This is a genomic window from Ruegeria sp. CK3, assembly GCF_056536565.1.
In genome coordinates, this window is record NZ_JBQFPV010000017.1 from 1 (window position 1) to 91,090 (window position 91,090).

General features: G+C 58.8%; 113 protein-coding genes. 52 read left to right on the forward strand and 61 right to left on the reverse strand.

Features of this window, described 5'->3' with window-relative positions; genetic code table 11:
- The 3 genes from ACR0C3_RS21515 to parC form a co-directional block, all read right to left on the reverse strand.
- A partial coding sequence (locus ACR0C3_RS21515) for a GTP-binding protein (protein ID WP_480757941.1) occupies positions 1–198 on the reverse strand: 198 nt, incomplete at its 3' end.
- A gap of 115 nt (positions 199–313) precedes the next feature.
- Positions 314–904: a hypothetical protein gene (locus tag ACR0C3_RS21520; protein ID WP_170692758.1), complete on the reverse strand. Its 591-nt coding sequence runs from the start codon at positions 902–904 to the stop codon at positions 314–316.
- Between the two features lie 97 nt (positions 905–1,001).
- Entirely contained in the window at positions 1,002–3,350 is a 2,349-nt protein-coding gene (parC, locus tag ACR0C3_RS21525; protein ID WP_480760465.1) for a DNA topoisomerase IV subunit A, read from the reverse strand.
- Between the two features lie 202 nt (positions 3,351–3,552).
- On the opposite strand from parC, the gene ACR0C3_RS21530 reads away from it, so the two are divergent.
- The 6 genes from ACR0C3_RS21530 (at position 3,553) to ACR0C3_RS21555 (ending at position 7,965) form a co-directional block, all read left to right on the forward strand.
- Entirely contained in the window at positions 3,553–4,179 is a 627-nt protein-coding gene (locus tag ACR0C3_RS21530; protein WP_480760466.1) for an SH3 domain-containing protein, read from the forward strand.
- Between the two features lie 69 nt (positions 4,180–4,248).
- Complete coding sequence (locus ACR0C3_RS21535; RefSeq protein WP_480760468.1) at positions 4,249–5,076, forward strand: SDR family NAD(P)-dependent oxidoreductase; 828 nt, start codon at positions 4,249–4,251, stop codon at positions 5,074–5,076.
- A gap of 79 nt (positions 5,077–5,155) precedes the next feature.
- Positions 5,156–5,356: a twin transmembrane helix small protein gene (locus ACR0C3_RS21540; RefSeq protein WP_170380419.1), complete on the forward strand. Its 201-nt coding sequence runs from the start codon at positions 5,156–5,158 to the stop codon at positions 5,354–5,356.
- Between the two features lie 2 nt (positions 5,357–5,358).
- The gene (locus ACR0C3_RS21545; protein WP_480760469.1) at positions 5,359–5,931 is read left to right on the forward strand and encodes a cob(I)yrinic acid a,c-diamide adenosyltransferase; all 573 of its coding nucleotides are present in this window, start codon (positions 5,359–5,361) and stop codon (positions 5,929–5,931) included.
- Positions 5,932–6,277: 346 nt separating this feature from the next.
- Positions 6,278–7,036: an electron transfer flavoprotein subunit beta/FixA family protein gene (locus ACR0C3_RS21550; RefSeq protein WP_170380421.1), complete on the forward strand. Its 759-nt coding sequence runs from the start codon at positions 6,278–6,280 to the stop codon at positions 7,034–7,036.
- Positions 7,036–7,965: an electron transfer flavoprotein subunit alpha/FixB family protein gene (locus ACR0C3_RS21555; protein WP_480760470.1), complete on the forward strand. Its 930-nt coding sequence runs from the start codon at positions 7,036–7,038 to the stop codon at positions 7,963–7,965. Before ACR0C3_RS21550 ends, ACR0C3_RS21555 begins: the two co-directional genes overlap by 1 nt.
- A gap of 59 nt (positions 7,966–8,024) precedes the next feature.
- Here ACR0C3_RS21555 and ACR0C3_RS21560 read toward each other — a convergent pair whose 3' ends face one another.
- Complete coding sequence (locus ACR0C3_RS21560; protein WP_480760471.1) at positions 8,025–8,852, reverse strand: DUF6473 family protein; 828 nt, start codon at positions 8,850–8,852, stop codon at positions 8,025–8,027.
- Positions 8,853–9,025: 173 nt separating this feature from the next.
- Between ACR0C3_RS21560 and ACR0C3_RS21565 the strand changes: the two genes are divergently transcribed.
- Positions 9,026–9,901: a 3-hydroxybutyryl-CoA dehydrogenase gene (locus tag ACR0C3_RS21565; protein ID WP_170667981.1), complete on the forward strand. Its 876-nt coding sequence runs from the start codon at positions 9,026–9,028 to the stop codon at positions 9,899–9,901.
- A gap of 75 nt (positions 9,902–9,976) precedes the next feature.
- Here the strand turns inward: ACR0C3_RS21565 and ACR0C3_RS21570 are convergent, their stop codons facing one another.
- From ACR0C3_RS21570 to ACR0C3_RS21605, 8 genes are read right to left on the reverse strand one after another with little or no spacing between them, the layout of a single operon-like run.
- The gene (locus ACR0C3_RS21570; protein ID WP_425085655.1) at positions 9,977–10,876 is read right to left on the reverse strand and encodes a lysophospholipid acyltransferase family protein; all 900 of its coding nucleotides are present in this window, start codon (positions 10,874–10,876) and stop codon (positions 9,977–9,979) included.
- Between the two features lie 40 nt (positions 10,877–10,916).
- Positions 10,917–11,186 carry an HPr family phosphocarrier protein gene (locus ACR0C3_RS21575; RefSeq protein ID WP_170380425.1) on the reverse strand — a complete coding sequence of 90 codons (270 nt, stop codon included), beginning with the start codon at positions 11,184–11,186 and terminating at the stop codon, positions 10,917–10,919.
- Between the two features lie 16 nt (positions 11,187–11,202).
- The gene (locus tag ACR0C3_RS21580; protein ID WP_170380426.1) at positions 11,203–11,595 is read right to left on the reverse strand and encodes a PTS sugar transporter subunit IIA; all 393 of its coding nucleotides are present in this window, start codon (positions 11,593–11,595) and stop codon (positions 11,203–11,205) included.
- Positions 11,592–12,485, reverse strand: a complete 894-nt coding sequence (rapZ, locus tag ACR0C3_RS21585) for an RNase adapter RapZ (RefSeq protein ID WP_170662569.1) — start codon at positions 12,483–12,485, stop codon at positions 11,592–11,594. Before rapZ ends, ACR0C3_RS21580 begins: the two co-directional genes overlap by 4 nt.
- Positions 12,470–12,940 (reverse strand): HPr kinase/phosphorylase, encoded by a 471-nt coding sequence (locus ACR0C3_RS21590; RefSeq protein WP_480760472.1) that lies wholly within the window; start codon positions 12,938–12,940, stop codon positions 12,470–12,472. Before ACR0C3_RS21590 ends, rapZ begins: the two co-directional genes overlap by 16 nt.
- Before the next feature lie 3 nt (positions 12,941–12,943).
- Entirely contained in the window at positions 12,944–14,662 is a 1,719-nt protein-coding gene (locus tag ACR0C3_RS21595) for a sensor histidine kinase (RefSeq protein ID WP_170556405.1), read from the reverse strand.
- A gap of 32 nt (positions 14,663–14,694) precedes the next feature.
- On the reverse strand, positions 14,695–15,399 hold the full coding sequence (locus tag ACR0C3_RS21600; RefSeq protein WP_170380430.1) for a response regulator transcription factor: 705 nt from the start codon (positions 15,397–15,399) through the stop codon (positions 14,695–14,697).
- Positions 15,400–15,420: 21 nt separating this feature from the next.
- Positions 15,421–15,687: a hypothetical protein gene (locus tag ACR0C3_RS21605; RefSeq protein WP_170641376.1), complete on the reverse strand. Its 267-nt coding sequence runs from the start codon at positions 15,685–15,687 to the stop codon at positions 15,421–15,423.
- Positions 15,688–15,747: 60 nt separating this feature from the next.
- Here ACR0C3_RS21605 and ACR0C3_RS21610 point away from each other — a divergent pair, with 60 nt between their 5' ends.
- The 3 genes from ACR0C3_RS21610 (at position 15,748) to ACR0C3_RS21620 (ending at position 18,556) form a co-directional block, all read left to right on the forward strand.
- The gene (locus ACR0C3_RS21610) at positions 15,748–17,346 is read left to right on the forward strand and encodes a phosphoenolpyruvate carboxykinase (protein ID WP_480760474.1); all 1,599 of its coding nucleotides are present in this window, start codon (positions 15,748–15,750) and stop codon (positions 17,344–17,346) included.
- A gap of 343 nt (positions 17,347–17,689) precedes the next feature.
- Positions 17,690–17,980 (forward strand): hypothetical protein, encoded by a 291-nt coding sequence (locus tag ACR0C3_RS21615; RefSeq protein ID WP_170380432.1) that lies wholly within the window; start codon positions 17,690–17,692, stop codon positions 17,978–17,980.
- A 111-nt stretch (positions 17,981–18,091) separates the two neighbouring features.
- Positions 18,092–18,556, forward strand: coding sequence for a hypothetical protein (locus tag ACR0C3_RS21620; protein WP_480565700.1), 465 nt, complete (start codon positions 18,092–18,094; stop codon positions 18,554–18,556).
- A 4-nt stretch (positions 18,557–18,560) separates the two neighbouring features.
- On the opposite strand, the gene ACR0C3_RS21625 is transcribed toward ACR0C3_RS21620, so the two are convergent.
- The gene (locus ACR0C3_RS21625) at positions 18,561–19,325 is read right to left on the reverse strand and encodes a sulfite exporter TauE/SafE family protein (RefSeq protein ID WP_480760475.1); all 765 of its coding nucleotides are present in this window, start codon (positions 19,323–19,325) and stop codon (positions 18,561–18,563) included.
- A 144-nt stretch (positions 19,326–19,469) separates the two neighbouring features.
- Here ACR0C3_RS21625 and ACR0C3_RS21630 point away from each other — a divergent pair, with 144 nt between their 5' ends.
- The 3 genes from ACR0C3_RS21630 to ACR0C3_RS21640 all read left to right on the forward strand — a co-directional run bounded on the left by ACR0C3_RS21630 (position 19,470) and on the right by ACR0C3_RS21640 (position 22,366).
- Positions 19,470–21,161, forward strand: coding sequence for an acyl-CoA dehydrogenase family protein (locus ACR0C3_RS21630; RefSeq protein ID WP_480760477.1), 1,692 nt, complete (start codon positions 19,470–19,472; stop codon positions 21,159–21,161).
- Between the two features lie 208 nt (positions 21,162–21,369).
- Complete coding sequence (locus ACR0C3_RS21635; RefSeq protein WP_480760478.1) at positions 21,370–21,918, forward strand: hypothetical protein; 549 nt, start codon at positions 21,370–21,372, stop codon at positions 21,916–21,918.
- Between the two features lie 43 nt (positions 21,919–21,961).
- Positions 21,962–22,366: an META domain-containing protein gene (locus tag ACR0C3_RS21640; RefSeq protein ID WP_480760480.1), complete on the forward strand. Its 405-nt coding sequence runs from the start codon at positions 21,962–21,964 to the stop codon at positions 22,364–22,366.
- On the opposite strand, the gene recO is transcribed toward ACR0C3_RS21640, so the two are convergent.
- Positions 22,338–23,063 (reverse strand): DNA repair protein RecO, encoded by a 726-nt coding sequence (recO, locus tag ACR0C3_RS21645; RefSeq protein ID WP_480760481.1) that lies wholly within the window; start codon positions 23,061–23,063, stop codon positions 22,338–22,340. The two genes, ACR0C3_RS21640 and recO, sit on opposite strands and share 29 nt — an antisense overlap.
- Positions 23,064–23,177: 114 nt before the next feature.
- On the opposite strand from recO, the gene ACR0C3_RS21650 reads away from it, so the two are divergent.
- Positions 23,178–25,475, forward strand: coding sequence for a fatty acid cis/trans isomerase (locus ACR0C3_RS21650; protein ID WP_480760483.1), 2,298 nt, complete (start codon positions 23,178–23,180; stop codon positions 25,473–25,475).
- A gap of 122 nt (positions 25,476–25,597) precedes the next feature.
- Positions 25,598–26,266, forward strand: coding sequence for a PAQR family membrane homeostasis protein TrhA (gene trhA / locus ACR0C3_RS21655; protein ID WP_170380438.1), 669 nt, complete (start codon positions 25,598–25,600; stop codon positions 26,264–26,266).
- 7 nt (positions 26,267–26,273) lie between these two features.
- Here trhA and ACR0C3_RS21660 read toward each other — a convergent pair whose 3' ends face one another.
- The 3 genes from ACR0C3_RS21660 to era form a co-directional block, all read right to left on the reverse strand.
- Positions 26,274–26,597, reverse strand: a complete 324-nt coding sequence (locus ACR0C3_RS21660; RefSeq protein WP_170556396.1) for a SemiSWEET transporter — start codon at positions 26,595–26,597, stop codon at positions 26,274–26,276.
- Positions 26,598–26,701: 104 nt separating this feature from the next.
- Entirely contained in the window at positions 26,702–27,031 is a 330-nt protein-coding gene (locus ACR0C3_RS21665) for a DUF1491 family protein (protein ID WP_480760484.1), read from the reverse strand.
- Entirely contained in the window at positions 27,028–27,936 is a 909-nt protein-coding gene (gene era / locus ACR0C3_RS21670; protein WP_480760486.1) for a GTPase Era, read from the reverse strand. Before era ends, ACR0C3_RS21665 begins: the two co-directional genes overlap by 4 nt.
- Positions 27,937–28,094: 158 nt before the next feature.
- On the opposite strand from era, the gene ACR0C3_RS21675 reads away from it, so the two are divergent.
- Positions 28,095–28,691: a multicopper oxidase domain-containing protein gene (locus ACR0C3_RS21675; RefSeq protein ID WP_480760488.1), complete on the forward strand. Its 597-nt coding sequence runs from the start codon at positions 28,095–28,097 to the stop codon at positions 28,689–28,691.
- Positions 28,591–29,466: a multicopper oxidase domain-containing protein gene (locus ACR0C3_RS21680; protein ID WP_480760490.1), complete on the forward strand. Its 876-nt coding sequence runs from the start codon at positions 28,591–28,593 to the stop codon at positions 29,464–29,466. Before ACR0C3_RS21675 ends, ACR0C3_RS21680 begins: the two co-directional genes overlap by 101 nt.
- A gap of 129 nt (positions 29,467–29,595) precedes the next feature.
- Here the strand turns inward: ACR0C3_RS21680 and rnc are convergent, their stop codons facing one another.
- The 9 genes from rnc to folK all read right to left on the reverse strand — a co-directional run bounded on the left by rnc (position 29,596) and on the right by folK (position 36,744).
- On the reverse strand, positions 29,596–30,276 hold the full coding sequence (gene rnc, locus ACR0C3_RS21685; protein WP_480760492.1) for a ribonuclease III: 681 nt from the start codon (positions 30,274–30,276) through the stop codon (positions 29,596–29,598).
- Positions 30,273–31,112, reverse strand: coding sequence for a signal peptidase I (lepB, locus tag ACR0C3_RS21690; RefSeq protein WP_170556391.1), 840 nt, complete (start codon positions 31,110–31,112; stop codon positions 30,273–30,275). Before lepB ends, rnc begins: the two co-directional genes overlap by 4 nt.
- Before the next feature lie 56 nt (positions 31,113–31,168).
- Positions 31,169–31,588 (reverse strand): holo-ACP synthase, encoded by a 420-nt coding sequence (gene acpS / locus ACR0C3_RS21695; protein ID WP_480760494.1) that lies wholly within the window; start codon positions 31,586–31,588, stop codon positions 31,169–31,171.
- Complete coding sequence (locus ACR0C3_RS21700; protein ID WP_480760495.1) at positions 31,585–31,848, reverse strand: hypothetical protein; 264 nt, start codon at positions 31,846–31,848, stop codon at positions 31,585–31,587. Before ACR0C3_RS21700 ends, acpS begins: the two co-directional genes overlap by 4 nt.
- Before the next feature lie 263 nt (positions 31,849–32,111).
- Positions 32,112–32,858, reverse strand: coding sequence for a pyridoxine 5'-phosphate synthase (locus ACR0C3_RS21705; protein WP_480760496.1), 747 nt, complete (start codon positions 32,856–32,858; stop codon positions 32,112–32,114).
- Complete coding sequence (locus ACR0C3_RS21710) at positions 32,851–33,549, reverse strand: DUF2062 domain-containing protein (RefSeq protein WP_170380448.1); 699 nt, start codon at positions 33,547–33,549, stop codon at positions 32,851–32,853. Before ACR0C3_RS21710 ends, ACR0C3_RS21705 begins: the two co-directional genes overlap by 8 nt.
- Positions 33,550–33,565: 16 nt before the next feature.
- Entirely contained in the window at positions 33,566–35,698 is a 2,133-nt protein-coding gene (locus ACR0C3_RS21715; protein WP_170556386.1) for a RelA/SpoT family protein, read from the reverse strand.
- Positions 35,699–35,724: 26 nt separating this feature from the next.
- Positions 35,725–36,078, reverse strand: a complete 354-nt coding sequence (rpoZ, locus tag ACR0C3_RS21720; RefSeq protein ID WP_170380450.1) for a DNA-directed RNA polymerase subunit omega — start codon at positions 36,076–36,078, stop codon at positions 35,725–35,727.
- A 96-nt stretch (positions 36,079–36,174) separates the two neighbouring features.
- Positions 36,175–36,744 carry a 2-amino-4-hydroxy-6-hydroxymethyldihydropteridine diphosphokinase gene (gene folK, locus ACR0C3_RS21725; protein WP_170722602.1) on the reverse strand — a complete coding sequence of 190 codons (570 nt, stop codon included), beginning with the start codon at positions 36,742–36,744 and terminating at the stop codon, positions 36,175–36,177.
- Between the two features lie 138 nt (positions 36,745–36,882).
- Between folK and ACR0C3_RS21730 the strand changes: the two genes are divergently transcribed.
- The 7 genes from ACR0C3_RS21730 (at position 36,883) to ACR0C3_RS21760 (ending at position 41,353) form a co-directional block, all read left to right on the forward strand.
- Positions 36,883–37,458 (forward strand): LabA-like NYN domain-containing protein, encoded by a 576-nt coding sequence (locus tag ACR0C3_RS21730; RefSeq protein WP_039541714.1) that lies wholly within the window; start codon positions 36,883–36,885, stop codon positions 37,456–37,458.
- Between the two features lie 187 nt (positions 37,459–37,645).
- Complete coding sequence (gene ispH / locus ACR0C3_RS21735; protein WP_480760497.1) at positions 37,646–38,596, forward strand: 4-hydroxy-3-methylbut-2-enyl diphosphate reductase; 951 nt, start codon at positions 37,646–37,648, stop codon at positions 38,594–38,596.
- Positions 38,593–39,045 carry a DUF3429 domain-containing protein gene (locus tag ACR0C3_RS21740; RefSeq protein ID WP_170474146.1) on the forward strand — a complete coding sequence of 151 codons (453 nt, stop codon included), beginning with the start codon at positions 38,593–38,595 and terminating at the stop codon, positions 39,043–39,045. Before ispH ends, ACR0C3_RS21740 begins: the two co-directional genes overlap by 4 nt.
- Positions 39,042–39,635, forward strand: a complete 594-nt coding sequence (locus ACR0C3_RS21745) for a class I SAM-dependent DNA methyltransferase (protein WP_480760499.1) — start codon at positions 39,042–39,044, stop codon at positions 39,633–39,635. Before ACR0C3_RS21740 ends, ACR0C3_RS21745 begins: the two co-directional genes overlap by 4 nt.
- Positions 39,628–40,095 carry a ribonuclease HI gene (gene rnhA, locus ACR0C3_RS21750; protein ID WP_170380455.1) on the forward strand — a complete coding sequence of 156 codons (468 nt, stop codon included), beginning with the start codon at positions 39,628–39,630 and terminating at the stop codon, positions 40,093–40,095. Before ACR0C3_RS21745 ends, rnhA begins: the two co-directional genes overlap by 8 nt.
- Positions 40,092–40,715 (forward strand): trimeric intracellular cation channel family protein, encoded by a 624-nt coding sequence (locus ACR0C3_RS21755; protein WP_480760501.1) that lies wholly within the window; start codon positions 40,092–40,094, stop codon positions 40,713–40,715. Before rnhA ends, ACR0C3_RS21755 begins: the two co-directional genes overlap by 4 nt.
- 35 nt (positions 40,716–40,750) lie before the next feature.
- Complete coding sequence (locus ACR0C3_RS21760; protein ID WP_480760503.1) at positions 40,751–41,353, forward strand: COG3904 family protein; 603 nt, start codon at positions 40,751–40,753, stop codon at positions 41,351–41,353.
- A gap of 2 nt (positions 41,354–41,355) precedes the next feature.
- On the opposite strand, the gene speB is transcribed toward ACR0C3_RS21760, so the two are convergent.
- The 6 genes from speB to def (ACR0C3_RS21790) are packed head-to-tail and all read right to left on the reverse strand — an operon-like array spanning position 41,356 to position 44,686.
- The gene (gene speB / locus ACR0C3_RS21765; RefSeq protein ID WP_480760504.1) at positions 41,356–42,177 is read right to left on the reverse strand and encodes an agmatinase; all 822 of its coding nucleotides are present in this window, start codon (positions 42,175–42,177) and stop codon (positions 41,356–41,358) included.
- Between the two features lie 59 nt (positions 42,178–42,236).
- Positions 42,237–42,473: a GlsB/YeaQ/YmgE family stress response membrane protein gene (locus tag ACR0C3_RS21770; protein ID WP_170380459.1), complete on the reverse strand. Its 237-nt coding sequence runs from the start codon at positions 42,471–42,473 to the stop codon at positions 42,237–42,239.
- 1 nt (position 42,474) lies between these two features.
- Positions 42,475–42,711, reverse strand: coding sequence for a hypothetical protein (locus ACR0C3_RS21775; protein WP_170380460.1), 237 nt, complete (start codon positions 42,709–42,711; stop codon positions 42,475–42,477).
- Positions 42,712–42,717: 6 nt separating this feature from the next.
- Complete coding sequence (fmt, locus tag ACR0C3_RS21780) at positions 42,718–43,632, reverse strand: methionyl-tRNA formyltransferase (protein WP_480760506.1); 915 nt, start codon at positions 43,630–43,632, stop codon at positions 42,718–42,720.
- A 44-nt stretch (positions 43,633–43,676) separates the two neighbouring features.
- Positions 43,677–44,171, reverse strand: coding sequence for a peptide deformylase (gene def / locus ACR0C3_RS21785; RefSeq protein ID WP_480527825.1), 495 nt, complete (start codon positions 44,169–44,171; stop codon positions 43,677–43,679).
- Positions 44,168–44,686, reverse strand: coding sequence for a peptide deformylase (def, locus tag ACR0C3_RS21790; RefSeq protein ID WP_170474170.1), 519 nt, complete (start codon positions 44,684–44,686; stop codon positions 44,168–44,170). The genes def (ACR0C3_RS21785) and def (ACR0C3_RS21790) overlap by 4 nt, the downstream gene beginning before the upstream one ends.
- Positions 44,687–44,780: 94 nt before the next feature.
- On the opposite strand from def (ACR0C3_RS21790), the gene ACR0C3_RS21795 reads away from it, so the two are divergent.
- Positions 44,781–45,953: a MalY/PatB family protein gene (locus tag ACR0C3_RS21795; RefSeq protein WP_480760507.1), complete on the forward strand. Its 1,173-nt coding sequence runs from the start codon at positions 44,781–44,783 to the stop codon at positions 45,951–45,953.
- 3 nt (positions 45,954–45,956) lie between these two features.
- A complete protein-coding gene (locus tag ACR0C3_RS21800; RefSeq protein WP_480760508.1) occupies positions 45,957–46,484 on the forward strand; it encodes a L,D-transpeptidase family protein in 528 nt (175 codons plus the stop codon).
- A gap of 96 nt (positions 46,485–46,580) precedes the next feature.
- Here ACR0C3_RS21800 and ACR0C3_RS21805 read toward each other — a convergent pair whose 3' ends face one another.
- The gene (locus ACR0C3_RS21805; protein WP_170494124.1) at positions 46,581–46,934 is read right to left on the reverse strand and encodes a hypothetical protein; all 354 of its coding nucleotides are present in this window, start codon (positions 46,932–46,934) and stop codon (positions 46,581–46,583) included.
- A gap of 212 nt (positions 46,935–47,146) precedes the next feature.
- Here ACR0C3_RS21805 and ACR0C3_RS21810 point away from each other — a divergent pair, with 212 nt between their 5' ends.
- Positions 47,147–48,136: a glutathione S-transferase family protein gene (locus ACR0C3_RS21810; RefSeq protein WP_480760509.1), complete on the forward strand. Its 990-nt coding sequence runs from the start codon at positions 47,147–47,149 to the stop codon at positions 48,134–48,136.
- Here the strand turns inward: ACR0C3_RS21810 and ACR0C3_RS21815 are convergent.
- Positions 48,118–48,480, reverse strand: coding sequence for a response regulator transcription factor (locus ACR0C3_RS21815; RefSeq protein WP_170556374.1), 363 nt, complete (start codon positions 48,478–48,480; stop codon positions 48,118–48,120). The genes ACR0C3_RS21810 and ACR0C3_RS21815 overlap by 19 nt on opposite strands.
- 181 nt (positions 48,481–48,661) lie before the next feature.
- Here ACR0C3_RS21815 and cobD point away from each other — a divergent pair, with 181 nt between their 5' ends.
- The 4 genes from cobD to ACR0C3_RS21835 all read left to right on the forward strand — a co-directional run bounded on the left by cobD (position 48,662) and on the right by ACR0C3_RS21835 (position 52,327).
- Entirely contained in the window at positions 48,662–49,621 is a 960-nt protein-coding gene (gene cobD, locus ACR0C3_RS21820) for a threonine-phosphate decarboxylase CobD (RefSeq protein ID WP_480760510.1), read from the forward strand.
- Positions 49,618–50,538, forward strand: a complete 921-nt coding sequence (gene cbiB, locus ACR0C3_RS21825) for an adenosylcobinamide-phosphate synthase CbiB (protein ID WP_480760512.1) — start codon at positions 49,618–49,620, stop codon at positions 50,536–50,538. The genes cobD and cbiB overlap by 4 nt, the downstream gene beginning before the upstream one ends.
- Before the next feature lie 10 nt (positions 50,539–50,548).
- Positions 50,549–51,712, forward strand: a complete 1,164-nt coding sequence (locus ACR0C3_RS21830; protein ID WP_480760513.1) for a lytic murein transglycosylase — start codon at positions 50,549–50,551, stop codon at positions 51,710–51,712.
- A 129-nt stretch (positions 51,713–51,841) separates the two neighbouring features.
- Positions 51,842–52,327, forward strand: coding sequence for a LysM peptidoglycan-binding domain-containing protein (locus ACR0C3_RS21835; RefSeq protein ID WP_480760515.1), 486 nt, complete (start codon positions 51,842–51,844; stop codon positions 52,325–52,327).
- Positions 52,328–52,351: 24 nt separating this feature from the next.
- Here the strand turns inward: ACR0C3_RS21835 and ACR0C3_RS21840 are convergent, their stop codons facing one another.
- The 4 genes from ACR0C3_RS21840 to ACR0C3_RS21855 form a co-directional block, all read right to left on the reverse strand.
- Positions 52,352–52,708 (reverse strand): hypothetical protein, encoded by a 357-nt coding sequence (locus tag ACR0C3_RS21840; protein ID WP_480760516.1) that lies wholly within the window; start codon positions 52,706–52,708, stop codon positions 52,352–52,354.
- 54 nt (positions 52,709–52,762) lie between these two features.
- The gene (locus ACR0C3_RS21845) at positions 52,763–56,218 is read right to left on the reverse strand and encodes a chromosome segregation SMC family protein (protein WP_480760517.1); all 3,456 of its coding nucleotides are present in this window, start codon (positions 56,216–56,218) and stop codon (positions 52,763–52,765) included.
- A 141-nt stretch (positions 56,219–56,359) separates the two neighbouring features.
- Positions 56,360–56,752: a hypothetical protein gene (locus tag ACR0C3_RS21850; protein ID WP_480760518.1), complete on the reverse strand. Its 393-nt coding sequence runs from the start codon at positions 56,750–56,752 to the stop codon at positions 56,360–56,362.
- Between the two features lie 38 nt (positions 56,753–56,790).
- A complete protein-coding gene (locus tag ACR0C3_RS21855; protein ID WP_480760520.1) occupies positions 56,791–57,999 on the reverse strand; it encodes an aminotransferase-like domain-containing protein in 1,209 nt (402 codons plus the stop codon).
- A gap of 149 nt (positions 58,000–58,148) precedes the next feature.
- On the opposite strand from ACR0C3_RS21855, the gene ACR0C3_RS21860 reads away from it, so the two are divergent.
- Positions 58,149–58,913 (forward strand): FadR/GntR family transcriptional regulator, encoded by a 765-nt coding sequence (locus ACR0C3_RS21860; RefSeq protein ID WP_480760521.1) that lies wholly within the window; start codon positions 58,149–58,151, stop codon positions 58,911–58,913.
- 34 nt (positions 58,914–58,947) lie between these two features.
- Here ACR0C3_RS21860 and ACR0C3_RS21865 read toward each other — a convergent pair whose 3' ends face one another.
- The 3 genes from ACR0C3_RS21865 to ACR0C3_RS21875 form a co-directional block, all read right to left on the reverse strand.
- Positions 58,948–59,727: a class I SAM-dependent methyltransferase gene (locus tag ACR0C3_RS21865; protein WP_480760522.1), complete on the reverse strand. Its 780-nt coding sequence runs from the start codon at positions 59,725–59,727 to the stop codon at positions 58,948–58,950.
- A 191-nt stretch (positions 59,728–59,918) separates the two neighbouring features.
- Positions 59,919–61,136 (reverse strand): glycosyltransferase family 4 protein, encoded by a 1,218-nt coding sequence (locus ACR0C3_RS21870; RefSeq protein ID WP_480760523.1) that lies wholly within the window; start codon positions 61,134–61,136, stop codon positions 59,919–59,921.
- 53 nt (positions 61,137–61,189) lie between these two features.
- Positions 61,190–61,516, reverse strand: a complete 327-nt coding sequence (locus ACR0C3_RS21875; RefSeq protein WP_480760558.1) for a GNAT family N-acetyltransferase — start codon at positions 61,514–61,516, stop codon at positions 61,190–61,192.
- Between ACR0C3_RS21875 and ACR0C3_RS21880 the strand changes: the two genes are divergently transcribed.
- On the forward strand, positions 61,469–61,618 hold the full coding sequence (locus tag ACR0C3_RS21880) for a hypothetical protein (RefSeq protein ID WP_480760561.1): 150 nt from the start codon (positions 61,469–61,471) through the stop codon (positions 61,616–61,618). The two genes, ACR0C3_RS21875 and ACR0C3_RS21880, sit on opposite strands and share 48 nt — an antisense overlap.
- 32 nt (positions 61,619–61,650) lie before the next feature.
- Here the strand turns inward: ACR0C3_RS21880 and ACR0C3_RS21885 are convergent, their stop codons facing one another.
- The 8 genes from ACR0C3_RS21885 to ACR0C3_RS21920 all read right to left on the reverse strand — a co-directional run bounded on the left by ACR0C3_RS21885 (position 61,651) and on the right by ACR0C3_RS21920 (position 67,521).
- A complete protein-coding gene (locus ACR0C3_RS21885; protein ID WP_480760524.1) occupies positions 61,651–62,757 on the reverse strand; it encodes a DegT/DnrJ/EryC1/StrS family aminotransferase in 1,107 nt (368 codons plus the stop codon).
- Positions 62,758–62,769: 12 nt separating this feature from the next.
- Positions 62,770–63,699: a glycosyltransferase family protein gene (locus ACR0C3_RS21890; RefSeq protein ID WP_480760526.1), complete on the reverse strand. Its 930-nt coding sequence runs from the start codon at positions 63,697–63,699 to the stop codon at positions 62,770–62,772.
- A gap of 154 nt (positions 63,700–63,853) precedes the next feature.
- On the reverse strand, positions 63,854–64,414 hold the full coding sequence (locus tag ACR0C3_RS21895) for a F0F1 ATP synthase subunit B (RefSeq protein WP_480760528.1): 561 nt from the start codon (positions 64,412–64,414) through the stop codon (positions 63,854–63,856).
- A 5-nt stretch (positions 64,415–64,419) separates the two neighbouring features.
- On the reverse strand, positions 64,420–64,971 hold the full coding sequence (locus ACR0C3_RS21900) for a F0F1 ATP synthase subunit B' (protein WP_170463175.1): 552 nt from the start codon (positions 64,969–64,971) through the stop codon (positions 64,420–64,422).
- Positions 64,972–65,057: 86 nt separating this feature from the next.
- Positions 65,058–65,282, reverse strand: coding sequence for a F0F1 ATP synthase subunit C (locus ACR0C3_RS21905; RefSeq protein ID WP_005981269.1), 225 nt, complete (start codon positions 65,280–65,282; stop codon positions 65,058–65,060).
- Positions 65,283–65,330: 48 nt separating this feature from the next.
- Entirely contained in the window at positions 65,331–66,089 is a 759-nt protein-coding gene (locus ACR0C3_RS21910; protein ID WP_480760530.1) for a F0F1 ATP synthase subunit A, read from the reverse strand.
- Between the two features lie 2 nt (positions 66,090–66,091).
- Entirely contained in the window at positions 66,092–66,424 is a 333-nt protein-coding gene (locus ACR0C3_RS21915) for an AtpZ/AtpI family protein (protein ID WP_480760531.1), read from the reverse strand.
- A 185-nt stretch (positions 66,425–66,609) separates the two neighbouring features.
- A complete protein-coding gene (locus tag ACR0C3_RS21920; RefSeq protein WP_480760559.1) occupies positions 66,610–67,521 on the reverse strand; it encodes a DMT family transporter in 912 nt (303 codons plus the stop codon).
- A gap of 84 nt (positions 67,522–67,605) precedes the next feature.
- On the opposite strand from ACR0C3_RS21920, the gene ACR0C3_RS21925 reads away from it, so the two are divergent.
- Positions 67,606–67,941 carry an ArsR/SmtB family transcription factor gene (locus ACR0C3_RS21925; RefSeq protein WP_480760532.1) on the forward strand — a complete coding sequence of 112 codons (336 nt, stop codon included), beginning with the start codon at positions 67,606–67,608 and terminating at the stop codon, positions 67,939–67,941.
- A gap of 1 nt (position 67,942) precedes the next feature.
- On the opposite strand, the gene ACR0C3_RS21930 is transcribed toward ACR0C3_RS21925, so the two are convergent.
- From ACR0C3_RS21930 to ACR0C3_RS21945, 4 genes are all read right to left on the reverse strand, one after another.
- Complete coding sequence (locus tag ACR0C3_RS21930) at positions 67,943–68,356, reverse strand: universal stress protein (protein ID WP_170681308.1); 414 nt, start codon at positions 68,354–68,356, stop codon at positions 67,943–67,945.
- An 85-nt stretch (positions 68,357–68,441) separates the two neighbouring features.
- Positions 68,442–68,717 (reverse strand): hypothetical protein, encoded by a 276-nt coding sequence (locus tag ACR0C3_RS21935; protein ID WP_170643779.1) that lies wholly within the window; start codon positions 68,715–68,717, stop codon positions 68,442–68,444.
- Between the two features lie 59 nt (positions 68,718–68,776).
- Positions 68,777–69,682, reverse strand: a complete 906-nt coding sequence (locus ACR0C3_RS21940) for a DMT family transporter (RefSeq protein ID WP_480760534.1) — start codon at positions 69,680–69,682, stop codon at positions 68,777–68,779.
- Positions 69,679–70,557, reverse strand: a complete 879-nt coding sequence (locus tag ACR0C3_RS21945; RefSeq protein ID WP_480760535.1) for a LysR family transcriptional regulator — start codon at positions 70,555–70,557, stop codon at positions 69,679–69,681. The genes ACR0C3_RS21940 and ACR0C3_RS21945 overlap by 4 nt, the downstream gene beginning before the upstream one ends.
- 112 nt (positions 70,558–70,669) lie before the next feature.
- Between ACR0C3_RS21945 and ACR0C3_RS21950 the strand changes: the two genes are divergently transcribed.
- Both ACR0C3_RS21950 and ACR0C3_RS21955 read left to right on the forward strand, forming a co-directional pair.
- On the forward strand, positions 70,670–71,251 hold the full coding sequence (locus ACR0C3_RS21950) for an FMN-dependent NADH-azoreductase (RefSeq protein WP_480760537.1): 582 nt from the start codon (positions 70,670–70,672) through the stop codon (positions 71,249–71,251).
- 73 nt (positions 71,252–71,324) lie between these two features.
- The gene (locus ACR0C3_RS21955; protein ID WP_480760538.1) at positions 71,325–72,065 is read left to right on the forward strand and encodes an aspartate/glutamate racemase family protein; all 741 of its coding nucleotides are present in this window, start codon (positions 71,325–71,327) and stop codon (positions 72,063–72,065) included.
- On the opposite strand, the gene ACR0C3_RS21960 is transcribed toward ACR0C3_RS21955, so the two are convergent.
- Positions 72,066–72,596, reverse strand: coding sequence for a prolyl-tRNA synthetase associated domain-containing protein (locus tag ACR0C3_RS21960; RefSeq protein ID WP_480760540.1), 531 nt, complete (start codon positions 72,594–72,596; stop codon positions 72,066–72,068). It abuts the gene before it with no gap.
- An 88-nt stretch (positions 72,597–72,684) separates the two neighbouring features.
- Here ACR0C3_RS21960 and ACR0C3_RS21965 point away from each other — a divergent pair, with 88 nt between their 5' ends.
- The 11 genes from ACR0C3_RS21965 (at position 72,685) to ACR0C3_RS22015 (ending at position 80,204) form a co-directional block, all read left to right on the forward strand.
- Entirely contained in the window at positions 72,685–73,203 is a 519-nt protein-coding gene (locus tag ACR0C3_RS21965; RefSeq protein WP_480760541.1) for a hypothetical protein, read from the forward strand.
- 162 nt (positions 73,204–73,365) lie between these two features.
- Complete coding sequence (ffh, locus tag ACR0C3_RS21970) at positions 73,366–74,874, forward strand: signal recognition particle protein (protein WP_480760542.1); 1,509 nt, start codon at positions 73,366–73,368, stop codon at positions 74,872–74,874.
- A complete protein-coding gene (locus tag ACR0C3_RS21975; protein ID WP_480760543.1) occupies positions 74,874–75,428 on the forward strand; it encodes a GNAT family N-acetyltransferase in 555 nt (184 codons plus the stop codon). The genes ffh and ACR0C3_RS21975 overlap by 1 nt, the downstream gene beginning before the upstream one ends.
- Complete coding sequence (locus tag ACR0C3_RS21980; RefSeq protein WP_480760545.1) at positions 75,425–75,976, forward strand: GNAT family N-acetyltransferase; 552 nt, start codon at positions 75,425–75,427, stop codon at positions 75,974–75,976. The genes ACR0C3_RS21975 and ACR0C3_RS21980 overlap by 4 nt, the downstream gene beginning before the upstream one ends.
- Positions 75,973–76,269 carry a chorismate mutase gene (locus ACR0C3_RS21985; protein WP_170380494.1) on the forward strand — a complete coding sequence of 99 codons (297 nt, stop codon included), beginning with the start codon at positions 75,973–75,975 and terminating at the stop codon, positions 76,267–76,269. The genes ACR0C3_RS21980 and ACR0C3_RS21985 overlap by 4 nt, the downstream gene beginning before the upstream one ends.
- Positions 76,270–76,340: 71 nt before the next feature.
- The gene (rpsP, locus tag ACR0C3_RS21990; protein WP_170350323.1) at positions 76,341–76,730 is read left to right on the forward strand and encodes a 30S ribosomal protein S16; all 390 of its coding nucleotides are present in this window, start codon (positions 76,341–76,343) and stop codon (positions 76,728–76,730) included.
- A 12-nt stretch (positions 76,731–76,742) separates the two neighbouring features.
- Positions 76,743–77,378: a 5,6-dimethylbenzimidazole synthase gene (gene bluB / locus ACR0C3_RS21995; RefSeq protein ID WP_425085602.1), complete on the forward strand. Its 636-nt coding sequence runs from the start codon at positions 76,743–76,745 to the stop codon at positions 77,376–77,378.
- Between the two features lie 143 nt (positions 77,379–77,521).
- Positions 77,522–78,025: a ribosome maturation factor RimM gene (gene rimM / locus ACR0C3_RS22000; protein ID WP_425085601.1), complete on the forward strand. Its 504-nt coding sequence runs from the start codon at positions 77,522–77,524 to the stop codon at positions 78,023–78,025.
- On the forward strand, positions 78,025–78,834 hold the full coding sequence (locus tag ACR0C3_RS22005; RefSeq protein WP_480565772.1) for a hypothetical protein: 810 nt from the start codon (positions 78,025–78,027) through the stop codon (positions 78,832–78,834). Before rimM ends, ACR0C3_RS22005 begins: the two co-directional genes overlap by 1 nt.
- A complete protein-coding gene (gene trmD, locus ACR0C3_RS22010) occupies positions 78,831–79,640 on the forward strand; it encodes a tRNA (guanosine(37)-N1)-methyltransferase TrmD (protein WP_480760546.1) in 810 nt (269 codons plus the stop codon). The genes ACR0C3_RS22005 and trmD overlap by 4 nt, the downstream gene beginning before the upstream one ends.
- Before the next feature lie 138 nt (positions 79,641–79,778).
- Complete coding sequence (locus ACR0C3_RS22015) at positions 79,779–80,204, forward strand: hypothetical protein (protein WP_480760547.1); 426 nt, start codon at positions 79,779–79,781, stop codon at positions 80,202–80,204.
- A gap of 5 nt (positions 80,205–80,209) precedes the next feature.
- Here the strand turns inward: ACR0C3_RS22015 and ACR0C3_RS22020 are convergent, their stop codons facing one another.
- Entirely contained in the window at positions 80,210–81,007 is a 798-nt protein-coding gene (locus tag ACR0C3_RS22020) for a glycoside hydrolase family 25 protein (RefSeq protein WP_170692927.1), read from the reverse strand.
- Positions 81,008–81,373: 366 nt separating this feature from the next.
- Here ACR0C3_RS22020 and rplS point away from each other — a divergent pair, with 366 nt between their 5' ends.
- Positions 81,374–81,757, forward strand: coding sequence for a 50S ribosomal protein L19 (gene rplS, locus ACR0C3_RS22025; protein ID WP_170768465.1), 384 nt, complete (start codon positions 81,374–81,376; stop codon positions 81,755–81,757).
- An 11-nt stretch (positions 81,758–81,768) separates the two neighbouring features.
- Positions 81,769–81,990, forward strand: a complete 222-nt coding sequence (rpmE, locus tag ACR0C3_RS22030; protein WP_170380502.1) for a 50S ribosomal protein L31 — start codon at positions 81,769–81,771, stop codon at positions 81,988–81,990.
- Between the two features lie 121 nt (positions 81,991–82,111).
- Here the strand turns inward: rpmE and ACR0C3_RS22035 are convergent, their stop codons facing one another.
- Together ACR0C3_RS22035 and ACR0C3_RS22040 are read right to left on the reverse strand one after the other, a co-directional pair.
- Complete coding sequence (locus ACR0C3_RS22035) at positions 82,112–83,698, reverse strand: MFS transporter (protein WP_480760548.1); 1,587 nt, start codon at positions 83,696–83,698, stop codon at positions 82,112–82,114.
- A gap of 80 nt (positions 83,699–83,778) precedes the next feature.
- A complete protein-coding gene (locus tag ACR0C3_RS22040) occupies positions 83,779–84,729 on the reverse strand; it encodes an AEC family transporter (protein ID WP_480760549.1) in 951 nt (316 codons plus the stop codon).
- A 154-nt stretch (positions 84,730–84,883) separates the two neighbouring features.
- Here ACR0C3_RS22040 and ACR0C3_RS22045 point away from each other — a divergent pair, with 154 nt between their 5' ends.
- A complete protein-coding gene (locus ACR0C3_RS22045; protein ID WP_170463159.1) occupies positions 84,884–85,693 on the forward strand; it encodes a division plane positioning ATPase MipZ in 810 nt (269 codons plus the stop codon).
- A gap of 56 nt (positions 85,694–85,749) precedes the next feature.
- Here ACR0C3_RS22045 and ACR0C3_RS22050 read toward each other — a convergent pair whose 3' ends face one another.
- The gene (locus tag ACR0C3_RS22050; protein WP_480760550.1) at positions 85,750–86,436 is read right to left on the reverse strand and encodes a GNAT family N-acetyltransferase; all 687 of its coding nucleotides are present in this window, start codon (positions 86,434–86,436) and stop codon (positions 85,750–85,752) included.
- Between the two features lie 63 nt (positions 86,437–86,499).
- Between ACR0C3_RS22050 and ACR0C3_RS22055 the strand changes: the two genes are divergently transcribed.
- Positions 86,500–87,495 carry a hydrogen peroxide-inducible genes activator gene (locus ACR0C3_RS22055; protein WP_480668795.1) on the forward strand — a complete coding sequence of 332 codons (996 nt, stop codon included), beginning with the start codon at positions 86,500–86,502 and terminating at the stop codon, positions 87,493–87,495.
- Positions 87,496–87,655: 160 nt separating this feature from the next.
- Here ACR0C3_RS22055 and ACR0C3_RS22060 read toward each other — a convergent pair whose 3' ends face one another.
- The 3 genes from ACR0C3_RS22060 to ACR0C3_RS22070 form a co-directional block, all read right to left on the reverse strand.
- A complete protein-coding gene (locus tag ACR0C3_RS22060; RefSeq protein WP_480760552.1) occupies positions 87,656–88,996 on the reverse strand; it encodes a serine hydrolase domain-containing protein in 1,341 nt (446 codons plus the stop codon).
- 82 nt (positions 88,997–89,078) lie between these two features.
- On the reverse strand, positions 89,079–90,335 hold the full coding sequence (locus tag ACR0C3_RS22065; RefSeq protein ID WP_480760554.1) for an adenylate/guanylate cyclase domain-containing protein: 1,257 nt from the start codon (positions 90,333–90,335) through the stop codon (positions 89,079–89,081).
- Between the two features lie 59 nt (positions 90,336–90,394).
- On the reverse strand, positions 90,395–90,835 hold the full coding sequence (locus ACR0C3_RS22070) for a MarR family winged helix-turn-helix transcriptional regulator (protein WP_480760556.1): 441 nt from the start codon (positions 90,833–90,835) through the stop codon (positions 90,395–90,397).
- A 57-nt stretch (positions 90,836–90,892) separates the two neighbouring features.
- Here ACR0C3_RS22070 and ACR0C3_RS22075 point away from each other — a divergent pair.
- Positions 90,893–91,090: homogentisate 1,2-dioxygenase (locus tag ACR0C3_RS22075; RefSeq protein ID WP_480760557.1), on the forward strand; the 198-nt coding region annotated here is incomplete at its 3' end.

Sequence of the window (91,090 nt, forward strand, 5' to 3'; positions counted from 1 at the left end):
CTCGTATTCCACGTGGGCGGTCGAGATGGTGATGCCGCGCGCTTTCTCTTCCGGCGCACCGTCAATCTGGTCATACGCTTTGAAGTCACCAAAATACTTGGTGATCGCTGCAGTCAGCGTGGTCTTGCCGTGGTCAACGTGGCCAATCGTGCCGATGTTGACGTGCGGTTTTGTACGCTCAAACTTTTCCTTTGCCATTCCTCAGGCGCCCTTTTGCGATTTGGGGGACCCTTGGTCCCGTGGTTACATCTGCGCGCGCGAGATATTTGGTTCAAAGGGGAAAATCAAGCACATCCTGAGGGAAATGCGCCGATCACGCCGGATTTTGCGTGAGCTCACTCGTTTCCAGCGGCTGGATCAGGTCCGGACGCCGGTCAAACCAACCATTGTCCTTGTGTTCCTCGGCCAACCACTCTTCTACTCGGTCGGCAACTTTCAGGGCAAGGCCGCTCATCTGCTCTTCTTTTGTGCGGGTATTGCCCGAGCCTGTCAGAGCGCTTTCTCCGGTCGTGTCTTCCAGAACTTGGAATTGCTTGCCCTTGGCGAGGAATTCTTTCTTCTTCACATCGTAGACATTGACCAGAACAATCGCCGTGCTTTTGGGATTGTAGATGACGGGAATGCCCGGTGGCGCCAGCATGTATCCTTCGAGGCTGATACCGATGTCGTATTCCTGAGCGCCTTCATAGCGGCCGAGACGGATATCAACCGCGTTCTGAATGGCGTTTTCCCATTCTTTTGGTGTCGCATCGCGCGAGACCGGTCCCTGGCGGGCTTTCTCAGCGAAGGCGTAGTTTACGCGTAGCTTGAATTCCCCCAACGACTCAGGTTCTTCATAAACTTGCGTCTGCGCGCAGGCGCTCATCAGGGCAAGTCCAGTAATCAGGGTCAAAATGCGCAGCATGATCTCGTCTCGATAGGCCTGTTTTTCTTTGATCTAGCGCACCGATACGGCCTGTGCCAAGCCGTATCGGCGGAATTTGCCCGAAACCCTCGTCAGATCACGAGAATTTATAGTCACGCGGGAAACCATAAGGGGGCTTTTTCCCGACGCTGGCGCGTTTGGCCAGCCATTGGGACATATCCGCCTCGTGCCGGGTTTTGTCGCCGCCCATGGACCACTTGAGCCCTTCTTCCCAGTTAAAGGTGGTGATGTCGGACAGGCCGCCATCCAACTCCAACGTGCCCTGCCGGCCGCGCGCCATATTGTATTTCTGCAAACGCACGCCTTTGCCTCGGGTCATCTCTGGCAGCTCTTCAGTCGGGAAGACGAGGAACTTGCCATTCTGCGAGACTACCGCGACGTGATCGCCATCGACCGGTTTACAAATCATCGCTGTCTCGTCCCCTTTGACGTTCAGCACCTGTTTCCCGTTGCGGGTCTGGGCCAGCACGTCATCTTCAGGCACCATGAACCCGTTACCCGCGTCCGAGGCCACCAGCAGCTTGCGCCCCGGCTTGTGGATCAGGATGTCGATGATCTGCGCCTCGTTCGGCAGATCGACCATCAGGCGGAGCGGCTCACCCATGCCCCGCCCGCCGGGCAGGTTGGCGGCGCTGACGGTGTAGAATCGCCCGTTCGATGCGAACACCAGCAACCGATCCGTGGTTTCCGCATGGAAGATGAACCGGGGGCCGTCGCCATCTTTGAACTTCAATTCGCGCTTGAGGTCGATGTGGCCGGTCATGGCCCGAATCCAGCCCATCTGAGAACAGACCACTGTGATCGGTTCCTTGTCGATCATCGCCTCAAGCGGCACTTCCTCGACCTGTCCGGCCTCGGCGAACTGGGTACGGCGCGCGCCCCCTTCATAGTCTTTGCCGAATGTCTTCTTGGTCTCTTTCAACTGCTCGGCGATCTTGGCCCATTGCAGAGCGGGGTCGGCCAGTAGGTCTTCCAGATTGGCGCGCTCCAGCATTAGCTCGTCACGCTCACGAACCAGCTCCATCTCTTCGAGACGACGCAGGCTGCGTAGGCGCATGTTGAGGATCGCGTCGACCTGAACCTCAGACAACTCACCCTCACCCGGTTTGGGTGTGGCGTAGTCGGATTCGTCCGTGGCGCGGACGTGATCAATCCCCCAATCCTCGCGCATCAGCGCGGCTTTGGGGTCGTCGTCGTAACGGATAATGTCGATCACACGGTCGAGATTGAGGAAGGCGACGATAAAGCCCTCCAATACCTCCAGCCGATGGTCGATCTTCGCCATGCGGTGACGCGAGCGGCGGATCAGGACCTCTTGCCGGTGATCGAGGAAGGCGCGCAGCACTTCCTTCATCGAGCAGACCTTGGGCGTCACCCCGTCGATCAGCACGTTCATGTTCAGGCTGAACCGCACCTCAAGGTCCGAGTTGCGATAGAGCATGCCCATCAGCACCTCGGGGTCGACGTTTTTGGAACGCGGCTCAAGGATCAGGCGGATGTCATCGGCGGATTCGTCCCGTACATCGGCGAGGATCGGGATTTTCTTGGTCTGGATCAGTTCCGCGATCTTCTCGATCAGCTTGGACTTCTGAACCTGATAGGGGATCTCGGTGACGACGATCTGCCACTGGCCGCGGCCCAGATCCTCGACCTCGAACTTACACCGCAGGCGGAAGGACCCGCGCCCGGTGCGATAGGCTTGTGCGATATTCTCGGGCGGCTCGACGATCACGCCGCCGGTCGGGAAATCCGGGCCGGGCACGTAGTTTAGCAGAGTGTCGTCGCGCGCATCCGGCGTTTTGATCAGATGCAGACAAGCGTCGCAGAGTTCCGAGATATTATGCGGCGGGATATTCGTCGCCATGCCCACGGCAATACCGCTGGCACCATTCGCCAACAGGTTCGGGAACTGAGCGGGCAGTACGACCGGCTCAGTCAGCGTCCCATCATAATTGTCGCGGAAATCAACGGCGTCTTCGTTCAGACCTTCCAGCAGCGCCTCGGCCACGATGGTCATCCGCGCTTCGGTGTAACGCGAGGCCGCCGGGTTATCACCGTCGATATTGCCGAAATTCCCCTGCCCGTCGACCAGCGGGTAGCGCACGTTGAAATCCTGGGCCAGACGCGCCATCGCGTCGTAAATCGCGGCGTCACCATGCGGATGGTAGTTACCCATCACATCGCCCGAGATCTTCGCGGACTTCCGGAAACCTCCGGTTGCACTGAGTCGCAGCTCCCTCATCGCATAGAGGATTCGCCTGTGAACCGGTTTCAAACCATCACGCGCATCTGGCAGTGCCCGGTGCATGATGGTGGACAGCGCATAGGTCAGATAGCGCTCACCAATTGCGCGGCGTAGCGGTTCGGCTACCTCGCCCCCATTGTCAGGGGCCTCCATGTTGGGGTCGTCGATCGTATCGTTCATATATGATGTGATACGACGCAAGCGCGGCTTGGTAAAGCAACCAAGACTTATTTTACTGGGGACAAGTCGCGCTTTTTGCAACAGGGGGAGGCAACCCCCGGATTTCCCCCATTTTTCGACTCCCGCCTCGAAATATGCTATTCTTTCATGAATTAAACTGCTGCCAATTGTTGTATTTACGATTTCTTCGGGGGGAAGCGTCATGACGCGCCTGATACTTGTTACTTTCGCCGCCCTGGGATGGGCCTTCTACGTCATGAGCGGGGGCCCCGACTTTGAGCCGCGCGGCCTGCGCAGTGACAATCCACAGCGCATGGCGGCCACGTTCGAACCTGCACCCAAGGCGACGCCTCCAGCTGCCGCACCGGTTGAGGAGTTGGTGACCCGCGCCGCAGTTCAACCCGTCCCGGTGATTGAGTTTATTGCAGAACCAGAACCTGTTCTGGGCGAAGAAGAAACCAAGGCACTTCTGTCTCAGGTTGCAGCCGGACTGCAGGCGAATCCGTCCCTGTTCGAAGATCAGGATGTCACGCTGACGCTGGCCTCCTTGGAAGGCGGCGTCACGGCAATGCAGCAAGTCACAACCGATGCGGAACCCGCCGCTGCCCCTGTCGCGGAACCCGAAAAGGACATCCGCGAAATCTCTGGCACCCGCGTGAACATGCGTGACGGCCCGGGCACGATCTATCCCATCATCGGCAAAGCTACGATTGGGCAGCGGGTTGAGGTCCTGAGTGATTCCGGCACCGGCTGGCTGCGCACCCGCGTGTTTCCCGGGCAACAGGTCGGATGGATTTCGGCATCACTGGTCCGCAAAACCGCGAACTGACGTCCGGGCGTCATTGCCCTGTTTCCTCTCGCAGCCTAGGTGTTGGGGACGTTGAGGTTCGGGGCCATCATGCAGAAATCAATTCTTATTACCGGCTGCTCGTCCGGCATCGGCCTGGATGCAGCACACGGTATGCGTGCGCGTGGTTGGCGCGTCTTTGCCTCGTGCCGCCAGCAGCGTGATTGCGACAGGCTGCGCGCGCAAGGATTTGAAAGCCCACGAATCGACTATCAGGACACAGACAGCATCACCGCCGGACTGGCCGAGGTTCTTGAGGCCACCGGAGGCACTTTGGATGCCCTGTTCAACAACGGGGCGCACGGGCTACCCGGCGCGGTCGAAGATGTGCCGACCGACGGTTTGCGTTTCATCTTCGAATCGAATGTCTTCGGTTGGCACGAGCTGACGCGGCAGGTCATTCCCGTCATGCGCGAACAAGGTCATGGGCGCATTGTCCAGAACTCGTCGGTTCTAGGATTGGTCGCGTTCCCCTGGCGCGGCGCCTATGTCGCCACCAAATACGCGATCGAAGGTTTGACCGATACGATGCGCCTGGAACTGCGCGGCAGCGGCGTCAAGGTCATCCTGATCGAACCCGGTCCGATCACGTCGAAAATCCGCGAAAAGGCGATCCCGGTGTTCGAGCGCTTCGTGGATTGGGAGAACTCGGTCTTGCGTGACAGGTATGAGGCATCTTTGCTGAAACGGCTCTACGAAGGCTCGGGGCCTGACTCGTTCGAACTGCCCGCCTCGGCTGTGACCAGCAAGCTGGCCCATGCGCTCGAAGCGAAACGGCCCAAGGCGCGCTACTATGTGACGACTCCGACCTATATTGCGGGCTATTTACGGCGAATTCTGCCAACAAAAGCCATCGACCGCATCCTGTCAGACATCTGAGGCAATATTTCCCGTTCGCTTTTGGCCCTGCAGGCGCTAGATCAGGCGCACCCAAAGAAAAAGCGGACGGTGACTGACGATGGACCCCTTGATGGTCGTTTTGCTCTTGGCGATGGCGGCGGTTGTCGTCGTGCTGACCCTTGGCATCGCAAATTTCGGTAAAAGCGGCATGGATGCCGCCAAGAAGAGCAACAAGATGATGCGCCTGCGCATCCTCTTTCAATTCATTGCCGTATTGCTGATTGTGCTTTACGTCTTCCTGCGCGGACAAGGAGTTTGAAGATGGTCGTTCTGAACAAGATCTACACGCGCACAGGCGATGACGGAAAAACCGCTTTGGGCAATGGCGAACGGGTTGCGAAATACTCGGGCCGCGTGGCCGCATATGGAACGGTTGATGAGCTGAACGCCTTTGTCGGCGTCGCCCGGACCGAAGCCGAGGGTGAAACCGACGCCGCCTTGGCCCGCATACAGAATGACCTGTTCGATCTGGGGGCTGATTTCTGCCGCCCCGACATGGAAAAAGACGCCGAGGCCGACTACCCGCCGTTGCGCATCGCGCCTGCCCAGATCGACCGGCTCGAGGCTGAAATCGACGCGATGAATACCCATCTTGAACCACTGCGCAGCTTCATCCTGCCCGGCGGCTCGGCTTTGGCAGCGCATCTGCACGTCTGCCGCACCGTCTCGCGCCGGGCCGAGCGTCTAGCTGTTGAACTGACCAACATGGAGCCTGTCAACGAGGTCGCGGTCAAATACCTGAACCGTCTGAGTGATTGGTTCTTCGTCGCCGCCCGCTGCGCCAACAATAGCGGCAAGGATGATGTCTTGTGGGTTCCGGGTGCGAACCGCTGAAAGCGTCGGGACGTCCAGTGGACGTCCAGACGGCCGGAAGGGCGGAGCCCCAGCCCGAAGGGTGGGCGTAAAGCGTTGTATACTCGGCGCACCGCTAACCAAAACAATCAGTCTTCTTGGTTCAGTTGGACGGGTTGGCCACCGGCAACCAAATCCCACCATCGTCGGCCAACCGTCAAAAAATCTCCGCCCCCTATTCGTCAAAAAACACAAAACGCGACGTCTCAAGCCCATGACGTGACGATTTTGCTCTGTTGTCGATGAGATTGAGGCGCTATCTAGTCCCGCGAGAGCATTGGTGGAGTCGCGACGCGGCTTGCCGTTTTTGTAAGGAGCGAACGCAAAAATGAAGGTACTTGTGCCTGTCAAGCGCGTGATTGACTACAACGTTAAAGTCCGTGTTAAGGCGGATGGCAGCGGTGTTGATCTCGCCAATGTAAAGATGTCGATGAACCCGTTCGACGAGATTGCGGTTGAAGAGGCGATCCGCCTGAAAGAAGCAGGCAAGGCTGACGAAGTCGTTGCTGTTTCGATCGGCGTGAAGCAGGCGCAGGAGACGCTGCGGACTGCTCTGGCCATGGGTGCGGACCGCGCGATCCTGGTTATTGCTGCGGATGACGTCCACACGGATATCGAGCCTCTGGCTGTTGCGAAAATCCTGGCCAAAGTGGTCGAGGAAGAGCAGCCGGGCATCGTTCTGGCGGGCAAGCAGGCGATCGACAACGACATGAACGCCACCGGCCAGATGCTGTCGGCCCTGCTGGGCTGGAGCCAGGGCACCTTCGCGTCCGAGCTGGACATCGAAGGCGACTCCGCCAAAATCACCCGTGAGGTGGATGGCGGTTTGCAGACCATCAACGTCAAGATGCCGACCATCGTGACCGTTGACCTGCGCCTGAACGAGCCGCGTTATGCGTCGCTGCCGAACATCATGAAGGCGAAGAAAAAGCCGCTGGATGAGAAAACCGCCGCCGATTACGGTGTCGACGTCACTCCGCGTCTGGAAATCGTCAAAACCGATGAGCCGCCGGCCCGTGCCGCTGGTATCGTCGTCGGCTCGGTTGATGAGCTGGTCTCGAAACTCAAAGAAGCGGGGGCTGTGTAATGGCTGTACTTCTGCTTGCCGAAGTCAACAATGGCGAACTGTCGCTGGACGCCACCGCCAAGGCCGTGTCCGCTGCGAAATCGCTGGGTGACGTAACCGTTCTGGCCGCGGGCGGTTCTGCCGCTGCTGCCGGTGAGGCCGCCGCCAAGATCGACGGTGTGTCCAAGGTTCTGGTTGCTGAAGACGAGTCGCTGGGCCACCGCCTGGCGGAATCGACCGCAGCGCTGATCGTGGGTCTGGCCGATGGTTATGAGCACATCGTCGCCCCTGCCACCACCGACGCCAAGAACGTCATGCCGCGCGTTGCTGCGCTGCTGGACGTAATGGTGATCTCGGATGCATCCGGCGTGGTAGACGGCTCGACCTTCGAGCGTCCGATCTATGCGGGCAACGCGATCCAGACCGTCAAGTCGAGCGACGCCAAGAAAGTCGTCACCTTCCGCACCGCGTCCTTTGATGCGGCAGGCGAAGGCGGTTCGGCTGCGGTTGAGACTATCTCGGTTGGCGAAAACCCCGGCCTGTCGTCCTGGGTTGAGGACAAGGTGGCCGAGAGCGACCGTCCCGAGCTGACCTCGGCTGGTGTTGTTGTTTCGGGCGGCCGTGGCGTCGGCTCGGAAGAGGACTTCAAACTGATCGAAACCCTGGCCGACAAGCTGGGCGCCGCTGTTGGCGCGTCGCGTGCTGCTGTTGACTCGGGCTATGCCCCGAACGACTGGCAGGTGGGTCAGACCGGCAAGGTTGTTGCACCGGACCTGTATGTCGCTGTCGGCATCTCGGGCGCGATCCAGCACTTGGCTGGAATGAAGGACTCGAAGGTCATCGTTGCGATCAACAAAGACGAAGAAGCACCGATCTTCCAGGTTGCTGACTTCGGTCTGGTTGCCGACCTGTTCCAGGCCGTACCCGAACTGACCGAGAAACTCGGCTGATCGAACCAAGCGGTTGCTTGGAAAACCATTGCAAGGCCCGCCCCCTCGGCGGGCCTTTTTCAATGCAAATCTCGGATCGAGCGAGAAAGAGTTTCTGCGATCCGACGATGCGTCGCCGGGCCGATCATATGTTCGGCCATAGGCTGCTGAAGGGTCCCGAACAGCATATCCTCCAACTCATCCGATTCACCGGAGATCCGGACTGACATCGAAACGACATCCGCACTGTAGGGCCTCAGTGCGTCCAACATCTCGGTATCCACAAAGACCGGCTCACAGCCCAGCGGCCCTGCAATCTCATGGGCGATCTCGCCATCCACCTGCAGGTTCAGCAAAACGACCGGAGGCCGGATCGCCTGTAGAAAAGCGCCAAGCGCCTCGACCCACTTTTTGCGAAGTTCGTGGGTTACGATTTCGAAGCGTGCGTCCGAATAGGAATGCAACAGTCCCAGCAAGTGACGCACGAAATGGACGTCCGTAAAATCCACCTCGGGGTAGAGCGTCAGCAGGTCCGGTGTCGGCGACAGAAACCGGTCATTGCGGCGCGGATGCACCCGGTAGAAGCAATTCGATTGTCCCAGCGCCCCCGGCAATTGCAGCACGCATAGATCGGACTCATTCGCCAGTTCAACCAAGGTGGAATCGCCGCACAGCGCCTCAACCCCGCAGAGAAGACTGCCGAAGTTGACACATTTGCGGTCCAGCAACCCTTCGAGAATCGCGGTATAGGGGTGCTCAACGAAGCGACCAAAGGTCTCGTCCCCTCCGATACAGGCCAGATAGGTGCCGTCCAACGCGCGCGACGGCCCACGGAACCGCAGTCTTGACGCCCCGTACTGACAGATGCTGTCTTCGGGCACTGCTGCGCCCGTTTGATGATAGCTCATATTACTCACCCAATTTTTCACCCGGTTGCCATCTTGCCGTCGCAAGTCTTGCGAAATTGCTAATGCGCGGATTTGAGGCAAGTTTGACCGGTCCGCAGACCTAGGATGCCTCTTGCCGCCCGCCCCAAACTGCCGGTAATGTCGCGGCGAGCTGAGAGCAGAGGCACCAGAGCATGGAAATCAAATCGGTCGGAGTGATTGGCGCAGGCCAGATGGGCAACGGGATCGCGCATGTTCTGGCGTTGGCGGGCTATGACGTTCTGGTCAACGACGTCAACAAGGACGCTTTGGAAAATGCCGTAAAGACGATCGAAGGCAATCTGGCGCGTCAAGCATCCCGCGGGAAGATCTCGGATGAGGCCGTTCAGGCGGCTTTGGGGCGGATCACCACCACGCTTGAATTACCGCGTCTGGGCCAGACCGATCTGGTAATCGAGGCCGCGACCGAGCGTGAGACGATCAAGCAGGCGATCTTTGAAGATCTACAACCGCATTTGCTTCCGCATACAATCCTGACCTCGAATACGTCTTCGATCTCGATCACACGTCTGGCCAGCCGGACCGACCGACCAGAGCGGTTCATGGGGTTCCACTTCATGAACCCGGTGCCCGTTATGCAGCTCGTCGAGTTGATCCGAGGAATTGCCACCGACGAAGAGACCTATAACGCCTGTAAGGCCGTGGTCGACAAACTGGGCAAAACCGCCGCCAGCGCCGAGGATTTCCCGGCCTTTATCGTGAACCGTATCCTGATGCCGATGATCAACGAGGCGGTCTACACGCTCTATGAAGGTGTGGGGAGTGTTCAATCCATCGACCAGTCGATGAAGCTGGGCGCCAATCACCCGATGGGGCCTCTGGAACTGGCCGATTTCATTGGGCTCGACACCTGTCTGGCTATCATGAACGTGCTGCATGATGGGCTTGCGGATACCAAGTATCGCCCCTGTCCGCTGCTGACGAAATATGTCGAGGCTGGATGGCTGGGGCGCAAGACCCAGCGTGGATTCTACGACTATCGTGGCGACGTGCCGGTTCCGACGCGCTAAAAGGGGGCCAGCCCCCTCGCCCGGATTTCATCCGGTCTCACCCCCGGGACATTTTTAGCCAGATAAAGGAGCGGATCAGCGCTTTGCTATGCCGCCCAAAGACATCGTGTGGTTTCGCAGCCACGCCATGAAACCGCGCGGGTCGCGTTCAAGCAGTTGCATGTCTTCATCCGAGATCGGCTCTCCGATCACCGGGGATTGGGGCTTGTTGCAAGAGCGGACGATCTCATGCAGCAACAGGCCCTGCCGTAGGATCGGCGAGAGTTTGTTGGCGATCTGATAGGCGCGCGAGTTGCGGCCGGGGAAGTAAATCGGCACCACGGTCGCGCCTGAACGGCGGATCATCTTGGCGGTGAAGACGTTCCATTCGCGTTCAATTGCCGGCCCGAACCAATCATCCGAGGACATAACCACACCCGAGGGGAACAGGGCGACCACGCCACCCTCTTTCAGGTGGTCCATCGCCTTGGTCCGCATTTCCAGCATTTTGGTTTGCGCTTCGGGATCATGCGGGAAGGGAACGGGGATCATGAACGAGGTCGCGGCCTCATCCAGGCCAGTCAGAACCGAGCGGGTCAGGATACGGTAGTCGCTACGGACACGTCCAATCAGCTCGGCGAAAATCATGCCGTCCACCATGCCATGAGGATGGTTGGCAACAACGACAACGGGACCGGTTTTGGGAATACGTGCGATCTGTTCCTCAGGCGTGGTGAGGGTGATCCCCATCGTCTTGAGCGCCCCACCCCAGAACCGCTGGCCACGATACTGCTCGTTTTTCTTTTCAAATTTATTGACCATCCGCAGAATGGTCAGCTTGCCGGTACACCATTCGATGGCGCGGATTGCCGTCGCGGTCCAGGCATCGTCGAACGAATTGGCATAGGTCAGCGTTCTACGGTCGTAGATCTCGCCCTGATCTTCGGTCCCGTCGACAACGGGGCCTGTCTTGGTGTCGTGCGTTGTTTCCGCCAATTCCTGGTCTTCCCGTTCTTCCTGTCCCGGCGGGGTGGCTTTAGAACCCCTCGCCGAACTTGTCGTTCACAAGCGTTTCCAAGGCTTCTGCCAATGCCTCAGCATCCGGCCCGGAGGTCTCGACGTCAATAGTGGTTCCGCGCGAGGCTGCCAACATCAAAAGGCCCATGATACTGTCGCCTGATGCAGAAAGTCCGTCCTTGGAGACTTCCGCACTTGCATCGAAACCTTCTACTACCTCAACCAGCTTGGCCGAGGCGCGGGCGTGCAGGCCCTTTTCATTGATGATTTTCAAGCTTCGATTGGTCATTTCAATACGTCCGGTCCTAATCCAATGTCACATTTTGCGCATTGATGTACTTGCGTCCAGCCTCCATCGCGTGACGCACGGCATCGCCCACGGGCAGGTGGCGACTTTTGGCCAATTTGATCAGCATGGGAAGGTTCGCGCCATACAAAATGCGCCGATCCTGCGGCGCACAGGCCCGGAGGCTGAGGTTAGACGGGCTGCCGCCGAACAGGTCCGTGACGATCACCACACCGCCACCCATATCAACGTCGTTTGCGGCGCGGCAGATTTCGGCCTGCTTTTCATCGCGGTCATGATCGGCTTCGATCGCAATCGCGACGAGGCCGGGCTGCGGCCCCACAACATGCTGCATGGCGGCCAGATACTCTTTGGCCAACCCTCCATGCGCTACGATCACTATCCCGATCAATCCGGCCTCACATTCAATGCGCGTCGTTCCATCTCGCGGTGCCTAATTGCCACCTGCTGCCCCCTGTCTGCAAGGGCTTTCGCAATCGCCTCGGCCAAAGCGACAGATCTGTGCTGGCCACCGGTACACCCGAAAGCAACCGACAGGTGCGCTTTGCCCTCGGCGCGAAAGGCAGGCAGCAAAAGGTCCAGCATTCCGACCACCTGGTCAAAGAACGGAGCGTAGTTCTTATCGGACTGAACATAGCGCGCCACGTCAGCGTTTCGACCGTCGGCGGCACGCAATTCGGGCCGCCAGTAAGGATTGGCCAGAAAACGGCAATCAAACACCATGTCGAGGCCGCGCGGCAGGCCGCGTTTGTAGGAAAAAGACTCGATCGAGACCGCAAGATGGCGGCCACCTTGTGGGGCGAACCAATGTTCGACCTCTTCACGCAGTTGGTGAACATTCAGGGCGCTGGTGTCGATCAGGGTATCGGCGATTTCGCGGATCGGGGCCAGCAGTTCTTTTTCCTGGCGCACGCCGGCTTCAGGGCCCGCGTCCTTCGCGACAGGGTGACGCCTGCGGGTTTCCGAGAAGCGGCGCAGAAGAACCTCATCACTGCAATCCAGATAGAGAACGGTCAGGTCAACCTGTTCCATACGGCCCAGCTTGGCGGCCAGTTCGATGAACCCGATGGTCGAGAAATCCCGGTTGCGCGCATCAATCCCCAAAGCCATGGGCCGATCATCCCCAGCCCCTTCCAGCAGGCGCGTCAGCAGGCCCATGGGCAGATTGTCTATTGCCTCAAACCCCAGATCCTCAAGCACGTGAATGGCTGTCGAACGCCCTGCCCCGGACGGCCCGGTCACCAGGACGATCCGCCGTTGCGCTGTCATGTGCTGGTCCATTCCGGGTCTACGCGCCCCATTTTAAGCAGTTGCATCAGTGCTTCGGCCAAATTGGGCACGCCGGCGCCAAACAACAAGGGTACATAGTGCCCCAGCAACTGCAAAGTAACGGGCTCCGGCAGGCGGGCGGGCTGCGTCTGGTCCATATCGAGCACATAATCCAAAGCCACCGGGCCGCACGGGGCGGCGCGCAACAGTCCGATGCCACGCGCTTCGATCAAGCCCGCAATCCGCTGTGGTGCGTCGGCAATCACCGCGCCCTCGTCCCGGCTCAGATCGACCCGGTCGTCGGCAACCAGATCGGCCCCAAGAGCAATCATGCGAAGGGCGAGTGAGGATTTACCCGACCCCGAGGCCCCAACGATCAGCAGCCCCCGCCCTTGAACCGCGACACTAGTCGCGTGAACACAGGCGCTTTCTTTGTTCGCAATGTCTGAAAGCGTCTGACTGCTCATGTCCTAGACAGGAAGCCCCACGACGAAACGCGCGCCCAGCGGCTCCGAGGTGACATCGGCTTCGGTCGGTCGGATATTCTCGGCCCAGATCACGCCACCATGTGCCTCGACAATCTGTTTCGAGATCGCCAACCCGAGGCCGGAGTTGTTGCCAAAATGCTCCTCGGGGCGCTCAGAGTAGAAGCGTTTGAAGACCTTGGTCAGTGCCTGTTCTGGTATGCCGGGGCCTGTGTCTTCGACAACGACAAGCACACGGTGGTCGCGTTGACGTACCCAAACGCGGATCGCATCGCCCTCCTCGCAGAAGGAGATCGCATTGGTGATCAGATTGACGAAAACCTGGGCCAAGCGCGCCTCAAGCCCATTGATCACGATCGGGTCGGCGGGTAGATCGGTGGCGTATTCAATGCCCTTGGACTTGGCATCTTCGCCCAGAAACTGGCCCAGATTGTCCAGCAGTTTCAGCAGGTCAAAGGGCTGCTCAGCCTCTTTCACAAGCTCCGCATCCAGCCGCGAGGCGTTAGAGATGTCGCTGACCAGACGGTCGAGACGCCGCACGTCATGTTCGATGACTCCCATCAGCTTTTCGCGCTGATCGTCGCGCTTGACCATCCGCAGCGTTCCCACGGCGGATTGAAGACTGGCCAGCGGGTTCTTGATCTCATGCGCCACGTCGGCCGCGAACTGTTCATTTGCGTCAATCCGGTTGTAGAGTGCCGTGACCATGCCCCGCAGCGCCAGGCTAAGGCGACCAATCTCATCGGGACGCGCGCTGAGGTCCGGGATACGAATGCGGCCCGGATTAACGCCTGTACCCCGGTCCTTGCCCATCTCGGCCGCGGCGGCCAGATCGGCCAGCGGATTGGCAATGGTCGACGCCAGAACAAGGCTGAGACCGACCGAGACCAGCAGAGCCACAACAAACATTTGCAGGATCCGCTCCTGCTCTCGCCGGGCCAGCGCGTCGATCTCACCTGCCGGTCCGGTTATGGCAACAGCTCCAACCGTCGTGTCGTTGAACACGATGGGAGCGGCGGCAACGATCACCGTCTCTTCCATCTCGTCCTGCACAGCTTGCACCTGTGTTCTGCCGCCAAGCGTATCAGGGATGATGGATTGCACCCGTTGGGCCAATGTCGGGGCCTCGTCAGTCGTTGACCAGTTGAATACCCGGGACACCCCGGTCCATACCGCATTCAAAGCGTCACTGATAACGGTGCTTCCGGTTTGGATGTCCGCCTCTGATTGCAGGATGGTTGACAGATCCACCGCAACTGAGGCACCCCGCGTCCAGCCGATCAACGTGCCGCTGGCGTCGTAGACGAAAACTTCGCCACCTTCTGGTAGGCTTAACCCTGCCAGCGTGTCACCCACATCCAGCACCCGCGGATTCTGAGCGCCCGCGGCTGCGTTCTGACGGATCTGAGCCTCGAACACGTTGCTGACCAGCTGCGCATCACCCATCAGGTTGCGCGCGGTTTGCTGAACCTGTTCCTTCCGAGAATCGTCCAGATACAAAAGCCCGGTCACCAGAATGACCAAAGCGATCAGGTTGAAGGTGACGATCTTGCGCGCCAAAGGCGAGCCACGCAGAGAAAACAGGTTCCTCCGCGACCGCTTTTCTCGCAGTTCAGCAGACTCGGGGTCTTGTGGGATAACCCAGTCATCCCCGATGACGACATCACCGTCGTGCAGCTCGTCAGATTGGTCAGTGTCACGCACGGGACCACAATACCTTCAAACGGGGCGCGTGCCTATTCTTCGTTGTAGCGGTAGCCGATGCCATAGAGCGTCTCGATGGCCGAGAACTCAGGATCAGCGGCGCGCATCTTCTTGCGAAGGCGTTTGATGTGGCTGTCGATGGTGCGGTCGTCGACATAGACCTGATCGTCATAGGCCACATCCATCAGCTGGTCGCGGCTTTTGACGAAGCCAGGGCGTTGCGCCAGGGCCTGCAGAAGCAGAAACTCGGTCACGGTCAACGAGACATCATTGCCCTTCCAGGTCACCGCATGGCGCAGCGGGTCCATCCGCAACTCACCACGTTCCATGACCTTCGCATCACCTGTGCTAACCGCAGCGCTATCGCCCTCGGTGGCTTCCTGACGACGCAGCAAGGCGCGAATACGTTCGACCAGAAGGCGCTGCGAAAACGGTTTTTTCACATAGTCATCCGCGCCCATGCGCAGACCTAGAACCTCGTCGATCTCGTCATCCTTGGAGGTTAGAAAGATAACCGGCATCTGGGTTTTCTGGCGCAGCCGCTGCAACAGATCCATCCCGTCCATCCGCGGCATCTTGATATCCAGAACAGCCATATCGGGCAGCTTTTTGTTGAAAGCATCCAGCGCAGCCTGACCGTCATTATACGTTTCAACCTCGAAACCCTCGGCTTCGAGCGTCATGGATACCGACGTCAGAATGTTTCTATCGTCATCCACTAGTGCAATCTTTGACATTGGGGTCACCCCTATTCCTGCTCATATACGCAATAATACGCTTTTTTGTAGGATATTGTTGGCGGTTTTAAGGCGCCGAATCAATCCGTAACCACGAATCAAGCCATTCTTGCGGCAGTTCTGCGGCAAAAATGCCTTGCCGACCGCAAAATGCTGCCCGGTTTTCCGACAGGAAATTTGTGATGGCGCTAAACCTAGACTTGGTTGCGCTAACTGCGTCAAAGCCTCCTGTTCATGCCCCAAACGACCATGATAAGAGGACGCCTGTCCGCCGGAGTCGTCCGGCATGATTGCCCCAAGAGCGCACCGGGCCGAACTGCCTCCGCGCCGCCACAGGAGAAGACACACATGACATCTGGACGGGTTAACCCGCAATTCCGCCTCGAAGATCAGGGCATCGAGGGTCTGGGCAATGTCTATTACAACTTCATGGAACCGGCGCTGATCGAAGAAGCGCTGAAGCGCGGCGAAGGCACCCTTGGCAATGGCGGGGCCTTTCTCGTCACCACCGGTAAGTTCACTGGCCGTTCGCCCAAGGACAAGCATGTCGTCAAAACCGACAGCGTCGCCGACAGCATCTGGTGGGAAAACAACGCCGCCATGAGCCCCGAAGGCTTTGACGCACTGTACGAAGACATGCTGGCCCATATGAAAGGCCGCGACTATTTTGTGCAGGACCTCGTTGGCGGGGCCGATCCGACCTATTCGATCAACGTGCGCATGGTCACCGAGCTGGCCTGGCATAACTTGTTCATCCGCCATCTGCTGCGCCGCCCGGATCGCGAAGATCTGGATGATTTCACGGCTGACTTCACCATCATCAACTGCCCCAGCTTCAAGGCGGATCCCGCGAAGCACAATTGCCGTAGCGAGACTGTGATTGCACTGAACTTCGACCGCAAGCTGATCCTCATCGGCGGCACCGAATACGCGGGTGAGAACAAGAAATCCGTCTTCACCCTTCTGAACTACATGCTGCCGGAAAAAGGCGTGATGCCAATGCACTGCTCGGCCAACCACGCCGTTGGCAACCCGGTCGACACTGCCGTCTTCTTCGGTCTGTCCGGCACCGGCAAGACCACCTTGTCCGCCGATCCGGCACGGATTCTGATCGGTGACGACGAACATGGCTGGTCGGATCGGGGCACCTTCAACTTCGAAGGCGGCTGCTATGCCAAGACGATCAACCTGAACGCCGAGGCCGAGCCCGAGATTTACGCCACGACCTCGAAATTCGGCACGGTGATCGAGAACATGGTCTTCGATCCCGAAACCAAAGAACTTGATTTCGACGATGACTCGCTGACAGCGAACATGCGCTGTGCCTACCCGCTGGAGTATATCTCGAACGCATCCAGCAGCGCTTTGGGCGGTCATCCCAAGAACATCATCATGCTGACCTGTGATGCGTTCGGCGTTCTGCCTCCGATCGCGCGGCTGACACCGGCGCAGGCCATGTATCACTTCCTGTCCGGCTTCACCTCTAAGGTAGCAGGTACCGAACGTGGCGTGACCGAACCGCAGCCGACCTTCTCGACCTGCTTCGGTGCGCCCTTTATGCCGCGCCGCCCCGAGGCCTATGGCAACCTGCTGCGTAATAAGATCGCCCAGCACGGCGCAACCTGCTGGCTGGTCAACACCGGCTGGACCGGTGGCGCCTACGGGATTGGCAGCCGGATGCCGATCAAGGCAACCCGCGCCCTTCTGACCGCGGCGCTGGACGGCTCGCTGGCCGATGCCGAGTACCGCAAGGATGCCAACTTTGGTTTTGACGTGCCTGTCTCGGTTCCCGGAGTGCCTGAGGTTCTGCTGGATCCGCGCCGCACCTGGGACGATCAGATAGCGTTCGACAAGCAGGCAGAGAAGCTGGTGCAGATGTTTGCGGAGAACTTTGAACAATACATTCCGTTCATCGACGAAGACATCAAGGCTGTTGCCATCGGCTGACCTGAATCAAGGGCGCTTCGGCGCCCTTTTCTATGCCTGAGCGTTCACCTTCCGGTTACCGCGCGGAAACAGCATATACAAATGCGTTGTTCCGAAGTTTCCGATACGCTACAGTCGCTACATTAAATTGGCCCGGAGCTTATGCACCGGGCCGAATCTTAAAATAACCTTTGGGCAGCTCATGCGCGGACACTCACACCGGCGAATTGGGCAACCTAATCACGACGCTAGTCTAAGTAGATGGGGTAAAGTGTCAATATGAAACCAACCAAACACCACGGTGTTTGGACATATTTCCAGGTTTCGGCTTTGGCTGATTTGGCACGAAAAAGACAGGTAAGATATGACCGAAATCTCGAAACTCACCGAACTTCGCAAGCTCATGCAAAGCATGGAGCGCACACTAGGCCTTGAACAGCTTTCTCCGGTCGAGCGCGACATTTATTACGCTGCCGAAGAGCTATCGAAAGCCGACCAAGAAGTCCGGACATTCGGCTTGATCGAACACACTCTGGTCCAGAGCGTTTCGCGGCCCACCTTTTTCCGCGCGCTGAAGTCGCTGGTCGAAAAGGGTTATCTGTCGCAAAGCGGCACAGCCAATCGCGGACGGTATATCGTACATGCACCACGGTGACGCCGCGCCCCGGCAGATCAACGGCTGATCGACGTGCGCAAGTGGGCCTCGGAAACATTTTTTGCCTCTTTGGCCTATGTGATCGCATCCTTCCTCACTTTTGAGGTCCTGATGCCTTTGCAGAACTTGTTCTTTCCCGAATATCCAAGTCGGGCGAGTCTGCTGTTTCTGCCACATGGCGTGCGCGTTTTATCCGCGTGGCTATTGGGCTGGAGGGCGATCTTTGCCCTTCTTCCCGGTGTTTTCATCGTTTTCGCAGCACTCGGCGGCAGCGATGTATTCTTGCCCAGCCGTCTTATGGCGATGGCAATCGCAGTAACAACGGTTCCCGCGGTGTTCTATCTCTGCAAGTGGCTCGGCTGGGATTTGTTCCCGCGCGCCGACAGAAAACCCTGCTGGATCTGCATCATGGGCGTCGGAGTTGTGACTTCGTTCCTAGTTTCGGGGCTGACGAATTTAGCCTTCGGCAGTGCGACCGCTGAGTACATCGCCTTTCTGATCGGAGACGTCTCAGGCCTCTTCTTCCTGATGCTCGGCCTCTATTTCGCGTTTCGCTTTGCGGACAAGCGGGCGTGATCCGCTAACCGAACAGACCACGGCGGACAAGGTTCAGCCCAGCAACCAACAGTACCAACAGGGTGATTTTCCGAAACAGGGCCTGATCAATGCGGTCCTGCAACCGCATCCCCAGCCACAACCCTGCAAGGGCTGGTACGACCAATACAGCCGAGAACGGCGTTGTCTCTCGGTTCAGTATCCCTGAGCCGATATGCGCCACTGTCAAAGCCACAGCGCCCAAACCATAGATCACACCCTGCACTCTCAACTGCTCTTGCTTTGGGGTGTTCAGGGCCGTCAGATACGCCACGGTCGGAGGCCCCCACACGCCCGATATCCCACCGACAAAGCCTGCAATTACTCCGAAGATCGCTTCTATACGCGCTGATGCCGCCTTAAGGGAAAAGGTGACACCAAGGATCTGCAGCAATGCAAAGGCTGTCACCGGAATGCCGATCAACATCAGGAAGGTCGAAGCTGGAACCAGCGTCACAAGTTGTGCCCCGAGCAGCAGAAAGATCAAACCGACGCTGAGAAAGACCCGGAACCGTCGGATCGAGGCAATAGCCGCCCGTCCCCCTTCCTGCAGCGCTTGAACGCCGTTGGTCACGACGGTCGAGAAGATCAGACCAGCAACAGCGAGCTCGGGCGACAGGAACATGCTCAGCCCCGAAACCAGAACCATGGGCATCGCGAAACCCACCATGCCTTTGACCCATCCGGCAAGGCAGGCAATCGCGGCGGCAAGGGCAAGATCGGTCGGAGAGAGTGTAGAAAACAATGTCATGCCGTCTAGATATCACCCTGTGCGCTCTCTGCACTGCAAAAATGCCAAGGTAATATTTGAACTTTTTCGCAACGTAATAAGTATTTTTGTTGCGCTGCACGTGCAGCATGATATGACCAAACGACGCAAAAGAGGACGTGATTCATGGCCCATGACGGACAGGATATGACCCAGATGACGACAGGTGCGATTTTGCCAGACCTTCTGGCCCTGACAAAGGCCGCCGTACCAGCGGTCGAAGCTGTATTTGAACGTGCGCGCGATTCGGTGCGGTCCATGGTCGAGGCTGACGGTCGCATCTCGGGTGCGTTGATCGAGGCGAACCAGACAGCAGCCCATGGGCTAGCATGGCTGGCGACGTATCATCAGTCCCTTGCACAGATGCAACGCTGGGCCGCAGCGCTTGAGGCGGACGGCAAGTTTGGCGAGATTGAGCAACTTCTGCACCAGATCGCCTTTGGTGAGTATCTGCATCAAGTCGCTGGTGGTATCCCCATGAACCAGGGCGAAGTTGTACGCCTGCAGGATCTGGGGCTGGGCTGGGACGCTCTGTCCGGGTTCCAGACTTCTGAGATCCAGACGCTGATGGCGCAGGCCAATACGCAAGCCGCGCGGTCTCGCCTAGTCGCTCTCATGGAAGATCAGGCCGGAGCCACCATGTTCGGCGCGTCGGGTCTGGACGAAGAACTTGAGATGATCCGCGACCAGTTCCGTCGCTATGCGGTCGAAAAGGTCGAACCGCACGCCCATGACTGGCACCTGAAGGACGAGTTGATCCCGATCGAGGTCATCGAAGAGCTAGCCGAGATGGGCGTTTTCGGCCTGACCATCCCCGAAGAGTTCGGCGGGTTCGGCCTGTCGAAAGCCTCGATGTGCGTCGTGTCCGAGGAGCTTTCGCGAGGTTATATCGGCGTCGGTTCTCTAGGTACACGCTCCGAGATTGCGGCCGAGCTGATCATCGCAGGCGGCACGGATGAGCAAAAAGCAAACTGGCTGCCGAAGCTGGCCAGCGCTGAGATTCTGCCGACCGCCGTGTTCACCGAACCCAACACCGGCTCGGATCTCGGCAGCCTGCGCACACGTGCGGTCAAGAACGCCGATGGCGACTATGAAATCACTGGCAACAAAACGTGGATCACTCACGCGGCGCGCACCCATGTGATGACCCTGCTGGCACGTACCAATCCTGACAGCACCGATCACCGGGGCCTGTCGATGTTCTTGGCCGAGAAGACGCCGGGAACGGATGAAGTCCCCTTCCCCACCCCCGGCATGACCGGCGGTGAGATCGAGGTGCTGGGCTATCGCGGCATGAAGGAATACGAGCTGGGCTTTGACGGCTTCCACGTGAAGGGTGAAAACCTTCTGGGTGGCGAAGAAGGCAAAGGCTTCAAGCAGTTGATGGAGACCTTCGAATCCGCCCGCATCCAGACCGCCGCCCGCGCCATCGGCGTGGCGCAAAGTGCGCTGGATATCGCGATGCAATATGCGCAGGACCGCAAGCAGTTTGGCAAATCGCTGATCAACTTCCCGCGCGTTTCCGGCAAGCTGGCGATGATGGCGGTTGAGATCATGATCGCGCGGCAGTTGACCTATTTCTCGGCCTGGGAAAAAGACCACGGCCAGCGCTGCGATCTTGAGGCCGGCATGGCCAAGCTGTTGGGGGCCCGTGTGGCCTGGGCCGCGGCCGACAATGGTTTGCAAATCCACGGCGGCAACGGCTTTGCGCTGGAATACAAGATCAGCCGCGTCCTGTGCGACGCGCGTATCCTGAACATTTTCGAAGGGGCTGCCGAAATTCAGGCACAGGTCATCGCACGGCGCCTGCTGGGCTGACCGAAATTCGGCAACTTCATTTCCCCAACTGAACCCGGCGTTCGCGCTGGGTTTTTTTCTTGAACTGCACATTTTGTGCGCGGCGCTAACCACGCATACCACAACGCCAACAGATCCAATTCTGGACACTTCTCACTGCAACTTCCCCCTTCCCGATCCAGCGCAGATCACTTACACGACCTCTGGAAACCCGGACGGAGAGACGAACGTGATACGCCTGACCGCGCTGTTTGCTGCCTTGGTGATGCTGACCCTTGGGGCTTGCGCTCCGTCTTCGACCGTCACACGGGCGGATGTCGATGGGCTGGCGCTTGAGATCCGCAACCTTGGCCCCAATGTCGACCCGGCCGAGGCCCGCCGCGCCGCGGAAATCTCGTACAGCTATTCGCAACAATTGAAGCGCGACTGGAACGTGACGGATTCGCCGATCGTTCACAACGCCAAGGTCATCAACGGCTTTCGCGACTACGGCCTATGCAATGACTGGGCGCAGGCCATGACCCGGCGCTTGCAGCAAGAGGACTTTCAAACGCTGGATGTGCATTGGGCCACCTCTCCTCCGACCACGTTCCGCATCATCCACCATTCGGCAGCGATCAGCGCGCGGGGAGACAGCCTGAAGGACGGCGTGATCCTTGATCCCTGGCGGCAGAGCGGCGACTTGTTCTGGGGCGAGATCTCGGAAGACGAACGTTACAATTGGCGGCCCCGGCTGGAGGTGCGCGAAGAGCTGATCTCGGCCAGCGCGGGCAGCTGAGATTCCGGTTCAACCGTATCCGAAGTCGCGCTAGATTGTGCCCATGCTACGCCTGACCCTCGTTCTGCCCTTGATGGCCCTGTTTCAATGCGACCGCGACGAAACCGTGGCAGCCTATGGCGCGTCTGACCGGTCCTGGGTGCTGCAGGAGATTGACGGACAGCCCTTTGAAGCCCGCGCCCTGCTGCAATTCCCCGAGGAGGGCAAAATCGCGGGCAACGCCCCCTGCAACAGCTACAATGGCACGCTGAACGCGCCCTATCCATGGTTCGAGATCAAGGACCTTGCCGCCACCCGCGCCGCCTGTGCCGCGCTTGAGGCCGAGGGCATGTATTTCGCAGCCCTGTTGGCGATGACCCAATCCGAGGTTTCGGGCGATGTGCTGATCCTGCGCAATGAGGACGGGCACGAGATGGTGTTTAAAGCCGCCGAGAAAGCCTCTCAATGAACCGCGCCCGCGCCTCGGGCAGCGGATGATGGCCCAGCGCGGGCGCAACGCGGTTTTCCATGAAATACCCCGTCATGTTCAGCCCCTGCACGATCTCAGCATCCGGGGCCGTCCCTTCGCCCCTTAGACACGGCGGCAGGGGCAACAGGCGGTCGGCCCACTCTCCGGCGCCCTCCAGACTGACGGCCCGACCGGTTTTGGGCGAGACATAGACCAGCCCCTCGGTCGCACCGGTCACAGCGCAGGAGGACAGGTCGAGGCCAAAGCCCAGCTCCTCAAGCAGCGCAAGTTCCCAGCGCAGGTAGGCCAGCGGCCAGATCTCATCTTGTCCCAGCAGGTCCATCAACTGCTCGGTCTGGGTGTAGATGGCGGGATGCGGTTCCCGCTCGGGCAGGCAAAAGGACAACAGCGACACTACCGCGTTCAGCCCCGCCAACGCCAGCCGGCCAGAAAATGCCGCTGCCGCGCGCGACCGCAGCGGTTCGACCTGGAAAGTGCCAATATGTTCCTCAAGCCGCGCCCGCCACAGCACGTCCAACTGCGCGCCGGGCTGCAGGATCGGCGCGATCTTGCGACTGGTTCCCCCACGCACCACGCCCGCGTGACGGCCATGAGCCTCGGTGAAGACCTCTATGATCGCGGCCGTTTCACCGTGGCGGCGCGTGGTCAGTAAGATGCCGTGATCGCGCCAGTCCAAGGCAAGCTCCGGTCGGGGTTGGAAATCGGTCGCCTAACAAGAGCGTAACTGCGCGGCGGGCGCAAGCGGGATGGGGGACTCGACAAACCAGATAGGAGGGCCAAGAGTGGAGCAATGGGACAGAGGACGCCACGGCCAGCCAAATTCTGGGTGACGCTGATCGCATGGATCATTGCACCCCTTTCCGTCTTCGCTCAGGCAGACTGGTCGCAGGTGAAGCCGGTTCTCGACAAGCGATGCGTGGTTTGCCACGGCTGCTACGATGCGCCCTGTCAGGTCAAACTGACCTCACCCGAGGGGCTGCTACGCGGCGGCAACAAGTTGGCGGTCTACCATTCGCAGCGCCTGGAAGATGCCCAGCCCACCCGTTTGGGACAGGATGCAACAAAGGTTGAGGGGTGGCGGGATTTAGGGTTCCATCCGGTTCTTCCGCAGGCACAAGGCGAAACCAGCCTGCTGGAGCGCTATCTGGCCCTGGGCGCCGAGAACCCTCTGCCCCCCAACGCGCCTCTGCCGGACACCTTGGGGCTGGCGCTTGACCGCCCCTTGGTCTGCCCAACCGATCAGGAGTTCGACACCTTCCGCGAAAATCATCCCATGGCCGGAATGCCCTATGGGACCGCTCCGCTGGTAGCCTCAGAGCATGCGCTGATGATGGACTGGGTGCAGAGCGGAGCAGCCTTGCCTGAGGCGGTCACGCCATTGCCGGACGATATCCAAGAACAGGTCACTGCGTGGGAGGCGTTCTTGAACGCCCCCGACCCGCGCGCTCAATTGATGAACCGATATCTGTTCGAACATCTGTTTCTGGCCCGCCTACATTTCAAAGGCGATGACCCACGACGATTCTTTCAAATGGTCCGGTCCACAACGCCCCAGGGAGAAGAGATCGACATCATCGCCACCCGCCGCCCGTTTGATGATCCCGGCGCGGACCCGTTCTTCTACCGCCTGCAACAGATCGATGAGACCATCATCCACAAGGAACATCTGGTCTATACTTTGAGCCCTGATCGCATGGCGCGGTTTCAGGCGCTGTTCCTACAGCCCAACTGGGCGCTGACCGATCTGCCCTCCTATGGCGATGCCGAAGGCGGTGACCCGTTCTCGACCTTCGCGGCGATCCCCTCGCGTAGCCGCTATCAATTCCTGTTGGACGACGCGCTGTTCTTTGTCCGTAGCTTCATCCGCGGCCCCGTCTGTCACGGAGAGACTGCCGTTGACGTGATCGAGGACCGGTTCTGGGTCAGTTTCCTTGACCCCGACGCCGACCTCTCGATCACCGACCCAAGTTTCCTGGCCGAGGGCGCTGCGCTTCTTGAGCTACCCGTCTCGCAGGTGAATCGAAACTTGGCCGACCTGCACATGTTCTCGCACCAGAACCAGGCCCAGTACCTTGAGTTCCGCGATACCCGCTATCGCAAAAGTCCCGCGCATCAAACTGGCTGGGGCTATGACGCGATCTGGGATGGCGAGGGCACCAACCCGAACGCCTTGATCACCGTGTTTCGGCACTTCGACAATGCCTCGGCCCTGACAGGATTTCACGGCGATATTCCGGAAACCGCCTGGGTCATCGACTATCCTGTGTTTGAACGGATCTACTATAATCTGGTGGCTGGATATGACGTGTTCGGGCGTGTCGAACATCAACTGGCGACCCGTGTCTACATGGACGAATTGCGCATGGAGAGTGAGGACAACTTCCTGACCTTCATGCCGCGCAATCTGCGGCCGGGGATGCACCAAAACTGGTATCGGGGCGCTCTGGCCAGGTTGCACACCTTCTGGCACACCCGCCGCATCGACGACACGATGCCCGCGGGGATCACGTTCGAAACAAACGCCCCGAAGCAGGAGCTTCTTCTGCAGCTTCTGGCCCGCGGCAATGGTTTATGGCTGCTCTCCGACCCTATCAACCGATGCGATGGTGAGGATTGCGCGCAGAATGCCCTGACTTCGCTGGCTAGCAAGACCGGGCCGTGGGTCAAGTTCCTGCCTGACCTTTCCTTGCTGGTGGTCGAGACAAGCGACGACAAGGCCGAGGTTTTCACCCTGATCCACGACAAGGCCCATACCAACATAGCCTTCCTGTTTGACGAATCCGCCCGGCGAGAACCCGAAAAAGACGTTCTGACCATTTTGCCTGAGATGATCGGGAGCTACCCAAACTTCTTCTTCAAACTGCCTGAGGCTCAATTGCCCGATTTTGTTCAGGCTGTGAAAGCGGTCGCGACGCAAGGGGACTGGATGCAGCTGGTTGCCGATTTCGGCGTGCGTCGGACAAGCGAAGATTTCTGGGCCATCAGCGATCAGATCCACACCCGTTTTTTGAAGGATAACCCAATCCAGGCGGGCATTCTGGACCTCAACCGGTACAAAGACCCAAAGCCCGGCGAAGATCCGACCTGAGCATTGCGGTTTGATGAAGAGGGGATGAAAAACACCCGCCAGCGCCGCCAGCTGTGACACCCACACGATAAGTTCAGCCCGGCAGACTTGCCCAAACGCGACAGCAGCCCTACCCTTTTACCATGCGATCTTTTGCACATATCCGGCCAGCCTACAGCCGGGCCGAGCGCATCAGTGACGGAGTTGTACATGTTCTGGGCCTGTTTCTAGCCCTCATCGCGGTTCCCATTCTGATTGTCATGACGATGTACTATCGCGCCGACCCGGACGCGGTCATGGGCGCGTCGATCTACGGAATGACGCTGATCCTGATGCTCAGCTTTTCTGCGCTCTACAACATGGTCGTTAGCGATCGATGGTCCGAAGTTCTTCGCAGGCTGGATCACTCGGGCATCTATGTGAAGATCGCAGGCACCTACACGCCTTTCCTGCTGCTGTCCGGAGCGCAAGCCCCGGGGCTGATGATCGGCCTTTGGTCCTCGGCCACGCTGGGGTCGGTGCTGAAAATGGTGGACCCGCATCGCTTTCGCTGGATCGGGCTGGTCTTATATCTGGGAATGGGCTGGGCTGCCGTCTGGAGCGGGCATGCCTTGCTGGACGAGCTGCCACCCTCAGTTCTGGCCCTGATGATTGCCGGAGGGGTAGTCTACACCGCAGGCGTCATCTTCTACCTGTCCGACTGGATGCCCTATCACAACACGATCTGGCATGTTTTCGTTCTGGCAGGTAGTGTTCTGTTCTTCGCCGCCGTATCACTACGGGTGTCGCTGGAGCCGCTGTTGCTAGGCTAATGCCCACTCAGAACGTTAGGCCCGCGTGCATCAGGATACCAAGCACCATCAACATGTTGAGGATCATCGAGATCCCGTTGCCCACATAAATCGGCAGCTTTCCGACCACCAACCCATAGGCAAACCACAGGAAGGACAGCGCAGCATAAAGCGACCAGGACAAAAGCGACTGGCCGGTGGCGTGTTGCGAGTGGGTGAAGTACAGCTTGATCAGCTGCGGCAGCGTGGCAAAGGGGCCGACGACACCAATGAAGACCATGAAGCCTTCGAAGCGCTGCATCCAATGACCGAGGTTCGATTTTTCAAGTTTCTCAGCGAGTGTTTCAGCCACGCCAACACCTGACCTTTTTGCGGTTTTCTCAACGATCGGCCTTTGCCGATCTACCCTTCAAACTAGACGGTTTGAGCCGCCTGTCCAAGTCCCTGTAAGTGGGGCTATTCCAGCCCCTCTTCATCCAGCAAATGCCGTCCCTGCCGGTCTTCGACCTCAATCACCCAGAGATCAGGGTCAAAGCTGCGCTGGCGCTGTATAGCCTCGTCCACATCGCGTTCGGCGCCGCTTGAGAGTTCTACCCATTTGCGCGCGCCGCTCATCAGGTCAAAGCTGCGTTGGAAGGCCACCGCGTGCCCATCAAGCGTGTTGAGCTTGACCAGAACCGCACCCGCCGTGTCATCGCCATGCGCCACCACAAAGGCCGGGATTTCCTGAAACCGCAGCCGTGCCAGATAGGCATGGACCCAGAAGTCTGCGGTCAGACGGGTCATGCGTTGCCGTCTTTGAAATCCAGACCCATTTCCGAGTAACGCTCGGATTCCTCCAACCAGTTGGGCCGGACTTTGACCTGCAGGAACAGATGAATCTTACGATCCAGAAACTCTTCAAGCTCCGCCCGCGCGGCCTGGCTGACGGCCTTGATCGTCTCGCCCTTTTTACCCAGCACGATGCCTTTGTGGCCGTCGCGCATGACATAGATGATCTGATCAATCCGGGCCGAGCCGTCTTTGCGCTCTTCCCAGTTCTCCGTCTCGACGGTTAGCTGATAGGGCAGTTCTTCATGCAAGCGCAGGGTCAACTTTTCGCGCGTCATCTCGGCGGCGATCATGCGCAGGGGCAGATCAGCGATCTGGTCTTCGGGATAAAGCCAAGGGCCTTCGGGCAGCTCTCCCGCCAGCCATTTACGCAGGTCGTCGACGCCGTGGCCTTTCTCAGCCGAGATCATGAAGGTCTCAGCAAAAGGGAAGCGAGCGTTCAAGTCGCTGGTCAGCGCCAGCAACTTCTCGGACGGCACCTTGTCGATCTTGTTGATGGCCAGCGCGATAGTGCGGCCCTGCCCGATCTCTTCGAGACCTTCGAGGATCCGCTCGACGCCTTCGGTGATGCCGCGATGGGCCTCGATCATCAGGACAACCACATCCGCATCAGCCGCCCCACCCCACGCTGCGGCAACCATGGCACGGTCCAGACGGCGGCGCGGTTTGAACAGGCCGGGCGTGTCGACAAAGACCAGTTGCGCGTCGCCCTCCATCGCCACCCCGCGGATGCGGGCGCGGGTGGTCTGCACCTTATGCGTCACGATCGAGACCTTGGCCCCGACCATGCGGTTCAAAAGGGTGGATTTGCCTGCGTTGGGCTCTCCGATCAGGGCGATAAATCCGGCGCGTGTGGTCATGTGTGTAGCGATCCTGTTTGCAAGTGCGCACCCCTATAGCAGAATGCCCGCGCGGGCCAGAGGGTTTTGTCGCATTGCGATCCGTTGTGCGCAGTGAAACTGTAGCCATACGCCACGCCGATGACAGCCAGGCGAGGATTTCATCAAAGAGGCAAATCATGAAACGACGCGAGTTCCTTTTGGGAAGCAGCGCCGCCGCAGGGGCAATCGGACTAGGAGGATTCGGTCTAGCCTCGGCCGCGCCTGAACTGGTCATCCAATCGGCCAGTTTTACATTGCGCGATCAGGTGACGACCGGGATGGTCAGCCTATCCTCTGATGCGCCGCCGCCGGTACTGCGGGGTCGTCAGGGTGAGGCGATGCGCCTGCCAGTACGCAACTCGACACTAGACTACACCGCGATGCATTGGCACGGGCTGCGCATTCCCAACGCGATGGACGGCGTGCCCTATCTGACCCAGATGCCATTGGGGCCGAATGAACTCTTCGACTATGAGTTTACGCCCCCCGATGCCGGAACCTATTGGTACCACCCCCATTGCATGACGATGGAGCAGATGGCCCATGGCCTGACCGGCGTGATGGTCATTGCCGAGGCCGAAGACCCCGGTTTTAACAGCGAACAGATCGTCAACCTGCGTGATTTTCGTCTGGATGACGAGGACCAGTTCCTGCCCGCCTACACCCAGCGCGGCACGGGCCGGGACATTCGGCAATCTACAAACCGCAAACTGGCTGGATACACCTGTCTATGACTACATCTCTGGCGGGTTGGTACGACTGCGGGTGGTGAACACGGATACGACCCGGATCTATCGGCTGCATCTCAAGGGCGCCGGGGCTCGGATCATCGCATGGGACGGGCATCCGGTTGATGTCGAGGTTCCCCTGCCTAGCGCCGAGGACCCTCTGCTGGTCGGACCGGGCCAACGGGTGGATTTCGCGGTGGCGATGCCCTCAGGTGAGGGGGAGATTGTGGATCTGGTCGCAAAACTGCCGGGTCAACCGCATCACCCGATGGCACGTCTTCGGGCCGTAGGCGCGGATGTTGCGCGGGATTTGCAGGAGTTGAAACCACTACCTCCGAACCCGGTTGCACGGCCTGATCTCGCCACGGCCGAGCTACATGAGTTTGTCTTTGGCTGGACGCCCGAAGATGGAGAACCGAATAACGGGTTCTGTGGCTCTCTGGGGTATAATTTCTGGTCGATCAACCGGACCCCTTGGGCGGGCGATGCCGCCGAGAGCGTTGGCCCTCTGGCCGTTTTGGAGATGGGGAAAAGCTATGTTCTACGGCTGCGAAACGAATCGCCGAACCTGCACCCGATCCATTTGCATGGGCTTGTGTTCTCGCCGCTAAAGTCGAACCTACGTAAGCTGCCGCCTTTGCTGACCGATACAATACTGCTGCTGAAAGATGAGGTGGTCGAAATCGCTTTGGTCGCAGACAATCCCGGCGACTGGGCCTTTCATTGTCATGTGATCGAGCATCAGAAAACCGGTTTGACCGGGTATATCAAAGTGATTTAGGCATCGGGTTGGCCGCGCCAATCCGACCGGTAGGGGGCCAGCCCCCTCGTCCAGATTTCATCCGGCCTCACCCCCGGGATATTTTTGGCCAGATGAAGAGCGGATCGGGTTTTGGAAGATGAACGGGGGCTACTTCGGCAGCGAGTCCAGAAGGGCTTTTGCCGCCGCCTGTTCGGCCTGGCGCTTTGATCCGGCGGTGGCCTGTGCCTCGGTCCCGTCCTGTAGGCGGGCGGCGATGGTGAAGACCGGGGCGTGGTCGGGGCCGCTACGCTTGACTTCAATATAGCTGGGGGGTTTCTGGCCGCGGGCCTGCGCCCATTCCTGTAGTGAAGTCTTGGCGTCGCGAGCGTCGGATTCGACGGTGTGGATGCGATCCCCCCAAAGGGCGAGGATGACATCGCGAGCGGCTTCGAACCCGGCGTCGCGGTAGACGGCGGCAATCACTGCCTCCATGGCGTCGCCCAGAAGCGCCTGTTTGCGGCGCCCCCCGGACAGCATCTCGGACCGACCGAGTTTGAGCACGGCACCCAGATCAATCTGGCGGGCGACATCAGCGCAGGCCTCTTTACGCACCAAGGCGTTGAAACGGGGGGCCAGCTGGCCTTCGGAGGCTTTCTTGTCCGCCTCGAGCAAGGCCGTTGCCATTACAAGGCCCAGAACGCGGTCGCCCAGGAATTCGAGCCGTTGGTTATCGGGCCGAGTGGCTGACGAAACCGAACCGTGGGTTAGTGCCCGCACCAACAGCTCGGGGTTAGAGAATTCGTACCCCAAGCGGTGTTGAAATGCCTTTATGTCGGCCGATACCTTCAATTGACCGCCTTAAAGAAGCGGTCGCTGCGCCATGTCCAGAAGAACAGCATAGACCGGCCGGCCGACGAGAACATGATCCGGTCGGCACGACCGATCAGATTTTCGTAAGGAACATAGCCTACACCGCCAGCAGATTGCGGCAGGCGACTGTCGGCAGAGTTATCGCGGTTGTCACCCATGAAGAAATAGTGGCCTTCGGGTACCGTGTAGATGCCGGTATTGTCGGACCCCTGATTGCCGATACTCAGCACGTCATAGGACACGCCATTGGGCAGGGTTTCGACAAAGCGCTCTTTCTCACAGACGCCACCGATGCCGACCGGACCGTTGGAGCAGCGCGGACGCAGGCGTTGCGGACCTTGCGGAGCCGCCACTTCAGTGAACACGCCATCGGCTTGTTGCGGGACGGGCGTGCCGTTCAGGATGATCTGCCCTTGGCGAACCTGAACGCGGTCGCCCGGCAGACCGATGAGGCGCTTGATGTAGTCACGCCCTGTCACAGGGTGGCGGAAGACGATCACATCGCCGCGTTCGGGCTCTCCGCCCCAGATGCGGGTATTGTCGTCACCCGGAAGCCAGCCGCAGATATCCTCGGCGTCGATATTCAGACCGACGCTGGGGATGATCAGACTGGGGCAGGAGGCGTAGGAGTAGCCGTAGGCCATCTTGTTGACGAACAGGAAATCGCCGATCAGCAGGGTCTGCTTCATCGAGCCGGAGGGGATCCAGAAGGGCTGGAAAAACAGGGTGCGGAAAACGCCTGCGATCAACAGGGCGTAGACGATGGTTTTGATCGTCTCCCAGATGGGATTTCCGGTTTTGACGTCCTCGGCCATACTGCTCTCTGCTCCTTGGTGTGTTGGGTGCTACATGCGGGCCATGCGGGGGCGAGTCAAGGCTGCGTACCGGGTTCTTGGAGCGGGCGCGCCTCGATCACCACAAAGGCCTGCGCCCAGGGGTGGTCATCGGTCAGGGTGACATGGATGATCGCCTCGTAACCATCCGGCGTCATCTGGCGCAGCCGGTCGGCAGCCCAGCCGGTTACATGCATCACGGGCTGGCCCGTGTGCAGGTTGCTGACCGCCATGTCCTTCCAGGCGATACCCATGCGCAGACCGGTGCCCAGCGCCTTGGAACAAGCCTCTTTCGCGGCCCAGCGTTTAGCATAGGTGCCTGCCGTGTCGCGGCGACGTTCGGCCTTGCGCTGCTCGGTCTCGGTGAAAACACGATTGCGGAAACGATCGCCGAAACGGTCGAGCGCGCGCTGGATGCGCTCGATATTCGCGAGATCTGTGCCAACGCCGAGGATCATTTTATTGCCCAAACAAGAGATGGAGCCATCATTTGATCGGGAAGCAATTCTTGACACTGCGCAATAGTAAGTCGCGGATTTGCTTTCCAGATCAAGTCTAAGAGAATCTGGCGGCAGCGAATGTAGTCGTTTTCAAGGCGTTCAACTACAATAGGGTCAAATTCCAATAGGTAGTCTTTTCTTTTTGCATATTCCCTAAAATACCATTTTGAAAAATCCGCCATAGTCTCTGCAACTGCCTGATCAGGAGTGCGCTTCATTTTGCGCCCGTTCTCAAACCGATAGGATGCAATTTCTTCAAATCGCCTAGGTGCTGCGATTCCACCCCAGCTAAAAAACTGAGAGTTAAGTGAGTATTGCTTAAGATGCTCAAGTTTACTCTTAAATCGATTTCGCCAGAACAAGGAGGACCTCTTTCCTTCAACCGATCGCATTTTGAACACTAAACACTTAGAAACTCTCGCAGAAAAGAGACTTCGGCGCTTAAGGGAACTGAACCAGATCGCTATGAATGCAGGCGTGATCACGCCCGCGCCTCATCCATCAGGAGGCGCATTTCCTGAATGGCGGGGGTGAGGCCCAGAAAGATCGACTCGCCGATTAGGAAGTGGCCGATGTTCAACTCGCGCACTTCGGGGAAGGCCGCTACGGGTTTCACAGTCTCATAGGTCAACCCATGGCCCGCATGGACTTCGAGGCCCAGCGAATGGGCAAAGGTCGACATCTGGCGCAGGCTTTCCAGCTCACGCTCGGCGTCTTCCATGCGGCCTTCAGCGAAGGCGTCGCAATAGGCGCCTGTGTGTAGCTCGATTACCTCGGCGCCGATGCGATGGGCGGCCTCGATCTGGCGTTGGTCGGCGGCTATGAAGATCGACACGCGACAACCGACATCGCGCAGCGGAGCAATGAAGTGGGCCAACTTGTTTTCCTCGCGCGCGACTTCCAGCCCACCTTCGGTGGTGCGTTCCTCGCGCTTTTCCGGCACGATACAGACCGCATGAGGTTTGTGCCGCAGGGCGATCTTCTGCATTTCGTCGGTGGCTGCCATCTCAAAGTTCAAAGGTACCGAGAGAACCTCCATCAGCCCATCGATATCGGCGTCCGAGATGTGGCGACGGTCTTCGCGCAGATGCGCCGTGATGCCATCGGCCCCGGCCTCTTCGGCCAGCTTGGCGGCACGCAACGGGTCGGGGTAAGCCCCGCCGCGTGCATTGCGCACGGTGGCGACGTGGTCGATATTCACACCAAGACGCAGATAAGTGTCAGACATCGCGCGATTCCTTTTTTACGGTTTGAGCTGAAGCTAGTGCCTTTTCCACCGAAGTGTCAGCCTCGGTTTCGGCCAGACGTTTGATTTCGTCGAATTTGGCTTTGATCCGCGCGCGGCGGCGCTGTTGATAGGTGCGGATCAGCGGCAGGCTTAGGTAAAAGCAGATTACCCCCGCCAGCAGACCGGGAAGAATGCCGCCGATCATATAGGGGTAGAACACTTCGCGGTAGAATAAGCCCAAACCGTGCCAATCCGCGACGCGGTCGGTAAACATGGCGAGGAAGTTGTTCTTCAGATCGCCCATCGCATCCGCGAATTTCCCCATCAGGCCGCGGGTTTCGCTTTTTTCGAATTCGGTTCCCAACAGGAAATGCCCTGTCTGCAAGCAGATGACGCCAATCGGAACATAGGTCAGCGGATTGCCGAAGAACGTGCCGCTGAGGGCGGCCACGATATTGCCGTTGAGCAGGCGCGCGCCGATGGCGGCGACCAGAAAATGCAGGCCATAGAAGGGTGTAAACGCTGCAAACACCCCTGCCCCGATACCGCGTGCGATCCGCTCGGGCGAGTCTGGCAAACGGCGAACGCGATGTTTGACATAGTGAAAGGCGCGGGTCCATCCGCCACGTGGATAGACAAACTCAGATGCGGCCTGAATGGGAGAGCGTCGATCTCGGCGCTTGAAAACCACTCCTGATCACCTCATCTCAACCAGCCGGCAGGGCGGCATTTTCACGCTCTCGGTACCGTTCGACAGCGGCCACATCACTTTCTGCCTCGAGCATCAGCATCAGCGAATGCAATTGTTCAAGGTCTCGCAGTTCGACATTGATCAGCAGTCGGTAAAAGTCCGGTTTGCGGTCGACGAACTCAAGGTTCGAGATATTGGCCTTTTTCTCGCCGATCAATGTGCAAATACGCCCCAGTACGCCCGCATCGTTGCCGATGGTGAGGTCAAGTGTCGCGCCATAGACCGCCGGGTGGGTGCCGGAATGCCAGTGAAGATCGACCCACCGCTCGGGCTCATTCTCATATGCGCCAAGGCGGTTGCAGTCGATTGCGTGAACCTCGACGCCCTTACCCCGATGCGTGATGCCGACAATCCGCTCGCCCGGAAGGGGCTGACAGCAGGGGGCGCGATCGAATTTCTGTCCCGGCTCAAGGCCAATCACAGCGCGCCGCAGCGGGATCGCATCGCCGTCGTCCTGTGTCAGTTCCGGATAGACGGCGCTGACGACATCATGGGCTGTCAGTTCGGCACTTCCCAGCCGCGCGAGCAACTCATGCCGGTCTTTCAAACGCAGGTGCTTGGCAGCTGTGTCCAGCGCCTTGTCTGTGGATTTGCGACCCACATGTTCAAAACCGGAACGCGCAAGCTCTTTGCCAAGTTTGATGAACCGCTCACGGTCAACCTCGCGCAGGGCACGGCGGATCGCAGTCCGAGCCTTTCCGGTTACCGCAATCTCAAGCCAGGTGACCTGTGGGGTCTGGCCATCAGCGGTGATGATATCGACCGACTGCCCGTTCTTCAGCCGGGTCCAGAGCGGCACGCGGATCGCGTCGACCTTTGCCCCGACACATGCGTGCCCAATACGGGTGTGGATGGCGTAGGCAAAATCAATCGGCGTCGCCCCGCGTGGGAGTTTTACGACATCGCCTTTCGGCGTGAAGCAGAACACTTGGTCCGAGTACATCTCAAGCTTGACGGCTTCGAGGAAATCTTCGTGATCTTCCTCATTGTCGAATTGCTCGGTCAGGTTCGAAATCCACTTGGCCGGGTCGACCGCAAATGGGTTCTCGGTCCGGACACCGTCGCGATAAGACCAATGCGCGGCCACACCGGTTTCGGCCACGTCATGCATCTGGCGGGTACGGATCTGAACTTCGACCCGTTTGCCGTCACGACCCGAAACAGTGGTGTGGATCGAGCGGTAGCCGTTCGATTTCGGCTGAGAGATATAGTCCTTGAATCTGCCGGGCACCGCGCGCCAGCGCTGGTGGATCGCGCCAAGGGTGCGGTAGCAGTCTTCCTCGGTTTCGGTGATGATGCGAAACCCGTAGATATCGGACAGGCGCGAGAAGCCCTGATCCTTTTCCTGCATTTTGCGCCAGATCGAGTAGGGTTTCTTGGCGCGGCCAAAGACTTCTGCCTCGATGCCCGCTTTCTCCAACTCATGACGCATGTCGCCGGTGATCCGGTGGATCACGTCTCCGGTTTCACGCTGCAGGGTTATGAAGCGGCGGATGATCGACTGGCGTCCTTCGGGGTTCAGCACTCGGAAGGCGAGGTCCTCGAGCTCCTCGCGCATCCACTGCATGCCCATCCGGCCCGCAAGCGGCGCGTAGATATCCATCGTCTCGCGTGCTTTGACGATCTGCTTTTCGGGGCGCATCGCCTTGATGGTGCGCATGTTGTGCAGCCGGTCGGCCAGCTTGACCAAGATCACTCGCAGGTCCTTGGACATGGCCATGAACAGCTTGCGGAAATTCTCAGCCTGTTTGGTTTCACGGCTTGAGAGTTGCAGGTTAGTCAGTTTGGTGACGCCATCGACCAGTTTGGCGACCTCATCCCCAAATAGCTCGGCCACTTTGCCATAGCTGGCTTTGGTGTCTTCGATCGTGTCATGCAACAGCGCCGTGATAATGGTCGCATCATCCAGACGCTGTTCGGTCAGGATGGCGGCAACGGCAACGGGATGGGTAAAATAGGGCTCGCCGGAATGACGGAACTGCCCTTCGTGCATCTGCTGGCCGAATTCATAGGCCTTTGCGATGCGTTCAGCGTTTGTCTTTGGGTTATAATTGCGGACCAGCGCAATCAGGTCGTCAGCAGAAATCATCCGGTCCGCACCTTCGTTTTGAGGGCTTACCCCTGCCCTTGAGCCTCCATCAGAGCACGCAGGAGTTTTTCTTCCGACATGTCATCTTCGGCAGGTTTGTCCGATTCGGCGCCCATCAGCAGAGCCATCTGATCTTCTTCCGGCTCATCAACCTCGATCTGGGTCTGGTTGGCCTCGATCAGACGCTCGCGCAGTTCGTCCGCGCTCTGGGTTTCGTCGGCGATTTCACGCAGCGAGACAACGGGGTTCTTGTCGTTATCACGGTCCACAGTGATTGGTCCACCGGCGGAAATCTCACGCGCACGATGGGCGGCAAGCATCACCAGTTCAAACCGGTTGGGAACCTTGTCTACGCAGTCTTCAACCGTCACGCGGGCCATGGAACGCTACTCCGTTGCTGAGTCCATATCAGGAAGCGTTGTATCTAAGACCGATTGAACGCCTTGACAAGCAGGAAATAGCGCAAATCCACCAATCTACAAAGGTGTGACCGCTGCTATATCTTCAGCTGGCAGTGCCTCGAGCATTTGTTGGACGGTCTGGCCTAGAACCGGATGGCGCCAATCCGGGGCCACGTCGGCCATGGGGACAAGCACAAACGCCCGGTCCTGCAGGCGGGGATGGGGCAAAATCAGCTGCTCTGGCGCCTCTTGACGCTGTGCATCCGCGGGCAGGCTCAGCCAGCGATCGAAGGTGGCGGGATCGGGCAATAACTGATCATCGTAGCACACCAGATCCAGATCCAGCGTCCGCATCCCCCAGCGCTGCACCCGCTCACGACCGAACTCATGCTCGACCTCATGCAGAACCTCCAGCAGCTGCGCAGGTGTAAGGTCAGTCTCGATCAGAAGGGCGGCATTGACGTAGTCGGGGCCTGCACCCGGAGGGAAACAGGGGGTTGCAAAAAACCGGCTTTCGGCGCGAATCACCACACCACGGTCCGCAAGCGCTATTATTGCGTTGCGAAGTGTCACCTTGGGCCCTAGTCCGCTCAGATTGAGATTTGCGCCCATCGCAACAACTGCATTTGACGTGGTTTTGCCCATTAATACCCCCATATTCGGCCAAATGCATACTTGCGATGCGCATTAAAAGCCCTAATTATAGGCACACCAGCACGCTTAATTTTACACCACTCACTCTTAAACGCGCAGCGGGCTGGATTATACCGGAAGGACCTATTTATGTTTTATAAAGACGAACGGCTAGCGCTGTTCATCGACGGCTCGAATCTTTATGCCGCCGCAAAAGCACTTGGCTTCGACATCGACTACAAGCTTCTGCGGCAGGAATTCATGCGCCGCGGTAAGCTTCTGCGTGCTTTCTACTACACAGCGCTGCTGGAGAATGACGAGTACTCTCCGATCCGACCACTGGTTGACTGGCTGCACTACAATGGCTTCACCATGGTGACCAAACCGGCCAAGGAATACACCGACAGCATGGGGCGTCGGAAGGTAAAGGGTAACATGGATATCGAACTCACCGTCGATGCCATGGAACTGGCGCCACGCGTGGATCATATTGTGCTGTTCTCGGGCGATGGGGATTTCCGCCCGCTGATTGCCAGCCTGCAACGTCAGGGCGTACGGGTTTCGGTCGTGTCGACCATCCGCAGCCAGCCGCCGATGATCTCGGACGAGCTGCGCCGCCAGGCAGACAACTTCATTGAACTGGAAGACCTGCGCGACGTGATCGGCCGCCCGCCTCGGGAAATGCCGACCGAACCACGCAGTGTTGCTGCCGCCGGCGGGCACTAACCCACGGCGTCACAATTGGGGATGAGATTAGCGCGGTCAGGGTATGAAACCCTGGCCGCGCTTCTTTAACTAAGGTTTGGTACTGAAACACCTAACGGCTATCAGTGATTCATGTCAGATCAATGACGCCGCCCTGTCTGGACCAAGGCCGTGAAAAGACCTACCTGTGGCGCAAGGAGACAGCGACATGACCAAGCCGCCATTGACTTTGTACCTTGCCGCGCCGCGCGGGTTCTGCGCGGGCGTGGACCGCGCCATCAAGATCGTCGAGATGGCGCTGCAGAAATGGGGCGCTCCGGTCTATGTCCGGCATGAGATCGTCCACAACAAATTCGTGGTCGACGGGCTGCGCGCCAAAGGGGCCGTGTTTGTCGAGGAACTGGATGAATGCCCCGATGACCGACCGGTAATCTTCTCGGCTCATGGGGTCCCCAAATCCGTACCTGCCACCGCCGCTCGTCGCGAGATGATCTATGTCGATGCCACCTGCCCTCTGGTCTCGAAGGTCCATGTCGAGGCGCAGCGCCATTCGGACAATGGCCTCCAGATGATCATGATCGGCCACAAAGGCCACCCCGAGACCATCGGCACCATGGGGCAGTTGCCCGAAGGCGAGGTGCTGCTGGTCGAAACCGTCGAAGATGTCGCCACGGTTCAGGTTCGCAATCCCGATCAGCTGGCCTTTGTCACCCAGACCACCCTGTCGGTTGATGACACCAAGGATATAATCGCGGCGCTTGAAGAGCGGTTCCCCAAGATCGTCGGCCCGCACAAGGAAGACATCTGCTACGCCACAACCAACCGGCAAGAGGCGGTGAAAGCCGTCGCGCCGAAAGCGGATGCGCTGCTGGTGGTGGGCGCACCGAACTCATCCAACTCGCGGCGATTGGTCGAGGTCGCCTCGCGCGCCGGATGCAACTATGCGCAGTTGGTTCAACGCGCCACCGACATTGACTGGCGCGCGCTTGAGGGAATTTCGAGCATTGCAATCACTGCCGGGGCCTCAGCCCCCGAGGTACTGGTTAATGAAGTCATCGACGCGTTCAGCGATCACTACGACGTAACCGTCGACCTCGTGGAAACCGCCATCGAAAACGTCGAGTTCAAAGTCCCCCGCGTGCTCAGGCAATCGGCATGAACGGCGTCCCCAAATCCGCGCTCTATCTGGGGTTGGCGGGGCTGATCCCGTTCATTTGGGGGGCACTGACTTATCTGAATTCGGATCTGCACGATCTGGGCACGCGCGAGCTAGGCTCTCGTTTCGTTGGGCCTTACATCCAGCTGTTCTATGGCTCGGTTATCCTGAGTTTCATGTCCGGTGTATTGTGGGGCTTCGCCACGAAGACCTCGGGCAGCAAGGCGACGGTGGGCTATACTCTGTCGGTCCTTCCCGCCCTTTGGGCCTTCTTCATGACAGGCGGCGGGCCGATCAGCGCTGGCACCAATCTGATGATCGGCTTTGCCGGGCTTTTGGTGCTGGACGCCCTGTTCTGGTATTGGGGTCTCGCGCCACGCTGGTGGATGCGATTGCGTATCCTGCTGACGGCCATCGTGCTGCTGTGCTTGGCTGTCGGAGTGTATCTATGAGCGACCGTGAGACGATCTCTGTCTATGACGAACAGGCCGCGCGCTATGCCGATCTGACCGATGAAGCCAACACCGGGGACCCGCAACTGACCCATTTCATTCAGGCGGTACCAACGGGCGGAAAGGTGTTAGATCTGGGCTGCGGTCCCGGTGCCTCATCAGTGATCATGGCGCAGGCGGGGCTAGAGGTTGAGGCCATGGATGCCTCGGCCGAGATGGTCCGGCTGGCCTCGGCTCACCCTGGCGTTTCCGCCCGCCAAGCGGCGTTCTCGGATATCAGGGCCGAGGGAGACTATGACGGCATCTGGGCCAATTTCAGCCTACTGCACGCCAAACGCGCGGACTTCCCGAAGCATTTGGCGGCCATTCACCGGGCGTTGAAACCCAAGGGCGTCTTCTATATCGCCATGAAGCTGGGACAGGGTGAAGGGCCGGATCGATTGGGGCGCTTCTACAGCTATTATTCCGAGGAAGACTTGAAAACTTATCTGCAAGAGGCGGGCTTTACCGTCACCGCACGACGACTTGGCAGCGGAACCGGGCTGGATGGCTCGGTCTCGGACTGGATCGGGCTTGCCGCCCATGCCTGAGCTTTTTGCCTATACCGATGGTGCCTGTTCCGGCAATCCCGGCCCCGGTGGCTGGGGCGTGCTGCTGCGCGCGATGCAGGGGGACTCGGTCCTGAAAGAACGGGAACTCAAGGGCGGTGAGGCCGAGACCACCAACAACCGGATGGAACTGCTGGCCGCGATCAGCGCGCTGGAGGCACTGGAGCGCGCTTCCAAAATCACCGTTGTTACCGACAGCGCCTATGTGAAAAACGGCGTAACGGGGTGGATTTTCGGGTGGAAGCGGAACGGTTGGAAAACCTCAAACAAGAAACCCGTCAAGAATGTGGACCTATGGCAGCGGTTGGACGAAGCGCAGGGTCGTCATGATGTGACATGGGAATGGGTCAAAGGCCATGCAGGTCATCCCGAAAACGAAAAAGCAGATGAGCTGGCCCGCGCGGGCATGGCCCCGTTCAAACCCGCAAAGGCGCAGGAGTGAGCGCGCTTGCCCTGCTGGACTATGCCTCGGTTCTGGTCTTTGCGCTGACTGGGGCGCTCGTGGCCAGCCGGGCGCAGCTTGATCTGGTCGGGTTTGCCTTCATCGCCTGCCTGACAGCGGTCGGAGGCGGCACCGTGCGGGACCTGCTGCTAGATCGTCATCCCGTCTTCTGGATCGGCCAGCCGGACTATATCCTGATTGCGGTCGGGGCCGCTGTTCTGGTGTTCTTCACCGCGCATCTGGTCGAAAGCCGCTATAGCTGGCTGATCTGGCTGGACAGTTTCGCTTTGTCCATAGCCGTTGCTGCAGGAACTGGAGCAGCGCTATCGCTGGATCAATCCGGCACCATCGTGGTGCTGATGGGCGTAACCACCGGATGTCTGGGCGGATTGATGCGCGATGTGGTCTGCAACGAGGTCCCCCTGGTGCTGAAGCAGGGAGAGCTTTACGTTTCAGCAACGTTTGCCGGTGCCTTGACGGCAGTGGTTGCGACACGGCTTGGGCTCGAGGGCCTGCCCGCTCTGGCGCTATGTGCAGCGACCTGCTGGGCCTTGCGCGCCGGATCGCTTATCTTTGGTTGGAGGCTTCCTGTCTACAAAGCCCGCCCGCCGCGCCAATAGGGCGTATACCACCGAAACAAACCTAAGGCCCGCTTGTGAAACCTGCCCTGTCTTTGCTCGCCGCCAGTGCGCTTTGCCTCGTCGCTTGCGCGGAACCCTACCGCCCGACGCAATTCTTAGCCCAAGGCGATGAGATCGTTGTCACCGGAGCCATCGATCACACCACCCTTGGTGCCTTTCGAGTGGTGGCCGCCGACAACCCGCAGATCAAAACGCTTGTCCTGCAAAACATCGAAGGATCGGTGGATGACGATGCTAACGTGATCTTCTCGCGCGAGGTGCGCAACCGGGGTTTTGACACGGTGGTGCCGTCTGATGGCATGGTCGCCTCGGGTGGGACAGACCTTTTTCTGGCGGGCAACAGGCGCACCTTGCAGCCCGGCGCCTGCGTCGGCGTTCATAGTTGGGGCGGAGGGGGCATCATCGCCACCGAACTGCCCGAGGACGACCCCGAACACGACCGATATCTGGACTATTATGACGATATCGGCGTATCCGAGGATTTCTATTGGTACACGCTAGAAGTCGCCTCGGAGGACGAAATGCACTGGATGACAGCCGCCGAGGCCAACAGCTACGACATGGCCACCACGCGCGCGACGCGGCTGGGGTCAGCCTCAACCTGCGATGCGCGCTGAATTCAGCGCGACAACAGCTGCGCGCCGATCTCTTTGACGAATTTCGCGGCCACCATTGCGGTCATGCCATAGGGGTCGCGATGGGGGTTCAGTTCGACAATATCCGCACCGACCAACTGCCCCTCGAACCGATGGATCAGGTCAATCACTTCACGCGTGCTGAGCCCACCGGGTTCGTGATGTGACACACCCGGTGCAAAGGCCGGGTCCAGCGCGTCGAGATCCAGCGACAAGTAGACCGGCCCGTCAAAGCTAATCTCCAGATCAGGACGCCAATTGCGCATGTCGATCACCTCGACCCCGAACTTGTCCGCCTGCTCCTTTTGGTGCTTGTTCATGGTGCGGATACCGACCTGCACCAGACGTTTGACCTTGCCGGTCTCCATCACCCGCGCGAAGGGGCAACCATGACCCAGAGGACCGATATCCTGCGTGTCATACAGGTCGGGATGCGAGTCGATATGCAGGATGTTCAGCCCCTCGTACCGCTCGGCATGGGCCTTGATCAGCGGGAAAGCGACCGAGTGATCTCCGCCCAAAGACAATAGCCGCGCGCCGGTTTCGATCCGTGCGGCGGCCCCGGCCTCGATCCGGTCGATCGGCTCTTGCCCGCGCATCTCGAACACATCCAGATCACCCGTATCCTTGAACCGATCCGTGGCCCCTAGATCGGTGCCATCCTCGGCCGTCAGGTTGGCCGCACCGGAATGCAGCGCCTCGCGAATGCGACCGGGCGCAAAGGCCGGACCCTGCAGAAACGAGGAATGCAAATCCAGTGGAACGCCCATCAGGGCTACGTCACCAGCGTTCAGATCATAAGACATGGGTCACCTGTTTGAAAACTCGGCTTGATCTGGCGGCGACCCAAGGGAAAGGTCAAGCCTTAACGGCGCTTTAAACTCTGCCATATCCAGATCACCAGCAACGCGCCCAGCACCGCCCCCACAAAACCGGACAACCAGCCGGAAACGGTGATCAGTGCACGCAACAGGAACCCGCCGACCAAGGCACCGACGATACCAATCAGCATGGTAGTGGGAATATCGGCCTCGATCCGCATCAGGCGGGTGGCGAGGAACCCTGCGGCGGCTCCGATCACGATCAGGGCGACAACTGGCATGTCATCGCCTCCAATGGGTTGGCACGATGATCAGCGCACCGATTGAGGATAGAACCGCGTCCAGCCCAGGCGGGCCAAAGCTGATGCCAAACATGATGCGGACGAAGTAGAACAGGAACGCGCCGCCGACGCAGATGATGATGGATTGAAGGTAACCGTTATGGGTGAATTCCGTCTTCTCAGAGAGGTAGCCGACTATCCCGGCAATCACGACGGTGCCCATCAGGACCATGAACATCTGTCTCTACTCCGACGTCAAGCGGGTGCCGACCGGAATGGGCCAGCCCCGCAGAAAGGTTTCCCTATCCTGCGCGCCTTTGCCTGCCCGTTGCAAGCGCAACAGTTCAACCGCGCCCTGCCCGCAGGCGACATGCAATTCGGGTGTCAGGACCTCTCCCGAAGCGCCCTGCCCCTCGGCCACGCGTGAAGCCAGCAGCTTTAGGCGGGCGCCCTCCATCTCGGTCCACGCGCCAGGGAAGGGCGACAGGCCCCGGATCTGGCGGTCGACCTCAACTGCGGGTCGGGACCAGTCGATACGCGCCTCGGATTTGTCGACCTTTGAGGCGTAGGTGACGCCCTCTTCGGGTTGTGGCTGGGGGGTGAGGTCCGGCAGCTGGGTCAAGGCTTCGGTGATCAACGCGCCCCCCATAGTTGAGAGCCGGTCGTGTAGCTGCGCGGTGGTTTCCTCACGTTCAATCGGCGTGGCCTGACGCATCAGGACGGGGCCCGTGTCCAAACCCGCCTCCATCTGCATGATGCAGATCCCGGTTTCCGCGTCGCCCGACATGATCGCACGATGGATCGGCGCGGCCCCGCGCCAGCGCGGCAACAGGCTCGCATGGATATTCAGACAACCCTGTGCGGGTGCGTCCAGAATGGCTTGCGGCAGAAGGAGGCCATAGGCGACGACCACCGCCACATCCGCGTTCAATGCAGCGAAAGCGGCCTGTTCTTCGGGCGATTTCAGCGAGACTGGGTGCCGGACCTCTAGCCCCAACGCCTCAGCCCGCGCATGCACAGGTGTCGGGCGGTCCTTCTTACCCCGACCAGCGGGGCGCGCGGGCTGGCAATAGACGGCGGCGATCTCATGCCCCGCATCGACCAGAGCATCCAATACCGGGACCGAGAAATCGGGCGTACCCATGAAAATTAGTCGCATGTTCCGCTCCGGTACGGTTTCCGGGTGCCGGTCTGAAGCCCGACCTACCCCTGTTTTTTGGCTTTGCGCAGCAGCATGTCTCGTTTGACCTTGCTGAGGCGGTCGAAATACATCCGGCCGTTCAGATGGTCGATCTGGTGCTGCACGCTGGTGGCCTCGATCCCCACAAAATCGCGGCGGTCAATGATGCCCTGTTCGTTCAGGAATTTGACGGTCACGGCCCGAGGGCGCTTTACCTTGGCCGACACGCCCGGCAGATTCGGGCTGGCCTCATCATGTTCGCGCAACTCGATCGAGCTGTGCAGGATTTCCGGGTTCGCCAGTCTTATCACCCGACCGCGCTCGGCCGAGCCATCGACAACGGCCAGACGCAGCATCACCCCGATCTGAGGCGCGGCCAAGCCTACACCAGGCATCGCCTCCATCGTGTCGATCATATCGTCCCAGATGGCGCGGATCTCATCGGTGATCTCAGATACATCCTCCGCCTTGGTCCGCAAGCGTTTGTCCGGCCATGGCAGGCAGGTGCGGACGGTCATGTGCGTGCCTTCTCGCGCTTGAGCTTTTGCATCTTGCGCGTGATCATCTGCCGTTTTAGCGGCTTGAGGTAGTCGATGAAAAGCTTGCCATCCAAGTGGTCGATCTCATGCTGCACGCAGGTGGCCCAGAGCCCATCAAAGGTTTCCTGCTGTGCGTTACCGTTCTGGTCCATCCAGGCCACGTCGACGACCTTCGGACGCGTGACCTCTGCATATTGATCCGGGATCGACAGGCAGCCTTCCTCGTATACATTGGTCTCATCCGACGAGGCGATGATCTCGGGGTTGAACATGACCAGCGGACGGGGGGCCTCGCCTTCTTCCTTGACGCAATCGAGAACGATCAGGCGATCCAGCACTCCGATCTGCGGCGCGGCCAGACCAATGCCGGGCGCATCATACATGGTCTCTAGCATGTCATCGGCCAACTTGCGCAGATCATCTGTCAGATCGGCAACCGGGGCGCAGACCTTTTTCAGGCGAGGATCGGGATGGATCAGAATAGTGCGTTTCATGAGGCTGATTTAGGGCATACAGCCCGTCGCCGCAACGCCCCCCTTGCACCCGCCCGATTTGTAGTTAGCTTTCGCCTCGACAGATGGAGCAGACATGACTTTCAATATCCCAACCGACCGCCGCGGTACCCACAGTTCAAAATGGGACAAGGTGGAGCAACTCTACGGCGTATCCCCCGATGATGGGCTCGCGATGTGGACGGCAGATTCCGACTATCAGTCCGCGCCTTGCGTGATTGATGCGGTGCGCCGCGCCGCTGAACATGGGGTCTTTGGCTATTCGTGGAAACACCCTGAATACTTGGCTTCGGTTCAGTGGTGGATGCAAACCCGTCATGACTGGCAAATCGACACTGATTGGGTGTTGACCTCACAAGGTTTGGGCAATGCAATCGCCCTCTGTCTGGATGTCTGGAGCGAACCGGGCGATGGCGCTGTGATCTTCACACCCGTTTACCATGAGTTTGCCCACAAGGTGAACAAATCCGGACGCCGCGTGGTGGAATGCCCGCTGGTGCGCGAGGGAGACAGCTACGCGATTGATCTGGACGACGCGCAGTCGCGTCTGGATGGGTCGGAGAAGCTGCTGCTGTGGTGTTCGCCGCAAAACCCGTCGGGCCGGGTATGGACGACTGAGGAGCTGCGCTCGGTGGCTGAATTCGCCGGGCGCAACGGGCTGATTCTGGTCTCGGATGAGATCCATCATGATCTGGTTTACCCGGGGGCGAAGTTCGTCCCGATGGATGTCGCAGCACCTGAGGCACGGCCTTGGACCGTGACACTTACGGCAGCGTCGAAGACCTTCAATATTGCGGGACAGCGCACCGGCAACATGATTATCCCCGACCCTAAGCTGCGTGCAGCGATGCGCTACCGGCTGGATACGCTGGACTATGAACCAAGCGCCCTGGGCGTGGCCATGATCACCGCCGCCTACACGCCCGAAGGGGCGGAATGGGTGGATGCTCAGGTCGCGCATCTGGATGGAAACCGCCAGCTGTTTGACGCCACGATCGCCGAGATTCCCGGCCTTTGGTCGATGCCCCTAAAGGCAACCTATCTGGCCTGGGTCGATTTCTCAGGCACTGGGATGAGCCATGATGAGTTTGTTCGACGTCTGCGTCAGGACGCGCGGATCGCGACCTCATCAGGCCCCGGATTTGGCACGGGCGGCGAAACTTTCGAACGCTTCAACCTTGCCACCCAACGCGCCCGCGTCGAGGAGGCCTGCGCGCGGCTGAAGCAGGCGTTCGGGGATCTGCAATAGCGGATGCGCCTGCTGGCCCGGATCACGCTGGTCGTCCTGATCGCAGCCCTTGGCTGGATCGGCTGGCAGAGATACAGGCCGCGCCCTCCCGCGCCTGCCATGGCGCCTGACGCGGCACAGATCGACCACATTCTGATCGAAAAATCTGCCCGCCGCCTAACCGCGACGTTGGACGGAGCCATCGTACTGCAAACCGAGATCGCACTGGGGTTCGCGCCGGAAGGAGACAAAGAGCAGGAAGGCGACGGTAAGACGCCCGTCGGGGTGTTCAGCATCGACCGGCGCAACCCGAACAGTGCGTTTCTCCTGTCACTTGGGATCGACTACCCTCAACCCGAAGACATCGCCCGCGCACAGCAGCAGGGCATAGACCCCGGCGGAGATATCTTCATTCACGGGCAACCAAATGGCGTTGTCGGCCTCACCCTGCCCGGAGACTGGACGCTGGGCTGCATCGCTTTGTCCAATGACGAGATGGCCAAGCTGTGGAGCCTGACTCCGACCGGAACGACCGTCGAAATTCGACCCTAGGTCGCTTTGCCTTTGATTTGGGGCGCCATACGCCGCCTCTCCTTGCAGACGAACGCGCCTTTCGGTGGTCTAGCCTCAGGTAAAACGCAAAACGCTTCAGTCCTCGTACCCCAGCAGGGCAATCGGAGCATCCGGGGCGCGGTAGAAATCCAGCGGCGCCTTGTCGGAAGCCGCCGTGTTGCGCTTGAACTCATAGCGCATTTCGCCTGCCTCTTCCTCGTCCGCGACGATCAGGCATTGATACAAATGGTTCGCACCGTCATGGATATCGACTAACCCGCGCAAACGCGGCGTGGTCTCGGCCTCGACTGTAAAGCCATTCTTCCACAATCTAAGAATTTTGAAGTAATTGTCGCCCATTTCCACCCGCAAACGGCTGGTCTTTTTCAAAGTGGCGATTCGCGCGGCCTCCAACTCAGCGCTCATTTCCTTGGAAACATAGGTACTCATCAAATTTCCCCCCTTCGATATCTCTTATTGTGGGAGCAAAACTGTAAAAATCCAGTGAAGCCGAACACATAACATCAAAGCGCACGCAGATGTTGCGCGCACATCTCAGGCCGGTGATGTGCGCAAGTGCAGGCTGAATGCGCGCGGGCTGTGATAGGAAGGCCGGGTTCTGCACCCTATCTTTGCCGAAACGCAGATACGGAGGACGCGATATGGGCCTGTTGGTTGACGGAACCTGGCACGACACCTGGTATGACACGAAATCCACCGGCGGCGCATTCAAGCGCAGCGCCGCTCAGTTTCGCAATTGGCTGACGGCTGATGGCAGCGCTGGCGCGTCCGGCAAAGGTGGCTTCAAGGCCGAACCGGGGCGCTATCACCTCTATGTCAGTCACGCCTGTCCTTGGGCCCATCGGACGCTGATCTTTCGGGAGCTCAAAGGGTTGACCGATCTGATCTCGGTTTCGGTGGTGCATCCGGACATGCTGGACAAGGGCTGGAGTTTTGAAACCGATGATCACGGCGCGACCGGAGATGATCTTTACGGCCTGGACTACGCCCATCAGATCTACACCAAGGCCGACCCCGCCTATTCCGGTCGGGTTACGGTGCCGATCCTGTGGGACAAAAAGCAGGAGACGATTGTCTCGAACGAAAGCTCGGAAATCATCCGCATGTTCAACTCGGCCTTCAACGAGATCACGGGCAACCGCGATGACTACTGGCCCGAGGCAATGCGGGATGAGATCGAAGAGGTAAACGCGCGGATCTACTCAGACGTTAACAACGGTGTCTACAAATCCGGTTTTGCCACCTCGCAAGAGGCATATGACGCCGCCGTCCACCCACTGTTCGAGACGCTGGATTGGCTCGAGGACCGGCTGGCCCGGAACCGCTACCTGATGGGCGACCGCGTGACCGAGGCCGACTGGCGTTTGTTCACCACGCTGATCCGGTTCGATCCGGTCTATCACCTGCACTTCAAGTGCAACAAACGCCGGCTGATCGACTACCCCAACCTCTGGGCCTATACGCGTGAGCTATATCAATGGCCGGGTGTCGCGCAGACCGTGAACATGAACCATATCGTGCGGCACTATCACTACAGTCACGACAGCATCAATCCGCACCGGATCATCCCGGTTAACCCGACGCTTGACTATCTTGAACCGCACGGACGGGATCAGCGCCCCGCCGCGTAATGCTCTACCATCGCCGCCAGATCCTCGGGCGGGGTGCCGCTTTGCACATAGGCACAGGCATTGGGACTGTGGGCAAAGATCGACCCGTCCGAGAAGAAGGTGGTGTTGGTGACAAAAATCACCCGCGCCTCGGGGCGACGGTAGCTGGCGAAATCGGCAACGGCCAGCGCGCTGCCGGTTTCCAGAACCAGATCCAGCACGATAATCTCGAACTCAGAGCCATAGAGCGCCAGTATCGCGGCCTCTTGCCCAGCCACAAGCGTCACCTCGGCACCTTGCCGTTCAAGATGCCTTTTCCAGACCCGACCCAGATCGGGGTTACTCTCAACAATCAAAACTTTCATACTACAACCTCGGCACTTGGTGTGGTGAGTGGTGCCGACCCCCAAGACCCGTGATCACGTCATTTCCTTAACAAAGTGTTAACTCCGCCTGCTGACGGCCCTGATCACGCGGATTTGCTTGTCAAAACGGCGAAAATCCGCTTGAAGCGGGGCGAATACGACATTTGGGGCATGCGTTGGGATGAACGATACCGAATTGAATCCTCGTGCGAAACGCGACCATGGTGGCGGTCTGGATGGGGCCATCGCGCTATATGGCGGCGCGCGCAGCGATTGGATCGACCTGTCCACCGGCATCAACCCGCATCCCTACCCGATTGCAGGGCTGCACCCCTCGGATTGGACCGAACTGCCCGATCATGGCGCGTTCGAGCGCCTCAGCACAGCCGCCCGCCAGTTCTGGAATGTCCCGGCGGAGGCGGCGATCCTGCCCGCGCCCGGAGCTTCGGCCCTGATCGCGCGCATTCCCGCACTGGCGACGCAAGGCCGGGTCCAGATCACGATGCCCACCTATAACGAACACGCCGCCGCCTTTCGGGCTCAAGGCTGGTCGGTGCAGGAAACCGGCCCTGCTGATGCGCGCGTAATCGTACACCCGAACAACCCGGATGGCCGGGTGTGGCGAGCCAACGACGCCACCGCGCCTTTGACCATCATTGACGAAAGCTTTTGCGACGTGATGCCCGGTGCCTCGTTGATCCATCTGGCCGGACAGCCCGGCGTGATCGTTCTGAAAAGCTTTGGTAAGTTCTGGGGGTTGGCCGGGATGCGGCTGGGCTTTGCCATCGGTGCATCGGACCTGATTGCCAGACTGAACGACCTGACCGGCCCTTGGGCTGTCTCGGGTCCTGCTTTGCGGGTCGGAACACAAGCTCTGCAGGACACGGATTGGGCCAACGAGACCCGCATGCGTCTGGAAGCCGAGACCACCCGGCTGGACGCCATGGTTATTGATAAACGCGCGCGGCTGGTCGGAGGCACAAGCCTGTTCCGCCTCTACGAAGTCGAGGATGCGGCCCTATGGCAAGACCGTTTGGCGCAGGCACATATCTGGAGCCGCATCTTCCCCTATTCACAACGCTATCTGCGCGTTGGCCTCCCTCCTGCACACGGGTGGGATCGGCTGGAGGCCGCGCTGTGAGCATACCCTTTCTGTTGGTCTGCGCGATGTGTCTGGACGCGGCGTTGGGCGAGCCGGACTGGCTCTGGTCCCGCATCCGGCACCCTGCGGTGGTGATCGGCAATGCCATTGGATGGCTGGACAAGCGGCTGAACCACGGCGCAGCGCGGCGTGCCAAGGGCGTTTGCACACTGCTCCTACTGGTCATTGCGGCCTATGGTGTCGGCTGGGTGCTGGCGCAGCTTGGCGGAGTTGCGGAGATTCTGGTCTGTGCGATCCTGTTGGCGCAGAAATCGCTTGTGACCCATGTCCGCGCTGTCGGCGAAGGGCTACACGCCTCGCTTGCTGACGGGCGGGCGCAGGTAGCCATGATCGTCTCACGAGACACAAGCGACATGACCGAGGAACAGGTCGCCCGGTCCGCCATCGAAAGCGCGGCCGAGAATCTCAGCGACGGCGTTATCGCGCCCGCTTTCTGGTTTCTATTGGCGGGCCTGCCGGGGTTGCTGGTCTACAAGGCCGTGAATACCGCTGACAGCATGATCGGCTATCGCACCGAGAAACACCGGGATTTTGGATGGGCTTCGGCCCGGTTCGACGACCTGCTGAACCTGATCCCCGCGCGGCTGACCTGCCTGATGATCGTGGCGTTATCGGGCCAATGGGCGCGCTGGAGAGATATCCTGCAGGACGCCCACCGACATATCTCGCCCAATGCAGGCTGGCCCGAGGCTGCAATGGCCCGCGGGCTGGACATCGCACTGGCAGGACCACGCAGCTATGACGGACAGTTGCGCGACCTGGCCTGGGTCAATGGCGATGCGCGCCGTCAGATCGGCGCGGCAGAGGTTTTCCGCGCATGCGACATGCTCTGGCGTGTCTGGGGGCTTGCGCTTGGCCTCGTCTCAGTGTGGGTTGGGATCAACGTGATCTTCTAAAGGACGCCCCATGCGCTTTCTGTCCGGCCTCTTCGCCGCCGCCCTGTTCGCCTCGCCCGCCTTTGCGCAATGTGGCGGAGGGTTCAATTCCTTCGTCAAAGGGCTGAAGGCCGAAGCGGTCCAGCAAGGGTTCGACAAATCCACCGTCAACGCCTTTTTCAAAGGGGTGCAGCAGGACAACGCCGTTCTGAGAGCCGACCGTGCGCAGGGCGTGTTCCAGAAACCCTTCATCGACTTTTCGCGCCGTCTGATCTCGCAGAACCGGATCGACCGGGGCAAGGCCATGTCGCAGAAATACGACGCGGTCTTCGACCGGATCGAGCGCGAATATGGTATCTCACGCGGGGTCCTGCTGGCCTTTTGGGCGTTCGAAACCGACTACGGCGCGTTTCAGGGCGATTTCAACACCCGCAACGCGCTGGTCACGCTGGCCCATGACTGCCGCCGCCCCGAGCTGTTCCGACCCCAGATCTTCGCTGCCATCGAGCTGTACAGTCAGGGAAATTTCGACCCCGCCCGCACTACTGGCGCCTGGGCCGGAGAAATCGGCATGGTTCAGATGCTGCCCCGCGACATACTGGAAAACGGCGTGGATGGGGATGGGGACGGCAAGGTCTCGCTAAAAACCTCGGCCCCGGATGCGCTGATGTCGGGGGGTAAGATGCTATCCCATCTGGGTTGGCAGCCGGGCCAGCCCTGGCTGCAAGAGGTGACAGTGCCCGCGCAGATGGACTGGTCGCTGTCCGGGCCGGGCAAACCTCGTGCAGTGTCTGACTGGCAGGCAATGGGTGTGCAGGCCCGTAGCGCCTCGCTGGCCAACCTGCCTGCCTCGCTGATCCTGCCGCAGGGGCACAAAGGGCCGGCCTTTCTGGCCTATCCAAATTTCGACGTCTATTTCGAATGGAACCAAAGTTTTACCTACGTCCTGACAGCAGCCTATTTCGGCACAAGGCTAGAGGGCGCACAGATCTATGACGCGGGCAATCCGGCAGCAGGCCTGAACGGCGCACAGATGAAGCAATTGCAGAGCAAACTGCAATCGCGTGGCTATGACGTCGGCAAAATCGACGGGATTTTAGGGGCCGGTACCAGAGCGGCAGTGCAGGCAGAACAGAAGCGGTTGGGCCTGCCCGCTGATGCGTGGCCTACGCCTGACTTACTGAACAGACTCTAGAAGGAGCACCCCCTACTGGCTGAAAAGAACGTCAACAAGGGCGCGTGATGGGCCATTTTCCACCGGTCTGATTTTGTGCGGGAACCTGTTCGGGGTATGATTCCCTATCCATTGCGAAGGAGTTCATTGATGAATATTGAAATACTTCAGCCCCAACCCTTCGACATCGTCGGCCAGACAATCATGATCGCAGGCAACGCCGTTGGCTTTGAAGGACACCTTTCCATCTCGATCACAGAAGGTCATGTGGAATTCACTGGAGCCGCGACGGCTGGGGCAATTGCGCTTCGCCAGTTTCAGGCCACGCTGGAAGTCCCTGACAATCCGAATTTCCAACTCGACCGTCTGATCCTGACGGTCAAGGATGACAGCGCCGGTGGTGAGGGCGGGATTCCGACCGTCCATGTTCCGATCTTTTACGGTCCGCGCATTCTGCCGGGATATGTCGGGTATAGGAACTACACCGTCGCGCCCGGAGATACTCTGACCGCGATCTCTGTATCGCAATACGGTAATGCTGGGCAGATCTCGGTGATCCAAAGGGCAAACGCGCATTTTATCAGCGACCCGAATGTGATTTTCCCCGGTCAGGAGTTGAGGATTCCGATTTTCTGATCGCGCGTGAGTAGCGACAGACAGCTATTGCGCTTCGGGTCTAACTGGATACCGATCGCCCTTTTGATCGATCAGAATCAACCGATCGCCCCTGCGCACATAGAGGTCACACCGGCTGAACCCGTTGCGATAGGCGATACAAACGCTGCCATCCTCGGCAATGGAATAGGTGCCAAAGGCGGATTCTCCGCTGGCGTAGGTGTAGGAATAGGCCCCTCCGGCGGAGTATTTGGACTGACCGTCGTCAAAGAAAGTCAAGGTTCGCCCAGCCAGACCGTTCAGTTCCTCAAGGGTCAAAGGCGCATCACCGGGCTTTAACGCCCATTCGGCGGCAGAAAGCGGGCTGGCGGATAGCAGGGCGAGCAATAGAAAACGTATCATGCGGACACCCTAGCCCGAAGCGTCGTGAAACAGGCATAACGTTGCAGTGAGGGGTCAGGCGACCATCTGCTCGGCTTTTTTCAGATCGACCGACACCAACTGGCTGACGCCCTGTTCCTGCATGGTCACGCCGAACAGCCGATCCATCCGTGCCATAGTTACTGCGTGGTGGGTGATGATCAGGAACCGCGTGTCGGTCTGGCGGCACATCTCGTCCAGCAGGTCGCAGAACCGGGTGACGTTGGCGTCGTCCAGCGGCGCGTCGACCTCGTCCAGCACACAGATCGGGGCGGGATTGGCGAGGAAGACGCCAAAGATCAGCGCGGTTGCTGTCAGGGTCTGTTCTCCACCCGACAACAGACTCAGGGTCGAGAGTTTCTTGCCCGGAGGTTGGCACATGATTTCAAGCCCCGCATCCAGCGGATCGTCGCTTTCGACCATGACCAGATTGGCTTCACCGCCACCGAACAGGTGCTTGAATAGCATCGCGAAGTTCGAATTCACCTGTTCAAACGCGGTCAGAAGACGCTCACGCCCTTCGCGGTTGAGGCTGGCAATACCGCTGCGCAAGGCCTTGATCGCCTCTTCCAGATCAGCCTTTTCACCGTTCAGAGTGTCGAACTCTTCCTGAACCTCTTTGCTGTCCTCTTCGGCCCTCAGGTTCACCGCACCCATCGCGTCGCGCTGGCGTTTGTGGCGGTTGACCTCTGCCTCAAGCGCGTCGGCGGCGGGCATCTGATCCGGGTTCACGTCCAACTGGTTCAGTAACTGGTTCGGGGTCAGCTGCTGATCCTCGGCAATCCGTTCCGCCGCCGCGGTGACGCTTTCCTTGGCCGCATCACAGCGCGCCTCTGCTGCCGCACGGGTTTCGCGCGCTTCTGAGGCCAAGCGTTCCGCGTCACGCTCGGCCATGACAACCTCTCGCTGCTGGGTTTCGGCCTCGGCAAGCTTATCGGCGGCCTCAGCCCGGCGGGCTTCGGCGGCTTCGATCATCTCGTTCAGCTCTTCCCGTGCCTCGGCGATCTCGGCGGGCGCAGCCATGGCCTCGGAGAGTTCCTCCTCGGACCCCTCCTTTCGGTCGGCCAGTTCGGAAATCCGCTTTTCGGCGGTCTCCAACCGGTGCTTCCACCCGCTGAGGTCTTTCGTCACCTCCTGGCTGCGACGTGTCCGAACCTCACCTTCGCGGCGCAACTCATCATGGGTCGAGCGGTGGGTCAGCATGGTGATCCGCGCGGCTTCGACCGTTTGCTTGATGTCTTCAACCTGCGCGCGGGCACTGTCGAGGTCGCCCAGTTCGGTCAGCGCGGCTTCGGCCTCACGGAGTTGCGCGCGGGCAGACATGGCGTCATCTTTGTGGCGATCCACAGACAGGGTCAGAGTTTCCAGCTTGCCCTGCGCCAGATTGCGATCCGCCTCGGCGCGCGACAAGGCGCGGGCGGCTTCGGCCATGCGCTGATCGGCCCCGCGGCGCGCCTCACGCGCGCGGCGGTCTGCTTCGGTGACATCGGCCAATTGCTGCGACAGGGCCTCATGCGCTGCGCGGGCCCCTTCGGCCTGCGCCTCGGTGCGGGCGAGTTCCTGTTTCAAAGCTTCCAGCTTGTTCAACTGCTCCAACCGCAAGGCAGCTGCGCTGGGTGCATCTTCGGCCCAGGCGCGGAATCCGTCCCAGCGCCACAGATCACCGGATCGCGACACCAGCCGCTGACCCGGTTTCAAGGACGTCTGCAACCGCGCGCCAAGCTCTGCATCAACCAAGCCGATTTGCGCGATCCGGCGGCTGAGGCGATCCGGCCCCGAGACATGCAGCGCCAAAGGTTCGGCCCCTTCCGGCAGAGGCTGATCCGCTTCATAGCCCGCGACCTGCACCCAACCTGATGGCCCATCGCCCTCAACCAAGGGCGCGCGCAGATCGTCGGCCAAAGCCGCCCCCAGCGCCTTTTCAAAGCCCGGTGCGACGCGCAGAAGGTCCAGCACCTGCCCGCCTTCGGCGGTGTCCCGTTCGACCAGCTTGGCGAGCGCGGTGGTTTCGGCCCTGATGGCCCCCAACTCACCCTCAGCCTCGGACCGTTGGGCCCGGGCCTCAGCCTCGCGCGCCTGCGTCTCGGTCCGCATCTCATCAGCGGCAGCCAGCGCTTCCTCGGCCGCTTCGGCAGCTTCCCGCGCCTCTTCTTCACCTTCTTGCGCCGCTTCAAAAGCGTCATCCGCGCGCGTCAGGGCAGACTTGGCTTCGTCCACCGCCAGCCGCGCTTTCTCCTCTTCGCCCTCGGACCGGGCCAGAGTCTTGCGACTGTCCTCAACCAAGCGCTGCGCAGACTGGTGGCGCGCGACCAGGCGGGCCATATCCTCGGTCTGTTGAGACAGGTGGTCTTCGCGTTCCTGCAGGATCGAGGCCGCTTCGCGCGCCACCTCAGCTGCCTCGGTAACCTTCTCATCATGACCTTCCGCGGCTTTGATCAGCTCGCGGGCTTCCCATTCCAAACGCTCGATCATTTCGCCTGCATCGCGGTTCAGACCAGTTTCGCGTTCGATATCGTTCCCAAGTTGCTGAATGCGGTTGGTCAGCGTTTCAATGGATTGGCGCGCGCGAGTTTCCTGATCCGAGAGCTGATCGCGCTGCACTTGCTGGCGTTGCAGGACGGCGGCTGCGATGGCCTCTTCTTCGCGTAGGGGAGGCAAGGTTTCCTCGATCTCCGCGCGTTTGGCAGCGGCTTCGCGGGCGGCGGCCTCCGCGCGTGAGGCTTCGGTGATCCGGTCGCGCAGCTTATCTTCGGCAACCTGGCGGGCGATATCGGCCTCTTTCCAGCGCCGATAGAGCAGCATACCCTCGGCCTGCCGCAACTGTTCTCCGATCTCGCGGTAGCGCGCCGCCTGACGGGCCTGACGCGCCAATTGCGCAAGTTGGCCACCCAACTGCTCCAGCACATCATCGACACGGGTCAGGTTGGCCTCAGTGCCTTTCAGCTTCAACTCAGCCTCATGCCGCCGTTGATAGAGGCCTGAGATTCCGGCAGCCTCTTCCAGAATGCGACGGCGGGCGCGGGGTTTGGCGTTGATCAGCTCGGCAATGCGGTTCTGCCCAACCAAAGCAGGGGAATGCGCCCCGGTCGAAGCATCGGCGAACAGCATCTGCACATCCCGGGCGCGCACGTCCTTGCCATTGGTCTTGTAGGCGCTGCCGACATCGCGGGTGATGCGGCGAATGATCTCCAACTGGTCGCTGTCATTGAAGCCCGAAGGCGCCAGACGTTCCGAGTTGTCCATGGTCAGGACCACCTCGGCAAAGTTGCGCGCAGGTCGCGTGGCCGCCCCGGCGAATATCACATCCTCCATCGCGCCGCCGCGCATGGATTTGGGACGGTTTTCGCCCATCACCCAGCGCAGAGCTTCAAGAAGGTTGGATTTGCCGCAGCCATTGGGACCCACCACACCGGTCAATCCGTCCGCAATGATCAGATCGGTCGGATCAACAAAGCTTTTGAAGCCGGTCAGTTTGAGTTTGCTAAAGCGCAAAGGCGGCCTGTCCCATGATTCCTAATACAGAGAAGTCTGCGCAACGGATTGGGGCCGAGTCAACGGATATGCGCAGGATATGGGCGATGGACCCGAGTTATCCACAACATCTTGGCAGTTTCACGCGCAATGCGACGCGCGCTAGTAGGGCGTACACTCGAAGACCTGATAGCCGGAACTGCCGGAATAACTGTAGTTGACGCATTCATAGGGACGCAAAAGCAGCGCGCCAAAGATCAACTTTTCCCCAAGTTCCTGATCACAGCCTAGCACGCCCACCGTCACCGCCGCATCCCCCAGCACATCCATCAACGGACAGCCCGAGACCTGCGCCATGGCCAGCGCTGCCCGGTCGCGAACCGGCCCCAGCCGCGGCGCGTATTGAGAGTTCACCCGCACCGCCTCGGCCAATGGGCCGCGCACGCGCACGTCAAAGACACTGCCATTCACCGCGACCCGCGTTGCAGGCATATCACGGAAATGAGGCGAGCCACCCGAACAGGCAGCCAGCAGCAGGATAGGAAGTAAGCGCATCATGCTGCCGTTCTAACGGTGATATGGTTAACGAAGCTTTACCAATCGCCTGCGCGTAAGACCTGCCCAAGGCGTCGAATTCCCTCACGGATGGTGTCCTCGTCCGAGTTTGAAAAACTCAGCCGAATTGTATTTTCACCACTGCCATCCGGGAAAAACGCCTGACCGGGAACAAAGGCCACTTTAACCGTATCCAGAGCTCGGGCCAAAAGCGCAGCACCACTGGTCCCGGCGGGAAGCGTCAGCCACACGAACATCCCGCCTTCAGGTCTGGTCCAGGAGACACCGTCGGGCATATGGGCATGCAACGCCGTCAGCATGGCATCGCGGCGTGCGCGATAGGTCTGCCGCACTTTTGGGATCTGGTTTTCGAAACAGGCCTGCGCCACCTGATGCACGGCCATCTGGTTGATCGTGGCCGAATGCAGATCCGCCGCCTGTTTCATCAGAACCAGCTGCGAGATGATAGGTTTGGCCGCCACAACCCAACCAACCCGCAACCCCGGCGACAGTGTCTTCGAGAAACTGCCGCAATAGATCGTCCGACAGTCCTCAATCGACCCCTTCCGCACTTGCTCTAGCGCCAGAATCGGAGGGATTGGCGCACCGTCATAGCGCAGGGCCTGATAGGCCCCATCTTCGATGACCGCGCAGTCCAGATCCGCGGCCAGATCCAGCAGCGCCTCGCGCCCACGCAAATCGACAGTTTCACCCGTGGGATTGGAAAAGTCCGGCGAGAGATACGCGAATTTGATCCGTCCCGCGCCTGCGGCCTTTCGATATTCCTCGGCCCCTTGATTGCCGGGAATGCTGAGCTGGTCGAAACGCGGCTCATAGGCATTGAACGCGGAGATTGCACCCAGATAGGTCGGCCAGTCAACCAGGGCGGTATCGCCCGGAGACAAGAACAGCTTGCCCAAATAGTCCAGCGCCTGCTGCGAGCCCGACGTGATCAGGATATTGTCCATGTCACAGGCGACCCCGATCGAGGCCATGTGGTCGACGAGCCATTGGCGCAGCGGCGCATATCCTTCGCTCACCGAATATTGCAGCGCCTGTGCTTGTCGATCCGGACCAAGGGCCGTCTGAAAGGCCTGCGTAAACGCGTCCGCCGGAAACAGGGCAGGATCGGGTATGCCACCGGCAAATGAGATGATATCCGGCTGATCCAACAGTTTCAGCAACTCCCTGATCTCGGATGCCTTCATGTTCTGCGTCCGAGTGGCGAATAGCGGATTTGTAGTCATTGGGCTCCTCCGATCTCAATGCGCGCAGCCTATGTAGACACTAAGTAAAGTCAATAATGCTGACCTAATGTTTCACACGATGTGAAGCCCTGTTCTTGAACCCGCACGCGCCCTGTGGTCATATGTTTTGACCAATTTCGGACGACCCTATGCCTTTTCAGAAAATTCACACCGAGAAGCTATCGATTGCAGTGGTCCGGCAGATCGAGCTGCTGATCCTGCGTGGCATCCTACGCCCCGGCGAGAGATTGCCGTCAGAACGAGAACTGGCCGACAGGATGGGAGTCTCGCGCCCGTCCCTGCGCGACGCCATCGCCGAATTGCAGGAGCAGGGCCTTCTGACCGCAAAAGCCGGGTCAGGAATCTATGTGGCCGAGGTGCTAGGATCTGCCTTTTCGCCAGCGCTGATCCGGTTGTTTGGCAGCCATGAAGAAGCGGTGTTCGACTACCTCTCATTCCGCCGCGACCTTGAGGGGCTGGCGGCCGAGCGTGCCGCGCGTCTGGGATCGACCAGTGACCTGAAGGTCGTTCAAGCGATCTTTGACCGGATGGAGGCCGCCCATGACCGCAACGCCACCCAAGATGAGGCGCAACTGGACGCGGACTTCCACATGGCCATCATCGAGGCCAGCCACAATGTGATCATGCTCCATATGATGCGGTCGATGTATGACCTGCTACGTCAGGGCGTGTTCTACAACCGCCAGATGATGTTCCAGCAACGCGCAACCCGCGAAGCCATCCTCGACCAACACCGAGCGATTAACGCCGCCTTACAGGCGCGCAACCCTGCCGAAGCGCGTATGGCGGTGGAACTGCATTTGGATTTCGTCGAGCGCTGTATGAAGGATCAGCAAAAGGCGGAACGAAATGAAGTGATCGCCCGGCAACGGCTAGAGCAAGAAACCGAGTAAGGCGCATAGCTAAGACGGCCTATTCATCAACCCCTCAGTGTTTTTGGTGTTCGGTCATTCGCTGTTTCATTTCAGTAAAGTCCTGCTGGGTAAGACTGGACTTTCTATGGGCTTTTTCCAGCCTCTTACGTTGCCACTTCCTCGGCCAGTGGAGACTATCCAAACTTGTGAACGCATACATATCACCAGTTAGGTGAAACTTGCGCATCCCTAGCTGCGAAGCCATGAAATCCAAGCATGCTTCCGAGAAAAAGCTGATATGCTGTCCAGCCTCAAAAGCCCAATACCACCAATCGCGTGACGGGATATTGGACGGATCAAAACAAGTAGCCGAAAAAAACAAAGTGTCGAACCCGAACTGGTCACGGGCTTCTTGGATGTGACGCAACGGATTGGGCAAATGCTCCAGTACTTCAAAAGCGGTGGCGACGGAATAAGGGTCTTCATCAGCCTCAAACCCTTTGGCGATTAGATTTTCTGCATAGGGATCAGACCAGTGAAAGTGCAAGCCAACATCCCGCAAACCGCGAACCAGTAGCCCATAGCCGCCGCCGAGATCGACCCCGCGTGCGTCACTCAGCCCATTGGATCGCATGGCCAGCGAGACTCCACGGATGTTGTTCAGGTTGCGCACCAGAATGCCTGTGTCAGTCTGTCCAATAGCATCGCTATAGGCTTCCTCCAGCCAAACGGGATTGTCTACCCAGATAAAGCCACAGCTCCGGTCCAGAAAATACTGCGCCTTATGGCGGCCAATGACTTGGGCCTCAAATAGAAATTCGCCTGGCTTACCGGTCAAAGGTGAAATAGGCATGGACGAAAAAAGCTCCTATGGCAATCTAGCCTCAGTTTAGTAGTAGTGGTCTTGGTTTTTTCTTTTTTGTGCTCCTCCAAGACCGAAGTGAGCAAGGAAGCATCCTGAGGATTGCGAAACAGTCAGCCTAACACTACTTCCCTAGCAATATTGCCTCCTAGCAAATACGAAATTCAATGTAATTGCTGCGATCAAAGAACTGCGGGTGCCGATAGAAGCTCTCGGTCTTCGTTCACTAGCGGTTTTTTCAAGATCGCGCGATAGTGAGCTCTGAATTGTTTGCATGTTCTTAACCAAGTCAATTGATGAACACGCTCATGCCCTTCGGCAATCAGCCCGTTTCTGAGTTCATCGTCAGACCAAACTCGAAGCAAAGCATCACTCATTTCCTCCGTGTTTAGAGGATCGAATAGAACGGCAGCGGGCCCCACCTGTTCCGGCAAAGATGTCACCGACGAACATAAAACGGGCACTCCAGCAACAAATGCCTCCCATATCGGAAAACTAGCAGCTTCATGTAGTGATGGCACAACCACACACCGAGCTAGCCGATACAAACTCTGCAATTCGATCGGCGAGACGAAACCAACGAACTTGACCCTCTCTTCCATACCGAGCTCGGCAACCTTCGCAGCTATAGCCGGATAGTGGTCGTTTCTTTGCCCGCTAAACACGAGATAGATGTCAGACGCTCCGTTGTCTTTTGCGCGAGCCGCGGTCTCTATTAAACGGATATGATTTTTGTGAGGCCATGTTTGGGCGGGATAAAATGCAAAGCTCGATGGCAAGGCAAACTTATCCACAGTCTGCGCCAGATCCGACGAAGAAGGCTCTTGGTAGCCAAGGTTCGGTGGCGCAAAAGGAATAACCGCAACCTTCTTTTGAGAAAGCCCATAAGCTTCAACTACATCCTTCTTCACCCATGATGAAACGGTCGAAACCAGTTGTGCTTTCTCGCAGAAATATCTGTAAACAGTGTCCCGCCAAGCGATCTCTTCCGGCTTAAAGAACTCTGGAAAGTGTCTGTGCTGCAGATCATGCGGATGATAAAGGAACGGAACTTCAGTGGCGAAGGCTTCCTGCAATGTGAAGTGCACGATGTCGATGTTCGCCGCTTCGATACGCCCGTTGCTGCCCGAAACACCGTCTGGCGCCCGCATCTGACTAGCTAGGGTTTTGGCCACTCGCTTGTCGTGAGTTTTCTGCAGGAAGTACCGAACCCGCCCCGCGCTACGTTGAAACACATTCCTTTGTTTACTCGGTTTCATAGGGTGGGACGGAAGCAAATGGCAATTCCCTCCCAGATAAGGTTCCAGCCAATCAGCCGAGTTTGGATTGGTGAAAAAAAAGTACTGCTCATCTCCATCAGTTAACTGTGAAAATCCCTGAGCAAGCCCTATGATCAGCATCTCTACGCCACCGGCCCAACCGCCGCCGGCTCTCGCATCTATGCACACGCGCACTACAGAGATCTCCAGGCAACGGTGTCAGGTGAATTCTGAAACTTTTCGGGGAACTGGTATCCATGACGCCGGTACAAAGCTATTGCGGCTGTGTTGCGAACGTCCACTTTGAGTTCCACCCGTGAAGCACCAGCGTCACGCGCCACCTGATGTAGGTAGTCCATCATTCCGTCCGACCATCCCTGGCCACGTGCCGAAGGACCTGTAGCAATACCTAACCGGGGCACCTCAAACCCGTCATTCCATCCTCGCAACATCCCGTAGGCCTTTACGTCAGAATGCTGGAAGCCAGCCGCAAAAACATCCTTTCCCGGATTGTGGCAGATGCCTTGGGCTGTTCTAGCATCGAAGAGATGTGGGTGAAAAAAACAACGATCCTGTTCGGTCAACGAGCCAAAGAACGAAAGCAATGCCTCTACGTCATCTGATGCCAGATTTCTGAACACGCGCGACTCAGTTCTCATTTGGCAATGTTCAGTATGTGACGGCAAACAGTTTCGACGTGATCGTCACTCATTGTTGTATAGGTTGGGAGGTTCAAACCTGTCTCGGCCAAACGTTCGGTCACGACTAGCGGTTCTTTACCAGCATGCCCCTCACGGTAGGGTGGAAGTTTGTGAAGCGGATAGAAAAACGGTCGCGTGTCCACGCCGTTTTCAAGCAGCATCTCAGCAAGTTCATCTCTTGAGCAGCCAAATTCCAACGGATCGATCGTAATGCTGAAAAGCCACGGCGTCCGCTTTGCCCAGTCCGCAACCGGCTGAAAACCGACGCCGCGACACCCGGACAGAGTCTCTTCGTACAAGTCAAAAATTTCCTGACGGCGTTTCAAAATATCCTGATAACGCTCGATCTGTGCGCACAGCATTGCAGCTGCAACGTTCGTCAGTCGAAAATTATATCCCACAATCGGGAAGTAATACCGGCGGTCCGGGTCTACGCCCTGACCTCGCAAGGTGCGCGCGCGCAGGACAAGATTGTCATCGTTGAGAGTAATTGCGCCACCTTCGCCGCAAGTGAAAACCTTATTGCCAAAGAAGGAAAAGGTGGCAATCGACGACATCGAACCAACACGGCGCCCTTTGTATTCGGCCATGTGCGCCTCGGCGGCGTCTTCCACAACCCATAGCCCATGAACTCCGGCTATGTGATTGATCTGATCCATATCGGCTGGATGTCCATAGAGATGGACAGCTATAATCCCTTTGGTTCTTGCCGTGATAGCGTCTTCCAGGCGGGACGGGTCAAGACACCATGTATCCGGATCGACATCGACAAATACCGGCACCGCCCCCATATATCTGACTGCGTTGGCAGTCGCTATGTAGGTCAGAGACGGAACCAGAACTTCGTCTCCGGGGCGCACATCCAACGCCAACAGCGCAAGGTGCAACGCAACGGTCCCATTGCAGACCGCCAAACTATGTTTGACCTGGCAAAGAGACGCAAACTCACTTTCGAAGCGATCCAGAAAAGCACCGCTGGACGAGATCCACGTGCTATCTAAGGCCTCCTGGACGTATTGCTTTTCGAGTCCGCTCAGGTCTGGGATGGCTACAGGTATCACTATAGTACTGCCCTATCTTGCAAAAATCCTGCGAAACAGACCACGCTTGGCCCTCCGCTGGCCGAAAACTCCAAACTCGTCTTGAAATCGCCGAACGTACGCTTGGTAATCGTCCGAACTCTCTTCCACTTTGAGATCGAGATTGTCCATAGCCATCGTCTGCACAATTTCAGTATTCCAGAATTCAGAATGTCCGCAATGAGTACCGCTTCCATCATGACCGATGTTTTGCACAAGGCTTTTCCCGGGGAGCAGGTGTAGCTTGTGATTCAGAAAACACCAAACATAGAACCTAATTGCCCACGAGTTGTTTTTGCCTGCGACTTGATCTTGAAGCATTTTGTGAAAGCCTGCATTCGCTTCAAACTCTAGACCTTCGAGCCTGCCCGACGACTCGAGTTCACTCAATAGTGACAGACCATCCCATTGCACCTGGTTCCAAACGCGTCGCCAAGTTGCCCAGCCCCAACTGCCCCCTTTTCGTAAGAAATATGCCTCTGGCATGTTGGGTATTGGCTCGGAAAACCCGCTGACACTGGCGACCTTGTCGGTACACTCCAAGGTAGCAAGAGACCGGTTCATAAACTCAAGGAACGGCGGTGAGACGACTATATCATCTTCCAGGACAATCACTCGTTCATGTTCATCCAGGATCTTTGTGACGCCATAGATAACTGATTTTGCGAGGCCTAGGTTTGTGTTCTGCCTGATCAGTTTGACAGATCGAAAACCCGTCGTCTCGGCTACAATACCCGCCACTTCGCCCGTCAATCGCGCCTCCTCCGGCACCCTTGGACCGTCAACAAACACTATCAAATCGCTGTTTTGAGCCAGTGGAGAAGTTCGAAGAGCCGCAAGCGTTTGTCTGGTGTGGTCTGGCCTGTTGAACGCAAACAAACAGATCGGAGCCAGTTTATCCGGCGTAAGTTCGAGAAGCTTCATTCAAGGGTACCATTCGACCAAATTGAAGTTGCCACGATTCTATCGGCGAGCAAATTTGTACACAACTCCTACCAGAAGTTTCAAAAAAGAAAACGGCCCGCGCAACTTGGCAGGCCGTCTAGATTGATATTGTTGACAAATCTCAGTCGCACTATCAGTGCAGCTTAGTGCCTACATCTGCGATCGACGCGTCGATCAACTTGTTGGCCTGCGCCGCGCTCATCTGTTTCGCCAGAACCGCGCTGGCTGCAGATACCGCCACCGAGATCGCCTGATCGCGAACTTCCTTCACGGCCGAAGCCTCAGCCGAAGCGATCTGATCCTGCGCGGCCGCCAAACGGCGTGCGATGGATTTTTCCAGATCGACCTTGGCCTGTTCCGCTGCCAGAGCCGCATCGTCCTTGGCCGCAGCCACGATGGCATCTGCCTGCGTCTGCACTTCACGCTGCTTACGCTCATACGAGGCCAGCAGGCTGCGCGCTTCTTCATGCAAGGCGCGGGCTTCGTCCAGCTCGGACTTGATGCCCTCGGCACGGTTGTCCAGGGCGCCACCGATCATGCCGGGGACCTTGAAGTAGAACAGAACCGCGATGAAGACGATGAAGCCCAGAAGAACGACAAAGTCAGTGTTACCCAGCGAGAAAAACGGGCCTTTGGCTGCCAATGCGGGGCTGGCTGCGCCGAAGGTCAGGATAAGGGCAAGAGTGTTCCGCATGTCACTTATCCTTTCATCTGCGCGTCAACGGCACTGTCGATGGCTTTGGCATCTGCCTCGCCGCCCAGTGCGGTCACCAGTTCAGCCGCCGTATCCTTGGCAACCACTTGAATGCTTTCCAGCGCACCGGCTCGGATGTCGGCAATTGCCTTCTCCGATTCAGCCGCCTTTGCAGCGATTTCCGCATCCGCCTTGGCAATCGCGTCATCCAGACCAGACTGGATTTCGGCGCGGGCTTCCGCTGCGATACGCTGAGCCTCAGAACGGGCATCGGCCAGCGCCTTGTTGTAGGCCTCTTCGGCCTCGACCGCCTTGGCCTTCAGATCTTCGGCCGCAGCCAGGTCATTTGTAATGGTCCCCTGACGTTCAGCCAAGATTGCCGCGATGCGGGGCAGAGCCACGCGAGACAGGACCAGAAAGATGACGACCAGCGTAATGACCAGCCAGAAAATCTGGTTGGGGAACCAATCGAAGCAGAGCTGCGGCATCCCGATGGCAGAGCCATAGGAGTCGACGCACGAGCCAGCTACCTCTTTTGTAAGGGGTTCAGTCGCCATGATATCCTCCGTCGGAAACTTGTCTTTACAACAGGTGGGCCGCTATGGCTTGGGCCCACCTGCGCGTAAGGATCAGGTTCCGCAGATTATACGGCGAACATCAGCAGCAGCGAGACCAGGAATGCGAAGATCCCCAGGGCTTCTGCGAACGCGATACCGATGAAGAGGGTTGCGGTCTGCGAAGCAGCCGCCGAAGGGTTGCGCAGAGCGCCGGCCAGGAAGTTGCCTGCTACGTTGCCCACCCCGATTGCGGCTGCGCCGGAACCGATTGCTGCCAGGCCTGCGCCGATGTGTGCGAGATCGCCTTCCATGATGTATCTCCTTACGAATTGGAAGTTTCGATGTTGGGTGTTCGGACCTTAGTGCGACGGATGCAGCGCATCTTTCAGGTAAACACAGGTCAGAATGGTGAAAACGTAGGCCTGAATGAAGGCCACCAGGACCTCGAGACCATACATTGCGGTGATCGCCAGAACGGACACGGGCGAGATCACGGCAACCGCGGCGAAGCCTGCGAAAACCTTGATAACCGCGTGGCCCGCCATGACATTACCGGCAAGACGAATGGAGTGGCTGACGGGGCGCACGAAGTACGAGATCAGCTCGATGATCGCCAGGATCGGGCGCAGTGCCAGAGGCGCGCTGGAAACCCAGAACAGACCCAGGAACGCGGCACCGTTTTTGACAAAACCCAGAACAGTTACGGTCAAGAACACAGCCAGCGCCAGCGGGATGGTGACCGCGAAATGCGAGGTTGTGGTGAACGAGGTCGGGATCAGGCCCAGGAAGTTGGCGCACACAATGAACATGAACAGGGTCATGACATAAGGGAAGAACTTAACGCCTTCCTTGCCGCAGATGTCTTCCAGCATCTTGTAGACGAAACCGTAGGTCAGTTCTGCGATCGACTGCATACGTGTCGGAACGATTGCGCGCTTCGATGTGGGCAGAACCAGAAGCAGAACAACCGCAACGATCGCAAAGAACAGCCACAGGGTCACGTTGGTGATGGTGAACATACCAACAGCGCCTTCGCCAAACAGCGGTTTGACGATGAACTGATCCATTGGGTGGAATACCAGGCTGCTGCCTTCTGCTGCGGTGGTCTCAGTTGCCACGTTCAGTCCCTCTCGTCCTTCTCGGCAGCCGTCGCCGCCATTTGTTTCTCTTGGGCCTCTTTCGCGCTGCGGAGCATAACCTTCACGCCCGCGACAAGGCCCAGCAATGTGAACAGCACCAGAAAGATCGGGATTGTCCCGAGCAGGCTATCCAGCCCGTATCCGATGCCAAATCCGATCCCCAGACCGGATACCATTTCGATGACCATCCTCCAGGCAAGCTCGCCTCCGGACACGTCAGCATCTGCACGAGGCTTGGGCTGATTCGCCTTTTTCGCCGCGTCGATCTTGGCCTCAAGCTGCGCCATACGCTGCTTTTGGTCGTCATCGGTCACGGGCGTTTCCCTCGTACAGTCTTGAGGCTAGGTGCTAAGGGGCAAGGGGCGCAGAGTCAACGGGCTTGAACGCCCGAATTGACGCAGGTTAAAGTACTGATTTTAAAATAATAAACCACTTACTCAAAATCGCTCAACTGCACAGGCAAAGGCCAAAATCAGGCAATTCGCCCAAAATGCCATATTCAACCCCTTGGTTGATCTTTGACTTCTGCGCCTCGGCGCAACCGTCGAATGATGCGCCCATCGATCAGCAAAAGCCCGACAAGGATCGCTGCCATACCAAGCAAATGCTCGGGGCGCAGGGCCTCTTGTAACACCCATGTTCCCAGCACCAATGCCGAGACCGGCGCGATGAGGGTAACGGTTGAAATGTTCGTCGGACCCACTTTGGGCAGCAGCCAATAGAACACGATGAACGCCGCCGAGGTCAGGACAAATCCGATCATCAGCAGAGACGCCCAGGTCTCAACCCGGGTGACATGGGGCAACCCCTCTTGCCAGAGGGCCAGCGGAGTGATCGCCAGCGTCGCTCCGGTTAGAGCCAAGGCAACCAGAACCACGGGCTGCATATCCCGGAACGCGCGCGCGAAGTTGACCGAGAAGGCATAGCAAACCGGAGCCAGCAGGATCAGCAAAATGGCCCAGAACTGGGAATCGGCCCCAGAGTGAAGAACCGGCAGCGACAGCACGACAATTCCCGCGAACCCACAGACCACGCCCAGAGACTTCAAGAAAGTTGCCCGCTCACCCCCCGGCCAAAAATGCGAGACGATGACGGCGAAGGCAGGCGTCGTTGCGTTCACGATACCCGCTACACCCGCGCCGATATGCTGCTGGCCCAGCGCATAAAACGCGAATGGCGCGGCATAGCTGAGCGCACCAAACCCCAGCAAGGCAATCGCGCGGTTGATTGACAGGCGTACGTTCAGACGGGCGCCAATAACGTAAATCCAGCACCCCAGTGCTCCGAACCCGACCCGCCCCATGGACACGGACAGCGGCCCGAGTTCGCGCAGCAAAATAGCGTTGAACATGAAAGACATGCCCCAGCCGATGCCAAGGATACAGATCACCAGCCAATATTTCAGCGGCATTGCGACACCCATTTGCAAGTCAACGCGCAGCATCGCGATGGGCTGCAAATTGTCAAACCGGTTCCTGCGTATTAGGAACGTGCCATGTCTAACGATCTCGATACTGTTTTTGCCGCTTTGGCCGATCCGACCCGCCGCGCCATCCTTGCGATGCTGCTGGAGGATGACATGGCCGTCACCGATGTGGCCGAACCTTTCGAGATGTCATTGGCCGCGATCTCGAAACATCTGGTCATTCTGACCCGGGCCGGGCTGATCAGCCAGGAAAAACGCGGGCGGGTGAAATGGTGCAAGCTTGAGCCGGACGCCCTGCGCGCGGCCTCGGTCTGGATGCAGGGCTTCGGGCAGTTCGAACCTGTCAATCTGGACGCGTTCGAACGGTTCTTGGAAGTCGAGCTGCCTTCGGGAGACGACCCTTAAGTCATCTGACCACGAAGACGGACATTTTTGAATGTTGTGCCAGTTTCCCGGCGTGGCTCGTGAAGATGTAGTCTGTGATCCGCGGGGCGTGTGTGCCAACAACGATCAGATCCGCGCCAATCTCTTCGGCGGCTTTCGCAAGATCCCCGTCCACTTCGGCGGCCACGTCGACGGAGTGGATATTGCGCGTCTCAACCTCGGTGCCACTTAGTTTGCCGATCTCGTCTGCCAGCGCGGATAGGCTTTCGGCAATCGCCTCATCTGTTTGCAAGGCTTCACCAGGCTGCATACCCGTCACGCTGACGAGGGTAACCTTGGCGCTCTGCCATTTGGCGATTTCAGCCGCGACTGCAGTTGCCTTCTGGACCTCAGGCGGCATATGCAAGTCGACAGGGATCATGATGTGATTGTACATGAATTCCTCCTCTCTCCAGTTTTGAGATTAGAGGATACCGCAATTTAGGGCCTTGATCTGGCTCAACCCCTTCAAAAAGGCCGGTTTACCCCTCCTGACTGTATTCTACGTCGGTGATCACACCGGTCACATCCGCCCGGCAAATCCAGGGTGCTTCAGCACCCGTCACAGAGACGCTCACGACCGTTCCCGTTGCCTCTGACCGCGTAGAGGTCGCCTGAACATCGCCAGATGCCACACCTGTTTCCGCCGATACCAGCGCCTCGCAACTGGCCTGCAGATCTGATCCCTTCTTGTCAGAGCCGCTCGGGGCACAGGCACAGAGGAAAAGGGCCGTTCCAATCACGAAAACTCGGGTCATTTTTGCGTTCCTTTCGTGCAATGGTCGAATTCTGCCACAGCTGGGATCAAGCACAAGTGTCACTCCGGCGCTGTTTGCGGAGCGGGCGCTTCGTCTTTCAAGAGCATGAGAAGCGCGAGGATGGTCAGCCCGACCCCACCAAGAATAAGGCCTGTCGGGATGCCGTTGCCCAGCGCGATCTCCCACAGGATCACCCAGCTTGGAACCAGATAGGTATAGGCCATTACCTTGGCCGAGGGCAGGCGCAAAGCGGCGAACTGCACCAGTACGAAACTGACAGCTGTTGCAAAGAAGGACAGGTACAACAGGCCCAGCCAGACGATACCCGGAAGGTTGGCCCAGTCGGTTGCAAGGATGTCGCGCCAGCCAAAGCCGGTCAGCAACAGGCACCCTGCGACGAGCGTGCCGAAGGTGAACACCACGGCCGGCTCGCCCCGATTCAGTTTGCGCACCATCGGGGTGTAGATCGCATGGGCGACACAGCCCCAGAAATAGATGATCTCGCCCCCTCCGATCGAGAAGGCCCGGAACGCCTGCCAATCAGCGCGAAAGATCACCCAAAGCGCACCTGTCGCGCCGACCACCAAGGCCAATGCCATCCGGGGCGTTGTGACCTGACGCAACAGCGCCCACCCAGCGAAGGCGGCGATAACGGGCGTCAAGGTGAACACCGCAGCGGCGCTGACCGGTGGGGCGGTTCGCAGCCCGTAGAACATCAGCACGAAATAGGTGGCGAACAGCCCGCCAAGCACAAGATACCGCCAAGGCGCCCGCGCCGCGCTGCGTGGCAAACCTGTGGTGGCCAATGCGGCAAGGCCGATCACACCTGCTGCTATCCCGAACCTCACCGCATTCAGCGCCGCCGGGGCGATCTCATTGGCGATAATCGACCCCAACGAGAAACTGCCCGCGACCAGGGCCGAGAAGACCAGCATGGCCAGATGGCCACGCGCTTGTGGGCTCATGGCAGCCAGCCCTTGGACTGGTCCTTCAGGAATTGCAGGAAGGACTGCACCTTGGTCGTGCGATGCAGGTCCACATGCGTCACCAGCCACAGCTTGCCGGACCATTCCGGCAGTGGCTCCATGACCTCTTCGAGTTCGGGATGGCGCGCGGCCTCCCATCGGGCCATGAAGCCTATCCCTGCCCCGGCCAGAACCGCTTCGCCACAGGTGAAGTTGTTGGAACACAGGAAAGTCATCGCCTCAACCGGTGCATTCGCACGCAGCCAGCGTGAAAACGGCGCGCGGCTGTTTTCATCGTCATTTCCGACAAATGCGTGATTGCCAAAATCCTCTACACCCGAAGGTTTGCCGCGCCGCGCTATATAATTTTTGCTGGCGTAGAGCCCGACCTCCTGCGCGACAAAGGGCTGTACCACGTTGTCTGGTTGATCGGGCGCGGCACCGGCGCGGATGGCCACATGCGCCTCACCATATTCCAGCCGGAACAGACGATCTCCGGTCAGATAGCGGACGATCAAGCCCGGATGTGACCTCTGAAACTCGGTCAATGTTGGCACGACCAGAGGGGCCAGCGACGCCAGCGAGGTCACGACCAATTCACCCGAGACATCATCCCCGCGGCCCTTCATGCGACCGACCAGCTGGTTGAACTGATCTTCGGTGGCTTGGGCCACGCGCAACAGGTCCTCACCCGCCTCAGTTGGGGTGTACCCCCGCGCATGACGCTGGAACAGCTTCACGCCCAGACGCGCCTCAATGGCGTCGATATGGCGAATGACCGTCGCATGATGCACGCCCAGAACCTCGGCCGCGCCGCTGACCGTTCCCATACGGGCCACCTGATACGCGGTTCTGACTTCGTCCCAATTGTCCATCACGACCTCATAATGTGCAATTTCAAACACTCAATGTTGACTTAGCCGAGTTTTGTTCGCCAGCGCAACGCTCATATTGGGAGCAGAGCGAAAATTCCCCAATGAGGACATCATGACCAAAACAATCCTGCATATCGACGCCTCGGCCCGCCGCACCGGATCAGCAACCCGCGACCTGTCGCATCGCGTCGTCCAGCATCTTGACGCGGACCGCATCATCCGCCGCGATCTGGCCAGCCCCCTGCCCCTGCTGACCGAGGACTGGATCGCTGCAAACTTCACCCCGGCAGACCAACGCGATGCCGTTCAGCGCGACCAACTGGCCCTGTCCGACGAACTGGTGAACGAACTGCAACGCGCCGATACCATCGTGATCGGCCTGCCCATCTACAACTTCTCGGTCCCGGCGGCGTTCAAAGCGTGGATTGATCTGGTTGCCCGAGCCGGTCTGACATTCTCTTACACCGAAAACGGCCCCAAAGGTCTGCTTGAAGGCAAACGCGCCGTTCTGGCCGTTGCATCAGGCGGCACCGCAGTCGGGTCCGAGATCGACTTCGCCACCGACTACGCCAAACATGTTCTGGGCTTCATCGGCATCACCGAGGTCGACATCGTGGCCGCGGATCAATTGGCCATTGATGCCGACTCGTCGGTCAAAAATGCCCACAAAGCCATTGGTGAACTGGCAGCCTGATCTGGCTCTGGTCAAAGCAAAGCGAAACGTCCAATCTGCGCAGCAGTAGCTTTCTGCGGATTGGACGTTTGTCATGAAAAAGATCGGAATTCTTGGGGGTGTCGGCTGGGCCTCGACGGTGGATTACTACCGCGCGATTTCCGAAAGGGCCGGGCGATATTTCGCCGAACGCGGACACGAGTCCCCCCTACCCATTCCACCGATAACAATCGAATCCGTCACGCAAGCCAAAACACGGGCCTTGCGCGGTGTGGCCGGTGATGAGACCAGTTGGGCTGCATTCGACGCGGTGTTTCGCGAAGCGCTTCTGACCTTGGAGAACGCGGGATGTGATTTTGGGATCATCGCCTCAAACACTCCGCACGCACGTCTTCATGCGATCCGGCAGGGGGTGTCGATGCCCATTCTCAGTATCTTCGACGCGACGGCCGAGGTCACCGCTTCAACAGGCGCGTCACGGGCGCTGGTTTTGGGCACGGCCGTGACCATGCACGCGACCAACTACGCCGACAGGTTGGCACAGGAGGGCCTCGCCGCGAATGATCGTCTGCCCGAAGCTGAAATCGCCGAGATGCAGGCCATGATCGACAACGAGTTTTATGGTGGTGCGTCAGAATCCGCTCATGACCGGCTGCTGGCCTTTTGTAACAAGCATGCAGAACCGGGCACGGCCATCCTGCTGGCTTGTACGGAACTGCCACTGGCTTTCCCCAACCATTTGGATGACCCGGTGTTCGAAGCCGACGGACACTTGTTCATCAACCCTTCGGCGGCCCATGTAGCCGCCACGCTGAAACAAGCGTTGGAGGAGTGACTAAGGCAGCCAGGTCACGTCGCATCCGATCCGGTCGAAGAACGCCATCAAATCGGACTGCGTCATCGCGACGGTTCGGTCATTGACCAGCGGGTGCATGTAGATCACGTCGGCCTGCTGCGCCGCTGCGTCCATGAAGAACCGCACGTTATTCTGTACCCCGTTGATCATCGCCAGCGGGCTGACTGCACCCGGACGGATGCCGAGGTTCTCCAACAGGCGATCCGCCGAGCCAAAAGACAGGTTACCGATCCCCAATTCAGCGCCCAGCGCTTTGAGGTCAATCTCGCGGCTCTGTTCAAGCGTCACCAGATAGTTGCGCTTTTTCTTGTCGCGCAGGTACAGGTTCTTCAATCGCAAGGCATTCTCGCCCGGCACCATGAACTGGTCTTCGACGGCCTTCGCATCCTCAACCGTGCGCAGCGGCACATGAGAATGCAGCCGATACTCCAACCCCCAATCATCCAGCTGCGCCAACAACGCATCGGAACTGAGCGGCAATGTGTCCTGAAAAGCAGATGATGCGTCCATGAGACCCTCCTGTTTGACGCGCTCATCGCGCAACACGCGGGCGAATTCAAGCCACGACAGCCCTAGAATTCGATGCTAGCGTGCTGCCATGAAAGTCTCGCGCAATACCCCCGACCAATTGATCCTATCCAATACACCCTGGCTGATGGGCATCATGCTGGTTGTCTTCATCCTCTGTTTCGTCGGCGCAGGCCTCTTCATGGCAACCGAGGGGGGTGAGGGTATCTTTTTTGGCATTTTCTTTGCCCTGGTCGGTGGCGGTTTGGGCTTTGGCGCCTTTTGCGTCTTTGTGCGGCGCGTGCAGGTCATACTGGACCGTCGCACAAACAGCATCCTGATCCGCCGCCAATCGATCTTTGGTTATGACACCGTGGAGCATGATCTGTCGAACCTCTCCCATGCCGAGGTGGAGACCACCACCTCGAGTCGCAAAGGAAACTCGTCCAAGATGCATCGCCCCGTTTTGATTCTGGAAAAGGGCATGAGTGCCGGCCGTCACCCGATTGTCGAAGCTTATATCAGCGGAGGCGGCGCGCAGAGGATGGTCGATGCGGTCAATGCCTGGCTTCCGGCGCACAAGGTTGACTCTGACAGCCAATCCGCCTAAAGCCCCACCCAAACATCCGGAAGCGTATGATCTTCCGGTCCCTTGAGTCGTTCAGGGATCGCCCCCCACCAGCGAGTTTCGCCCGTGGGGGCAATTGTGCATTCAACCGGCGTTTCCTACTTAGGGGATGCCACATCTAAACCGGCATAGGAGGCCGAAGGCATGTTTGAAAATCTATCCGAACGCCTCTCTGGCGTCTTTGACCGGCTGACGAAACAAGGCGCGTTGTCCGAGGAAGACGTCAAAACCGCACTGCGCGAAGTTCGCGTTGCCCTGCTTGAGGCCGACGTCTCGCTGCCCGTAGCACGCGCATTCGTCAAGAAGGTTCAGGAACAGGCGACCGGACAGGCGGTGACCAAGTCGATCACGCCCGGTCAGCAGGTCGTCAAGATCGTGCACGACGCGCTGGTCGAAACCCTGCGTGGCGAGGAAGACCCCGGCAAACTGAAGATCGACAACCCGCCCGCTCCGATCCTGATGGTCGGTCTGCAGGGCTCGGGTAAGACGACCACCACCGGTAAGCTCGCCAAACGCCTGAAAGAGAAAGAGGGCAAGAAGGTCCTGATGGCCTCGCTCGACGTCTATCGCCCGGCGGCGATGGACCAGCTGGCCGTTCTGGGTACGCAGGTCGGTGTCGATACGCTGCCAATCGTTCCGGGCCAATCGCCCGTCGACATCGCCAAACGCGCCAAGCAACAGGCGACACTGGGCGGCTATGACGTCTACATGCTCGACACCGCGGGCCGTCTGCACATTGACGAAGTCCTGATGGACGAGGTCGAGCAAATCCGCAATGTGGTCGACCCGCGCGAAACCCTTCTGGTGGTTGACGGCCTGACCGGTCAGGTCGCGGTTGAAGTCGCCGAGGAGTTCGACGCCAAGGTCGGCATCTCGGGCGTGGTTCTGACCCGAATGGACGGTGACGGGCGCGGCGGTGCGGCGCTGTCGATGCGCGCGGTTACTGGCAAGCCAATCCGCTTTGTCGGTCTGGGCGAGAAGATGGACGCGCTCGAAACCTTCGAGCCGGACCGGATCGCTGGTCGTATTCTGGGCATGGGCGACATCGTTGCTCTGGTCGAAAAGGCCCAGGAAACGATGGAGATGGAACAGACCGAGCGCATGATGAAGCGCATGGTCAAAGGTCAGTTCAACATGAACGACCTAAAAATGCAGCTGGAACAGATGATCCAGATGGGCGGCATGCAAGGCATGATGGGAATGATGCCGGGCATGGGCAAAATGGCCAAGCAGATGGATCAGGCGGGTCTCGACGACAAAATCCTGCGTCAGCAGATCGCCATGATCCAGTCGATGACCAAACGCGAGCGCGCCAACCCGCAGCTGTTGCAGGCCAGCCGCAAGAAACGGATTGCAGCGGGTTCGGGAATGGAAGTCAGCGACCTCAACAAGCTGCTCAAGATGCACCGGCAGATGTCGGACATGATGAAGAAGATGGGCAAGATGGGCAAAGGCAAGATGTTGAAACAGGCCATGAAGGGCATGTTTGGCAAAGGCGGCCCCTCGCCCGAAGAAATGGCCGCAGGTATGGACCCCAAGGCACTGGAACAGGCGGCCAAGGCCATGGGCGGCAAGATGCCCGGTGGCCTGCCTGGACTGGGCGGTGGCATGGGTCTGCCCCAAGGCCTCAGCGGGTTTGGCAAGAAGAAGTAATGACTGCCCTCACGCTTCATATCCCCCAGCTTGAGACCGAGCGCCTGATCCTGCGCGCGCCGTCTGAGGCTGATCTTGACGCAGACACTGCGTTCTTCGCCAGCGAAGCTGCGAAGTTTGTCGGCGGGCAGATGCGTCGGGATGAAGTGTGGCGTGTGATCGCTGCTCTGCTGGGCCACTGGTCGCTGCGCGGCTACGGATACTGGAGCGTCGATGAAAAAGACACCGGCGAATATCTTGGTCGTGTCGGTCTATGGTGCCCCGAAGGCTGGCCTGAACCCGAGGTTGGCTGGACGCTGCTGAACCACGCCACTGGCAAGGGATACGCGACTGAGGCCGGGTTTGCAGCGCGCAACTACGCCTATGATGTTCTGGTTTGGGATACCGCGATCTCGCTGATCGACCCCGAAAACCATGCTAGCATCGCCGTTGCCAAACGTTTGGGCGCACAGTTCGAATACAATTACGAGCATCCCAAGTATGGGACGTCGGAAATCTGGCGGCACCCCGCCCCGGCGGATCTGGTGAACGGTGGAATGGAGGCCTACGCATGACCTCTTTCACCATCCCCACTGTCGAAACTGAACGTCTGATCCTGCGCGCACCGCATCAGGACGACCTGCCCGCGATGACTGCGTTCTTCAAAACAGAACGCAGCTACATGGTGGGAGGCCCAAAGGATGAGCTGGGCAGCTGGGATTCGCTGGCCAAACGGTTGGGTCATTGGGCGCTCAATGGCTTTGGCCTGTGGCATCTGACCCAGAAATCGAGCGGCGCGTTCGTCGGCTGGGCGGGTATGATCTTTGCTCCGGGCTGGGATGAGCCAGAACTGGGCTGGACCCTGATGGAGCAGGCCGAAGGCAAAGGGCTGGGCTTTGAAGCCGCACAAGCCGCGCGCCACTACGCTGCCCAGCATCAAGGCCTGAACGGCGTGATGTCCTATATCGCCCATGCAAATGACCGCTCGCGTGCTTTGGCTGAGCGTCTTGGCGCCAGCTATGAACGCGAAGCCGAGCTGCTGGGTAAGAAAGCCCAGATGTGGCGTCACCCGCGTATCACCGTTTCTAAAACTGCTTTGACCTCCGAAAGGATCGGCCAATGACAAACCCCGTGACACAAGCTGCGACGCTGCTGAAAGAGCATCGCGAAAGCATCGACCGGCTGGACGCGATCCTTGTCTATACGCTGGGCGAGCGGTTCAAGCACACGCAGGCCGTTGGCAAGCTCAAGGCCGAACACGACCTTCCCCCGTCCGATCCCACGCGAGAAGCCGCGCAGATCGCACGGCTAGAAGACCTGGCGAAAGAGGCCGATCTGGACCCCGATTTCGCCAAGGCTTTTCTGAATTTCATCATTCAGGAAGTCATCCGACACCACCGGAAACATCAAGAATGAACCTCCGGTTCAACGAACACCAGAATTGACCGGGCAATTCCCGGCACACGCCATCTAAAGGAGATACCACCATGGCAATGAAAATTCGTCTCGCCCGCGGCGGCTCGAAAAAACGTCCCTTCTATCGCATCGTTGCAGCTGACAGCCGTATGCCTCGCGATGGCCGTTTCATCGAGAAACTGGGCACCTACAACCCGCTTCTGCCGAAAGACAGCGAAGAGCGCGTGAAAATGAACATGGAGCGCATCCAGTACTGGCTGGATCAGGGCGCTCAGCCCACCGACCGTATCGCACGTATGCTCGAAGCTGCTGGCACCCGTGACAAAGCCGAGCGCAACAACCCGAACAAGGGTACTCCGGGCAAGAAAGCCCAAGAGCGCGCTGAAGAGAAAGCTGCGAAGGCTGCTGAAGCTGCCGAAGCAGCTGCTGCACCGGCTGAAGAAGCTGCAGCAGAAGAATAAGCAGGCCGACGCGTGCAGGATCAGGCTTTCACCGACGATTTTCGCACGCAGTTCGATCTGTTGATGCGGCTCCGGCGCGATGTGCGTCGGTTCCGCACCGACCCTGTGGACGAGGCAGTGCTGACGCGCTGCCTCGACGCGTTTCTGCTGGCCCCATCCGTGGGGCTCAGCGAACCCTGGCGCGTGATCCGCGTCGAAAGTGAGGCCGCGCGCGACGCGGCGCTCAAGAATTTCCAAACCGCCAATTCGGACGCTCTGGCCGGGTATTCCGGTGAGAAGGCGCAGCTCTATAGCGACCTCAAACTTTCGGGCATGCAGGAAGCGCCAGTGCAATTGGCGGTGTTCTGCGATGACACCACCAGCAAAGGCCAGGGTCTGGGCGCTGGCACCATGCCCGAGATGCGGCGCTATTCTGTTGTCTCCGCCATCACCCTGTTCTGGCTGGCCCTGCGTGCGCAGGGGCTAGGGCTGGGCTGGGTCTCAATCCTGGACCCCGACCAGATGAACACCGATCTGAACGTTCCGGACAACTGGCGGCTGATCGGCTATTTCTGCGTGGGCTGGCCGGAAGAAGAGTCCGACACGCCCGAGCTGGAACGGGCCGGTTGGGAAGACCGCGACGAGACTCTGCCAATCGAGGTGCGATAGGCCGATGTTCGGATTGTTACGGCTTCCCATCCTGTTGCTGATCGCTTTTATTGTGGGCGTGTTCTTTGAACGCAATAACCAGCGTGAAGCCTGCGAAGGAATCGGGCAATGGCGGAACGGACTATGTATAACGGAAGGCTCAAATGAGTGATCTGATCTGCGTCGGCAGCATTGCGGGCTCATACGGTGTGCGCGGCGAGGTGCGGCTGAAAAGCTTTTGCGCCGTGCCGGAAGACATCGAAGCCTATTCGCCACTGACCGACGAGGACGGCAAAGAGCGATTTCCCGTGGTGCTCACCCGCGCGATCAAGAACGGATTTGCCGCGCGTCTGGGCGGGGTTGAAACCAAGGAAGAGGCGGACGCCCTGAACGGCCTGCGCCTCTATGCCCGGCGGGATCAACTGCCTTCGCTGCCGGATGACGAGTTCTATCACACCGATCTGATCGGGATGGAGGTGTATGACACCGGCGGCGCCCTGCTGGGCCGGGTCAAATCGGTCCAGAACCATGGCGCGGCGGATTTGTTGGAATTGCATGGGCCGGGTCTGAAATCGACTGTCCTGATGCCCTTTACTCTGGACGCGGTTCCGACGGTTGATTTGGAGGCCGGTCGCATTGTCGCCGATCCGCCAGAAGGCCTGATCTGATGCGGCGCGTTCTGCTGCATCTGGGGTTGCACAAGACCGGCACCACCGTTGCGCAGTCGTTTCTCTACAAGAACCGTCAGCTGATCTGGCCGCATTTTTCACTGATCCTGCCCTACAAGACCCGCAAAACCGGACTTGCAGACATCGCCACGCGGCATTCGGTCTATCGGCTGAACAGCACACTGGCCGAGTTCGAAACCGGTGTCCGCGCGCTTCTGGACCCCATCGACTTTGGCACCAGGCGCGGCTTGATCCTGAGCGAGGAGAACTTTGCCGGACTGCGCCCCAGTCGCAACAGCGCCGAAGGCTACGGGGCGACCCCGGAATTGGCGACAACGCTAGTTGAGCGGGTGACAGAACGGCTGGGGCCGGTCGACCTTACGATCTATTTGTCCTTGCGACAGCGAGAGGATTGGATGCGCAGCCTCTGGGCACATGATCTGCGGCGGACACGGCTGGTGCAGGACTATGACGAATTCCGGGACGCGCTGAACCACCTGCCCTCTCCGAAAGAGACGGCGGATATGCTTCAGGACCGGCTGCCGCTGGTCAAGGTCCAGACCGAGTGGATGGAGGACCTGCGCAAGCGGCGCTTTGGTCCGGGCGCTCCGTTTGCGGCATTTCTGAACCTGCCGCGCGACAAGATGTTCAAATTGGTCGCGCCGGAACCGCACAAGGCCCGTCCGGCCGATGATGTTCTGCTGGAACTGTTGGAGTTGAACCGTTCGGCGCTGGACGATGCGGCTTTGATGGCGCAAAAGAAGGCCCTCATCAAACGCGCCAAGGACGATCTGGTTTCCCAGTCATGACAGATACACCAAGCAAATCCCACGGTCGCAAGGCCATCCGCCCCACTCTGCAACCGCGCGAGTTGATGACGCCGACGCCGGATCTGCACGGCGTGTGGAAGGCCAAGATCATCACCTTGTTTCCCAGCGCCTTCCCCGGCGTTCTAGGCGAAAGCTTAACGGGCAAAGCCTTGCAAGAGGGGCTTTGGCAACTGGAAACGGTTGATCTGCGGCAGTTCGGGATCGGCAAACACCGCAATGTGGATGACACACCCGCAGGCGGCGGCGCGGGTATGGTATTGCGCGCCGACGTTTTGGGGCCTGCCATCGAACAGACCATGGCCGGTATCAGGGGCAACTGGCCACTGATCTACCTTAGCCCGCGGGGCAAGCGCATGGACCAGCGGATGATGCGGAACCTTGCGCGCTGCGACGGGATGACCTTGCTCTGCGGCCGGTTCGAGGGCGTGGACGAACGCGTGTTGGAGCATTACGGCGTGCAAGAGGTCAGCCTCGGCGATTTCGTCATGACTGGCGGTGAGATCGCAGCGCAGGCTCTGATCGACGCCACCGTGCGGCTGATCCCCGGCGTGCTCGGCAATCAGGCCTCGACCGAAGAAGAGAGCTTTTCCTCGGGCCTGCTGGAACACCCGCAATACACGCGCCCCGCAGAATGGAACGGCCGCCCGATCCCTGAGGTCCTGATGTCCGGCCACCACGGCCGCATCGCCGAATGGCGCCAACAAATGGCCGAGGACATAACGCGGGAACGGCGGCCTGATGTGTGGGACGACTACCTTCGTGCCAAGCAGAAATCTTTCAAATGACACAGGCGACTGTGGCCCGCAAACCGCAGGTCCACAGTTAAAGCTGATGCTAATTACAGTTGAAGAAATCGCGGGATACTCACCCTTGAGTTTTGCGATGGACTCAAAAGATTCGCACATTTGAAAGAACGGCAATTCATGAAAAAGCTATTACTTTTGGGCTGCGTACTTGTCTCGGCATGTGCAACCAGTGCTTTGGAAGACTCCGTGCCAACTCAGGCCGGACACAATATGGCATCCGCTCGAAACGCGGTACTGTCTTGCTCGAACGAAGCTGACATCGGCGGGAATGCCGCAGTAATCGGAGCCTATCCCGCCTTCATCCTGATGTCGTCACCTTTGGTCGGGTCTGTGCTTGCATATGGCAGCCGACACGAACTCAGGGCGCAAGGCGAGATGGATCAGGTAGACCGCTGCCTGAGCGAGCGCGGCTTTGACCGCCGCGTGCTGACCCAAGGAGAAGCGTTCTGGCTGCGCAATGCCTACGGTGAGGAACGCGTGCGCAGGCTCGATCACCTTGTCGCGGGCGGCACCGTGGAAAGCTACGCGGCACCTCAATCCTAAGGCGTCTATCCTTTCCACTGCGCCCAAATCTCGGGCGGGCCGCTGAAGACGTTTATGTCGACCTTACCCTGAACCCCCGGCACCAGCCCGGTGCCAGTGTATTGCCAGAACCTCCAGACCGCGCCGGGATAGACTTGGCGAGGATGTCCCGCAACCGAGCGCAACCAGAACTCGGTCTTTGACAGCCGTCCGATGTCGGTATCCTGGTAGAAATCCACAGTCGTGTAGACGATGGGTCGGCGACCATAGTGCCGTTCGAGGATATCGAGGAACTTTTGCGCCTCGGCCCGGACGATTTTGCCATCAGGGCGCAGGGTGCAGGTTTTCGAATGCGGCGTCCATTCCATGTCCAGCACATGCGGCAGGTCTGCACCTTTCGGGACGTTCTGAATGAACCACTGCGCCTGTTCGCGGGCCGGTCGGCAGAAATAGTAATAGTGATACGCCCCCCACGGCACACCCGCCGCCTGCGCGCCGCGGCGATGTTCGTCGAACATCGGGTCGGTAAAATCACCCCCCTCGGTCGCTTTCATGAACACAAAGCTGACGCCCGAGGCCTTGGCCTGCCGCCAGTCAATCGGCCCTTGCCAACGCGACACATCCAATCCGTGAACCGGGTACAGCCCGGGATGTCGCCCATCCCAGTCATGGGGGTCGGCATCGCCAAAATCGGGGTAGATCACGGCGGGCGCGGTCCGGTCCACGCCCGGCGTGGCCTCTACGACCTGCGGCGGAGGTCCTCTGCGTCCGCAGGACATCAAAACAGCGGCCGCCAGGACCAGCATGATTGCAAATCGAGTCATTGTTTCAGCCTGAAATAACTGCTCTTGTAATTGACCTCAGAATGCCTGATCCAACGCACAAAGCAACGTCGCATTCGGGAATTGGCAAAATCCCACCGCCAGTGCCTGCGATTTGGGCTTGATCCCTGTCCGCAAACCCCCTAAAGCAGCGCAATCCGGTGCCGCGTAATGCGACTCCGGTGTTTTGGTTTGTTTCATGGCGCACCGCTTAGCTTTCTTCGGCCAACGCGTGTCAGGGCAGACCGGACCAAAGGAACATTCGATCTGACCTCTGGCGGGCTGTACGCAGGACCCGGTGAAGACCAAGAGCTCTCAGGCCGTGCCCAAACTTCGTGGACCAACCACGAGCAGATAGGAGTGAATGCGATGGACCTGATCGCACAGCTTGAGGCGGAACAAATTGCCGCCCTGGGGAAAAACATCCCCGATTTCAAAGCCGGTGACACCGTTCGTGTCGGCTTTAAAGTGACCGAAGGGTCGCGTACCCGTGTGCAGAACTACGAAGGTGTCTGCATCGCGCGTAAAGGTGGCAACGGCATTGCCGGTTCGTTCACCGTCCGCAAAATCTCGTTCGGCGAAGGCGTGGAGCGTGTGTTCCCGCTGCATTCGACCAACATCGACAGCATCACCGTTGTTCGCCGTGGCCGCGTTCGTCGCGCCAAACTGTACTACCTGCGCACCCGTCGTGGTAAATCCGCACGTATCGCAGAGGTCACCAACTACAAGCCCAAAGCTGGCGCCGAAGCGTAAGGAACGGAAAGATGAAAAAAGACATCCATCCCGATTATCACGTCATCGACGTCAAAATGACCGATGGCACCGTTGTTCAGATGAAATCCACCTGGGGCAGCGAAGGCGATCAGCTGGCTCTGGAAATCGACCCCTCCGTGCACCCGGCATGGACCGGTGGCTCGTCGCGCCTGATGGACGCCGGCGGCCGCGTGTCGAAGTTCAAAAAGAAATACGAAGGTCTGGGCTTCTAAGCCTTACCCCGTTCTATTTCGGAAGGCCGTCCCTTGGGGGCGGCCTTTTTTGTTTCCGACCAAATGAGTGATGCACGCCACGCGGACCTGTTTCCAAAAGAAGATCGTATCGATGACTTTCTTACTTCGTCAGTTCCACTGCACTGTGCAGTGGCGGCACGGGTCCACGCAGCAGCAGCAGCGCCAAAACCATCCCGATCAGAGCGGCAATTGCGGCGACCACCATTGCACTGTCAAAGGCGTTGTCCTGCAAGTCCCTTAGAGCCTCAGCCAGAGCTGTTCCTGCCGTCGGCTCCAAGCTGGTGAGTAACTGCTGGACCTCGCCAGGTTTGCCGTGGGTTAGCGCATGTGCCAGATCAGCACGCTGCGTTGATCCGGAGGGTAGTGCGTCAATCACTTCGGACAGGCCCCGACGAATGGTGATGGACTCTGCCAACCCACCGACCACTGCCCCTATGGTTGCTCCGAAATAGAGACAGGCGTTAATCACGCCCGAGCCCTGCCCAACATGCTCTTCGGGCAGCAGGCGCAGGCCAAGGCGCGGCAGAAGCGAGAAACAGATACCCAAGCCGATCCCGACGATCAGCAGCTTCCACCAAATCTCGGAATATTGCGTGGTATTTGAAACTGTCGTCAGCAACAGGAACCCACATGCCATTGCCCCCAGTCCGATCGCAACCGGCCACTGGAAACTATAGGGTGCCAGAAACCGGGGCGCGGTGACAGATATGACAAACATGCTGAGGCTAAGCGGCATGATCGCCAAACCAGCTCCGATGGAGGTATAGCCAAAGGCATCCGGCGATTGCACAAACGTGTTGAAATAGACAAAGAAACAGAAAAGCGTGAAACCGGTAAAGAACATTCCGGCAGCGGCCATGAAGTAACGCGGATGGCGGAAATACCGCAACTCGATCAACGGGTCATCACTGCTACGCGAGACAATCACCAGAAGGACGGTCGCCAGGGCCGCCACAGCCAGCGGTATTAGCGTCAGTGGGGTGCTCCAACCGCCGCTTTCCCCATTGCTGAGCGCAAAGGACAGCGGCCCGAGAAACAACAGAATGGCAACTGCTCCGGGATAGTCGAAACGTGCACCGGCAAGGCGTGTGTCAGGCACGTACTTCCGTTTGCTGACATGCAACCCAATTGTGAAGGCCACGACCAGTAGAACCAGATCTGCGGCAAACACCGCGCGCCAGCTAATGTAATGCCCAAAGGCACCGCCTACGATGGGACCAACGCCGATAGCCAGCCCGACGATAGCGCCCCAGAAACCGGTGACACCTGCCCTCTGTTCCTCAGGAGTCGCCGCTGTCAGCAGGGAAAGAGAGGTTCCGAACAACGCCGCCGCCCCCGCGCCTTGCGCTCCACGCCCGATCAACAGCATAGTCGCATCTTGCGCAAACAGGACCGAGCCAGATCCGAAGGCAAAGACGACCATACCAAAGAAGAAAACCCCCATCTTGCCGGTGATATCGCCCAGACGACTGACGATGGTAACAAGCGAGGCGCTGGCGACGGTATAGATCGCCATTACCCATTGCAGGCCGGACGGTGTCAGGTCGAATTCGGCCTTCAGGTTAGGTAGGATCGTCGCAACGGCGGTGGTGTTAAACCCCACAACCATCATGCAGATTGCCGTCATTGCCAGTACCACGCGGGCGCGGGCTTGTGGGGTTACGTCTGTCGGCGTCTTTCCGTTCATCGTTTCACCCTGAGCTTGTGGCTCTTTACCGCAATTTATCAGTAGATTAGCGATTTTTGCGCCCACGCATAGGGTTTACATCAAATCCAATAAGTCAGGGCCAGCGGTAGAACGAGTATGGTGGTCAGGGTAGACAAAAGGATGAACCCGGCGACATCCGGGCCGTATTCCGGTACGTGCTGGTCGATGAACAGGTATGTCGCCACCGAGGACGGCATCAGGCAGCACAGGATCAAGGCGCCGCGCTCGGCGCCTGTGAAGCCGAAGAGCCAGACCAGCCCCATGGCGATTCCCACAGCCATGACCAGGTGCAGCCCCGTCAGCAAGATTGCGCGCCCCAGACTGGCAATCCTTAGCGTCGCCAGCGTGTGGCCCAGCGTCAGCAACATCAGCGGGATCGACAACCCGCCGAGGATATCGAAGGACTTGGCGATCGGTTGCGGCAGGCTGTTCCCTGTGGCCATCAGGATCAACGACAGGGCCACAGCATAGATGATCGGTGATGTAACAAGCTTTTTGACCGAGAACACACCCGCCGGGATCCACATGCCAACGGTAAAGATGCTGATCAGGACAACGACGACAAAGGCCATTGTGTAGGCCATCCCCTCATCGCCCAGCGCCAGCAGAGTGATCGGTAGGCCGATATTACCCACATTCCCATGCATCAGAGGGGTCAGAAACGCCCTTACAGGCAGGCGCAAAAGCCGCAAAGCCACAAAGCCCAGAGCGCCAAAACTGGCCACCGCCAGCGCGGCGGCGCTCATCATATCCAGAAACGTGCCCACATTCAGCTTGGTGCCTGCCAGATGCGACAGGATCAGGGTCGGATAGCCGACCCGCGAGACGATCCCTCCGACCACCTTATTGTCAAACGGAGACTTGGTAAGCGCCAGCCCATACCCGATGCCCACGCAAATCAGGACCGGTAAAACCACATTCAGAACGCTCAGGAACAGCTGCTCCAACCGGTATCCTCCTGTCCGATCCCCAATTGAACAGTGAATCACGGACCCGGTTTTAGCAAGCATGGCGTTCTAAACTGCGAAAGCGATTGGGTTTTCCAAATTAGAGCCTGATATTGGTCGAAACAACGCTCCGAGGTTCTTTTCTTCCCCGCTGACACAACATATAGTGGCTAATAACAACGTGTGGACAAACACGGTAGGGCTTGGGAACGACGGCATGGCACATATCATCGTGGTGGGGAACGAAAAGGGCGGCGCAGGCAAATCGACCGTTTCCATGCATGTGGCCACCGCTCTGGCGCGTCTGGGCCGCAAGGTCAGCACGCTGGATCTGGACCTGCGACAGCGCAGCCTAGGCCGCTATTTCGAGAACCGGGCGAACTTTCTGAAAAACGCCGAAGCGACCCTGCCCAGCCCACGTCATCACGACCTGCCCGAGATCGACGCCAGCACCCTGAAACCGGGCGAGAATATCTATGACCATCGTCTGTCGGCGGCTGTTTCGCAGCTTGAGAATGACAGCGATTTCATCCTGATCGACTGCCCCGGCTCACATACCCGCCTCAGCCAAGTGGCGCATTCGCTGGCCGATACGCTGATCACACCACTGAACGACAGTTTCATTGATTTCGACCTGCTAGCCCGGATTGACTCCAAAGGTGAGAAGATCCTCGGCCCTTCGGTCTATTCCGAAATGGTTTGGAACGCGCGGCAATTACGGGCGCAGGCTGGTTTGAAACCGATCGACTGGGTCGTCGTGCGCAACCGGGTGGGTACTCAGCGCATGGTCAACAAGGAAAAAATGCAACGCGCGATCGAGATGCTGTCGCAACGCATCGGGTTCCGTGTCGCTTCGGGCTTTTCCGAGCGGGTCATCTTCCGCGAGCTCTTTCCCCGTGGCCTGACTTTGCTGGACCTCAAAGATATCGGCGTCAAACAGCTGAACATCTCGAACATCGCCGCGCGTCAGGAGCTGCGCGACATGATGCGCGAGTTGAACTTGCCCGGCGTCGAGATCGACTTCTAAGCGCTATTTGAACCGCTTACTCGCCAGACCTGGCAACCCCAATCGGGCACGACAGCCTAAGACGCGCGGCGGTAGCGCTCGAATGTTATCCAGACAGTGTCACGAGAGATCTCGGCAAAGCGGCACTTCTTGAGGATCGATTGTGACGCAATATTGCTCTCGTGCACAACCGCAAAAAGCCGACTAATCTCAGGGTTTAGACGCAAGCACTGTGTGCAGAATTGCGCTACGATGGAGCTGGCATACCCTTTGCCCCAATGCTGCTCGCCGATCCAATAGCTAATTTCGGCGCTGTCTTGTCCCACCCTCAGCATTCTGGCTTGCCCGATGACAATGTCGTCTACCGTGGCGGCCAAGACTTCGTGATGGTCTTCACCCGTCAATTCGATCAACTGTCGCGCGTCATCCTCGCTGATTGCACCCGGGTATCGATCGGGCAAATATTGCCACAATCGTTCTGACGAGAGCATGGCAGCATAGTCAGCTGCATCCTGCGCCTGCCAGGGACGCAACCGAATTTGCCGAGATTGAGGCCGACTGGATGTTTCAGATATGTCATCCTCACAGAGCAGAGGCACCCATCCGATTTGCACAGGATCATATGCCAACTCGATGCCACGCATCTTGCACCAGTCAATTTCGTCCCGTGAAAGGACACCCTGCGATCGCGAAGTTGGCAAGTGGACTGAGGCTAGAAATGCGCGGACATCGTCCGTTTTGGCAAATTCGTTTTGAATATTCATGAAATCCTCCGAGCAAACGCACCAAAAACAAGCGCTCTAAAACAGGTCACGCTCTAATGATGGTTGTTTCAGCTCAATAAAATAGCCTATTGTGCAAGAAACTTTGATTGGAAAAACCTATCAATGAGCTTACAGCTGACACTAAAACAACTGACTTACTTCCGAGCGCTGGCCGAAACTGGTCACTACAGAAAAGCCGCTGAGCGGATAGGTATCAGCCAGCCATCTCTCAGCCTGCAGATCGCCAATCTCGAAGCAGCGCTTGAACTGAAACTGGTCGAGCGCGGCAGAGCCGGAGCAGTGCTGACACCTGAAGGGCGCGAAGTACTGGAAAAAACCCGGAGCATCTTATCGGAGGTCGCTTTGCTGCAAGAGACGTCAGGTCGGATGAAGTCCGAGCTTGCAGGCACGTTCCGACTAGGATCATCACCAACCCTCGGTCCGTACCTTTTGCCACGTGTTTTTCACCACCTTCATGAAAACCACCCGAACCTAAAACTGACGGTGCGAGATGGGGCGCCATCCGAGCTGTTGCAGGAGCTTCTAAGCGGGGTGCACGATTTAATTTTGACGCAACTGCCGGTGAGCTCGTCAGACGTCACGATCCTGCGCCTGCTTCGGGAACCTCTGAAACTTGCGGTGGCCCGAAATCACCGTCTCGCCCAAAAAGAAATAGCCAATGACGAAGATCTGAAGGGTGAGAACATTCTGGCGCTCTCTCGTCGATTCACGCTTCACAACCAAGTTGCAGACCTCGCCAATAGCCTGGGGGCCAACCTCCTTTACGACTACGAAGGCACCAGTCTTGACGCAATTCGGCAGATGACAGCGATGAATATCGGCGTGTCCTTTCTTCCCTCGCTTTACGCCGCATCTGAAATCCCAGAGATCGGCGGAGATGTGGTTCTGGTGCCCTATCGCCCGGGACGGTTGAACAGGTCCATCGGTCTGGTTTGGCGAAAATCTAGCGGTCACCACAAGACGTTCGCCTTCCTTTCGGAGATTATTCTAAGTGTCGCCAGAAATGAGTTTTCGGGACTGGTCAGCATCGAGGGCTAGGAGGAGTGCGTTTGGACCGATATGCCTGCGAGCAGGTGGTTCTTCTTCAGGATAGAAACCCGAATTTGGCCAATCCGCGCTGGCATCTCTTTTCGGAGATCGACGCAACAGGTCAGAGCAAGAGGAAAACCTGCGACCGCCGTCTGTACGCTGCAGCAGCTCAGCCGTCACCCATAGCAGCGATCAGAGCCTTGGCCAAAGGCAGTGGCGAATATCCCAACCGTGACGGCGTCAGCCCCAAACGCACCACGACCATCTCTTGCGAAGGAAAAATGCCGACGGATTGGCCGTCATGGCCCTGCAGCCAGACGGTGTCCTCGAATTGCGGCTTACCACGTGGGCCGTCCAGCCACATATGCCCTTTGGCATAAGCTCCGTCCGAGATTGCGACAGGTTCAAACATCCAATCGGTGTAGCCTTCGGGCAAGATCTGTTGCCCTTTCCAAACACCGCCTTGCAGCAGAAATTGCCCAAAGCGCGCCCAGTCGCGCGCGGTGGCGTACATGTAGCTTGAACCCACGAATGTATCTGCCCCATCGGTCTCCATCACAGCTGAGTGCATGCCCAGAGGGTCGAATAGTGCTGTGCGCGGGTAGCCAAGGTCGCCCTCTTCAAGCTGGCCCTGCCACACCCGCGACAGAACTGTGGACGTGCCCGAGGAATAGCTGAACTCGGTCGCGGTGGGATTGGCGGCGGGGCGTCCGGCGGCGAAATCGACCATGTCATCTTTGAGATACAGCATCCGCGTTACGTCCGAGACGTCGCCATATTCCTCATCCCACTGCAAGCCGCTGGACATGGCAAGCATATCCTCGACAGTGATGTCGCGGCGCGAGTCCCCGGCCCAATCTGGGAAGACGTCCGTATGATCATCGCCCAGCGCCATGTCGCCCGACTGGATCAGCGTACCAATTAGCCCCGCAGTGATCGTTTTGGTCATCGACCACCCCAGCAAAGGGGTTTCGGCATCAAAGCCATCAGCATAAGCCTCAGAAATGATGCGCCCGTCTTTGACCAGCACGACAGCGCGGTAGCCCTCGCCCAGCAAGGACGGGTTCGACAAAACATCAGTCAGCGCGGGGTTCTCGGACAGAACCACCTCATTTCCATGCGGCCAAAGACCATTGGCTACGGGCGCAGGTTCGGGCAGCGTGTGATCTGCCAGCTTTGCCGCATGAACGTTGGTGCACCCCAAACCGGGACGATACTGGGATGTGGCCGGAGCGAAGACGCCAAACATCCGCGCCTCAACCGATTGGCCCTGTTCGTCGACGCTGACCGAAACCTGCTTCAGCAAGGGATGTCCCGGCGCCTGAACATCGCTTTGCAACACAGTCTCTGCATCGCGCCCGGCCAGGAACACGTTCGAACAGACGATCTTGGCGGAATAGTTGGTGCCCACTTTCAACAGATCCGGTGGCGCGATCCACAGGTAACCACCTGCTGCGACAACAGCCAATGCCAACGTCCCAACCGAGTATTTTAGAACCTTCCCGAACATGCGCCCTTTTCGGGCCTAGACGGCCCGCCCCTTTTTTCCCATTTGACCAGAAGGTTTCACCACGGCACGAGCCACGCCACCGTTACGTTGCGTTCTTGACCTCTGTCTCGTCCGAGACCTGCGTGGGGCTGTAGATCGTAAACAGCTCTTTCGGTTCGTTCACACCGCGCAACATGTAGCGCCCGACCGAAATCAGTTCCTGGCTGCAAGGTTGTGCGGCGCGGGCGACGTCGTCGGAGACGAGAATCCTCTGGCCCAACGACCGATGCATCCCGGCAATCCGGGCCGCCTGATTCACCGCAGGGCCAATCACCGTGAAATCCAGACGGGTTTCCGAGCCGATATTGCCATAAAGGATCTCACCCGAATGCAGCGCCAGGGTGAAATTTGCCACCCTCTGCCCATCTGCCAGTCGTCGCGCGTTCAGCTCTTCCATCCGGCTTTGCAACATGGCGACGGCTGCGAGAGCCGCACGGGCATCAGCGTCGCTCTCTCCCACATCAAACATGGCCATCAGCCCGTCACCCATGAACTTTAGAATGTTGCCGCCATTGTCGTGCACCACACCCACGGCAACGGCCAGATAGTCGTTCAGCATGTCGATGATCTCGTGACCCGGCATATCCTCAGACAGGGTGGTGAAGCCTTCGAGGTCGAAATTCCAGATTACCGCATCAATCTGTTGCAACGAACCGCGCCGGATTTCGCCAGACAGGACACGCCGCCCCGCATCGCGCCCCAGATAGACGCGCATTAGGTCCTTGGCCATGGTCTGGTTCTTGGCGGATTTCAACGCAAGCCCAAGATGCGGCAGAGCGACATGGATTTTCCCCAGATCGCTGTCATCAAAACCGGTCGGAGCGTCGCTGGTCCAGGACATCAGCACTCCGTCACCGATCTTTTTCTCACCCGCCGGGCGCACCTGTTCTGAGCGTTCAAACGAAACACCCGTTGCATAGTAATCCGTCGCCCCGATCTCTCGCAGTTCATTCAGCAAGGGGAAACGGCTTGGTTCGTTCTGGTCCACCAGTCGCACCCGCAGGTCATCCATGTCCTCATGAAGCAGCGCATAGAGGGGACTGCGTTGCCAGACTTCGCTTGGGGTGTCCGTGTTTGCGAACCGCTCGGATTCCCCGCCGGAATCCCGATACCAGCTATAGCCAGTACCGCCATAAAGCGGATGCAGCGTCGACTGCGCCGCGTGGAATCGCATCAGTGGAAGGCCCAGATCAATCAGGCGGTTGCAAAAGCCATCCAGCAATTCTTCCTGACCAGCCCCTTCAAGCCCTTTGGAAACAAGCCAGTCGATAAGGTCAAAGATGGGATCTGAAGAGGTCATGGAAGTGTCCGTCAAAGTACTGCCCTGAATGTGGGCCGCGTCATGGAAATTACTAGACCTTATGCCATCCCTGCTAGTCGCCGCAGCATTTTCCTCAGCATGGCGGCCTCTTCTTCCGAGAATGCGCCCGCCAGTTTCGCGTCATAACGCTCTGCGATACCACTCAGTTCACGATAGACGGTGTGACCAGCAGGTGTCAGCGTTAGCCATTCGACCCTTCGGTCACCCTCATCCCTTGTGCGCTTGAGGTAGCGGCTTTGTTCCAACTTATGAACCGCGCGGCTGATCTTGGTTTTGTGCAGTTTCGCGCGCTTGCCAATCTCTTTCGCGGTCAGAGTGCCGAAGACACCCAGATGGAACAGCACCCGCCATTCGCTGCGCAGCATGCCATAGCGTTCTTTGTAGAGGCGCTGAAACTCTAACGAGGCTGCCTCAGCTGCCTGATTCAACAGGAACGGCAAAAAATTCTGCAGATCAAAATCATCTTTTTCTTCGGACATGCTTGTTAGTTACAAAAACAACTAATAATTCACAAGCAGAAAACCGAGGAGTTCAAGATGACCAACAAGGCTGAACCGCATGGTCTTACGCAGGCCGTCACACCTGTAGGAACGCATCCCGGCTATATGCCAGGCTTCGGCAACGATTTTGAGACCGAGGCTTTGCCTGGCGCGCTACCGCAGGGCATGAACAGCCCTCAGCGCTGCAACTATGGCCTCTATGGCGAACAGCTCAGCGGCACGGCCTTCACCGCC

Excerpts from the sequence above, each read along its gene's own strand:
- ACR0C3_RS21520 (WP_170692758.1), bottom strand. The coding sequence starts at position 904 with ATGCTGCGCATTTTGACCCTGATTACTGGACTTGCCCTGATGAGCGCC.
- parC (WP_480760465.1), bottom strand. The coding sequence starts at position 3,350 with ATGAACGATACGATCGACGACCCCAACATGGAGGCCCCTGACAATGGG.
- ACR0C3_RS21530 (WP_480760466.1), top strand. The coding sequence starts at position 3,553 with ATGACGCGCCTGATACTTGTTACTTTCGCCGCCCTGGGATGGGCCTTC.
- ACR0C3_RS21535 (WP_480760468.1), top strand. The coding sequence starts at position 4,249 with ATGCAGAAATCAATTCTTATTACCGGCTGCTCGTCCGGCATCGGCCTG.
- ACR0C3_RS21540 (WP_170380419.1), top strand. The coding sequence starts at position 5,156 with ATGGACCCCTTGATGGTCGTTTTGCTCTTGGCGATGGCGGCGGTTGTC.
- ACR0C3_RS21545 (WP_480760469.1), top strand. The coding sequence starts at position 5,359 with ATGGTCGTTCTGAACAAGATCTACACGCGCACAGGCGATGACGGAAAA.
- ACR0C3_RS21550 (WP_170380421.1), top strand. The coding sequence starts at position 6,278 with ATGAAGGTACTTGTGCCTGTCAAGCGCGTGATTGACTACAACGTTAAA.
- ACR0C3_RS21555 (WP_480760470.1), top strand. The coding sequence starts at position 7,036 with ATGGCTGTACTTCTGCTTGCCGAAGTCAACAATGGCGAACTGTCGCTG.
- ACR0C3_RS21560 (WP_480760471.1), bottom strand. The coding sequence starts at position 8,852 with ATGAGCTATCATCAAACGGGCGCAGCAGTGCCCGAAGACAGCATCTGT.
- ACR0C3_RS21565 (WP_170667981.1), top strand. The coding sequence starts at position 9,026 with ATGGAAATCAAATCGGTCGGAGTGATTGGCGCAGGCCAGATGGGCAAC.
- ACR0C3_RS21575 (WP_170380425.1), bottom strand. The coding sequence starts at position 11,186 with ATGACCAATCGAAGCTTGAAAATCATCAATGAAAAGGGCCTGCACGCC.
- rapZ (WP_170662569.1), bottom strand. The coding sequence starts at position 12,485 with ATGGACCAGCACATGACAGCGCAACGGCGGATCGTCCTGGTGACCGGG.
- ACR0C3_RS21590 (WP_480760472.1), bottom strand. The coding sequence starts at position 12,940 with ATGAGCAGTCAGACGCTTTCAGACATTGCGAACAAAGAAAGCGCCTGT.
- ACR0C3_RS21600 (WP_170380430.1), bottom strand. The coding sequence starts at position 15,399 with ATGTCAAAGATTGCACTAGTGGATGACGATAGAAACATTCTGACGTCG.
- ACR0C3_RS21605 (WP_170641376.1), bottom strand. The coding sequence starts at position 15,687 with ATGCCGGACGACTCCGGCGGACAGGCGTCCTCTTATCATGGTCGTTTG.
- ACR0C3_RS21610 (WP_480760474.1), top strand. The coding sequence starts at position 15,748 with ATGACATCTGGACGGGTTAACCCGCAATTCCGCCTCGAAGATCAGGGC.
- ACR0C3_RS21615 (WP_170380432.1), top strand. The coding sequence starts at position 17,690 with ATGACCGAAATCTCGAAACTCACCGAACTTCGCAAGCTCATGCAAAGC.
- ACR0C3_RS21620 (WP_480565700.1), top strand. The coding sequence starts at position 18,092 with ATGCCTTTGCAGAACTTGTTCTTTCCCGAATATCCAAGTCGGGCGAGT.
- ACR0C3_RS21625 (WP_480760475.1), bottom strand. The coding sequence starts at position 19,325 with ATGACATTGTTTTCTACACTCTCTCCGACCGATCTTGCCCTTGCCGCC.
- ACR0C3_RS21630 (WP_480760477.1), top strand. The coding sequence starts at position 19,470 with ATGGCCCATGACGGACAGGATATGACCCAGATGACGACAGGTGCGATT.
- ACR0C3_RS21640 (WP_480760480.1), top strand. The coding sequence starts at position 21,962 with ATGCTACGCCTGACCCTCGTTCTGCCCTTGATGGCCCTGTTTCAATGC.
- ACR0C3_RS21650 (WP_480760483.1), top strand. The coding sequence starts at position 23,178 with ATGGGACAGAGGACGCCACGGCCAGCCAAATTCTGGGTGACGCTGATC.
- trhA (WP_170380438.1), top strand. The coding sequence starts at position 25,598 with ATGCGATCTTTTGCACATATCCGGCCAGCCTACAGCCGGGCCGAGCGC.
- ACR0C3_RS21665 (WP_480760484.1), bottom strand. The coding sequence starts at position 27,031 with ATGACCCGTCTGACCGCAGACTTCTGGGTCCATGCCTATCTGGCACGG.
- era (WP_480760486.1), bottom strand. The coding sequence starts at position 27,936 with ATGACCACACGCGCCGGATTTATCGCCCTGATCGGAGAGCCCAACGCA.
- ACR0C3_RS21675 (WP_480760488.1), top strand. The coding sequence starts at position 28,095 with ATGAAACGACGCGAGTTCCTTTTGGGAAGCAGCGCCGCCGCAGGGGCA.
- ACR0C3_RS21680 (WP_480760490.1), top strand. The coding sequence starts at position 28,591 with ATGACGAGGACCAGTTCCTGCCCGCCTACACCCAGCGCGGCACGGGCC.
- lepB (WP_170556391.1), bottom strand. The coding sequence starts at position 31,112 with ATGGCCGAGGACGTCAAAACCGGAAATCCCATCTGGGAGACGATCAAA.
- acpS (WP_480760494.1), bottom strand. The coding sequence starts at position 31,588 with ATGATCCTCGGCGTTGGCACAGATCTCGCGAATATCGAGCGCATCCAG.
- ACR0C3_RS21700 (WP_480760495.1), bottom strand. The coding sequence starts at position 31,848 with ATGAAGCGCACTCCTGATCAGGCAGTTGCAGAGACTATGGCGGATTTT.
- ACR0C3_RS21705 (WP_480760496.1), bottom strand. The coding sequence starts at position 32,858 with ATGTCTGACACTTATCTGCGTCTTGGTGTGAATATCGACCACGTCGCC.
- ACR0C3_RS21715 (WP_170556386.1), bottom strand. The coding sequence starts at position 35,698 with ATGATTTCTGCTGACGACCTGATTGCGCTGGTCCGCAATTATAACCCA.
- rpoZ (WP_170380450.1), bottom strand. The coding sequence starts at position 36,078 with ATGGCCCGCGTGACGGTTGAAGACTGCGTAGACAAGGTTCCCAACCGG.
- folK (WP_170722602.1), bottom strand. The coding sequence starts at position 36,744 with ATGGGCAAAACCACGTCAAATGCAGTTGTTGCGATGGGCGCAAATCTC.
- ACR0C3_RS21730 (WP_039541714.1), top strand. The coding sequence starts at position 36,883 with ATGTTTTATAAAGACGAACGGCTAGCGCTGTTCATCGACGGCTCGAAT.
- ispH (WP_480760497.1), top strand. The coding sequence starts at position 37,646 with ATGACCAAGCCGCCATTGACTTTGTACCTTGCCGCGCCGCGCGGGTTC.
- ACR0C3_RS21740 (WP_170474146.1), top strand. The coding sequence starts at position 38,593 with ATGAACGGCGTCCCCAAATCCGCGCTCTATCTGGGGTTGGCGGGGCTG.
- ACR0C3_RS21745 (WP_480760499.1), top strand. The coding sequence starts at position 39,042 with ATGAGCGACCGTGAGACGATCTCTGTCTATGACGAACAGGCCGCGCGC.
- rnhA (WP_170380455.1), top strand. The coding sequence starts at position 39,628 with ATGCCTGAGCTTTTTGCCTATACCGATGGTGCCTGTTCCGGCAATCCC.
- speB (WP_480760504.1), bottom strand. The coding sequence starts at position 42,177 with ATGTCTTATGATCTGAACGCTGGTGACGTAGCCCTGATGGGCGTTCCA.
- ACR0C3_RS21770 (WP_170380459.1), bottom strand. The coding sequence starts at position 42,473 with ATGCCAGTTGTCGCCCTGATCGTGATCGGAGCCGCCGCAGGGTTCCTC.
- ACR0C3_RS21775 (WP_170380460.1), bottom strand. The coding sequence starts at position 42,711 with ATGTTCATGGTCCTGATGGGCACCGTCGTGATTGCCGGGATAGTCGGC.
- fmt (WP_480760506.1), bottom strand. The coding sequence starts at position 43,632 with ATGCGACTAATTTTCATGGGTACGCCCGATTTCTCGGTCCCGGTATTG.
- def (WP_480527825.1), bottom strand. The coding sequence starts at position 44,171 with ATGACCGTCCGCACCTGCCTGCCATGGCCGGACAAACGCTTGCGGACC.
- def (WP_170474170.1), bottom strand. The coding sequence starts at position 44,686 with ATGAAACGCACTATTCTGATCCATCCCGATCCTCGCCTGAAAAAGGTC.
- ACR0C3_RS21795 (WP_480760507.1), top strand. The coding sequence starts at position 44,781 with ATGACTTTCAATATCCCAACCGACCGCCGCGGTACCCACAGTTCAAAA.
- ACR0C3_RS21800 (WP_480760508.1), top strand. The coding sequence starts at position 45,957 with ATGCGCCTGCTGGCCCGGATCACGCTGGTCGTCCTGATCGCAGCCCTT.
- ACR0C3_RS21805 (WP_170494124.1), bottom strand. The coding sequence starts at position 46,934 with ATGAGTACCTATGTTTCCAAGGAAATGAGCGCTGAGTTGGAGGCCGCG.
- ACR0C3_RS21810 (WP_480760509.1), top strand. The coding sequence starts at position 47,147 with ATGGGCCTGTTGGTTGACGGAACCTGGCACGACACCTGGTATGACACG.
- ACR0C3_RS21815 (WP_170556374.1), bottom strand. The coding sequence starts at position 48,480 with ATGAAAGTTTTGATTGTTGAGAGTAACCCCGATCTGGGTCGGGTCTGG.
- cobD (WP_480760510.1), top strand. The coding sequence starts at position 48,662 with ATGAACGATACCGAATTGAATCCTCGTGCGAAACGCGACCATGGTGGC.
- ACR0C3_RS21830 (WP_480760513.1), top strand. The coding sequence starts at position 50,549 with ATGCGCTTTCTGTCCGGCCTCTTCGCCGCCGCCCTGTTCGCCTCGCCC.
- ACR0C3_RS21835 (WP_480760515.1), top strand. The coding sequence starts at position 51,842 with ATGAATATTGAAATACTTCAGCCCCAACCCTTCGACATCGTCGGCCAG.
- ACR0C3_RS21840 (WP_480760516.1), bottom strand. The coding sequence starts at position 52,708 with ATGATACGTTTTCTATTGCTCGCCCTGCTATCCGCCAGCCCGCTTTCT.
- ACR0C3_RS21850 (WP_480760518.1), bottom strand. The coding sequence starts at position 56,752 with ATGCGCTTACTTCCTATCCTGCTGCTGGCTGCCTGTTCGGGTGGCTCG.
- ACR0C3_RS21855 (WP_480760520.1), bottom strand. The coding sequence starts at position 57,999 with ATGACTACAAATCCGCTATTCGCCACTCGGACGCAGAACATGAAGGCA.
- ACR0C3_RS21860 (WP_480760521.1), top strand. The coding sequence starts at position 58,149 with ATGCCTTTTCAGAAAATTCACACCGAGAAGCTATCGATTGCAGTGGTC.
- ACR0C3_RS21865 (WP_480760522.1), bottom strand. The coding sequence starts at position 59,727 with ATGCCTATTTCACCTTTGACCGGTAAGCCAGGCGAATTTCTATTTGAG.
- ACR0C3_RS21870 (WP_480760523.1), bottom strand. The coding sequence starts at position 61,136 with ATGCTGATCATAGGGCTTGCTCAGGGATTTTCACAGTTAACTGATGGA.
- ACR0C3_RS21880 (WP_480760561.1), top strand. The coding sequence starts at position 61,469 with ATGCTGGAAGCCAGCCGCAAAAACATCCTTTCCCGGATTGTGGCAGAT.
- ACR0C3_RS21890 (WP_480760526.1), bottom strand. The coding sequence starts at position 63,699 with ATGAAGCTTCTCGAACTTACGCCGGATAAACTGGCTCCGATCTGTTTG.
- ACR0C3_RS21895 (WP_480760528.1), bottom strand. The coding sequence starts at position 64,414 with ATGCGGAACACTCTTGCCCTTATCCTGACCTTCGGCGCAGCCAGCCCC.
- ACR0C3_RS21900 (WP_170463175.1), bottom strand. The coding sequence starts at position 64,971 with ATGGCGACTGAACCCCTTACAAAAGAGGTAGCTGGCTCGTGCGTCGAC.
- ACR0C3_RS21905 (WP_005981269.1), bottom strand. The coding sequence starts at position 65,282 with ATGGAAGGCGATCTCGCACACATCGGCGCAGGCCTGGCAGCAATCGGT.
- ACR0C3_RS21920 (WP_480760559.1), bottom strand. The coding sequence starts at position 67,521 with ATGCCGCTGAAATATTGGCTGGTGATCTGTATCCTTGGCATCGGCTGG.
- ACR0C3_RS21925 (WP_480760532.1), top strand. The coding sequence starts at position 67,606 with ATGTCTAACGATCTCGATACTGTTTTTGCCGCTTTGGCCGATCCGACC.
- ACR0C3_RS21930 (WP_170681308.1), bottom strand. The coding sequence starts at position 68,356 with ATGTACAATCACATCATGATCCCTGTCGACTTGCATATGCCGCCTGAG.
- ACR0C3_RS21935 (WP_170643779.1), bottom strand. The coding sequence starts at position 68,717 with ATGACCCGAGTTTTCGTGATTGGAACGGCCCTTTTCCTCTGTGCCTGT.
- ACR0C3_RS21940 (WP_480760534.1), bottom strand. The coding sequence starts at position 69,682 with ATGAGCCCACAAGCGCGTGGCCATCTGGCCATGCTGGTCTTCTCGGCC.
- ACR0C3_RS21945 (WP_480760535.1), bottom strand. The coding sequence starts at position 70,557 with ATGGACAATTGGGACGAAGTCAGAACCGCGTATCAGGTGGCCCGTATG.
- ACR0C3_RS21950 (WP_480760537.1), top strand. The coding sequence starts at position 70,670 with ATGACCAAAACAATCCTGCATATCGACGCCTCGGCCCGCCGCACCGGA.
- ACR0C3_RS21955 (WP_480760538.1), top strand. The coding sequence starts at position 71,325 with ATGAAAAAGATCGGAATTCTTGGGGGTGTCGGCTGGGCCTCGACGGTG.
- ACR0C3_RS21960 (WP_480760540.1), bottom strand. The coding sequence starts at position 72,596 with ATGGACGCATCATCTGCTTTTCAGGACACATTGCCGCTCAGTTCCGAT.
- ACR0C3_RS21965 (WP_480760541.1), top strand. The coding sequence starts at position 72,685 with ATGAAAGTCTCGCGCAATACCCCCGACCAATTGATCCTATCCAATACA.
- ffh (WP_480760542.1), top strand. The coding sequence starts at position 73,366 with ATGTTTGAAAATCTATCCGAACGCCTCTCTGGCGTCTTTGACCGGCTG.
- ACR0C3_RS21975 (WP_480760543.1), top strand. The coding sequence starts at position 74,874 with ATGACTGCCCTCACGCTTCATATCCCCCAGCTTGAGACCGAGCGCCTG.
- ACR0C3_RS21980 (WP_480760545.1), top strand. The coding sequence starts at position 75,425 with ATGACCTCTTTCACCATCCCCACTGTCGAAACTGAACGTCTGATCCTG.
- ACR0C3_RS21985 (WP_170380494.1), top strand. The coding sequence starts at position 75,973 with ATGACAAACCCCGTGACACAAGCTGCGACGCTGCTGAAAGAGCATCGC.
- rpsP (WP_170350323.1), top strand. The coding sequence starts at position 76,341 with ATGGCAATGAAAATTCGTCTCGCCCGCGGCGGCTCGAAAAAACGTCCC.
- rimM (WP_425085601.1), top strand. The coding sequence starts at position 77,522 with ATGAGTGATCTGATCTGCGTCGGCAGCATTGCGGGCTCATACGGTGTG.
- ACR0C3_RS22005 (WP_480565772.1), top strand. The coding sequence starts at position 78,025 with ATGCGGCGCGTTCTGCTGCATCTGGGGTTGCACAAGACCGGCACCACC.
- trmD (WP_480760546.1), top strand. The coding sequence starts at position 78,831 with ATGACAGATACACCAAGCAAATCCCACGGTCGCAAGGCCATCCGCCCC.
- ACR0C3_RS22015 (WP_480760547.1), top strand. The coding sequence starts at position 79,779 with ATGAAAAAGCTATTACTTTTGGGCTGCGTACTTGTCTCGGCATGTGCA.
- ACR0C3_RS22020 (WP_170692927.1), bottom strand. The coding sequence starts at position 81,007 with ATGACTCGATTTGCAATCATGCTGGTCCTGGCGGCCGCTGTTTTGATG.
- rplS (WP_170768465.1), top strand. The coding sequence starts at position 81,374 with ATGGACCTGATCGCACAGCTTGAGGCGGAACAAATTGCCGCCCTGGGG.
- rpmE (WP_170380502.1), top strand. The coding sequence starts at position 81,769 with ATGAAAAAAGACATCCATCCCGATTATCACGTCATCGACGTCAAAATG.
- ACR0C3_RS22035 (WP_480760548.1), bottom strand. The coding sequence starts at position 83,698 with ATGAACGGAAAGACGCCGACAGACGTAACCCCACAAGCCCGCGCCCGC.
- ACR0C3_RS22040 (WP_480760549.1), bottom strand. The coding sequence starts at position 84,729 with ATGCTTGCTAAAACCGGGTCCGTGATTCACTGTTCAATTGGGGATCGG.
- ACR0C3_RS22045 (WP_170463159.1), top strand. The coding sequence starts at position 84,884 with ATGGCACATATCATCGTGGTGGGGAACGAAAAGGGCGGCGCAGGCAAA.
- ACR0C3_RS22050 (WP_480760550.1), bottom strand. The coding sequence starts at position 86,436 with ATGAATATTCAAAACGAATTTGCCAAAACGGACGATGTCCGCGCATTT.
- ACR0C3_RS22060 (WP_480760552.1), bottom strand. The coding sequence starts at position 88,996 with ATGTTCGGGAAGGTTCTAAAATACTCGGTTGGGACGTTGGCATTGGCT.
- ACR0C3_RS22065 (WP_480760554.1), bottom strand. The coding sequence starts at position 90,335 with ATGACCTCTTCAGATCCCATCTTTGACCTTATCGACTGGCTTGTTTCC.
- ACR0C3_RS22070 (WP_480760556.1), bottom strand. The coding sequence starts at position 90,835 with ATGTCCGAAGAAAAAGATGATTTTGATCTGCAGAATTTTTTGCCGTTC.